The sequence below is a fragment of the Sphingobium sp. AP50 genome (assembly GCF_900109095.1).
Classification (GTDB): domain Bacteria; phylum Pseudomonadota; class Alphaproteobacteria; order Sphingomonadales; family Sphingomonadaceae; genus Sphingobium.
Map to the genome: position 1 here is coordinate 1 of NZ_FNYZ01000012.1, position 115343 is coordinate 115343.

Consider the following 115343-nt stretch of genomic DNA (forward strand, 5'->3'; position numbering starts at 1 on the left):
TTCTGGCGGCCCTGGCCGACCTGTTCATCGCGCGCGGTCCGCCCGCACATATACGGTCTGATAATGGCAGCGAATTTATCGCGACCGCCGTCCAGCATTGGCTGGGGCAGATCGGCGTGAAGACGCTCTATATCACGCCGGGATCACCATGGGAGAATGGCTATAACGAAAGCTTCAACGGGTCGCTTCGCGACGAACTGCTCAACGGCGAGATCTTCTACAGCCTCGCCGAAGCCAAGGTGCTGATCGAAGCTTGGCGACGGCATTACAACACCGTCCGCCCGCATAGCAGTCTGGGATACCGGCCACCGGCACCGGAAACGGCGACACCGCCATATCCGGCCTCCGGTTCCGCTTCGCTCCACCTCCGTCCGGATATGGCGGCGATGGGCTTAATCCATCTGTGGACGCCCCGATTAACGCAAGTGGTATTTGGAGGTAGGCACGTAGTCGGATGCTGCCATCTGTCCGGCCTCTCTGATGCAGCGATGATAGCTGCGGGCCCGTATGGGAGTTCGCGGACCGGAACCACATCACTAACGCGTGCTGATGAAGCACGGTGGATTAACCTGGTTCTTCCGATCCCGTCTCGCCGACTGTTGTGCCATACCCTCCTTCGACCGACTACGTTCCGACGACCTCTGGCCCGCCTTGGCTTACGCCGTGGCTGCGACCTGAGCTTTGTAAACTTCATCCTTCGTCAGCAGCGCCCAGACGATCCGTGCCGTCTTGTTCGCCAGCGCAACTGTCACAAGCATGCGTGGCTTGCGCGCCAGCATCTGCTCGAGCCACGATCCTTTCGCCGCCCCGCGCTTGCTCGCCTGTAGCACCACCGCACTACTGCCAATAATCAGCAACCTTCGCGGCGTGCGCTCGCCCATCTTCGAGATAGATCCCAGCTTCTGTTTCCCACCAGTTGAGTGCTGACGAGGGGTGAGGCCGACCCAAGCGGCGAAGTCACGCCCCTTGGCGAATGTTTCTGACGGCGGCGCAAGCGCGGTGATCGCCGTTGCCGTGATGGGTCCGATTCCTGGGATCGTCATCAGGCGGCGCGCGACTGCATCCTCGCGAGAGCGCCGGACTATCTCTTTGTCGAGTAGCGCGATCTGCCGGTCGAGCGTTGCCAGAGTATCAAGCAACACCATGCACACCGACCGCACCCCTTCGGGCACCGCTGACCGATCGGAGACCAGCGCCCTCAGCGCTTCCAGATGCGCCAAGCCCTTGGGCGCTATCCAACCATATTCTGTCATGTGCCCGCGCAGGGCATTGCTGATCTGGGTGCGCTGGCGGACCAGCAGATCACGCGCCCGGAACACCATCGCGGCTGCCTGCTGTTCCTCAGTTTTCACCGGCACGAACCGCATGCTGGGACGCTGTGCTGCCTCACAGATCGCCTCAGCATCAGCCGCATCGTTCTTTTGGCGCTTCACAAAGGGCTTCACATACGCCGGAGCGATCAACCGCACATCATGACCGAGCTTGAGCAACTCGCGCGCCCAATGATGGGCTCCGCCGCACGCCTCCAACACAACCAGGCAACGTGGATGAGCGGAAAAGAAGGGCAACAACTTCGAACGCGTGATCTTCTTGCGCAAAATCGCATGGCCCGCCGCATCTACCCCATGCGCCTGAAAAACATGCTTGGCGATATCCAACCCGATTATGCTAACTTCCGACACGGACGCCTCCCTCAAGTGGTGTTCAACACCTCCACTGTGGCACATCGATGCCGTCGGGGGGCGTCCACCCCATCACTAACCAACCAATCGGTCCACTCGGTGGGGGCAGATCACTTGATGATGACCGGAAACGGCCGAGAGCGCAGTGCCGTTCACAGCGCCCTCATTCCGTTACCAAGTCAATTCGTACCGAAGGGCCGCGATTTGTAGGTAAGAACGGTCCGGGTGAACTCGGGCTTGCCTTCCGGGCCCGGATGAAAACCAGTCATGCTGTCGGGCGCCTTCCCGTCAACCACCCATGTGTCGAGCGCAGTCAGCCAGTCGAACACGGATGCACCTTCGCCACCGCCGCAATGATCCATGCCGGGCACCATGAAGAGCCGGAAGAATTCCTGCGTATTCTTGAGACCGCCGGACACCCGTTCTGCCGCTTCATAATAGTCGATGACCGAACGGGAGCCACCAAATGCGTCATTCCATCCATAATAGGAAATGAGCTTGCCGCCATTCGCCTTGAACTGCCGCAGATCAGGATTCAAGGCAGCTGAAGTTCCTTCTATGACACCCATCCGCTTTGCATATTCAGCCAGTTTGGACGGATCAGGCTTCCAGTTCGGCCCCGGCGCTGGACTGAATGCGGAATAGCGGAAAAAATCGTTGGCATAGTCGATCGTCCAGCGCGGGGTGATAAACGACACCCAGCTGATCTCCGATCCAGGGAAGGCGCTCGACGGCGCGATCTGCTTGCCATCCTTGTCCCGTGGACCTTCATAAATCTTGCGCGCTATATCAACCTGATGCGGCGTCAAGCAATTTTCAGTCGGGCCTTGTTTACAGATGATCGGGGTGAAATCCACCTTGCATTCGCGCGGGCGCTCCATGATCTTGTCGATCTTGCCGTCCAGCTTGTCGCATTGCGCGATCACGCTGGAATGCAGCGTCTTGGCCGCAGCCATGTCAAAACCCGCTCGGCTCTGGTCGCGCATCAGCTCCGCGATCCAGTACATGTTCACAAATATATCGCGCACAGCGATTGATGGTGCTCCCGCTATGATCCCATCGAAATCATAGGGAAAGCGCTGCGCCATCATCATCGCTTCGCGGCCCCCATTGGAACAGCCGTCATAATATGTATGTTCCGCCGGCCTGCCGAAGAAATGTTTAACGATGGCCTTGGATGCCATAGTAACGGCATGAGGCCCGCGAAACCCGCTGTCGATCTGGGCATCGCCGTCATTATAGGACCATTGCGCGTCGGTTATGGTGGAATAATGCCCGCCATTGTGGCTGACGGACGCAAAGCCCCTGCGCAGGGGCTCAGCGCCCCGTCCCGTCGAACTGGTGTCATTGGGCAGGCCGCCCGCCTGCCCGCCAGTTCCCTGCACATAAATCTTGCCATTCCAGTTCTGAAGCGGAAAACGGAGCCGGAACCGGGTCTGGCGCCAGACATAGCCTTCTACCTCGCACACCGCAGGTACACCCTTTTCCGCGGCAATGGGCCGGGCCAGGGTTATCTGCGTGATGGCATCGTCGGTGCGGGAAAAATCCGTGTAGCGCAGTTCGGCGCAGTCTGCACCGGGCTTGCCAAATGCCGTAGTGTCCAGCGGGCGGGGCGGCTCCTGTGCGGCTGCCGGCGTCGGCAGCGTAAAAAGCGTCACGAGCGCGAGGGCGGGCGCCACATCCCGAAGGAGAGAGGAGGTGCGCTTGTAGGATATCCCCATTTCTTATTCCCTGACTAGACTGAGAGGCATGTGATGATCTGGAAAGATGGGCGGCTCAACGATTGCGCGGCAGAACTCCGTCCGCCATCGCGCTCTGGGCAAGGAATATCGCGAGAACGGTCGACACCTGCGCGATATCCTCGCGGGAAATCCGCTCCATCGTGTCGAGGTTGCTGTGCCGCGCGCGCGTGAAATATTCGAGCGGATCATGAAGAAACATGACGCCAGGCAAGCCGATTTCGGTGAAGGTGGACTGGTCCGCTGGATAGAAGGGTTCGTCGAACACCTGTGTCACGCCCAGATCCTTCAGCGGCTCGATCCAGCCCCGGAATATACTGGCAAGGCGTGGATTCCCGCCAGCATAGACGCCCCGTACCCGGCCAGATCCCGCGTCCATATTATAGATGATCGAGAAGTTCCGATAATCGGGCCGTGTCTTCAAAGGGCCGAGCTGGACCCGTCTCGTTTCGACCGGCAACGCCATCTGGTCTGGGGCGGCAGACCGCGGGATGACACCGAGATGATCCCGCACATAGGCCTGCGAGCCATAAAGACCCTGTTCCTCCGCACCAAACAGAACCAGACGGATCGTGCGGCGGGGACGCAACCCGATAGCTTTCAATATTCTGACAGCCTCGATCACCGACGCGACACCGCTGGCATTGTCCAACGCCCCTGTGCCCGATGCCCAGCTGTCCAGATGGGCGCCCGCAAGCACCATCTGCGCCGCCGCCTTGGGATCGGTTCCGGGTAGGTCGGCCACCACATTATAGGCAGGCTTGACTGGACCCTCCTGGATATCCAGATCCAGCGCCAGCTTGACATCTCGCCCCGCCTTAGCCAGCCGCCACGCCCTGCCGAAATTTTCGATAGCGACATAGGCGAAGGGGAAATGCGGCCGTTCGTCCGGATTCCAACTTCGCACGCTGAACGGACCTTCGTCTATCGAAAGGTTGCCGCTGCCACCGCCATGTTCCGATTCCCGGCTGGGCAGGATCACAGCACCCACACCCTCGGCTTCCAGGAATTTTCGCAGCTTTTCCTTGAACAGCCCCGCCTTGATCTGCTGAGGAATTCTCGCTTTGGCCGTACTAAGCGCCTGCCGCACCGGATGGTTCGGTATACCCTGCGCAACCTGTTCGTCAGTATAGCGCACTGCCATCGCCCGATCCATCATGGGGGTATCGCGCAAGGGGCCAAGCAGAACAATCTTGCCACGCAACGTGCCGCGCAGCCGCTCAAGGTCCGCCTCATCGTTTAGCTCGACGGCCGTAATATCACCTTCGATCGGGCCTTTTGTGGAGACCGACCAGGCTCCAGCCTGCGCCAGGAACACCATCTGGTCTGGCGTCGTCATCGCGACCCACGCCCTGTTCTGGCGCCACTGTATCGCCCGCATCCCGGTATCCTCGAGATGGACATTCTTGAGGCCAATGTCCCGAAGGGACTTCATCGCCCAATCATAAGCCCGGTCCATGTTTGCCGAACCCGACAGCCTCGCCCCGATCCCGTCGGCGAGTGCCGACACATAGCCATAGGCCCCGCTGCGTTTCAGCCCCTCCTCGCGAATCGCAGGCACCATCGCGCCTGCAACGTCTTGCGCGCGGACGGCTTGGGTCACCGAGAGCGAAAGCAGCGCACCACATAGGCCGGTCATGATGGTGCGCTTTTGGCCGTAAAACGGTTGAAGGTGATGCCGGCTTTTCTGGGTACGCGCTTTGTCGACCGAAACATAATTGCTGCTACAGGTCGCAAGCATGGCTCTTTACCCTTTCGAAACGTGCAGACGGCATTGTTCAACATCAATTTTGGGGCACACGTCAATATAACTGCCCGCCGCGAAGAATTTAGTCCGTTTGGCCGCCAATATGCGGCCCCGCCAACTTAATTATGCAGATATCGGCGGTAACAAGAATAAACTGGTTCGCCCTGCCGGCATGCCGTGACGCCGCTTCCTGCCACCGGAACGGTACGTACGAGCGCCCTATCGGTGAGTTAGGTGAATATTTTATGTTGTACTTGCACGAAACCATCATACTCCTGCCGCATCATTCGCAGGAGCAAGGCATGAGCGAAGGTCTCACAGCAGTCGATTTGAAAATCCTGGAGCAAGTGCAGAAGGATGCCTCCTTATCGACCACGGAACTGGCGGACAAGGTAGGCCTGTCGCAATCGCCTTGCTGGCGAAGGCTTCAAAAGTTGCGCGAAGACGGGTATATTCTGGGGGAAGTAACAATCCTTGATCGCAAGAAGTTCGGCGAAAGCCTCTACATCTTCGCCACGTTGAAAATGGCCTCACTATCGGAAGAAAAGAGAGATGATTTCAAACGTAAGATTGAACTGACACCGGAAATAATGGAATGCCACACAATCTTCGGTGAACGCGACATAATCCTGAAAATTATTGCGCAATCATTAGAATGGTATCAAAAATTCATATTTAACGTCATTCTCAAGCTGCCCGGTGTGCTTGACATACAGTCTTCGGTGACCCTGGCGCAGATCAAGCACACCAGCGCAATTCCAGTCCGGCGCTAGCCTTTCGGCGAGAACCACTTTTTTTCACCTGGCTCAGCGCATTGGCATGGCTGCCAGTCGTCGTCAGCGCTTGCATCGCTGACCTTGTCAGGGTTATCCTTGACCCCAGAGGGGCGGCTCGGCGCGAGCATGTTTCAGCCCGATGTCATCATTCAATGGCTCGGAACGCCCAGAAAATAAATCATGATTCCCATCCATCCTGGCTGGATTGCGCTCAAACGCAGCAGGCACAGACAGTGCCTGCTGCGCCAAGGACAGCTCGCGGGGAACCGATCGCCAGCTACCAAATCAGAAGGATCGCGCCAATGTCACGCCAATGGTGCGCGGCTGAATGAACAAAGCCGGGGGAATGCTCGTACCGTTACGGTCCTGCGCAACGGTAATACCGTTTTTATCGGCATATGGCTTAGAAAATCCCCCTGCCCAGGCGGCGCGGCTCAGCATCAGCTGTTCCAGGATGACGGCTGTGGTATCGAGCGCGACGTTATGGCTTTTCATGAGCCCCACCGTCTTTTGCACGCGCTGGGAGGACAGGTCGATAGCTCCAGCCCGCGCCAGCGCGGTCAGACGCAGCGGGGTTCGCGTGTCCTCTTTAGGATCGAGTGTCCAACCGAGCACAAGCTGATTAATATGCGCGATGGTGTCATATCCATCCTCGATGACGCGATCGGGCGAGGAGAAGGCGGGAACATGGCCCGTTACCCCCAGCCCGAGCCGATGCGCCGTCGCGGCGATCGGCTTTACCCAGTCGGGATTCATCGAGTTATAGATCTTGATCTCGAAATAATTGCGGTCGGCATACCACCGAACCGCCTTCAGTGCGTCCTCGAGCGTGCCGGGAATGAAACCGAAGCCCGCCGAATAGGGGCTGCGCCCCTCGATGAAGCCGGCCGGCACCATCCGCGGCCAAGCGATCTCACCGGCGTCGATCCGAGGTAACAGGTCTTGCAGGAAGCTGTTGTCATTACCCATGTCCCGCGTCGCGGTAACCCCCACCGCCAGAAAGAGCAGGCTCGACTGCAACGTCGTATGCGAGTGCATGTCGTTCAGGCCGGGATAAAGCGTTCCCCATTCCCCGTCGATCAGGGTCTGGTCCTCAGGCGCATCATCCCCGCCTGCAGGGATGATCTGCGAGATCGTGTCACGCATCACGACGACGGTGCTAAGCGGCGATAATTTGCCGTCCGCCGGATCGAATATGCGGACGTTGCGGATGCGAACCGGCATGGCGTAGCGGTGCGCCAGCTTCTGTTGAAGCTAGACGGCATGTTCGATATCCAACTCCGACGCCAGCGCGCGCACCCTCTCCAGCGAGCTTTCATAGCCCTCCCGCAACGCGGTTCCCTAATCCAGCCCGGCGCCGAACGTGGCGAACAGGCGTTGAGCGCGATCGAGCGCTACGTAGGAAGCCTGGAGCTGGACGCCGGAAAGCCGGTAGATAGTGACTGGCACGGCCGAGCGACCAGCCCCGATGCTGATGTCCCGCACCTTTTCAACCGACAGCCGCCCCCCCCCCCCCCCCCCCCCCCCCCCCCCCCCCCCCCCCCCCCCCCCCCCCCCCCCGCGGCGCGCACATAGACGCCCAGCGCCCAGGGGCTATCATCTTTAATGATGTAAAGTTCCGGGCGCGGAGACATATGCTAGCCGGCATCGGACTGGCTTTTCCAGCTCGCGCGGCCGTCCTTGCAGGAGAATATCTCCTGCACTGCCCCGACCATGTTCGACGTGCCCGCGATCGTCCACGACAGGGGCATCCCCGTCTTGTCGAGGACGATCTCTTCGCGGTGTTTGGGACCCCGCCCGTTATTGTCGACCCGATAATCGACCGACGTCCTTTCACCGTCGACCTACACGACGACGGACCCGATCTTTTCGCCATTGGACAGGATGGACAAGCGTTCGGTCGTGGCGGCTCTGGCCTGCGCAACGCTGCCGGACAGGACAACGAAGGCAAAGGCGGCAAGCGTCGACCGGACCATGATCATGATTCCGTTTCCCCAGTTGCACGGCTGTGCAGATAGGCCGTTGCGGCCAGATCCTGCACGATATTGCCCAGCGACTTGTATATCGTGATCTGATCGTCATGTTCGCGACCGGCCAGACTGCCCGAAAACACCTCGCCAATCTCTCCAACCACATGGGAATTATCGACAACGCCCGCGCGCCGGGCGACATCCAGCTCCGCCGCCTGCGCCAGCACGGACGGCTTGTAGTCCGCGATATAACGCCCTGCTGCGACCAGCGCGCTGTCGACTTCAACCGGCCCCAGGAAGCTCGATCCGACCAGATTGATATGCGTGCCCGGCCTTACCCAGCTGCCGAACAGGATGGGCTCCGCCGCCGAACTGACAGTGGTAATAACATCGGCTTCCGACGCAGCCTGCTCGCCGCACCCGACCGCGAGGACCGGGGCTGCAACCGCCGCAGTCATGCGGGCGGCGAACGCTGCCGACCTTTCACTGTCCCGGCCCCAGACCAGAATCCTGCTGAACCGCCGCACCTGCAGAAGGGCATGGATATGCGCTTCCGCCTGGGTCCCGAGTCCGAAAATGGCCAGGGTCGCAGCATCTGGACGTGCGAGAGCGTCCGTAGCCGCCGCTGATGCGCAGGCTGTCCGAATGCGCGTCACAGGTTCGGCATCGGCAATGCAGCGCACGGCGCCGGTCCGGCCGTCATAGTCGATGACTACGCCCTGATGACGCGACCGCCCCTTGCGGGCTGGATCCTCGAACACGCTGACCAGTTTCGCGCCGAAGGCATCATTGCCGCTAAGCTTGCCGGGCATCACGCCGAACAGATTGCCGTCGCCCAGACCAATAATTTGCCGGAGGGGCTGGTCCCGGTCGACCTGTGACAGCTGAACCATCGCCTGGCGCACGGCTGCGATGCAGCCCGGATAGTCCAGAAGCGCCTCGACCTGAAGTTCATCATAATAGGGTACGGACATGTGGGCACTCATCATAGCGAATCAGAAGATCGACGACGAAAAGCAGGCAATATCGAAACATGATGTGGCGCTGCCAGTCTTGATCGAAGAATACCACACCTCCCGCTCGACCGGAGGCTAAACCGCGGTTCCGGGAATGATTATGCAGACTTCGGGCAATGATGCCGTTCGCCCGGATAATTTTTCCGGGATAGCCAGCCCTATCCGCCGATGATCCGTGCAAGCTGCTCCTGATCAATATTGCCCCCAGACAGGATGGCGACGACGCGATTTCCTGCCCGTGCATTCCTTGCGGCGGCCAGAGCCGCACCGCCTGCACCTTCCACCACCAGATGGGCGTGGCGGGCAGCCATGCGGACGCCGTCCGCCGCCTCATCGGGCGTCACGACGATCACGTCGTCGACCAGTTCCCTAAGCAGCGGCCACATGTCATCCAGCACACGCGTCGATCCGATCCCGTCGACGAAGGAAGGACGCCGGTCCACGATCACCGGCTCGCCCTTGCGGAGGGCGGCTGACAAAGGCGCTGCGGTCTCCACTTCGCAGCCGATGATCCGCGCGCGGTGGCCAGCCGCTCGCAGCGCCAAGGCTATGCCGCACAGCAGCCCCCCACCTCCGACCGGCACGATCACCGCATCGAAATCGGCCCAACTGTCGAGCAACTCGCGGGCGATCGTTCCATTGCCGACGACGACTTCGGGCTCGCAGACCGGATGGATGAAGATGCCGTCGTCATGGCCCGTTACACGCGTGGACATGATCTGCCACCAGCTATCGAACGGGTGCACGACAACGCGCGCGCCCAGTTGCCTGATCTCTTCCAGCTTTACCCGGGCAGCATTGTCAGGAGCATGCACGGTCAGCTTCACGCCGCGCCGCGCCGCGACATAGGCAAGACCCTGTCCGAAATTCCCGGCGCTGGGGCAGGCAATGCCCTGCTCCAGTTCCTGCGAAGAAAATCGTGCCAGCACATTCGCGGCGGCACGAATCTTAAATGAACCGCGCGGCTGGAGGCACTCGGCTTTCAGCCGCACCTCCCGGCCCTCGATAAAATCGGCCGGCAGGAGCGGCGTTGTCACGGCCAGTCCGCTGATGGCCTGCCGGGCGATACGGAAACCCTCGCCATCGGAGCCGATGAGGGTCTTGATGTCGTTCTGGAGCATGCTGGGTCCTGCAATGGAGGCTATAAAGGGCAGTCAGCCAGGGAACACCGCGTCGATCCGCCGCGCCAGCGCAACATCCCGGACCGACACATTGCCAGCATCATGGGTCGTAAGCCAGATCTCAATCCTGTTATAGACATTGGCCCATTCAGGATGGTGATCCATTTTGTCCGCCTCGATCCCGATGCGGATCATCAGGCCCATAGCCTCCGCAAAGTCGCCAACCCTGATTTCGCGATACAGGGCACGGCGTTCGGCATCGTGGCTCCAGCGATGCAATTCTCCAAGCGCGGCGTTCAGTTCGTCGGTGGTAAGGGGGGATATCATGTGCGGTTTGGCCCTTGTGCCTGTGGAATGAAGTGCGCCCGTAGCCTGAACGCCGTTCATGCGGTGACGATCCAACCGTCGTCCGCCGTCACCGGCCAGGCGCTCAGCGACTGTCCTACACAGGGTGCGCCTACGTAATGGCCGTCCTCCTTGCGAAACAGCGCGTCATGCCAGCCACATGCGATGAAGCGGGCGTCGGCGGTCAAATAATCATCGAGCTTTTGCGCAAGGGGAAGCCCGGCAGCGGCCTGCCGTTCGAACAGCCGGTCCCACATCGCATGCTCCAGCGGCGTGTATGAGCCCCAGTCCTGCGCAATCGTCCAATCTTCCGCGGCGCCATCGGGGCGCTTCAATGCTGCATCTGCCATTGGCAACATATCGCACATAATATCTGCGATATTTTATCATATTTGCCGATTTTTCTCGCATCTTAGAAACAGATTGATCAATATCTGTCATTTCATGAAATGATTATTTAATCGGATCGGGTATCGATTCTGCGCCCCTCTCATCCCCATCAATCGCTCAGCAAACTCGCCTTCGAATTGTTCACCACTGCATTACTTATCCTTTTTGAAGGAAGAAAATCGAAAATTTTGTCGCATATCTGCGCATATGCCCATGATGGGAAATGCAATATTCCTGCAAGGCGATGAGGATAGGCTATCAAGCCAATTAAAGATCCGAGGGACAGATGTATTCGCGCCGATCCATACTCGCCACATTGGGAGCCGTTTGCATTTCGACCTCTGCCGTCGGCCAACTTCCCAACGATAGGCTGATGGTTACCAGACACAGTATCAGGGTGCGCGGATCGACATTGCATTATGACGCCTATGCTGGGCGCTTGCCCCTTACCGACGAAATGGCGAGGGTCCGGGGCCATATGTTTTTCACCGCCTATCGGATGATCGGAGGGAAGGCGCGACGTCCAGTGACGTTCCTTTGGAACGGCGGGCCGGGCGGTCCATCGGCTATTCTGCATTTCCACTCTTTCGGGCCGAAACGGTTGGAAGGCGGCCGCCTGGTCGACAATCCCGACACTCTGCTGACCTCCACCGACCTTGTCTTCGTCGATCCGATCGGCACCGGTTACAGCCGTCCCGAACGCGAAGAAGACGAGCCGCTGTTCTACAATACGCTGGGCGACGTGTCTTGGGCGACCCGTTTCGTTGAAGCCTGGCTTGACAGGTTCGACGCCCGGTCCAGCCCCGTCTATGCACTGGGCGAAAGCTTTGGCGTCCCCCGGGTTGCGGGTATAGCCGATGCGCTGAGCGCGCGTCATGTCCCGCTGGAGGGCATCATCCTGATCTCCGGCGGCAAGATCCTTATCGATGCAGCGCTGCCGCCCGCACGCAACGCCGCACTGAAATTACCCGGTCAGGCGGCTACCGCATTCCACCACGGCCGCCTGGCCCCGGCACGGGGAGGGGATATCGAAACGGTTCGGCGCCGTTCCCTGGATTGGGCGACATCAGTCTACGAACCGGCACTCACTCGCATTGGCCTATTGAGCGACAGCGATCGCAACCATCTCGCCAGTGAACTGGCAGGATGGGCTGGCGTCGATCCGTCCCTAGTCGACAGGTCGGCGCTCACGCTCGATATGCGGATGTTCCGGTCGGGCCTGATCAAGGGCAAAACCCTGTATGCTTACGACATGCGGCTGATCGGCTCCGGTCCCGACCGGCGCGCCGACGCCAGTCCAATTCTGCGCTATTTTGCCGATGACCTCGGCTATCGGACCGACCTGGCCTATTGGGGTATCGAACCCGGCCAGCCGCCCATCAACGCAGAATGGAAATATACGGGCGACTCGGCGGCCATCGCCGATGCGACCGCCGGAGGCGGACCGCCCGAACGTCAGCCATGGATTTCGCGCGCGATTGGACGCGATCCGGCGCTGCGCGTGCTGGTCGCCACGGGCCACTGGGATTCACAGAACAGCTGCGCGGCCAATCGCGCCTTACGCCTCCTTGGAACGGCCATGGAACGTAAGGCAATGATCGTCCGATGCTATGAAGGCGGCCATATGATCTATGAAGACGCGCCGGTGCGACAAAAGATGGCGCTCGACATCGCGCGCTTCATCAAGGCGGTCCGGCGTTGAATGCGGCGAATCCTGTGGCGCGCCATCGCTCACACCGCAACGGAAGGTTCATGGCACGAGTCCGAATGATCCTGCCGGACGATGCCAAGCGTGAGGACCCCTTGACTGATCTTCGCCGCGATCTGGTCGGCGGTACGCGGATCGAGATCGTCCACCTCGATCCGCACGTGCATGTCGCCCGCGTGAAGATCGGATGAAACCCGCGCTGGCACGAGCGAGCGCTGGGCGAACCAGCCCAGCAGCCGTGGCAGCGTCTGGGGATCTGCAATCGCGACGATGTCAAAATATTGTTTCATGTTTTTTCACTACCCCGGCCTGCATGATCTCCTCCGCCATCCGGTCCGCGACCAGGGCAGGAGACAACCCAGTATGGGCAGCTTCTCCCAACAATGCGGCGACGCGCGGACCGATCAGAGCGACGCGCTCGGAAACCGTTGCCTGGTCTTCGCCCAGATATTCAGCCGAAACACTAATGATGCCTCCGGCATTGGCAACATAATCGGGTACATAGGCAATTCCGCGATCAAGCAGGGCGCCTGCGACCTCCGGGGTCGCGAGCTGGTTGTTGGCGCCGCCACACACAAGCTTTGCCTTCATTGCCGCCACGCTGTCCAGCGTCAAGGACCCGCCCAATGCACATGGGGCAAAGATATCGCAATTGACGCTCGCTATGTCGGCGACGTCGACCACAAGGGCGTCCAGGATCTTTTCCAGCCTGTTCCGTCGCTCGGGCGCGACGTCGGCGATCACCAGTCTGGCACCGGCATCGGCTAGCCGGCGGCACAGGTTGGCGCCAACATTGCCCGTTCCCTGAACCGCGACGGTAAGACCCTTGAGATCGGTGCCCAGCGCGACTCGCGCGGCGGCCTGCATGGATTCGAACACGCCCAGTGCAGTCCAGGGCGACGGATCGCCGCCGGCGCGGCCGGTTGCGACACTCAGGCCCGCGACATGGCGCGTGACGCCTGACACCTCTTCCATGTCGGCGACGGTCGTGCCGACATCCTCCGCCGTCACATATTGCCCATCCAGAGCTTCCACGGCGCGACCGAAGGCGCGAAACAGCGCCGATCTCTCAAAAGATCCGGCGGGCTGAAGGATGACCGCTTTTGCCCCGCCAAAAGGGAGGCCCGCCATCGCATTTTTGAAGCTCATGCCTTCCGCCAGGCGGCTAGCATCGGCAAAGGCATGCTCGGCATCGGGATAGTGCCAGAAGCGGCATCCCCCGGCACCCGGCCCCAAAGCGGTGGAATGGATAACGATCACGCCGTCAAGGCCAGTTTCCCAATCATGCAGACGGATCGTCTGGCTTGCCGGAACAGTGCGTGCAACTTTAATAACCATGGGGAACTCCTTTCCGGCATCATAAGCGGAAAGCGGAGGAGAGTTTTGCTCCATTTTCCGGTCGGATTGGAAAAATTGAGTATGTTTATCCCCCTAATGGCCTAATATGGGTCATTATGTCCGACCTTGATCCCTATGAAATAAAAATCATCCGTGAGTTGCAGCGCGACGCCAGCCTGACCACGGCCCAGATCGCCGAACGGGTCGGGCTGTCTTCATCCCCCTGCTGGCGACGGATCGACCGACTGGAGCGCGAAGGATATATTCGTGGCCGCGTCGCCGTAATTGACCGGCGCAAGGTTGGGCTGAACGCGCATGTCTTTGCTCAGGTCAAGCTCAACGCCCACGGCCGGGCCAATCTGGACGAATTCAGCAAGGCGATCCGGGCCTTTCCCGAAGTTCTGGACGCCTATGTGCTGATGGGTACAATGGATTTCATGCTGCGGATCGTTGCCAAGGATATTGATGCCTATGAGCGATTCTTCTTCGAAAGCCTGAGCAAGTTACCCGGTGTGCAGGAGATCAATTCCACAGTTGCATTGTCGGAAATCAAGTCGACCAACGAACTTCCCATCGTCTGAGCGCGCTTCCCCTATGGAAACATGAATGCCGCTCGCAAGCGACTCAAGCATAAATCATGCTCAATCCGGGCGGTTCGGCACCTGGTTCGCAAGGAAATAGCGGAACGCAGCGTCTAGTCTGGCCCAATGGAGATAAGCGTGGCGCGGTATGGCGGCACCTGTCGCAGACTGACTGCGCGTATAACCGCGGCAGATGAAGGAAACTCAACTTGTTCCAACGCATTAAACCGCTGGACGCTATTATAGCGACCGCTGAAAAGAAATCGCTGCATCGCTCACTCGGCGCACTGCAACTCACTTTACTTGGTGTGGGTGCCATCATTGGCACCGGCATCTTCGTCCTCACTTCCGAAGCCGCGCAGAAGGCGGGGCCGGGCATGATATGGGCCTTCGTCATTGCAGCCGTGGTGTGCGGTGTGGCAGCCCTCTGTTATTCTGAAATCGCGTCCATGGTGCCGGTTTCGGGCTCGGCATACACCTATACCTATGCAGTCATGGGCGAATTGCTCGCGTGGATGGTCGGTTGGGCGTTGATCCTGGAATATGCCGTCGCGGCCAGCGCCGTGTCGGTCGGCTGGTCCGGCTACTTTGTCGGCCTGCTCGGCAGCTGGGGTATTTCGCTGCCCCAAGCGCTGGTGGTTGGTCCCTATGCGGGCGGCATCATAAACCTGCCGGCGCTTGTCGTCACGCTTGTCGTCACGCTTCTTCTCATGGTTGGCACTCGCGAAAGCGCGAGGGTCAATGCGGTTCTCGTCGTGGTCAAGGTCACTGCCCTTACGGTGTTCGTCGGTTTGACGCTTCCGGTGGTGAAGGGCGCAAATTTCCATCCTTTCATGCCGCATGGCTGGTTCGGCGATGGCCACGGCGCTGGGTTAGGCGCGGTCGGCGCGGCAGCCTCGATTTTCTTCGCCTATGTCGGTTTCGACGCGGTTTCGACGGCAGCCGAGGAAACCCGCAATCCGCAACGCAACGTTCCGATCGGCTTATTGGGCAGTCTGGCGATCTGCACGATTTTCTATGTGTTGGTGGCAGCCGGTGCGATCGGCACGATCGGCGCACAGCCCGTCGTGGGTGCTCACGGCGAACTGCTCATACCAGCATCGCCTGAACTGACCGCCCGCTGCAAGGAAATCGCCGCTGTCGCGATCGAGCCGCTGGGGTGCTCGCACGAAGCTCTCGCTCATGTGCTGCGCGCGATCGGCTGGGAAAGGGTTGGCGATCTTATCGGGCTGGCCGCGTTCCTCGCACTCCCATCCGTCATTCTGATCCTGGTCTTTGCGCAAACCCGCATCTTCTTCGTCATGGCCCGGGACGGCCTGCTGCCCGAACGACTGGCCACGATCCATCCCCGTTGGAAGACGCCCCACGAGGTCACAACCATCACCGGTTGCGTGGTGGCCTGCTTCGCAGCGTTCCTGCCCGTGGGGCAGTTGGCGGCGATCTCAAACTCCGGCACGCTTTTCGCCTTTTTCATGGTCGCTATAGCCGTCCTGATCCTGCGCGTAACGCAACCCGCACGTCCCCGGCCATTCCGCACTCCCTTCGTCTGGGCGCTCGCTCCAGTCGCTGCGGTGGGATGCCTCGGGCTTTATTTCAATCTGCCCTTCGAAGCGAAAATGGTGCTGCCAGTATGGGGCGGCATCGGGCTCGTCGCTTATTTCTCCTATGGCTATCACAACAGCCATCTAGGGCAAGCTGCCAAACTGGCGCAGAAGGGCTGAACTGCGAAGCTGGCCAGCCCCCCGCCGTCCGATCCTAACCCAGTTGTTCCTGTCATTTGCAGACAATCGAGTAGGGGGATTCTCACGGATCCCCCTCTCACACCGCCGGGCTTATGACACGGCAGCATGGCAGTTTCCGGTCTTGTTTAGCGCGTTGTGAAGGGCGGCGAGGCTGACAAGGCCCTGCAGATCGAACCATGCGGCGGTCATGGCTTCGGCGGCTTGGGGGCTGCTGCCATTCGCGACCATCCTTTGCCCTACAGCGCGAGAAGTCACACTAGCCACTCAGGGGTGCCTTCCCCTTACAAATGTGGCGAACCGGTGGCCCCGGCGTTCGAGCTCTCTGTCGAGTTCAGCATGCCGGGCACAAAAAAGGGGCTCGCCAGTGTTTGCTGGCGAGCCCCTTTTTGTTATCGTCGCCGTCAGAAGCGGAAGGCCAGAAGCGCACCGATCGTCTGCGGATTGATGAAGGTGACGTTCGTGGTCGTCACGGCACCCTGACGATCATCGACGCTCAGCACGCCACGCTCGCTGCCGAGATTGCGAACGTAGAAGGACAGATCCCACGGACCATAGCTCAGGTTGGCGCGCAGGTCGACCACATCGTAGGCCGGCGCAAAGAGCGAATTCCGACGGGCCATCGGTGCAGTCGAACTACGCAGCGGCGAATTGCGCTTGCCCACATGATTCCAGTTAGCACCCAGCGTCAGTTCGATACCGGAGCCGAGCGGGAGGCTCTTTTCAACGCCCAGATTGCTTGCGAACTTCGGCACGAACGGCAGGGACATGCCCTTCGTTCCGAGCAGCGCCGAGCCACCAGCCAGCGCAGGACCGGGCAGGTTTTCCGTCAATTCCGCATCGGTATATGTGCTGTTGGCGCTGATCGTCCAGCCGCTTCCCGGCGTGAACTGAACCGACGCTTCCGCCCCCCGGCTGCGCGCCTTGCCGCCATTGGTGAGGAACAGGATGTTCGACGGAGAAGTGTTCTGAAGCTGAATATCCTTCCATTCGATATCGAACAGCGAGGCATCCACAGTAAACTTGCGATCGAGCAGACGTCCTTTAAAGCCAAGCTCGTAATTAACCACGGTATCGGAACCAAAGGTCTTGGGCGCACCGGGTACGTTGTTGTTGGGACCGCCAGGGCGATAGCCGCTCGCGACCCGTGCATAAACCATCATGTCTTCGTTGAAGCGGTAGCGTGGTGTCACCAGCCAGGTGAAGGCATCATCCTCGGACGTTTGCACAACACCATTGCCGGTAACGCCGAAGAGCGCGTTGGCGACCGTGTTGGTCAGGATGACCTGGTTTTGCTGGAACGTCTGCTGGTTCTTGCTGTACCGGCCGCCCACTTGCAGGTCGAACTGTTCGGTGAAACGGTAGGTAATGTCTGCGAACACCGCCTTCTCCTCAAAGGATCCCGGCAGCGGGAAATGCGCCAACTCGCTCAGCAGGCTGCCCGAAGGATCGAACGCCTGCAGATTCTGGTCGGCTACACTACGCTCCTTGGTGTAGAACAGGCCGACTAGATACTGGACTTGGTCGTTGCCGTTCGAAGCCAAGCGAAGTTCCTCACTGAACTTGCGGAGTTGGCTACCATCGTTGAGCCGGACTGACGATCCCGCCGGCGAACCTGGAAGAATAGCCGGGAAACCCGGAATGACCGAGTTGAATACATAAGGGAAGGTCGTCGTCAGATCGCTGCTAGTAGCGGAATTGAAACGGCTCCACGCGCTGACGGAGGTCAGCGTGGCCGGGCCAAGATCATAGTTGATCCGTGCCTGATATAACTCGAGCTTTGTCTTCGTCACGGCCGGCCCTACGTCGGACACAAAATACCCCAGAACCGGCTTGTAATCGGTCGGGAAAGGCGTGACCCGCGTGGGCGCATTATTGTCGGTCTTCACCGTCTGGCGCAGATAGGACAGGTTGATCGTCAGTGGATCAACCGGATTGAACCAGAGCGCCGCGCGTCCGCCTTCGGTGACGGACTTGTTTGTGTCCTTCTCGTTCACCAACGGGTTGATATTGTCCATAAACGCCGGGTCTTCGCGATGGAAGCCGCTAACGCGTAATGCAAGTCGGTCCTTAAGGATCGGGACGTTGATGGCGCCGCGGAGCGACCAGCCTTCATCGCCATTCGAAATCGTGCTGCCGCCGACTTCCGCACGGCCCGACCATTTGGTCGAATCCGGGTCCAGCGTGACCAGCTTGATGAGGCCGCCCAAGCTCGCCGCGCCGTACAGCGTGCCCTGCGGGCCGCGCAACACTTCGATCCGCGACAGTTCCGACGGATCAATGTCTGGAAAGGGGAGCGACAGACGGCCGGACGATCCGACCGGGACATCGTCGATCGTGATGGCCGTCGTGGGGTTGGTGGCGCCGCCGGTATTCACGCCTCGGATCGATATTGCGCGGATGTTGTTTCCGGAAATGGATACACCAGGGATTCTCGTCGCAAAATCGGTAATCTTCACGAGATTCTGCTTCCGCAGATCATCCGATTGGATGGCCGTCACTGGCACTGGCACATCCAGCAGCCGCTCGCCGCGCTTTTGCGCTGTCACGATGATTTCGCCCGACTGAGACTGTTCCGTAGCCGCAACGTCCTGCGCATTCGCAAGTGGGCAGCCCGGTACCCACATGGCAACGCCCGCAAAAAGCGCAACCTGCTTGCTTCGAGTAAATTTGTCCACGACGAGCCCCTTTACATTGATTTTTAATTCAAAGCTGTTAAGCGCCCCCTGCGCGCACATGAGGTCAAACGAAAGCGCCGAGCTATGTTTGCTCGTTATGACCTCCGCCTCGACTTTATGACAATCGCAGTGGCGCCGTGAAAAGATTATGCAAAGACGCTGGCATTTGGTGCCTTTCCGAAAATTTTATTCCGCTTCGGACGCATTACCAACATCATCATCATCGACTTTGGCGCCGACGTAAATGAGCGTCGGAATTCAGAACGACAGAAGCGTTCCCGGCGCCTATTTGCAGCTTGGTTCCAAAACCGCGTGAAACTTGCGCCACCGCTCCAGTAGCGCACGACCCCAAGGCCCTATGCAAGGCGAGGATAGCCATTTGGATCTTTACTTTTGACAATGACCGCGGGCGAAATCCGAACGGACGCCAGAACCCTACTTTCGAAGGCTCCTACCTCGACGGTCCTGTGGTCGCCACTTCCCCGTTCATCCTGCCTGCGCGGCACTTTCATGGCGACGGGCCGCGCGGCGGCCGCAAGAGCTGCGACGTGTTTTTAATCGAGGAGCCTGTGAAGCGTGGCAATGCCCGGATGATCGAAGTTGTGACCGTTGTGCGACAGCGGATTTTCTGCTGCCGACATGGGCGTGAAGGATGCTGCGACGCTCACAACCGCTTCATCACGTCGAGCCTCGCCAGAATTCCTCGATTTCCTCAGTCCGTTGCATGACTGTTCGTCCTGAAAACCAGCCCGATACCATGTTTTTCAGGAAGGAAGGTTTTGCGGCGGGCTCACCGGATAGCCTCTCCCTGTTTCCGCCACCGCCACATCTGCGAAACCGGCAACCTCAGAACTGGCGCCTTCAAAATTTGCGCCGTGCTCGTTGTCGGCCTTTAGCGACGAGGCGCCATCACCGCGAAAAACAACCATCATGGGTTGAGCGACCCGCCCGTCAAATTCTATCTTCACCCCCCGTGTTACCTGGTCTTATTGCGCAAGCCACCAAGCTATTGAGCCTGCTGTTTTCCGTCTGAAAGATAGTCAATGGTCAAATGCGTGAGCGCCCTCACCCCCTGCAGCAGCCCGCTTTCGTCGATACGGAATAGCGGGGAATGGTTCGCTGCCGCGGTCGCGACTTCGGCGGGCGGTGTTATGCCCAGGAACAGAAAGAGGGCCGGTCCCTTCTTGCCGAATTCGGAAAAATCCTCACCGCCCGTGCTTTTGGCGATCTGGTCGTTCCATTTGTTGCCACCTGCCACGCGAATTAAAGTTGGCGTCATCTGCTTGGTCAGGTCAGGGTCGTTGACGGTCACATCATAATAGCGCGTCAGCTTCGCTTCGGCCGTCGCGCCCGATGCCGATGCGATCTGTTCGGAAGTGCGCTTGATACGTTCGTAAATGTCGGCTCGCATCCCTTCGTCAAAGGCTCGAATTGTGCCCTCGAACCAAACGGAATCGGGAATAATGTTGAACCTCACGCCCCCATGGACCTGGCCAACCGACAGAATGGCTGGCTCCTTGCTGATATCGATCTGCCGACTCACGATCGACTGAAGGCCATTGATGATCTGCGAAGTCGAAACGATCGGGTCGACCCCACGCCACGGCATGGCGCCATGCGTTTGCTGGCCGTGAACCGTGACCTTGAAGCTATCGGCCGAAGCCATGAGAGGACCAGACCGCCATGCCAGCATGCCAGTTGGCAATCCCGCTATCACGTGAAGGCCAAAAGTCACGTCGACCTTGGGATTATCGAAGGCGCCCTGCTCGATCATTGCCTTTGCGCCCCAGCTTGACCCGGTCCCCGGTTCGAACGTCGAGGGACCTTCCTCCGCCGGCTGGAACAAGAATACCACTTTACCAGTCAGTTCAGACCGCATCTTACTGAGCACTTCGGCGGTGGCCATCAGGATGGCGACGTGGGCATCATGTCCGCAAGCGTGCATAACCGGCACGGTTTCACCGCGGTATTGCCCGGTGGCTTTGCTCGCGAAAGCAAGGTCCACCTCCTCTTTGACAGGCAGACCATCCATGTCCGCGCGCAACGCCACCACAGGTCCCGGCCTGCCACTGTCGAGCACCGCAACTACGCCGGTCACGGCCACGCCGGTCCGAACCTGAAGACCCTGCCGCTTCAAATGCGCCGCCACTAGCCGAGATGTGCGTGTTTCGGCATTGCCCAGTTCGGGATGAGCATGAATGTCCCGCCGCCAGGAAATCATCTCGCGCTCGATCGCTTTAGCGATTTCGTCGGCGCTTTTATATTGCTGTTCACTCGCCTGCGCGGCAGATGCTGATGCCGCCGCCAGCGCCAAGAAGCCCAATTTAAACGTCAATTTCTGCATTGTGTCCATATCCCGAATAAATTCAAGGTTGTACTTAACTGGAACAGCGGTCGGAAATTGCCGCGCATTCGTAAGCCCCTTGCCTTAGGTGAATGCATCATAACTGGCGCAGCGATGAAAATTTGCCTTAATCTTGGTGAAATTCAAAATTTCATGTTCGATGCGCAGGCAATCTCACGCCTTCGGGATAAATTTTTCGCCGTGACCTTCGCCCAAGAGATCCCTTATTGTGATGTCAAGAATCAGTGCCGAAATTAAACGGCGTAGGAACAATGCCTCGCGATCCACCTGACGAAGAGCTGGATTGAGGCAACGAAGAAGCGGTCGCGGATGCGATGGTCTGTTCGAAATCTTTGGCGAGGCGGCGTTTCGATTGAGCCACACAAGGGTTCGCTTGCCGACCCGGCGCTTGGGCAGGACTTCGAAGCGCGCGTCGCGGCGGCCCGGCCCATGCAATTGAGCACGTGATCTTGTGAAGTTCGGTCGTCTTGGCAGTGTATCCTGTGGCCTTGTCGACGTCGTGCCCCGAAGATCAGTGGCCTCGTCTAGCCGTCAGCTCCTTATCCTTGAGAGGAATCGCGCTGCTACATTATCACGAACTGCCAGCGTCCGGCCCTAGAGTACGATCTTAGTGTCAGGACTCATAGCCAGAACAGGACCGTTGCAGCGAGAGCGACGGCGGACAGGAAGACGTTTGGACACCTGTCATAGCGTGTTGCGACGCGCCTCCAGTCCTTGAGGCGACCGAACATGATCTCGATGCGGTTGCGACTCTTATACCGGCGCTTATCGTATTTGACGGTCTTATTGCGGGATTTTCGTCCCGGGATGCAGGGGGTAATCCCTTTTTCCTGCAACGCATCGCCGAACCAGTCGGCATCATAGCCCCGATCGCCCAGCAGCCACTGCGCTTTGGGCAGGGCATCCAGCAAAGCCGCCGCTCCGGTATAGTCGCTGACTTGCCCCGCCGTCATGAAGAAGCTGATCGGGCGGCCCCTGGCATCCGTCACGGCGTGCAGCTTGGTATTCATACCGCCTTTCGTGCGACCGATCAGTCGTCCTGGATCCCCTTTTTAACCCGCAGACTCGATGCCGTGCGGTGCGCCTTGAGATAGGTCGCATCGATCATGATCGTCTTGCGTTCCGCCCCTTTGGCGGACAGCCCGTCCATCATCGCGACGAACACACCCTTTTCGCCCCAACGCTTCCAACGGTTGTAAAGCGTCTTAGCCGGGCCATACGCGCTGGGCGCATCACGCCACCGCAGCCCGTCGCGATTGACGAAGATGATACCGCTGAGCACCCGACGATCATCAACCCGGGGGCGACCATGGCTCTTGGGGAAAAAGGGCTGAAGCCGAGCCATCTGCTCATCCGTTAGCCAATACAGGTCACTCATCATCAGTCTCCTTACGGAGCCTGAATCAGATTACACCTCTAACATCAATGGGTCCTGACCCTAGCTGCCGCCAGCTGATTTCGACCCATCCCGGCCGTTCAGCACTCAATTTTACGCTCCCAGGTGCGGACCGGCAGCTTTTCCATTCTGGATGCCCAAGGCTGGCTGATTTGCCTGTCCGCTTTGCAGCCCTCATAAAGTAGGAGGTCCACTCAACGCAGGAGCATGATGCCATAATGGCAGAACGATTTCATATCATCACGGGCGGCCCAGGTTCTGGGAAGAGCAGTTTGATTGAAGCGCTCGGGTCCGAGGGCTTCGCTCAGATGCCGGAGGCCGGTCGTGCAATCATACAGGACCAGGTGAGCATAGGTGGCACGGCGTTACCATGGTCAGATCGCGAAGCCTTTGCAGCCTTGATGCTTTCATGGGAAATGCGATCGTATCGAGAGGCGACATCGTGTCCCGGATCTGTGTTGTTCGATCGAGGCATTCCCGATGTTATCGGTTATTTGCGGCTTTGTGGTCTACCGGTGCCAGCAACCACCATGCGCGCTGCGGAAATTCGACGTTATGCCAAACGGGTTTTTATCGCGCCTCATTGGCCGGCGATCTTCGCCCAAGATACGGAACGCAAGCAGTCACCCATCGAAGCCGAAGCGACCTATCGCGCGATGATCGATGCTTATTCCGGCCTCGGATACGAGATCATCCAACTTCCGCTCGCTTCCGTCACTGACCGTGTAAGCTTCGTCCGATCTCACATCGCATAGCGGGTTGCTGTCAACGGCGGGGCTTACCAGCTGACGTCGGACGATATTTTTCGTCATGCGGCCCAACCATTCTGAACGAATGATGGCTATCGATCGGTCGTTCAGAGCCGCAGGGCAGCGTTAAGGCGCGCGCGTGGCAGCCGTTTCCGCCCTCGACCCATTCAAGCCGTTCAGCACCCGATTTTCGCTTCCCAGCTGCGGACGTTCGTCTGTGGATGGCTCCCGCGTTGCAAGTGAAAAGTGATGATCTAACGTTCCGTCGGGTGCAGTCGTCTGTCCGGCCTGTTGATGCAGTCGGTGTAGACTGCTGGCCCTGATGGTGTCCGCGAACAAGGTCCTATCGGCTTTACAGGCTACTACGCCTAGGAACGTCCTTGGGTTGTCCTTGCTCCCGGTCCGACCGGTTTTGCCATCACATCCTTCGCTCTCACAACCTCGTGAAGCTGATCTCCTCAGCTAAGCTCTTGGTCCTATGCTGCCGCCAGCATTGGCGCATGCCCGCGTTCGAAGACGCCGCCGCGCGCCATGACCGCCCATGCGATCCGCGCCATCTTGTTGGCGATGGCGACCGAGGCGACGCGCGCGGGCTTTCTGGCAAGCAGAGCGACAAAGCGCGGATCGACCGTGCCAGGCTTCTCCTTGGCGTATCGGACCAGCGCGGTGGCGCCGATGACCAGAAGCTGGCGCAGATATCTGTCGCCCATCTTCGTAATGCGCCCCAAGCGTTCCTTGCCGCCACTCGAACTTTGCCGCGGGGTTAGCCCGAGCCAAGCGGCGAACTGGCGTCCTGACGAGAACTGGCTTGGATCGGTGACCGACGCGGCGAGCGCTGTTGCGCCGATCGGCCCGATACCGGGAATCGTCGCCAGGCGCCGGGCCCGCTCGTCGCTCCGCTGCAAAGCGGCGAGCCGCAGATCGAGCTTGCGCAACTGGGCGTGGAGCTGGAGCAGTTGCCCTGCGAGCATGGCAACGACGTTGGTCGCCTCGATTGGCAGATCGATCTTTGACTCGCCGTCGACGATCTCCCGCGCCACCTGCAGCGCCTTTACGATCCCGACTGGGATGGCGGTCCCCAGCTCGGCGAGCACGCTGCGCATCATGTTGACCAGCTGCGTGCGCTGTTTAATCAGCAGCTGGCGCACGCGGTGCAGCGACAACGCTGCCTGCTGCTCGCGCGACTTGACGGGCACGAACCGCATCGTCTGACGTGTGACCGCTTCGCATATCGCCTCGGCGTCGGCGGCATCGTTCTTACCGCGCTTCACATACGGCTTCACGTAAGCCGCCGGCATCAGCCGCACCTCATGACCCAGCTTCGTCAGTTCGCGTGCCCAGTGATGCGACGTCCCGCAGGCTTCGGCGCCGACAAGGCACGGCGGCAGCTTCTCGAAGAACGGCAACATCTGTGATCGCCGCAGCGCTTTGCGAATGACGACCTCTCCGGTCGCGCTGATACCGTGAACCTGAAAAACGTTCTTGGCCAAATCGAGGCCGATCGTGCTAATCTCCATGACGGGTGGCTCCTTCTCGGGTTTGCATGACAGCAACCCATCTTGGCACTTAGATGCCGTGAGCGGGAGCCATCCACATGGGGTAATCGCGGGAAGCGAGTCGCCCCGAAGCAACCGTGACATTGGAAGCTGGTGGCTGTTCCCCGATAAGATGAAAATACGGGCTCACGACCTAACGCCGGGCCCAAGCATCTGATGGAGAACAGCCATGGAAGAGTATATCGGGCTCGACGTGTCGATGAAAGAGACAGCCGTTTCTGTGCGGCGTGGTGGAAAGCGCATTTGGCGCGGAAAGTGCCTGTCAGATCCGAAGATTATTGCAGACCTGATACGCAAGCGTGCCCCATCAGCGGGTCGGATCGTCTTCGAAACTGGACCGCTTGCGGTGTGGTTCTATCATGCGCTGAGCGCAGAAGGGCTGCCGGCGATATGTATCGACGCGCGTCACGCCAAAGCGGCACTCGACATGGCGGCGAACAAGACCGACGCAAATGACGCGGATGGCCTGGCGCACTTGGCGGAGGTCGGCTTCTTCCGGGAAGTGCGCGTAAAGGGGTTCGATAGCATGTTGGCTCGCACGCTGGTGGCCGCCCGCACCCGGCTTGTCCATATTGCAACAGAGCTTTCAAACCAGATCCGGGGATTAATGAAGACATTCGGTCTGCTCGTACCTGCGGGCAAAGGGAGTAAGTTCGAGGAGAATGTCCGAAGCCTCCTCCTCGATCAAAGAGAGCTCGCCGCTATCATTCTACCGGTTTTGGAAGCCTGGCGTAGCATCCGCATCAGAGCAGCCGAGCTCGGGAGGCAGCTTGTTACCGGCGCACGCGAGAGCGAAGCGTGCCAAATCCTCATGTCCGTCCCAGGCGTTGGGGCGATCACTGCAACATCGTTTGCGACGGCGATCGAAGATCCAAACAATTTCAAGAAATCCAGCTCCGTGGGTGCATGGCTCGGGCTAACGACCCGTCGCTACCAGTCCGGTGAGGTAGACTATGGTGGCCACATCTCCCGGCGCGGCGACCATCACTTGCGCGGTCTTCTATACGAAGCGGCGACAGTTATCCTCACCCGTTCCTCAGCCGAAAGCGACCTTCGAACGTGGGGCCTTAAGCTCAGAGAAAGGGTCGGGTTCAAGCGCGCAGCCGTTGCCGTGGCGCGAAAGCTTGCGGTCCTAATGCATGCAATGCTGAAGTCCGGAGAGATGTTCAACCGATCGGCTGTTACCGCATAGAATAAGCATAGCGTTCGGTCCGAACGCATCGATACGTCCCTGCCGGGACGTGGGCAGAGTCATTCCGTCAGATGAGGTGCACAGCTGAATGCCAGCACAGTGCGTCATCCACATTGGAAGGCTCGATCCGCGAAGCCCCATCATGTGGCGGTCCGTGCCGACCACGAAGACGACCCTGCACCCGGCATACGATCAGTAAGAAAGGACTTGCGCTAATGCCCGCGATTAGACGACCTCATCCGCTTTTCCGGCAGTTCGCGACCAAAGCCGGCAACACCGTGAAAAGCTTCGTAGAATCCAACCTGAGTCTTTCATCGACTTGCAATTCATCGCCGAGCTCTGTCATAGCGGTGCTGGGGGTATTAGTGTCAAACGCAGACAATCAAGATCGCTCGATCAGCTTGCTTATGCCGCAGAATTTGGCAAAACTGCTTGGATGGGCCAATAGCCATGTCCGAAAGTTCGCTGAAAACGCAGCACACCAGAAGCTGGACGGGTGGGACGGGTCCTTTGGCAAGGATAGGAGCTACGCCGCTCTTGCTGGTCTGCTCGCCCTTCCGGGCGGTCGTGATGCTGCCGAAGCGATATGCCATAGGGCAAAAATCAAATGTGTAGCGGGCGCCATTGCAACACGAGCCAAGCAGATAATTTTCAGCTTCCGTGGTGGTGCAGAGCCGCCCGCCCGCGAGCAGTGGCCGCGCCTCCTAGCTGAAGCAGGTGCTCCGACGGAAGCCGCATGGGTGATTTGGTGGGATTACGGCCCCAACCCCAACGGAACGGAGTTTGATTGGCTTTCCGATCACCCTGCCGTGTCTGCGCTTCTTGAAAGTCTGGTCCAGCCTGTTCGCGAACCGACCTTCTCGGAAGTGGATGGCGACACCTCGCTCGAGATCGAGCCACGACTCGACACGCTCCAAGCAGTCCGAAATGATATATTGGCATGGATCGAAAGCATCGACATAGATGCCTCTGATCTCGCATTGAGGTTGCGCCAGGCAGCCGAGCGCCTCGATCAGGTTGCATCGCGGACTGCCGAAGCGTATCGACTCAAAGAACGTCGGCAGCAAATGAGGGCGGAGCTCCTGCAATTCCAGCAAGAGGTCGTGGCTGCGGATGGCAGCAGCGCGGCCCCTGTCGCGGCGAGGCTGTCGCAATTCATGGCAGATGGCGCAGGTTGGTCGCTGACAGCAGCCGATGATATTCTCGCGCGCAAAAAAGAATATCTAGAAGCGGCTTCTATTTGGCGCGACGCCATGGATCAGCTGTCTGAAACCCACGATTATAAAGGCGTAAGTGCCGCATATGACGCGGAGGAGCAGCTTGCGAAGGCCTTCATCGAACGTCTCGGTGACCTGTCCGCGGATGTTTTCGTTGAAGATTCACAGCAGCCGGCCGATCAATCGGAACCGGCGCCGGTTGCAGAGGATGCTCTCCAGCAATTCCCGATCGATAACCTCCTCCCTCAAGAGGATGATATCGGGACCGCACAGACAGACGATGTCGTGGCCGACGATAGTCCTGGAGAGCACGAAGGTGATGCTGTCGAACCTGACGATAGCGCGACCCACGACGCCATCCAGGAGAGCGATCTTCTTGAAGACGGTGACGATGCAGCAGAGGATATCGCTGCACGGCGGCAGCTATCTCTACAAGCATCGGCAACGGCCCTCGGCGAAGGACGCTACGGGCTGGCAGCTCACGTTGCCGTTGTAACCGAGTCCGAAGGCGTACATCCTGAATTTGGGTTCAGCAGCGCATTGATGGCGGCACTGACAGCGGGATTGACGGTCGGCGCACCTGGGCGGTTGCGAAGCATTGAGCAATTTTTAGTTGCCCGCCCGAGGGTCGAGGAGCAGCTGGCCGACGACCTCGATCCGGCGATCCGGCTGATGGCATTTGCCGCCGGCCTGCGGCCTTCGCTGTTCGCGATCTCGTCCGGCGCCGACCAGATATTGCGCAACATGTCGGGACTTCAAAGTATAGTTCCCGCTGTGTATGGCTTGGCAACCTTTGCAGCGAATAACGTCAGAAGCGGCGATATCATCCCGGCAGAGCTTGCTCTGGTCGGTAACAAAATTGCTCCGCGGGGCGAGCTTGAAGCCCTCCGGCAAGATACTGAGCGCTTCCTCACGATCGCGCACAGACGAACCATCAAATTTCAACCCGCGACAGCGATATGGGTGAACGTACTACGTAGCGGACCGGTCTATGATGCCCTCAACGCGATCATCGCAGACGCGGCCGATGCCGCGAAGTTGGTCGGTGAGGCGCTTGATACCACCTTGGCGGATATCGATCGGTTCATCACCGATCGTGATCGAGACGCTCTGGGAGGACGAAAGCGCGAACCTCTGACGGCAAAGCCACGCGCGACCCTGCGCGACTGGCTGGAGGATGTCGCAAATCGGCTCCAAAATTGGCGAAGGCTTCATGAAGCGTTGCAGAGATCGCCTCAGGATCGCTATAAGGTAGAACATCGCGAAGAATTGAAGACGCGCTTGGAAGCCGCCTCGGCTGAGCTCGACGACGTGGACGCGCATGGCAATCCGGCACTGGCTTTTGCCCGAGACGCAGCTTTGGTGGCGACTTGCGGCGTACTAGCACTGTTCGAAGGCGTGGGTCGGTCGCAGCTCCTTACGGCAGAAGACGAACTCCTCCTCTTCGAACCGCCCGTCACCATAGATGATGTCGAGCACTGGACCGATCAGGATAGGTCACGGTTTTACGCGGCAGCCAAAGATGTCGCATCGGGCAATCCCGATTTCGAAGCAGCCTTTAAGATCGCGCTGCAAAATGGCCGCTTCGAGCGAGTTGAATTGCTGCGCGACCGGATTCTCGCTCAGGACCCTGCACGCGATGAGGCGCTGGAGCGGATTATTCGAGGGGAATGGGATAGGCAGCTCACCCGAGCCCGTTCACGCCTTGGAAAGGCGCGCAGCCGACTCAACGATCTCCTCGGCGCTGACGATCGCCAGATTTTAAGTCGTGACCTGAGCCCGAGCCTTGATGAGCTTGAGTTTCAAATTGCCCAGAATGCAGGGCCGATCGATCTGGCGGAATGGTCTTCTGCGCTCGACGCAATCGATGCTGAGCTAGAAAGCGGTTTTCAATCGCTTCTTGGCCCATTGCTGTACGAGATCGATACGCTCGAAAGAGCCGGCCAGAATGTCTCTGACCTCCGGAAAATGGTCGAGCTCCGGGATCTCGGAACCCTGAGTGAGCATGTCGAGGCATATAAGCACGGCGCGACCCCGCCTCCTGTCGCCACCGATCTTCTCGATGGCTTCAATGCGTATCTGCAGTCGCCGAACAAGCGCATTGACCTGCCGTCGCTAGAACGGGCGATCGATATTCGCGGGACAGTGGATGGATCTGATTTCGCTCGATGGGAAGAAGCCGAGATCGATACAGCCAAGGCTTTGCTGAAGGCTTGGCGCGAGCTCAAGGAAAATGACGGTAATCATTCGCCTCCTCAGCTGCGATCGCTCTTCCAGGCCCTGTTAGCGACGAGCCCGATCGACGTAATCCTAAACAAGAATCCCGACGTACCCGGACACTATCAGTTGAGGACGCCCGTTTTCACAACGCGTGAAGAGTGCGTCGTTCCAGCGTTCGGCAGCGAGGCGAAGGGTCGATATGAAATCGTCCTGATCGATCGCCGCAACATTGGCTCCGGCGTCGAACTCGCCACGCTGAAAGGAAAGCTGAGCGCGCCGACATTCTTCGTCGTGCGGGGCGCAATGCCTGGCGTCGCCCGACGGGCGTTCATGCAGCGCGTGCGATCCGCCGGCGCCAATCCCGCGTGCGGTCTGATCGACGAAGCGACAATTCTGTTTCTCGCGATGCGCAGAGGATGGCAGCGATCCGACGCCTTCGGGCTCTCGTTCGCCTGCGGCGTGGTTCAACCATATTCTGACACGCCTCAGAAGACCTCTCCGGAAATGTTCTTCGGTCGAAGCGACGAGCTTCGAGAGCTCTGGGACCCGAACGGGTCCTGTCTGGTGTACGGCGGTCGGCAACTGGGTAAGACCGCGCTGCTCCGGCAAATCGAGCTTCGTCACGACCGGGCAAATCAGATTGTCGAATATGGTGACGACGAGGTCGAGGAGTTCACGCGGCAAGGCCTTCCGGGGTTTTGGCGGTGGATCGGCAATCGAGCGGAGGCTCGCGGAATACCGATGCCGAGCAAACGCATCGCTGCCGAAGTTCAGCAGGCGATACGGGAATGGCTCGCCGGGGATGTAACCCGGCGCCTTATCTTCCTAATCGACGAGTCCGATAAGTTTCTGAGCTCGGAGCTGCGCTCGAACTTCAAAATGCTTCTTCAGCTGCGTGAGTTGATGCGTGTCACTGATCGGCGGTGCAAATTCATCTTCGCGGGTTTGCATGACGTGCAACGGCTCGCGCGCACCCCCAACTCGCCCCTATTGCATTTCGGCACACCCATTCGCGTCGGTCCATTGATGGGAAAGGATCTGTTCGAAGCCCGCAACATGGTCGAGCAGCCGATGGCTGCCGCGGGGTACGCATTCGGGTCGAACGTCGAAGAGGGACGCGCGTTAATGGGCCGAGCGCTGTCCGAGGTTGGATATTATCCTTCATTGATGCAGACCTTCGGGATGGTGCTTGTCAACCGGATGAACTCCCGCGCAGTTTCGACCATCGTTGGCGACCCGCCGGCGCTGCCGATCCGCATAAGCGGCGAAGAGCTTAATGCCGCGCTTGATGACAGTGCCTTCCGGAACAATGTGCGCGACAAGTTCGATAAGACGCTCGATCTCGATCCCCGATATCGCCTGATTGCCTATCTGGTGCTGGTCGGAACCCAGAAGACTGCCAGTCGCGATGACATGCGCCCTGGTATGTCGATCGCCGAAATTCAGAAGGATGCAATGTTCTGGTGGCCGCAGGGATTTGTCGAAGACAGCTCAAACTCGGCGTTCGAGGGCTTACTGAAAGAAATGGAAGGACTTGGTGTTCTTGTCGGGCTCGCCGATGGCCGCTATGCTATCCGATCTGCTCGAATTGGCGCGATGCTGGGTTCCGTCACCGAGGTGGAAGACCGAATTCAGGAGTTGGCGGATCAACCCTACGAAGTGGTTGAGGATACGGGCAGCCTACGGCGAGCGTTGGGTAAAGCGCCTTCGCCTCTCACATTCCGCCAAGAGGCCGTGCTCATGGAGGCTCGAGGCACGCCTCCAGTGACCGTCGCCTTGACCTCCGTGGCTTTGGGTCTGAACCTACTGCCTGAAGCGATCGAGGAATTGACGCGGACCGATGAGGAATTGCTCGTCGTCCCCATAAGCGCCGTCGACACGGTACCAAAGCTGGAACGGGCCATTACGACTGTGGCAGCGCGGACGAAGGAAGCGGGTCGCCAAAAAGGATTGTTGATCGCATCGGGGCCATGGCTGGGCAAGGAAGCAGTGGCGGCGTCGCTGGAGCATCCGGAGGTAAGGCGCGCAAGTCGGCTGTCCAACCGAGGCAAGGAGCAAGGCGTCAGGGTAATTCTGGTTCCGAGCATGATTGACTGGCGAGAACTGGCCGAGGAGGATCAAGGTGACAGGCTTTGGGGAGCCATGCTTGTCTCACTGTCTCCGCTGCATGATACGAGCCTTCGCGAATGGCTGGAGCGTAGAACCGGAAGTCGGACTATCCATCCCGGAGCAATCGAGAAATTGCGTGTGGCGACAGGCGGTTTCCCGGAGGTCCTCGCCGCCCTTGGCGGTGGCAATGCCGAGCAGATTGTCGCGGCTGCGGAGGTCGCGCGCGCCAAAATGTTTGCGACCCCCGAAAAGGCCCTCGTAAATATTGGTCTTGGCGCAGGATGGCTGCTTCAGATCGCCGAATTCATCTTAAACGTATGTAACGGATCGATCGCAGTCGGCGATCAGGAATCGGTGATCGAATTGATGAAGGACGCCGGGCTGAGGGATGTCGGCTATGGGTTGAATGTGCTGGGGCGTCTTGGCCTCCTCGAACGCACGATAGATCGCGATCTCCTTTCGGGATGGAGGCTCAATCCCCTCGTAGCGCAGTTGTTTGCTAGTTGGTCGTCGAATTGAACCGGCACCATGATTTCTGGCGGCTATCCGGTGGCAAGCGCTTCGTTGAGACGGTGCGTGCCGGCTCGCGTGAGCGGCGATCGATACTCATCCATGAGCCATTCGATCCTCGGCCGCTCGCAGCTGCGATCGGCGACCTTACCCGTGACCAGGGATTGGATGGCCTCTGCGAGATCGACGGCTCGCAACCGTCGGCTTCCCTGTGCCATCACCTGCAGAGCAAGTTTGACCCCATCGCATCGACGATCGACGGCTTCGCATTCGGCCTCAATTACGCCGTAATATTGGCTTGGAACGTAGCAGCGACCTCGGTCTTGCTCGAAGAGCTTTCGAGTTTCGCAAGAAGCTGTGCGGTCCGCGGCGAAATGTCCGCGCCGGTAGTCATCATCGTGTCGAGGATACCGATCGACCATTGTACGCAGCCAGTCTGGGAAAAGTTGGAAGCCAGAGGTATTTTGGGGCCGCACGATGGGGTCGGTTTCGCCGCTGGCGCAGGACGGGGCATCCAGACCTTCGAGCATCGCTTGAAAACGAGCGTCGCGGTCGAAGTAGGGGCTTGGGATCTCGATATTATCGAGCGTATCCTGTCGATGTCGACCCATCGGGCCACACGGCCTGACGCGCACCTCGACGCTTGGTCCGATCCAAGGGCGGATGCTTGGCGCGACGACCGGCCCAGTTGGACCGCGGGCAGTCTTGATGAATGGGGAGGTGAGGCATGCGTCCACCCACTCTATCTTGCGGTAAACAAGCCAGCGCTACTCACCAAGCGGGTCTGGCGGGGCCAAGTTGCGGTATTGTTCCCTTGGCTCGAAGAGTTTCGTCAGACGGTCATCAGGACGTACCGCAGGCAATTGCGGCCCGACGATCTGTCCTACGGCGGCGACGTTGAATCTTTGGATTGGGGACCGGTGTGCTGGCAACTCGGGCGGGCGGGCGTAGATCGCTCGGCACTCGACGCCATCCATGCAGGACGAAAGATAAGAAATGATCTGGCCCATGGCCGTCCAGTCGATTGGTCGGCAGTTCAGAGCTTCGAGGCCGACATAAACAAGGTCGGTCTCTTGCGTTGAGCAAAGGTGCGATTCCCAGCCGCGCACAATGTTTATCGAGGCGCTGATGCAATCCAAGCGAAGAGGGGGGATGCCCCTCCGGTGTCAAAGCGTCCAATCAGCTTGCTCCAGCGCTTGCTTGGTTTCAGCACCATTCCGAAGTACGATATGCTGAGTGCGTGCTTCTTTATTTTCTGGCGAATCATTTAGACCAAGACGTTTGAGTACGTAGAATAACATCGCATAACGAACTTCGATGCTTTTCGTACCATCTGTGTCCATGCTGTAATCTTTGATGACCATCGCTTGCTGCTGCGGGCTCAGGTCAGGGTGCGGAGCAATGATGATCGCGAATTTTTCGTGCCAGAACCGATCCAGTTTACCGTTTTGACCAGGCTCGCCGAAATCGCGGGTCTCAAAGATGCGGGGGATCAGGAAATCCTTGTACAGTCCTGACTGATGGCAAAATGCGCGGACATGCCATCGGAAACCGTCGTACCCCATCGCATGGGGCGTAATACGCCGCCACACTGGAGTTGGACGCTCCTTGCCCATTGATTGGTAGAAGATGTCCAGCGACCGTTCTTCACGGATCGCTCGTAGGACGGTGTGGAGGCATTCCTCGTTGACTTCGCGTGTCGGACTTACAACGACGTCGATCTCCGGCGGCTTGCCGATCCAGCTTTCACCAGACTCGAGAAGTCCCTCACCCAGAGACCGCAGACGGCGCAGATAGTCCGTCGAGCCGGCCTTTAAAAACACGGGCTTGCAGCCTTCCGCCGCGACATAGCGCTTGGAGACCTTATCGTAGGTCGCGTTCTCGGGCGCCATCTCCTGATACAACGTCAGGTCCTTGGAAGCCTGTGGCTCGGACACGTTGAACATCTTCATGATGTCCGAACGTCGGATGCCATCCTCCCAGAGCAATCGGAATTCGATGAACTCGAGGCGGCGTTCGACACCCCATTTGATCTTCGACAGCTCTTCGGACATAAAACCTCACATGGGCGCAAAAAGTACGTGGACATAGTTTTGATGCCCATGTAGAAACTACTCGTATCGGCGAATCATGTCAATCGCATCTCCCCAAGAACCGCGATTCTGGGGCCCGGCCGCGCTTTGCCTTGAACGAACGATAACTCGATAACGTTTCACAAGGACTCTCCCAATGCCTCTCAGCAACACCCAGTTGCGCTATTACGATAGCAACGTGCTGCGGCTTCCCGCGGACAAGCGCACCGAATATCATCAGCAGGTCGATCGCCTGATCGAGAACCTGCGCAAGAACGTCCGTGATAAGACGAAGATTAAGATCACGAAGGTGGTGAAGGCTGGCTCGTTTGCCAAATACACCATCCTTCGCAAGTCCGCTGACAGCCCGGTCGACGTTGACGTTGTCTTTTATGTCAGCGGCAAGGACGCCGGTTCTGAAACGGGCGAGAGCCTGAGCAAGCAGATTTACGATCTGCTTCTTGATCAGTACCCCAACAAGTCGGTCGAGGACTTCACGATCCAGCGTAAGGCTGCGACCGTGCAGTTCGTGAAGAGCGGCCTCAACGTCGACATCGTCCCGGTCGTCCAGGATGAGAGCCGTGAGGATTATGGCTGGCAGTTCGATGTTCAGGACGGCACCAAGGTTCAGACCTGCGCCCCTTGTCAGATCAAGTTCGTCAAGGACCGTAAGGACAAGGACAGCGATTACCGGACGTTGGTTCGCCTGGCTAAGAAGTGGCGCAACCACACGGAGCTCAAGCCGCTGAAGTCCTTTGCCATTGAGTTGATCATGGCCTACCTTCTCGACAAGCAGGGGAAGGGCGGGAGCATCGAAGAGCGGTTCCGCCAGTTCCTGCTCTACATCGCGCAGTCCGGCCTGAAGGATGTGATCTCGTTCCCTGAGAACAGTGTCATCCGACCGACCTTCAACGACTCGGTCGTCATTCTCGACCCGGTGTGCAGCTCGAACAATGTGGCTAGCCGTATCACCGAGGACGAGCGCAAGCAGATCGTTGCCGCCGCTCACGATGCTTGGGAGACCGTCCACTTCGCGTCGACCGAGGATGACGTTTCGGTCTGGAAGGAAGTGTTCGGCCGCTCTTTCAAAACGGAGGCTTCGTGATGAACACGATGACGCGCACGGCTTCGGCCTCCCACACGACCACCGACGTCGAAAAGGTAGTTCTGCGCCTGAAGGCCGATTTTCGCATGATGGCTGAGAGCACTGGCGCTTGGTCCCTCGAAGAAGCTGATCGGTACGCTTACGACGTCGAGCAGCTCGCCAAGAAGGGCTATCTCGCCTGGGTGGATGTGACCCACCTTCACGGCACCACCGAGCTTCAGGCGGTCAAATACCATGTCGATACCGACGCGGGTAACCTGACCAGCAGCAGGCCGGGCGGCGTGCGCTGGGATAAGGTTTCTGGTGCTTGGCTCCGGGTCGTCCTGCGGTACACGGCGGATTACGACGCTGACGCCAAGGACGCCATGAAGAGCAAGCTCAAGGTCCCCTGGAGCCCCACGACCGACGATACTAACCACGCCTCCCTGAGCGGGGGTGATGGTCGCAACTACACCAGCAACAGCTTCGGGCTGCAGCGGAAGGATTGGAAAAAGTGAGCAAGCCCTCTATTTTCGACAGCGAGACGGTCGTCCCTGATGCCACGCTGGCGCGGCGGGAGGCTACGCTTCTCGGTTTCGAAGCGCGTTACGCGCGTGTCCATGACCAGATGCGCTTGCTGTTGAGCGGCGACAAGTTGCAGACGTGGAGCCGTCAGTTCCATGGCGAGCTGTTGGCTATCTGCGACCGGGTCTCGGACCAGTACCCGTTGGTCATTTTTCACGGCGACGTCGGCACGGGTAAGACGGCGATGGCGGAAACCATCGCTAACAAGCTCATGACCGAGGCGAGAGTGGAGGACAGTGTGCTGTTCCGGCTCTCGAACCGCGTGCGTGGGACTGGCATGGTGGGTGAAATGGGCACTTTGCTCACTGAAGCCTTCCGCCAGGTGATCGATGCTGCGGGCAAGAGCCGCCGCGCGGTCCTGGTTATCGACGAGGGCGATAGCCTTGCTGCGTCCCGTACTCAGGATCACAGCCACCATGAAGACAAGGTCGCGGTAAACACCTTGATTCAGGCGATCGATGATCTGCGCCGCTTCAATGGCCGCATCGCGGTCATCTTGTGCACGAACCGGCTGAGCGCCCTCGATCCGGCGCTGCGCCGGCGTGCGGCGGTGGTCGAGAAGTTCGAGCGTCCCACCGATCAGGAGCGTGAGCAGCTTCTCCAGATGGACTTGCAGGGGTTGAACCTCAACAGGTCGCAGCTCAGCGAGCTTGTTTCAGCCAGCGGGCCGCGCAAGGATGAGCCGGGCTGGACGTTCTCTGATTTCCGTACGCGTTTTTACCCGGCCGCAGTCGCGCGTGCTTTCCCGAACGGCCCGCTGACGTTTGATCATCTGAAGTCGGCGGCGCTGACCATCAGCGGCTCCAGTGTGATGGAGGACAAGTGATGCACAGGTCTCCTCTTTTTGGTCGTCGGATCCATATCTCCGGCAGCATCGACAAAGACCCGGCGGTGGCGAAGGCCACCGACGTGGAAGCAAGCCGAGAGTTTGTCGCTGCGCTTGTGAAGCGTCTGGGCAAGCTCGGCGCCAACTTCGTGGTGCCGGTTGACGGTGAGCCTCATCGGGAGGTGGACGGTCTGCCGATCTGCTTCGACTGGCTCATCTGGGAATCGATCCGTGATGCCCATACTCAGCGGCCTTCCGGGATTCCTGGGCCGATGGCTGTCGCCGTCCAGCATCACAAGACCAAGGATCAGATCCCGCCGGAGTATGTCGACCTTTGGGACGAGCTGTGCGCCGGATCGATGGTTCGTCTGGAGAACGCTTCGCACTGGAACATGGCGGCTAAGCGTATGGAAGCCCAGGCGCGCAACGGTGACATCTTGATCACGTTGGGCGGGACTGACGGGGTGCTGTATCTTGCCAACCTTTACCACGAGGTTGGGCGCCCGGTCGTTCCGCTCTGTCTTCCTCTGGTTGGTCATTCCGAGGGTAGCCGTCGCCTGTTCGACTTTGGGATGACTGGCGACAACAGCAGCCGACTTTTCCGAATCGCTGATGGGGGAAGTTCGCATGATGCGATGAACCGTATTTGGTGGGCGGAGCGAGACAGTCTTCAGAAGCGCGTCGACAGTTTGGTTGACTTGCTGGAAGCCTTGGAGAGGCCCCGGGCGTTCGGCGTGCGCCTGCTTGCCCCCAACGACCCTGACTTCGAAGACGTGCAGAATTTTTTCGATACGGTGGTCGAGCCGGTCATGACGGAAGAGCTGGGCTTTCAGTACGCGGTGATCGACGGCGTGCAGGGCTATGGCCACGCTCGTATCGATCAGGACATTTTCGAAAAGCTGCACCGCAGCAGTTTCGTGATCGCCGACACCACTGGCTCTCGCCCGAACTGCTATCTCGAGTTGGGGTATGCGCTCGGTCGTCGCATCCCGACCATGGTCACCGCTCGTGAGAATTCGGAAACGCCGTTTGACCTGAAGACCTACTCGGCTCACCACTGGAAGACTGGTGGCACGGTGAAGGAAAAGCAGCGCGCTTTCCTTGAGCACTGGACGGCTATCCAGAACCGTCCGCCGCTGGTCGATGCTGGAGGACTTATCCTGTGAGCGATGCAAAGACCGAGGTGTTCATCTCGATCGACGTCGAGACGGCTGGCCCGATCCCTGGTGAGTATAGCATGCTCACCTTGGGGGCCTGCTTGGCGTATCAGCCCGGCACCGCCTTCTCTTGCGAGATCAAGCCGACCAGCAACAAGTTCGTGCCGGCCGCCCTTGAGGTGTCCGGCTTGTCGCTGGAACGACTGCAGGAAACCGGCCTTACCCCGCAAGATGCCATGAGCCAGTTCGCAGCATGGATTGGCGAAGTCTGTGGCCCTGATGGCCAGCCGGTCTTCGTCGGTCTGAACGCGCCCTTCGATTGGGCGTTCGTGAACTACTATTTCCATAAGTTCACCGGCGCCAATCCGTTCGGTTTCACCGCTTTGGACATCAAGGCGCTATATATGGGCAAGACCGGCTGTTCGTGGGGCAATACGCGCTCCAGCCGCATCACAGAGCGCGTGTCTCCGACAACTGAAGGCGATCATGACGCATTGCATGATGCTTTGTTTCAGGCTGAACTGTTCCGACTGGTCATGGCTTTGGCGTAACGGACGAGATTGTAGACGGTGATTAGCCTCTAGCTTTCTTAACGCCTTCTGCTTTCAAGATCTGCTGTCGTTCGAATTGCGCGGTGGGGTGGCCGCGCAGCGACCGTCGCCTAATTCAGGGCGGTCGTCGGAAAAGCCGACAGACCGGAAATTCCCAAGGCAGGTCATCGCGCTGAGGTCGCGCAACTGATGAGCCAACGTCGGCTTTCTTGGGGTGGTTACCCCGAAGCCGACCGTCGCGAAAGTCCCACTCCTTGCCGTAAACCCGGCTGTCTTTTTTTTAGCCGATCAAACTCCCCGCCTGAAAATCAACATCAAGAAATCAACGTTTTCTCAGGCGCCATCCCCTCCCCCGCGATACTTCATGACCATCTGCGCAGCCAGTCTGAAATGCCGACAGACGCGCTCCTCGCTCATACGGAATATCCGGGCCACCTCCAACACACTCATCTTGCGTTCCACCACCAGAATCAAAATGCCACGTGTGAGCGGCTCCATCTGAGCGACCGCCCTTTTGATCCCCATATCCCGCGCCTCATGCGCGTCAGGACGCTGGGCAGCATCGGCCCGAGCGCTTCTCTCCAGAAAGCGCTCGATACGCCCAGCGCAGATTGCATCTGGAACCCTGTCGCGCATTCGCGCCACGAACCGCACCAGACATTCACTCACGATATGATGATGCGTCATTTGCGGCCGCTCCCTTCTGGATTTCAACAAGCCTTCCGGCCGCCGCTTTCCCACCCCCTCCCCTCCCTGCCGTTGAAATGCCGCCCGCGGTCGTCAGTGATCAAAACCATGATCACACCTCTTCCAAAGCGGCTTCGAGAACTCCTGACACGAAGACGGACATGCACGGACATGCGGCAGCGATCGCAGCCCGAAGGGCCGGGATCGGCGCAGCCGAGCCCGGTCGGTGCGGCGGCACGCCGCTCCGGCAAGAGCGCGGTGCCCGCGCAGCGGGCAGCCGCCCATCCCTTCCCTTCCCACCCCAGCTTCCCAAAAACGTCACAAAGTCCGTTCTTTAGGGTTGCGCTCTTCCATCAATCCGGCACATTGGGTTCACTTCCGCTGAAAGCGCGGAAGTGGGGCGTCGAAACTCCTTGGAAACCAGCTCGGTCACAGTTTCACTGGGGCCGGGTGGCATGCGCGCATGTCCAGCCGGCAACGGTAAAGGCGCATGCGCCTGCGGTTTCCACAGGTTTCGAACATCCGGCTTTGGCCGTCGCCCCGAGAGGACATAGGTGCGACAATGAGCCAGAGCAGAAGCGAGGATCGCCTGCGCGATCCTATCAGGCAAAATGATTCCGGCAGCGAACCGTTTCGCTTCCCGGAATTCTACCGAAGGGAGAAGCCCCGCCTCATGCGCTTCTTCACGCGCCAGCTCGGCAATCCGGCCGATGCCGACGAGCTTTCCCAGGAGACCTTCACCCGCTTCGTGCGCGCGGCGCCCGTCCAGGCCCTCGCCAGCCCGCAGGCCTATCTCACCCGCATCGCGACCAATTTGCTGCGCGATTTCATCGAACGCAGCTCAACCCTTCTTTCCAGACGCTCTAGCCTGATCGACGACGAACTAGACCTCATCGCGCCTTGCGATACGCACCGCGAGCTACAGGCACGGCAGGATCTTTCGCGCTGGACGCTGATCCTCAACCAGCTCCAGCCCGAAACCCTCGACATCTTCCTGCGCAACCGCGTCGAGGGACAAACCTATGTCGAGATTGCGCAAGAGCTTGGCGTCCCCCTCTGGGTGGTCCAGAAACAGATGCTCAAGGCCATGAAGCATGTGGTCGCCCATCGCGAGGCGAATGATGACTGACAGCAGCGCTGCTCAGGCAGAGCGGGACTGGCAGGAGGCCATGGAATGGGCGATGACCATCCTTGGCGATCCGAAGTCCATACCCGACCCACTGGCTCTCGACAGGCTTGGCCCACATCAGGCCGCCTTTTCCGCCTGGGCGGTGGACGATCCAGCACGCGCGGCGCGCTATGTCGGCATCGTTCAGGACATGCTGGAGGCTGGCGACGATGCGGCCCGGGACGGCCTGCGATCACGCAAGCCCCAGCCTCAGATGCAGCATCGGATGTCCCGATCACCCGCGCTACTTGCCGCCTCGCTCGCGCTGCTTCTCCTCACCGCCGCAGGCATCTGGTGGCGATCGGGGGACACATCCCCCTCGCTGATCGCGCAAAGCGAAGCCCGCACGCCCATCGAAACAAGGATCGGCGAGGTCCGGACCGAACGCCTTGAGGATGGCACATCCGTCCTCCTCGACACTGACACGCTGCTGCTTGTCACTATGACCGCCACGCAGCGCCGCGTCGAGGTGAAGCGCGGCCGCGCACGGTTCACCGTCGCCCAAGACGCCCGTCGCCCCTTCGTCGTCCATGGCGCCGGAACGGATGTCACAACCAAAAGCGGCAGTTTCGACGTGACCGTCCGTGAGGGGCTCCGCCTCAACCCGGTCGACACGCTGCTGGACCTATCCTTTGCTCGCGCGCTTGCCGACGGGCAGGCCAGAAGGCTTCAGCTGCGGCCTGGGCAACTCCTCACCCTCAAGGCTGGACAAGGCGCTCAGATCTCTGTCATTTCTGCCCCTCGTTCCGAGCAGCAGTGGGTGACCGGCGTAAAGAGCTTTGACAATGTCCCGATCAGTGATGTCATCGCAGAAGCCAACAGCTACAGCGAAACCAAGATCGAGCTGGCGACACCGGCGCTTGGCCCTCGCGAGATTTTCGCCGACATCGATATTCGTGACATCGAACGGGTCGCGCACGCCATCAGCGCCTTCCTCGACGTTGACATCGATCGATCTCATCCCGGCAAGCTGATCCTCTGCGCAAAGAAATAATATGTGCGACCAGCTTTAGAATAACGAGCCGCCGTCTCTCTCATTGAACCCCATAAAGGGGCAATGAAAGACAGGGGCAAATAATGGGCATCATGAAGATCGCGCTGTTGAGCAGCGCTGCACTATGTATGGGCGCTGTTACTGGGCAAGCGCATGCGCAGGAACCCGTCAGGACCTATGATCTTCCTGCGCAGGACCTTGCCACAGCGTTGCGCACGATCGCACGCGGCAGTGATTACCAACTCGTCGCCGATGCCAAAAGCCTCAAGGGCGCGCGCGCCCCCTCCCTCGCCGGCGCCTACACGGTCGAAGAAGCCGTGGCCGCCCTCCTCGCGCCGTCAGGCCTTACCGCCGAAATCAGGGATCGCACCATCACCCTGCGGGGGCGAGACGCGCCGTCGCGCGAGGAGGTAACCGGCGCGACGGACATCCAGCTCTCAGTCACTGGCTCGCGCATTCGCGGCGCAAAGCCAACGTCACCGGTCATCTCAGCATCACGCGAGAAAATCACCGAACTGGGTCATAGCGATCTTGGTTCATTCGCACGCAGCATCCCGCAAAATTACAATGGGGGGCAAAACCCCGGCGTGGTCTCCGGCAGCCAGAACGGCTCTGAAAACGTCACCTCCTCGTCCGCGCTCAATCTACGCGGGCTTGGCCCGGACGCCACGCTCACATTGCTCAACGGTCATCGCGTCGCTTATGACGCGGCCAGCCAAGGGATAGATATTTCGGCCATTCCCCTTGCCGCTGTCGAACGGATCGAGGTCGTCGCAGACGGCGCCTCGGCACTGTATGGCTCCGACGCGGTTGGTGGCGTGGCCAATATCATTTTGCGCCGCGACTTTGACGGACTGGAGACAAGCGTCAGACTGGGCGGCGCGACCGAAGGCGGCGCCTTCCAGCAGCAATATACCGCAGTGTCGGGCCGCCGGTGGAGTGGCGGCGGCTTCATGATTGCAGGCGACTTCAACAAGGCGACCGGCATCTCGGCCGGGCAGCGATCCTACACACGCGGGTCGGTGAACCCTGAACTGACCATTCTCCCGCCGAGCAGGCAGTGGAGCGCCGTTCTTGCGGGTCATCAGGCGTTGGGCGACGTCATGGAATTCAGCATAGATGCCCATTATAACCGGCACAAATCCAGCTTCTCGCTCCCCAACGGCAGCGGCACCAATCTCGCGTCCGGCGCTACCGCCACACCCGACGTCCGTAGCTGGTCGGTCAGCCCATCGCTCACCTTCCACCTGCCAGCCGACTGGGACGTGACCGCCCGTGCGACGCGCGCCATCAGCGACAGCGGTATCGCGGTTGAGGTCTTCTCTGCTGGCAGTCGCCTGTTCGTGAACGATGTCCGTTACAAGAATGATCTCTGGTCTGCCGAGTTCAGCGCAGAAGGCCCCCTCTTCTCGCTGCCCGGAGGCGATGCCCGTGCCGCGCTCGGCGGCGGCCTGCGGTCCAACGGCCTTCGCGCATTGGTTCAGCGGACGACCCCCACGGCATTCCTTACAATCCAGAATTACAGGGACTCGCAGACCGCGACTTTCGCCTTTGGCGAGCTGTTCCTGCCGCTCGTTGGTGGCGAGAGTGCCATGCCTCTCATTCATTCCCTGCAAATCACCGGTGCTGTCCGCTACGAACGCTACGAACGGATAGGAAGCCTTGCAACACCAAAGCTCGGCCTTTCCTACCAGCCAGTTCCCGACCTGACGCTCAAGGGTGCATGGGGGAAGTCCTTCAAGGCCCCCACGCTCAGCCAGATCAACGTCGCACCACAGGCGACGCTCTATGCGCCAACCCGCTATCTTCCCGCGCCTCCCACCAATGAAAATGTGCTGCAAATCAGCGGTGGCAGGCAGCCGCTCGAACCGGAGAAGGCAACGACTTTCACTTTGTCCGCTGAACTGCGACCAAATGCCATTCCAGGCCTGAAGGTCGAAGCCAGCTTTTTCGACGTCAAGTATAAGAACCGCGTCACAAACCCGATCGCATCCAGCTCGCAGGCGTTCAGAACGGAATATGCCGACCTTCTCATTCTCAATCCGACCCTGGAACAGGTGTTGGCAGCCACGTCCAACCTGCTGCTCCCCGTCCAGAATATGTCAGGTACTGCCTATGATCCAGCCAACCTCGCCGCAATCATCTACACCGGATATCAGAATGTGGCGCGTCAGCATATCAAGGGTGTGGATGGCTCGATCGCCTATGCCTTCTCCGAGGGAGGCAACCAGTTCAACATCGAGGCAAGCGCCAGCTATCTTGAGAGCGACCAGCAATTGAGCGCTGGGCAGCCCGTGTTTGAACAAGCCGGCAACATTTTCCGACCGCCTCATTGGCGTGGAACCGCAAGCGCCAGTTGGAAGCGCGGCGCAACAACGCTTGCGCTCGGCTATAATTACCTTGGCGGCACGAACGACACGCGTGCCACCACGAGCTACAAGGTCAAAGCGTTCCACTCGGTTGATGCCACTATCAGGTGGCAGCCCGAGGGCAGTGGCATCTGGGCGGGCTGGTCCTTCCTCATCGCGAGCCAGAACCTCTTAAACAGGAAGCCCTCCCTGATCCGCACGACCAGCGTCGCCCTGCCCAATTTCGACGCGACCAATTATCCTGCAATCGGGCGTACCGTCAGCCTCACCGTTTCCAAGGCCTGGTAATGCTCATTTCCCTCGCAATGAGCCTTGTTGGCGCAGGTACGGCCGCCCTGCCGGCCGTACCTGCGGATCGCGATTGCGCAAAAATCCTTCAACGCCGCGAGCCCGAAGCGACAGCGCGCCCGATCGAGGCAACGGACCTCATCGAGACGCTCGACATCGGGTCGAACGGTGGGATGGAGGAAGATCCCGTTTTCACCCTCTCCCCCGATCAGTCCCGATTTGCAGTCGCCGTGCGCCGCGCCAACACGGCGGCCAACAGCTATTGTACCGGCATTTACATCGCCAGCGCTGACGGGGAGGCGTCGCTCATAGATGCGGGCCCCGGCGCCGCGTTCTGGCGGTACGACAATTTCTTTAACACGCACGGCTTTCCGTCAGGCGTTGCCAAGGTCATTACGCCCCGCTGGTCTCCGGACGGGACGCAGCTCGCATTCCTCAAGCTGCTCAATGGCCGACTGCAACTATGGATCTGGGATGATCAACGGCATAGCCGACCTGCTGTCGCACCAGACGATGATATTGTCGATTTCCGCTTTAGCCCGGACGGTAAGAGCCTCATCTTTCAAAAGCGGGACGACGCCAAAGGACAAGCCGAACTGAACCGAGAAGCCTTGCGTGGCTACCACCTTGATGACCGCTTCTTTCCCTTTGCTTCAACCGCACCATTTCCTCGTGGTCCGGCCGCCTACGGCGTTCATACCGTCAATCTGCTTGATGGCACGGTCAAGGCGGCGACCCAGCAGGAGGCGGCATTCCTAGCGCGCACCACCCCTGCTACCGGGAGCGGCACGCGGACGGCAGATGTCAAACCAGACGCCAATGGCATCAGCAGGGTTCGAACGGCCGTTGGAACCCGAGAAATGATATGCGGCAATGAAAACTGCGCCGACATCGATGGACAGCCATGGATCACGCCAACTGGCCGGATCCGCTATGTTCGCCGTGAAGGCTGGGCACGCAGCATGAGCGCGATCTATGAATGGAAAGGCGGCGAGGATAAGCCTGTCCGTCTGTTTGCAACGCCGGATATTCTCATGGGGTGTGCCGCAATAGGCAACGACATCGCATGTGCGAGAGAAGCCTCGAGCCGTCCCCGGTTTATCGACCGGATCAATCCGGCCAAGGGCACGAGCCAGAGCATTTTCGATCCCAACCCTTCCTATCGATCTCTCAGGCTTGGCCGAGTTGAGCGGCTGCAATGGACAAATGCCATGGGTGTCGAGGGCTTCGGCGATCTCGTTTACCCTCCCAATTTCATACGCGGCCGTCGTTATCCGTTGATCGTGACGCAATATGCGACCCGAGGCTTCCTGCGTGGCGGCACGGGCGACGAGTTTCCCCTCCAAACATTTGCCAACGCCGGGTATCTGGTCCTGAGCATTGAGCGACCGCGATCTCCGTTCCCGGTAGCGGGTCTGAAACCGCTCGAATGGCAGAGGCGCGACAATGAGGATTTTGTCACAAGACGCAGCATATTATCGTTTATCGAGACCAAGGTTGCCGAGCTGATAGCGGTAGGCCTAGTAGATCCCGACAAGGTTGGTATCACCGGCCTCAGCGACGGGTCGACGACAACGCAATTTGCCGCCTTGCACAGCAAGATGTTCAAGGCTGCCTCAATCAGTGGCTGCTGTTGGGAACCCTCACAAACCTGGCTGTTGGGCGCGGCCATTCAGGAGCAGCATGAACGCGTGGGCTGGCCGGCTTCGCCGGACACGGGCTCGGCCATATGGTCTGAGATCTCCTACTCCCGCAATGCCGAGCGCGTTGCGTTTCCCATTCTCATTCAGTCTGCTGATGCCGAGCTCATTCCTGCTCTCGAAGCCGTCTATGCGCTGCGCTCTGCAAACAAGCCGGTCGACGTCTTCGTGTTTCCGGACGAGGAACATATCAAACGACAGCCAGCCCATCGGCTTAGCGTCTATCGGCGCAATCTGCGGTGGTTCGACTTCTGGCTTCTCGACAAAATGCCTGCCGATGGCGTGGAGCGGGAGGAAAGCCTCCGCTGGGCGGAAATGAAAAAAGCATGGAATAGGGAGCCGTGAGGCTTGAAACTCTTCCGCCCAATATGGGATCATCAACAAGGTCTGTTCAGCGACCTTGCCCACGCCAATGGCTAATCCACGCTTCCATATCCAGAAGGCCCAAAATCCTCACATAGCTCAGACCAATGCCCGGCTCGGCCGACAAAGCTGCGATCAGAGCAGCCTTGTCAATGAGCCCGCGCCGAACCAGTTCGCCGTCAAGCAATCGCTCGCGCGCGTCCTGGCGCTTGGCTCGAAGGACAGTGACCGCAAAAGAACTTGGACTTCCCTTACGCCGCCGGTCCCTGACGACCGGCGGCATCGCGCTATCATAGGCGGCGCGCGCAACTGCACGATCGCGGCCACCCCTAACCATATGCCAAGTTGGAATTGACAGGGCCAGCTCCACGATTGGTTGCGACATCAGCGGATTGACGAGCGGCATGTCAAAGGTGCGGAGATAGCCTTCAAGATGATTTTGCACGCGAAGCAGTAAGGCGATGTGGCCAACTTTACCGGGACGGGAGAGCTGCTGGTCATCGAGCCATGAATGAGACGGCGGATGAGCGGTAACGCTCTGTCTCGCCTCTTCGGACATCAGATCCAGATTGAGTTGCCAGGCATAGGGCCGTGTCAGCTGGCAATAGTGTCTTGCAGCTTCCCATAGGATTGCCCGTTTCGAAACCTCCAGCTTATCGGAAATATCGCGCAGGGTTCTAAAAGCCGCAAGCCCGACCCCGTTCGCACGCAGGCAATCAAGTAGTGGCCTCACTGAACTGCTGTTGTAGAAGACATTGTCGCCGCCGCTTCCTGTGTAGATGGCGTCTGCTTCCAATGCCTCCGCTACGCGCATCGCCGTGGCATGGTAAGCAGTTTCATGGATTTGGCCGATGGGCTTTGGAAAATGCCTGGCGGCCGACACAGACAGATCGATGTCCGCCAGATCATAGTCTTCCTCGACAATCCGAGCGCCAACGGCATCGGCCATTGCGCGGGCGTAATCTCTTTCGTTGCCTAGCCCGCCACTGGTACAGATCGTCAGGCAGCAAAAATGTTTTCTCGAACTTTGAAGGGCCGCCGCGACGACAGAGGAATCAAAACCACCTGACAGTGTGAGGAGAGGCGTGCTAGTCGTCGAGGCCCAAGAGGCCACGCAATGGTCGACTGTCCGTCGCAGCTTCTCTTCCATCTGCTGGGTGCCAGGCCAATCTTTGTCGCTGACATAATTCCACGGCGACCAGAAACTACCAGACGTCCTCAAGCCAGCTTCGACACACACATATGTCCCCGGCAACAGCTCGCGCACTTGCTCGATGGCTGTCACCGTATCTGGCAGATCCCGGGCGGCTAAGTAACGCGGAATCTCACCCCATGCGATTTCAGGCTTAAACAATCCAGCCTGCACCAAGAGCGAGACGTCTGATGCAGCGGCCCAGCCGCCTGCTATCGGGATCATGTAGCAAGGCATGGCACCCGACGGATCGCGCAGGAGTGTCAGCACACTTCCATCGACCAGCAACGCCACATAGCCACCCCAAAATCGGTCACGCAAACATTCCATCCCGTTGGCCTGAACCAGTTCATCGAGCTCGTGCGGTTCAGCTTGAGATATGCTGCGAGCAGGACCGTGCCTGGAAAATAGCGTGCCCACGACAAAACCTTTGCCTGCCGGGATTTGAACTACAGCGTCGATAGACCGCGACAGGATCGCAAAACCCTCCCCTGCAGCGGCCTGGCTGATGCCAGTCACCCTGTGGATTTGCATCACCAACGCTTCGAGCATCGCCTGATCACAAGACGACAGGATGAGAAATTCGAGCCGCATCAGACGTAAAAAATAGGCTGGAACGGCGCGATGTTTTCGAGCCGATCATTGAGGACTGTTTCTCCAGACTGCACCCAGCAATGCGCCGAAAATGGCTGGGCGCATACCCCCATCACAAGCTTGGCATTCATGCCGAGCGTTCGGATCACATGGAAATAAGCGAGCGAACTGGAGAGGCAGTGGCGATGGCGGAGTCGCAATGGCGCCGTTGCAGCAAAGGCCCTGCTCAGCGCGATCATTTCCTGCTCGCGGCCGTCAGTCCCATTCCGATAGCGAGTTCCAAGGCTCCCAATGACGGCCTCAAAGTTGCGGAGCCGCAGCCACGCGATCGCCCGGAGTTGGGCGATCACGCACCTTGTCGAAAAACGGACGAAGGGCGACGCGGACTCGCAGTCAATTTCTCTAATTGCTTTGGTGACGCTGGCCGGCCGCAAAGGCTCGCTATCGCTATCGCTCCAGATAAGAATTTTCGCGCGCTCCAGTTCTCTGACCGCCGGCCCGGGCTCATGCCCCCTGGCAATATCCTGGAATGCAGCGTCCGCCGCGGGCTGAAGTGCAAAATATCGATCCCCAGGCACATCGAACAGGATCAACCGCCCCTCGGAAACGCAAAAATGAAGGCCATTTCGCAGCTTGTAGGCCATGTTCTCACCTATCTTTTCATGACACAAAGAAAGGCGCGTACCGCTCCGCGATACGCGCCTCCTTGTTCAGTCGTCGGCGATGCCCATCGACCGGATCTGGGTGCCCAGATTGTCTTCGAGGCCGACACCGGCGCCCTTGGTTTCGACCGAGGCAACGCCCAGATCGACGACCACTTCGTCATGTTCGATGATGTTCTTCATGTTCATCTCCATCACATCTCCGCAGGAAGTTGCGGCATCAGCGATGGTATGAAATGACCGACATATATCCGATCATATACGCTCTCATTTTGGTAGCATATATGTTTGCATGCCAAGACGACTCCAAGACGGTCATGCGCTGCAGCGAAAATTCACAGGTGTGCGGCGCTTTTCTGACTTACGCCAAACTGCCCGCGGCCAGAGAAATTTCGTCAGCCCGTAACAAACGTCGACGGTGATACTGCCACATCGCGACACGCGTCGCATTTCTGTTTCCCGATCGGGTTACATTCCATAGCGTCGCGAGCTCCTCTCCCTGCCTTCCGATAGGCCCTTCGTGCAATCGGAAAATAGCGAGTCGTTCGCCAACCTGCATGACAGCGTCCAGATGTTCCGGATTAGGTGAACAGGCAGCCGTCAGGGCGAAGAACTCTGCGGTTGCCCGAGCCAAAGTCAGGCTCTGGGCTGTCTTGTTTAGAAGACTTGCCGGGGGCGGCCCGAGTTCGTCAAAGCGAACCATCACCTTGATGATGGTTCGGACCAGATCGCCATGAAAACTGTAGAGATGATAGGCGCGGCGCTTGCTTATCTCAGCCAGCGCGAAACCACCGCCCCCTTGCATTTCTACAAGACGTTCGCCTACCAGCCTGTTCAGCGCGTCCCGCACCGGGGATGTACTCGTTCCAAATTCCTCAGCAAGGGACTGTACCGTCAGCGGTAATCCCGGCGTGAACCTGCCAGCCAGTATGAGCGCCTTGATCTCACGGTGGACACGAACGGCGGTTAGAGCCTCGGGCGACATAGCGCCGCCCTACCCTGCTGATCCGGCGCTATCCGGCCCTTTCGAGCCGTTGCCCGGGTGAAGAAATGTCTTGAGACTGAGATTGGAGATGAACTCGACGCACAGCGTTTCAAGCTGGTGCATATCATCCAGAAAGAAGTGGCGTGGAAAGTGCATGTTATGCTCCAGAAACAGCATTGGAATGATAAGATGCGCTGAAGAGAGGCCAAGGACATGCGCGCAGGCGATATGATCATCGACCCGGGCCTTCGGGTTGCCCGACTCGATTTCACGAAGCCACCGCACGCCGATCCCGACATCAGCGGCGAGCTGCTTTTGCGTAATGCGATGGCGCTTGCGCCGTTCTTCGATTCGGCGACCGGAGATCGACTTGACCTCGGCCAGTATCGACGCTTCCTCTTCGAGGGCGCCGCCTTGAGATGAGATCACCAGGGCCTCCCTGATCGCGTCTCAAAGCTCCCATGCACATTCCGACTCGGTCAAGTTCGTGTGAAATGCGCTGTCGGTCAAATTTTTTGACTCCCATTTTGAGAGTGTGGCCGAATTATTCCCTTTTTTATTACGTGAATTAGCGAGCAAACTACGCCGCTGCCTGCACTACCGCCTAGCAGGCCTTGTTGTTTCGACACCTCCAGGAGATAGAATAAAAATGCGGTCCATGTTCGCGCGGGCAGGAAGTCTGCTGGGAATGGGCGTCGTGAGCGCGGCGCGCCTTTCAGGCGGTAATTTGAGCTCGGTGTCACGCCTCACTCTTGCCGACGGCCGAACGGTGATAGCCAAACAGGGACCGCTGGTGGAAGAGGAAGCCACCATGGTCTTGGCTATCTGTAAAACAGATGTCCCGGTCCCTGCGATGTTGGCGGTCGAGAAGGGCCTGATGCTCCTTGAAGACATGCCCTCGACTGGTCCGATTGGACGTTCATGGGGTCAGTTGGCCGACGTTCTGGACCATCTGCACCGGCCTACCGGAGAGCGCCTGGGTTGGGACAAGCATTACGCTTTCGGGCCGGTCACCATCACAAATGGCAGGGCGGATGACTGGGTCGCATTCTGGGCGGAAAAGCGTCTGGCCTGCCACCTTGCGCATCTCGAGCCGCATCTGGCGCACCGGGTCAGCAAGCTTGCCGATCGCCTCGCCGACTATATCCCGAGGACGCCTGCGGCAGCGCTGCTCCATGGCGATCTGTGGGGCGGCAATATCCTCATCGACCAAGACCAGATATCCGGCCTCATCGACCCGGCCTGCTATTATGGGGATCGGGAGGTCGACCTCGCTATGCTCGGCCTGTTCGATCAACCTCCGAGCGCCTTCTACGAGGCATGTGGTCTTGAGCCGGGATGGCGGGAACGGCAGCCCGTCTACCGGCTCTGGCCGCTCCTGGTCCATGTTCGCCTCTTTGGAGGCGCCTATCACCAGCAGGCCGGCTCCTGTCTCGCAGCGCTCGGTTTCTAGGTAAAGGCCTGTCTATCCAGGCTTACCCGACAGGACCAGCCTGGCTGAGCGCAGATAATGCGCGAGTTCGATATCATCCTCCATAAGGCGATCGGCGAGGTCTTTCATGTCGGCAGCATCGGAATCAGGTCGGAACGGCCCTTCTGGTTGCTGCTCAATAACAGCAATGCCCAGGCACAACGCCTTTTTGACCAGATGGAGGTCTCGATCGGTGATTTGCGCCATGGCCAACTCTCTTACAAATTGTACCTGCTAGAATGCGCCTGAATGGCTGCTCACGCCATCGCAAAAAGCCTATGAGCTCTCACATATCCTGGGTCTGAAACCCGTTCCCAATCCGGCGATAGGCTCGGGCAATCTCGCTGTCTTCGCACGCGGACATCAGGGCGATTGCCGCCGTGAAAAGCCGCACCGCGGTGACGGCATGCCCACCATCGGGCGCAATCTCAACCTGATCGAGCATAGTTGCGGCGGCTTGTGCGAGATTGGGTGCCCCACCTACAAAATGTTCGATCCGCCCGCTCAGCCTGTTCACGGCCGGGCCGGAAAGCTCATCGGACAATTCCTGGCCATCCAGCGCCTCGATCAGCAGCATGGCAACAGTGAGCGTCGCTCCATAGGGGATGAAGCGCCTCGCAATGCGCGCCAGCCGATAATGGCATTCGAGAAACTTGTCGGTGCCCTCTTCTGAGAGTTGCAGCCGGTAGCTTCGGGACTTGGGCGTAGCCATCGATAGTTTCCCTGATTCGCAAAATCTGCACCTCTATTGACGGTCTAAATTCTGTTTGAAGCTGCTCTAGGCACAAAAAGCGGCACTGAAATGCCGATTTCGGCACTTCAGTGCCGCTTTCGGCATCTCAGTGCCCTCTCTATTGCGGGATCTGGCACTTTGGATGCATCGCTTGGAACACCCGATCGACGGTCGGGGCGCCGCTCCAAGTAAGCTCAGGCGCCTCGACTTAGAACGGCTACTCAAGGCCAGGCTGTTGATGCAACTGGCAACAGGGAGACTCTTTCGATGTCGGCATCACGCCTGGCCATCATGGCCGGATTGCTCACACTCGCCCTCGCTCCAGCTTCCGCGCCAGCTGCGCGTAAAGAGCGCATCATTGAAGCGACGACGCCTTTGCAGAAGCTCTCGATTGAACAGATCGGCGCGGAGTTCTTCATTGGCGCGCCTCACGCGGGGATGCCTGCCAACGAGATCATCGACCTCGGCAGCACGGTCCGCATCGATCAGCGCCTCCTCTCAAAGAGCGCTCACCTTCGTGCAGGAGACAAATGATGAAAAGCCTTCTCGACAGTGCCTGCCTGATCGGCGTGGTAGCGATGCTCGCGACAGCGGCGCCAGCTCTTAGTCAGCCCTCGGGCGAACCAGATCTTTCCGCGCTGGCAAAATCCGCAGAGGCCCAGCTCCATCAGAGCTTTGCCAATCTTGCGTTCGAGGATTTTGCGCCCTCCCCCGTGCACGGCCCACTCTTTCAGGCCAGCGCCGGAGGCCGCATCCTCTATTATGCGCCGGAAAGCGACCACCTCCTGTTCGCGACCATTTACGACAAAAATGGCGTCAACCTGACGGCCCTGTCCCAGGATGCCGCGGCTCGAAGCAAGCTCAAGTATCTTGATCCGAAGGACGCCCTTATGGTCGGCCCGCCCGGTGCGCCCCTTGTCATCGAGTTCACGGACCCCGACTGCCCCTATTGCCGCGCGCTCGATCGCTTCTGGGCTGCCAAGGCTGCCGAAGGTAAAGCGGTGCGGCGGCAGATTTACTTCGTATCCGGCATCCATCCAGAAGCGGCTTCGAAAGCGGAGCATATCCTCTGCGCCAAGGAACCGGAAGCCACGTTCCACGCGACCTACGCTGGTGAACCGGCAAAGCCGCTCAGCAAGTGCGCGGATGGCGCGGCCCGGGTTCAGGCCCACGCGCAGGCAGTCAAATCCATAGGCATATCGGGCACACCGACGCTCATTTTGGACGGGCAGCTCATATCCGGTTTCAGCCAGGCCGAGATCGAAGCCTGGCTCGCCAAGCAGCGGCCACAGGCCAAGCCGCCAAACTGATCCCTATTCTGGCGGGCCCTGGGCTGCATGGCGGCCGGGGCCTAAAGATGCCGACGACGGCGCCCCATTCCGAGGAGCCTCCCAGCCTGTCATCGGCCGACAGCGAACACCCAGTCGGTGCCGGCAGGCATGTCTTGGGGCGGCTCCTCTTGTGTCCGGAGACCTGTAAAATGATCAAACTTGCTACTCTTCCGCGCGTGCGCCGCCCGTCTTTTCGGTCGGCCGATGCGTCATGCACTTTCGTCGCCGCCCTCGCCCTCGCATCGGCCGCCCATGCCTTCCAGGCGCCGACCGCAGGCGATCTTGGCTACGATATCTACGACATCGTGGTGAACCAGGGCGTGAAGGGACCGCTCGGCTTTGTGGGCGGCGTCGCCGCTTTCCTGTTCGGCGTGTCCCGGCTCTTCTCGAACATCATGATCGGCATTCCCACGATCGTGGCCGCCGTCTGCCTCATTCGGGCGGACTCCATCCTCCAGACCTTCGGCATGATTGTCTGAAGAACGGGCCAACAGACCTGCGCGGGGTTTTATCGGCCCCGCGCCGGACGAAGAGCGAGCCTCGCTCTTCGTAACCCTCACATCTGTTCGGATGTGGGTGAAGCAAGGGAGAAGGGCGTGGACGAGAGACTTCCACAATTTCTGCATAAGCCGGTCCAGATCCTCTGGTTCGACGCGCAAGAGTTCATTGTCGTGGTCTCCACCATCTTCGTCGCCGTCATCGTCGGCGGGATGGTGGGCTGGTCGCTCCTCGGCGTCCTTCTCCTCTTCATACCCTGGAAGCGGACGAAACCGCGCGGTTTCATCCCCCATCTGGCCTGGCGCTGGGGACTGCTCACCCTCCCCCACTATCCCGGGCCAACCCAGACCCGCTTTTGCGAGTGAGGCACCTTTATGTTCCGTCAGAAATCGCACCAAGAGGGAGCCGATCCGTTGCGCGGCAAACCGGCAAGCTTTGGCATCCACCGCTATCTCCAGGGATCGTCCAACCTGTTCGAGGAGAACAGGCTGCTCAAATTCTCGATTGTCGGCCTGTTTGGCATCACTGCTGTGTTGGGCATGGCGCTCTACTCGACGTCCCAGAACCAGCGCACGATCGTCATTCCTTTTGGCGCCAGCGGCGACCTTTATGTGACGGGCGGCAAACCCTCATCGGCTTATCTGCGCGCCATGACGCGCAATATCGTCGCGCTGTCGGGCACCTATTCGGCGCTCTCGGCCGACCGGCAGTTCCAGGAGTTGCTCAGCATTGTCCACCCGACCGCTTATAATGGCCTTCGAGACGGGCTGAACGCGGTTCTCGACGAACTTGGCAACAATCCCACGCTCTCGATAGCCACCTATATCCGGCCCGATCAGCCCGTCACCTGGACCGATCGCCAGATCCTCGTGCCCGTCGAGAAGGTGCGCGTCATCGGCGGCGTCATCCGCAAATTCCGGGGCAATCTACGCATCCGATACATAATCGATGCCGGTCGCTTCTGGATCCTGTCCCTCACCGAGGAGAATTTCGATGCCGAACTTCGGTAAAAGAGGACGCGCGCCCAAAGCCTGGAAGGCTGCGGGGCTGGCGCTCCTGCCCCTCATCGCCATGGCCTCGCCGGGTCACGCGCAATCGATCCAGGCGCTGCCCGACCAGACCAGTATGATCCGGCTCTCGAATCGCGACGTCAATCATCTCGTCTGCCAGGGCGGGGAGATAGAGGATGTCAAATTCTCCGCCGAGAAGGGCCTCGCGGTCGAAAAAGGCGGCGGCGACGCCTGGGTCAAATTCCTCGTCCGCGAAAGCGACGACAGCGGCCAGATCACGCGTACCTATGTGACGAGCCCTTCGGAATTCTTCGTCACCTGCAATGGGGCCATCTACCCGCTCTACGCTGAGCCCTCCGATATGCCGGCCCAGACGATCACACTGGTGCCCGGCGCCCGCCAGCGCGCCCACGCCAATGAGGATCTTCTCGCCCCGCTTGCCGAGGAGGATCGCGCCGTCTCGATCACCCTTTCGCTGCTTCAGGACAGGGTGCCGACCAGCTTCTCCGAGATCGCAACAGTTAGTCGGCAGATGACCATCCCGGCCGCGCCCGCGCTGCGCATCACCGAACGCCGGCGCGTCACGATCGAGGGCGCAGACCTCAACGCATCGGAATATCGGATCGAGGCGGCGAGCGACAGTGAGATGGATGAGCGCCTCTTTCTGGACGCTGCCCTTGGCACCCGGATTTTCAGCGCAACGCTCGACCGGCTGTCGCTGCGCGCCGGGGAAACGGCCCGGCTTATCATCCTGCGCCGGGGAGACGGGCTATGAGCGATGAGCGACAGGATGTGCCACAAGGCGCTGACGAACCCGTATCGCCCGCGCAAGGCAGCGGCGCCAAGGGCCATTCCCGGCCAACACGCCCCGCATCTGCACCGACGGACAGGAACAACAGCGTCCTCCATCTGCGCGGTCCAGCCCTTCTGGATCTGAAGGCACGCTGGGCAACGCTCAGTCCACAGCAGCAATTGCGCGCGCGGCAGGCCGCCATCGCTGTCCTCGTCGCCCTGTTTGGCTACGGCCTCTATTCCGCCTCCAATAGTGAGGAGGAAGCCAGGCCCCAGGCGCCGGCAGCCTCGAAGCTCGACATGGGCGCGGGCCTTCGCGGCGACAGCCTCGAGACGAAGGTGCGCGGCGACCTCAAGAAGATCCTGGATGGACAAAATCTGCTAGGCGACCGGGTCACGGCCATCGAGGAAGGCAAGATCGGGATTGGCGGCACGGCATCGCACGAGGCTGCTGACGGCGACCTCCCCAATGCCATGCCGGGCGATATTCCGGCCTTTCCACCCAGTCCCAGTCCAAGCGACCTCGACCGCGCTGACGGCAGCCTGCCCGCGCCACCGATGCCGAGTGGGCCGGCTGCACCGCCAGCACCGCCGGTCGAACGCCAGATCGGCGCGATCGGCGCTGCCACCAGTGCAGTCGTAGCGGAGGGATCATCCACTCCAAATGGCGCTAAAAAAAAGACCAGGACGATCTATTTGCCACCTGGTTTCATGAAGGCGCGCCTTTTGACCGGGATCGACGCACTCGCCAGCCGGGACGCGACGAGCAACCCGGAGCCGCTCATCGCCCGCGTCCAGGCCCCCGCCGTGCTTCCCAATGATGTGAAGGCCAATCTTTCGGGTTGCTTCGTTATCGGCAACGCGACCGGCAGCCTTGCCAAAGAGCGGGTCGAGGTACAGCTCATCTCACTTTCCTGCGTCGATTTCGATGAGCGTTCGGTTATCGATCAACCGATCAAGGGCTTCTTCGTCGATACCGATGGCAAAAAGGGGCTTTCGGGCAAGGTCGTCACCCGCGCCGGCGCAGCGCTTGCCCGCAGCTTCATCGCCGGCACGATCGCGGGCGTCAGCCAGAGCGTCGAGAACACGTTCGGCAACACTTCCACCTCGGCGCTCGGCACCGTTCGGTCCCTGGACGCAGGCGATGCGCTGAAGACCGGCATAGCCGGCGGGCTTTCCAAATCCTCCGACAAGCTCACCGATTTCTATCTCGACCTCGCCCGCCAGGCGGGTCCCATCGTCGAAGTCGGCGCCGCCAAAGATGTGGTGGTCGTGATCCAGGAAGGTCTCGCGCTCGAGATCAAGCCCAGCACGACAAGCAAATTCTGATGTCCGCCAGCCAACGTCAGGGAGACGTTCCCATGCCCTACCAGCATTCCCGCATCACGGCCCGATGGGGCAGCTCTGCTCTGCTTCTCCTGCTTGGCGCCTTGCCCGGCTGCACGACGCTTGGCTCGGCCATGTCGCCCTATTCTGAGAAGTTCAGCTGCAAGAATAGCGATCACGGCCATTGCATCCACCCCGACAAGGCCTACGCCGACGCGGTCGCGGGCCGGGCATCCAGGTCCGATCCCAAGGTTACGAACGTCGGCAGGGGCGTTGAAGCTGCCGGGCGCACCGGCATGCGGCGGTTCGGCCTCAATACGGCGCCAGACAGCTATCTGGGCTATCGCAGCAGCGTCTATCGCGAGCTTCAGGGGCTGGTGGAAGCGCCCGTCACGCCGATGCTCCGACCCGGCCGCACCGTGCGTACCCTGATCCTGCCCTATGCCGATCGCGATCGGCCCGACCGGCTCTACATGCCGCGCTACGTCTATTCGATCCTCGACAAGCCGCAATGGGTGGTGGGTGATTATCTCGTCAATCCGACCGAACCGGCGGCGCGCGTTCCCATTCTTGAACAGACCAAAGCCAGGCCCGCGCTACCCGAAAGCGACATCCCCGCGCCGCCCCAGGATCAGGCCCGGGATCAGGCCCAGCATCAGGCCCAGCATCAGGCAGAGGAGCAGAACCCATGAAGGCGCCCGGCACACGCCACGGTGGCGGCATGACCACCAAGCGGCTGCAGCAAAGCGTCTCGCGCGACGCCTATTCCGACTTTCTGCCGATGGTGAGCTGGGTCGAGGACGAGGAAGCCTTCCTCACAATCGACGATGGCTGGGGACAAGCGTGGGAACTGGTGCCGTCGGCCTATCTTTTTGCCCATGTCCACCAGGCGCTTCTCGGGCTTTTCAACATCCAGTTCGCCGCTGGCACCGTGGTCCAGCTCCACTGCTTTGCCGACCCCCTGATCGACCAGGCACTAGAAGCCTATCTCGATCTCAAGACCCGCCCCGATCCGCTCATCCAGGCCTCGGCCCGGCGCACCGCGCATTATCTGCGCGACGGGACGCAAGGGCTTCCCGCTCTCCATGGCATCCCCATCCGCAACTTCCGCGTACTACTCGCCATCAAATCAAGAAAGCCACTGGGCGCAGACCTGCGCCGCCAGATCGAGGAGCAGCTCTCCAAACTCGGGATCATGCGCATGGCGCCGCAGGCGCTGGTCAGCTTCTATCGCCGCATCTTCAATGGCGCCTTCGAGTCCGCGCCCGGCGTGTTCGCCACGGGCAGTCCCGATCACCCCGCGCGCCCGGTTCGAAAGCAAATCATCGATGCAGGGCCCGACCTCCTGTTCGATGGTCCCGAACTCTATTTCGGGAACCAGGTAGCCCGCTGCCTGACGCCCAAGTCGCCTGCGCGCCGCGTGACGGCCGAGCGCTGCAATCGGCTGCTGGGCGGCATGCGGGGCGCCGCTGAAGACAGCGACCAGATTGGCGGACCCTTCCTCTACACATTGAACATCCTCTTCGATCACTCCGCGTTCGAGATCCACAAGCGCGCGCAAATCCTCTCCGCGCAGAAGGCCGCGGGCAGCTTCGCCGTCGAGGTCGGCAAGCAGATCGAGGAAATTGGCTGGGTGCTGGACGAGGCCGGCAACAGCCGCTTCGTCTCGGTGATCCCGACCGTCTGGGTCTTCGGGCGCGACAGCGCGCAGGCCCGCGAGATGGCCGCCCGCGCCAAACGCCTCTGGGAAAGCGAACCTCTCCCCTGGATGATGCAGGAGGAAAGCTATCTCAACCCGATATTACTGCCGATGAGCCTGCCCTTCGGCTTCTATCCCGAGCGCCGGACGCTGCGCATGCTCGAGCGCGATCTTCCCATGCCCGCCAAGGCGGCTGCGCTGCTGGCGCCCGTACAGACTGATTTTCGCGGCGGAGGCCGTCCCGCCCTGCTCTATGTCGGGCGCAAGGGCCAGCTCATCACGCTGGATCTCTTCGACCCGCGCATCAACAATTATAATTTCATCGTCTCGGCCGAAAGCGGGGCGGGCAAGAGCTTCCTCCTCAACAATCTCTGCCTCCAATATTATGCCCAAGGCGCGCTCATCCGCATCATCGATATTGGAGGGAGCTACCGGAAGCTCTGCACCCTTTGCTCCGGGCGCTATATCGACATTGGCGAGGAGGCGCTGGTCCTCAACCCCTTCGACATGGGCTTTGCGCTGGATGGCGACGATCGCCAATCCGCCATCTCCATGGCGGTCGCGATTGTCGCGGAAATGGCCAATGCCGCGACGCGCAAGGGCGTCACCACTTCGGAGTGGAACCTGCTCAAGTCCGCCGTCCAATGGACGATCGAGACAGGCCGCGCGGAATCCGGCATCGACGCGGTCCGGGACTGGCTTGGCGCCTATCCCGCCGACGCTGCCCAGGACCTCGACAGGGTCGATCATCTGGTCCCGGTCGCGCGCGAACTCGCCTTCAACCTGCGCGATTTCGGCAGTTCGGGGGCCTATGGCCATTTTTTCAATGGCCCCTCGACCTTCGACATCTCGGCCGACGAGTTCGTCGTGCTGGAACTCGAGCGATTGAAAGCCATGCCCGACCTCTTCAACGTCATCGTCATGGTGGTGGTGAATGCGGTGAGCCAGGAGCTTTATCTCTCCGCCCGCGACAAGCCCCGCTTTGTCCTGTGCGATGAGGCGGCCCAGTTCATGACGCGAACCGAGGGCCAGGATCTCTCGCGCCTCGCCGAGGTGTTCGGCCAGGGCTACAGGCGTGCGCGCAAATATCAGGGGAGCTTCGGCGTCGTCCTCCAGTCGATGAACGACCTGCTGCTGTTCGGCGGCACGGGCCAGGTGATCCTTGAAAATGCGGCCACCCGCTTCCTGCTCCAAGGCTCGACCTATGAACGAGCGGTCGAGAACAAGATTCTCGATTATTCAGGCTTCGTCCTCGATCTCCTGAAGTCGGTCAGGAACAACAAGCCGCATTATTCCGAGGTCTTCATCGACTCGCCCTTGGGCCTCGGCATCGCGCGCCTGGTCGTCGATCCCTTCTCCTACTGGATCAACACCTCGGCACCCCAGGAAGTAGCCGCCTTCGAAGCGCGCCTGCGCGCCGGCCTCTCGCCGCTCGAAGCCGTCTGCGATCTTGCCGGCGTCGATCCCGCGCAGCTGCTTGGGCAGTCGAGATCCCAATCGTCGAAGGAGCTCTCATGATGCGAAATCCTCCCGCCTCGCCCCCGCACGCCAAGTCTCCGAGTGCGCAGCTTGACCTCGACCTTGATCCGACCATCGAAGCGCTCATTGAGGCGCGCGCCGCAAGCCTTGCCCAGCATCAGGCCCTGTTCTGGCGCTTCCGGCTCGTGACGATCGAGACCTTGATGATGGGCGCGCTCGTCCTTTGCGCCGGCCTCGCGCTCCATCAGCCTGCCGTGATGGTGCTGCGCGCCGCTGTCATGGTGTCGGCGGGTTGCTTTGCGAGCGGCATGCTGCTCATCGGTCTTACCGGCGCATTCGATCGCGGCCTCGATCATTTCACTAGGTGGAGGCGGGGCCAATGACCGGCATCCTCGCTTGCGCCCCCGCGCGCGGCCCGATCCGCCTGCTTGTTGGCACGCAACTCCTGCTGCTCGTCCAGACCCTATTGGTGTGCCAGGCATCGGACCCGTTACCGACGTCCCTTCGCCTGTTTCTTGTCGTGTCGGGCATACTCGGCGTTACCGCGCTGATCGTTGCCGTCCGCGGCGAAGGACGGGATCAGGGCACGCCATGGTGGGCGAAGCGTCATGACCGCTGAAGCACACTTCCCCGACCGCGCGCGGCACGCGCTAGTCGGCGCCCTGATGCTGGGCCTCGCCTGCCAGCAGGCGCATGGCGCGACCTCGACTATCGGGCGTACTTGGCCGATCGCAGAGCCGGACGCGATGAGTGAGATCGAGGCGCGGATCGCCAATGCGCCCGACATGGCATCGAAGTTTGGCCCCCGCGCCACCTGGTCGGCGCTCAAAGCCACTTCACTTGGGATCACTCCAGCCGATCGGACACGGAGCCTCATACCCTTCTACACGGTCGATGAGGATATTCGTCTGCCCGACGGCCGCGTCCTTTATCCCAAGGGCTTTACCTTCAACCCCCTCGACTATGTCTCGTTGCCCCAGCGCCTTGTTATCGTTCATCCGCGCGATCTCGACTGGGCGCTGAAATCCGCGCGCTTTACCGACTTCATTCTCCTGACGGCAGGCGATGCCCTCGACCTTTCAGAACGGACTGGTCGCCCGCTCTTCATCCTGGAGGAGCGCGTCAAGGAAAGGCTGGGTCTTACCGTGGCGCCGGTCATCGTCGCGCAGGAGGGCAAGAAACTCGTGCTTAGTGAATATGCGCCCGAGCGTACCGCGGATCGGAGCGCCCGGCCATGAACCGCAAGGCTCTCCTGCGCGCCGCCGCTCTTTCCTTCGCGCTCGCCGTCGGCTCCGGCAGCGCGCCGGCGCAAGCCTCCAAATGCGAAACCGGCACCATCTTCAATCCGCTGACCAAAGTGCGGTGGAACTGCATCTTTCCGATCACCATCGGAGGGGTAAGAGTCGGAAGCTTCGACAAGCTGGACAAGGAACTCGACGCCCAGTCCGCCTCAAAACCCTTATGCGCCTGCCGCAAGGGCGCGACCTTCTGGTTCGGGGTGAAGGTCAGTTTCTGGTCGCCCAATCGCATGATCGACGTGGTGACCGAACCCGGCTGCATGATGGCGCTCGGCGCCGATCTGCTGCCGACCGACGGCAGGCTCCAGGGGAGCCAGTCTTCGATTGCCGACGGCACCAACAGCCAGAAGATGTTCGCGCAGATGCATTATTATATCTCGCCGGTCTGGAAGATGCTCGACATGTTCACCGACCTGCCCTGCATCGAGGACGACGGGTTCGACGTCGCGATGATCACCGAGATACTGCCGACCTGGCAGTCGGGCACCCTGGGCGCGATCATTCAGCCCGAGGGCATCCTCTTCGGCAATCCCGCTGCTGGCCTTGCCTGCATGGCCGACAGCGCGGCCGCCGCCGCCGGAAAGGTTCTTGATCCCCTCTTCTGGTGCATGGGGAGTTGGGGCGCTACTTATCCTGTCGCGGGCGACATCCATTTTGGCGACAGCGTTGAGGCCTGGGCGGGCCTGGCCGCACGCGGCACCTTCATGATGGGACGCCTTGGCGCGCTCACCATCAGTTCGGCTGACGGCTGCTCGTTCAAGGCCCAGCCCATCTGGACCAAGAGCCGCTACAAGCTCCAGATCATGGAGCCGGTCAAGGGCGGCAAATGCGTCAATATCGGACGTCCAGGCGCGCTCTGGTCCAGCGGCAAACATGCGCCCGGCAAGGACAATGCCCAGTTCATGTCCTTCGAAAAAGTGATCTGCTGCGCGGGAGTATCCACCCCGTGACCCTTCTTCCACCATCCCACGCGACGATCGACAGGCATGTCCGGAGGTCTGCCCGCCACAGTCTTCCTTACCCGTTCGATCGCTGCGAGGGCGGAGCGGCGCCGTCCCCCAACAGCGTCGCTCCAACCCCCATTTCTCTCGCGTGCCAGATAACCGCCAGATCGGGTCCACGCGAGGGAAAGGTCAGCACGGTCGGTCAAACCCCTGCTCGGATTGGGTGTCCCCCCTCTCTAGCGCCCGATCCGATATCGGCCGTGCTGACCACCTTCAAGGGCCGCGCCTGCTTTCTTGTCAAAACAAGCGGTCACGCCTTCCGTCTGGTCGCGGCCGCAGATCCTGTTCCGCCAGGACATGCCTTATGAAAGGGCGGACCCTCATCCTGGCTATCAGCAGTGTAGCTCTCGCCCCGCAAGGCGGACAGGCGCAGGAAATGGAGACACGTGCGCAGGCCGCGGCGGCGGCTTCGCGGGCAAAGTCCAGCGACAGCGATGCGATCATGAGCAACTACGTCAATCCGGGCCTTGCCGGCGAGGCCATCAGCACAACCGACAGCAGCACAACCTTCACCTCTCACCTTGCCTGTCAGAAGAGCGCGACGATGCTGGAGCTGCTGATCCAGCCCGGCGCGACCGGTGACATCACTCATATGCGCATAGCGCGCGACAGCAATCTTGACGGCATGTTCGATGAAAATCTGACCCTCCCTGTTCCCATATCCGGTATCTGTGCAAACGGGATCATCTCCTGCGACCCAGGAAGCTGGAACAACTGCAGGCCCTTCAAATGGGAGGTGGCGCCGGCCGGCAACCTCAAGCTTGGGGAGGTGCCGCAGACCGAGCTTTCCGCCTGCTATTGCGTGAATGGAAGCTGCGGCAGCAATCTCGTGCTCGGCAACCTCAATTCTGTCCTCAAGGATCTGGGCGGCGGCATTGTCGGGGCGCTCACCACCGCCGATCCGCGTATAGGCGTAGCGCAAGCGAGCATCGAGGGCCCGGTCATACGCTATGTCGGCGCTCAGACGACTGCTTGCACCGACAGCCCTTCAATAGGGGCAACGACATATACAGCCAATCCCACTGCCCTGGCGGGAGATGCAGCTGCAACTGCGCAGGCCAGCAGCATCTTTCAGGCCCTTGCAGCCTCATCTGCCGGCAGCGGCAAGGCGCAGGAAACGCGCGCCTGCACCATCACCCGCGAGATCACCGTCTCCGATCCGAGTTTCGACGCTGTCATTGCGCGATCGGGCGGACGTTCGACCGTCGCGATCAGCCCGACCGTGGCGCGCTTCCAGATGGGGTCGCCCGGCGAGAAGAGCCTCGCAGGGGGCCGCTGCACGATCTTCGAATTTCAGATGAGTTTGACCGTCGGCGATCTCGCTCGTCTGCGCGCCCTGCGCCTGGTTCGCTATTATGCCGATGACTGGGCGCAAATCTATGTGGACGGAACGCTCGTCGCGTCGGGACCCAATAGCTGGACCGGAACGGGCTTGCCGCCGGGCAATTGCGAGCAGGGCCGCATCTTCACGCGCACGCCTGGCACCGACCTCATGCCGTTCATGACCCCTGGCGCCCATGACATCCGCATGCGGGTCGCTGTGGCCGACGAAGGCGGCGCGCTTGCCGAGATCGAAGCTGAAATCGACGATAGCTGCAACGCCCAAGAGCGACTTGTGGATCTCTGCGCGCCCTATGCGTCCGACCAGGATTGTCGGCTCGTCGCAGAAGAGGTCGACGTCGTCGAGACGGTGCGCAATGGCGTCAATACTGGTCTTAAACCCTTGCCGCAAACCCGGCTGTTTGGCGCGGGCCAATGCACCTATCAATATAGTCGCGACTTCTTCGAGCGCTCGCGCCGCTACGCCTGCCTCACTGAACGCGCCGCGCTGACCGAGCCTGATCTCACGCGCAGCACCTATATTCTCGACAATAGCACGCAAAGCCTGATTGCCGACAGGACGAGGTCCGCAGATGGCAGCATCACAACATCGACCCGCCCATTTTCGATGCCGCAGCGGCAAGCCGTGCCAGCCTGCGAGCCAATCTGCAAAACGCGCGCGCCCAAGGCCAACAGCGATGTCGCCACGGACGGGGTCGTAGGCGCAAAGCAGAACAGCCCGACTGGCTGGGATATCTTCTACCATAGCTGCTCGGCCGATAATGTCTGTCCGCTTGGGGAACGTGAAGAACTGGTCTCAGCCTGCGGCTGCCTCGATGATTTTCCCGAAGCTGCCGTGATGATGCAGACCCTGCGCCTCGCCGGCTCCGATCTTGCCTGCACTGCGGGGACGCCATGAGGAAGCGTGACATTATAGGATTGCTGAGCGTCGCACTCATGGCGATGGCCTACCCAGGGCCGGCATGGGCAGCGCAGCTCTGCGCGGCAGATCTCAACGGCAATGGCGATGCAACTGATGAGGGCGAGCTGGCGAGGTGCCTCACTATGGCCGGTGGCGCCACCCAATGCCCGATCAGCCAGGTGCCTTGCGTGGCCGATGCCGCCGGCGCCTATCGCTGCCCAATGGGAGACCAGCATCAGTGCCTGGTGCCCGCAGCAGGCGGCACGCCGACCTGCTCGCCCGTCGCCTGCATCGACACTGCGCTCAGTCCGATCGAGGATGAAGTGCTCGTCGATGACGCCGGCCCGGACAATGACGGCCCGGTCGACGCCGAGGGCAATTGTCTTGGCACGATCGAGATATTCGGCGGCCGCGCGCTGCGCTGCCGACCACCGGGCGCGAGCAACACTTTCCAGAATTGCTGCAAGGACAGGGACAAGATCGTGAAGGACGGCATGGGCGGCTCGCTCAGCTCGCTCACCACCAAGATCGCGATCGCCAAGGGCGTGTTCACCGGCGCCAAGGCCGCCTATCTCGCCTTCAAGGCCGGCGCGAGCGCGGGCCAGGCGGCGAGTGCCGGCGCCAATGCCATCATCATCGGCCTTGATCCCACATCGATCGCAATCAGCCTCGCTATCAACTTCATGATGGAAGTGCTGCTCGCCGGCTGTGACCAGCAGGATATGGAAACCGGCATGCTGCGCGGCTCTGGCATGTGCCATGAAGTCGGGACTTATTGCTCCTCATCCATCCTTGGCGTCTGCATCCAGAAGGCGCGCGGCCATTGCTGCTTCAACACCAAGCTCGGCCGCATCATCCAGGAGCAGGGTCGCCCGCAGCTTAGCGCCTTCAATGGCATCGGTTGGGGCACGCCAAAGCAGCCCTATTGCCGCGGCTTTACCGCTGAGGAATTTCAGGCGCTCGACTTCAGCCGCATGGATCTGTCCGAATATTATGAGGAGATCGAGGCGCGCGCCCAGTCCGAAATTCAAATCGACATGGAGGAGAAGGTCGATGCCTATCTGCGCACCGTCAATCCCTGACGCCGCAATCGCGCCGCTCATCCTGGCGTTCGCCCTTCTCGCCCCGGGGTTCGGACAGGCAAGGGAGCCTCAACCGGGGGAAGAAGTATCCTCGGCCATGGAGCGGCTCCGCGGAGCAAAAGCCAGCGGGACTTCAACGACCCACGCCGGGCCCAGCGCTATTCCATCCCCCTCTCCTGCCCTCAAACGGCGCGCCTTCGAAGCGATGGGTAAACGCAAGACCGATCCAAGGATGGAGGTGCAGGCGCGCACTGCACAAGCGCAGGCCGCAAAAGCCCTTGGCGACGAGCAACAGGCCATGAATGCCCGGCTTCATCAGGCATTGGGCCTGGCGCCGCCCGACGGCGCGCCAACGCCCATGCCCGCCTCTGGCAATGTGCCAGCCAAGGCCTGGGTGCCGCTGCTATTCGCTTCCTCATCCATGCCGATCGAGACCCTGCGCAGCTATGCCGGACAGCTTGAACGCGTCGGCGGGGTGATCGCCTTTCGCGGCGTGCCTGGCGGCCTTAATAGGATCGGCCCGATGGCAGAGCTCACGGCGCGAATGTTGCGCGTCGATCCGGGCTGCGAAGGCCCGGCCTGCACGATGCGCAATGTCCAGGTGGTGATCGATCCGATCCTGTTCCGTCAGCACGGCATAGCGCGCGTGCCGGCGTTCGCCATGGTGCCGGGCGATCCGACCCAGCCCTATTGCGAACGGGAAGATGAGAGCGCGCCACGTGCCGCCCATCTGGTCCTGGGCGACGCGGCGCTTTCGGGCCTGCTCGATGAATATGGACGCCTGGGCGGCAAGGAGGAGGTGCGCGATGTTTCGGCTCGTCTGGCTGGCCGCTAAAAGGCTGTTCCTTGGGCTCATGCGGCTCCCGCGCGCGGCAGCCACCGCCTTGGGCGGCGCGGTCGGGAACCAGGGGGCTGACCCCAAGCGCTTCTGGCTCGCCCTTGGCATGATTGTTCCGCTGGCGACGATCACCTGGCAGGCGATCCCGGCTGTCACCATCGTCATGAGCCCCTCGATCGATGCCTGGGCGGTGCGCGCCGCGCCGGGCGCCATCCATAAGGGCGACCTCGTCATGTTTGCGCTTTCCCATCCCCTCGCCGGACCGCGCCCCGTCAGCGTGACCAAGCGGGCGATGTGCATGGCCGGCGAGCGCCTGCGCGAGGTGGAACGCCATTCGGTTTTCGACGGCAAGGTCACGAACAGCAGCTATTATTGCGGCGCCACATTGCTCGGCATCAGCCGCCCCATGGGCCGCAATGGCCAGCGCCTGGAGCGTCTGCACTGGGGCGATCATGTCATCCCAGCAGGCTTCATCTATGTGGGATCCGACCACCCACAGGGCTTTGACAGCCGATATTTCGGGCCGGTGCGGATTGAGCGTCTGACCCGCATGGAGCGTGTGCTGTGATGTGGGGCCTTGCCTCTGCTGCGTTCGCCCTTGCGGCCTCCACGTCGTCGCCTGCCGCTGTGCCCGATGGCGGCCCCAAACTCGGCTACTGGTGGTATCTGCCCAAAGTCGCGGACAGCAGCGAAGCGGACGAGGAACAGCTGCCTGCCGCGCCTGTCATCCCGCCAATGACCGAGCTCGCCAAATGGAGCCCACCCCGGATTGCGAAGCTCATTATCGAGCAGCGCGACTATGCCGCCACGGTTCTTACCGTTGATGCTGTTGCCGACTTCTGGCGGCTCCAGGACTTTGCGCGGCGCAAAGCCCGCGCCTTTGCCGGCGTCACGCAGCTCGCCATGCTGATCCACCCGGAACTGAGCGCCCGCTCGGCCTATCCGGTGGTCGGCGACGCGCGCGACGCCATGGGCGCGCAGAAGGACGCGACGCGCCGCGCCTATCTCCGATCCAAGGGCGGTGAGTTTGCGCTCATCATGTTCTCGCGGACAAGCTGCGGCTATTGCCGTGTCCAATGGCCGATCCTCCAGCGCTTTGCAGAAGAAATGGGCTGGCAGGTGAGCAGCCAGGACCTCGATCGCAAACCTGAGCTCTCCAGCCGCTTTGGCGTCGATGTAACGCCAACGACCATGGTGATCCGCCGCGGCTCTACCCAGCGCATGGTGATCGCCAATGGCGTGGAGGCCTATCCCAATCTCATCCAGACCGCCTATCAGGCCGTGAAACTCCTCTCCGGCGACATTCGGCCCGAGCAATTCCTGACTGGGGCTGGCGAGGAGAATGGCTTTTTCGACGCGCTGGCCAATGGACCAGTCGCGGCCAGCGATCCGGCAGTGACACAGGGCACGCAGCCGTGAAAGTGGCCCTCATGACTTGGGTTGTGGCAGCGACCGTGGGTGTCAGTCCACTAGGGGCTGCGGGACCGCCGAGCCGCGCCGACGCCGAGCGCGCAGCCGTGCATCCGGTCCGCACCGAACAGGCCATGAAAGCCTGGCTCGATCGGGTTCGACGCACCAACGTCTATCCGCCCGATTTCGAGGCGACGCTAAAAGGCCAGGGCGCAGCCTATGTGATCGAGATGAGCACAGCGCCAGGCTGCCTGCCTTGCGGCGACCTCTGGACCAAGCTTGGCGCGGTGAAGGCCCGCTATGGCTGGGGCATTCGGACAATTCCAGCGCAGGAGGCCATGATCCGCTCAGGCCGCCTCGGCCTCCCCTGGGTCGGGCACCCGGTCGCATGGGTCCGGCCGCTCTCTGATCCCAATCGCATCATTCCGGTGGCGATCGGTACCGATCATCCAGTCAATATCAGCCGCAATCTCTATCTCGCGGCCAAAATGCAGGCGGGCGTGCGCGTGGCCGTTGGGGTTCGCGCCATGTCGAAATTTACAGGGATCGTCGGCGCAGCCGCGCCCTCCCCATCCACCTATCGTCGGAAAGGCTGAGCAATGGCGGGCGCAGTCGATCTTTATCCTTCATCCTGTCGGAGGCCGCCATGCGCCCTACCCTCTCAGCCCGCCTCTCGCGCCTGAACACAAAGGCGCTGTTCCACCGGTTTGTCACCTTCCTTACGCTGTGCGCCGCTAGCTGCGGCATTACGCCTGCCCCCGCGCTCGCACAGAGCTGGGCGGAGCATTGGTTCGACAATGTCACCTATACGAGCCCTGGCAGTTTTGAGGACCAGACGCGCGGCTATGTGACCGCCGGCGGCATGTCGGGCCGGATCGATGTTCATAATGATTATCTGATGAGCCTGACGCTGCCCAAGGTGAAGGCAGGCTGCGGCGGCATCGACATGTTTCTGGGCGGCATGTCGTTCCTTGATCCCGACTATCTGGTCGAGAAGCTCGAAAGCATTCTTCAGGCCGCCCCAGCGGTCGCCTTCCAATATCTCCTCGAAACGCTCGACGAAAAAATGGGAAACATAATCAGCAAGATGGAGGCGGCTACCAATTATTTGAATAGCATTCAGGTGAACGACTGCCGGCTTGCCAATCGCATGGTCCAGATCGCCAAGGGTGACGACAATATGTCCGGCATCATCGAGGAGATGACCGGCTACAAATCCGTCAAAGAAGGTTACGCCAAAAGCTATCAGCAGAGCCGCGAGAAAATACAGTCCAACGGCAATAATCCAACCGAGGATCTGCGCGATGCGCTAGCCAACTGTCCGGCTGAGGTGACCGACATCTTCCGGACGGGGTCACTCCTCTCGCACGCCGCCGGCCGAGTGGGTGCGTCCGACTGGGCAGCCGTGATGCGGGCCCGCGTCGGCGACGTCTATATGCGCTGGGACGCGACCGACAAGGTGCCGCTCTTCTCTGCCATCCCGGCGTGCGCGGGCCAGGATAGCGAATCTTCCGACGATTTCCTGAGCGGCCGCGTCATGCGGCGCGCGCTCAACATACCCGCCACCAGCGCCGACTGCACGCGCGACGGCGCCAAGGGCGCGCTCACACTCACTCGCGAGCGCATGACAGCGATCGCCGAGAAAATCCGCACGCGCGCAGCGCTAACCGCAGAAGAACGGCAATTTGTGGCCAATGTCCGCACCCTCCCTGTCTATCGCATGCTCGAATGGGGCGTCCGGCAGGATGTAGTGGACTCTGTCATCGCCGATACGGACGAACTGGTGGCGCTGACCCTGGCCTATCAGATGCTCAATGACCTTACCCGCAGCATCGACTTTGCGCTCACCAACGCCGAGCGCGGCACTCATGCGGCGGGCGCTGCGGACAGCAGCAACGCCAATATCTGCCAGACGCGGATCCTCACCAAGGGGATCGAGCAGCTCGCCGACCTGCGCGAAGAGGTGCTGCGGCAGCGCGCGCAGATGCGCCAATCCTATCTGGCAGCGCTTGGGTCAGCCAACCTTTCGACCAACTATGCCGGGCTCATCCGCCAGCGCGATCGGGACGCCCGCGACGCCGCTGGCACCGCCACCAATCGCAACCGCTAAGAGGGAGATTGTCCCATGCGCCTTATCGCTCGCCTGGTGGCCGCTCTGGCCGGCATCGCCATCGCTCAGCCCGCTCATGCGCTGGAAGCCAGCTTCCACAGCTATGACGGCTTTGCCGAGACGGTCGATGCCTTTCGCCTGGTTTCCATGATCTTCGCCGATCCGCGCTACGAGACGCTGGTGCTGATCGTGGCGGTCGTGGGCATGGCGCTCGGCGCTGTCCTTGCCATGGTGCGGGGTACCGGCATGGGTCTTGTCGCCTTCGGTTTCCAGATGTTGGTGGGGATTGGCGTGTTCGTGGGTCTTATCGCCACCACCGGTACGGTCCATGTCTATGACCGCGTGCGCTACGCCTATCAGGCGGTGGGCGACGTCCCCAATCTTATCGTCCTGGTGGCGGGCGTCACCAACATGATGGAGCGCGCGCTGGCTGAAACGATCGACGACAATACGCTCGACCCGCATGCCAAGCTCGAATTTGGCATGGGCGGCCACGCCTTCGACCTGTTCCTGAACGCCGTCTCGCCCCGCGGCCCCATGACCGACAGCTTCCTTGATGCCACGGTCAAGGACTATGTCCGCCAATGCTATCCGGTCGCTCGCGTGTCGCCCGCCTATGGTGTCGATGATGACCAGCTTTTCCGTGCCAGCACCGACCTCCCCACCGCCTTTGCAGCAATGGCGGGGCCATCGACGTTCACCACGGTTTTTACGGCATCCGACAAGGGCGGGAAGACGGTGAGCTGCCAGGAGGCATGGACGCATATCGCCGATCGGCTGTCGGACCCTGTGATCTTCGAAAGCTATTCAGCGCAGGTCTGCGAACGGTCCGGCTATGACATCACAAAACCCGACCAGCTCGCGCGCTGCCGCACCAATCTTGGCCAGATGGGCGACATGATGATGGGTACGCCGCTCACCGCCCAGGCTTTCCTCACCAACATCCTGCTCGGTAACAGCGTGGGAGATGTCCTCTTCGAGGATAGTCCGGCAACCGCCTCGCGGGTGATGGCGAACCGGGCGGTCGTATCGAGCGGCCTTGCGACCATGTCGACGGCGAACGAATGGTTCCCGACGATCCGCGCCGTCGTCTTCGGGATCATGCTTTTCATGGTGCCGGTGGCGCTCCTCTTCATCCTGACGCCGATTAACCTCCGGGTCGCGAGCTTTGCCCTTGGCCTTTTCGTCTTCGTGGCCCTCTGGGGCGTGATCGATGCAGGCATCTACCAGCTGACACTTGGGCGGGCGACGGCGACGCTGGCAGAAATGCGCGCCAATCATCTGGCAGCGAATGCCTGGATGCTGGCGCCTTCAGCTGCCATGAAAGCGCTTGCCATTTTCGGCAGCTTCCGCACCGCCGGCGCAGGCCTCGCCGGCGCCTTCGTCTTCACCGTGTTCCGCTTCTCGGGCAATGTCTTCTCCTCCTTCACAGGCGGGTCGCTGGGCGTCACCGCCCAGGCGTCGTCTGCCGCGGCAGCGGTCTCGACATCGGAAGGCTATGCTTCGGCACTCGAAGCACAAGCGTCAGCCGCCGGAACCGGCACGCGCCGCGCTGCGGCGCCCTCGTTCGGGGACTTTGGCGAGCGGTCCAGCTTTGGAGCGACACGCAGCTTCGGCGCTGCCGGCGCGGTTGAAGGCGCGCATGGCGGCGTGCCAGGTCAGGCCGCACTTGGCCTGGGGGGGATCGATGCCGGCCGCGAACTGGGAGGTTTAGCCCCCGCCCTTGCCGGTCGCGATCTCGCCGAACCCTCGGTCAAAGGCGCGGTCCAGGCGGCCGCCGCCACTGGCGCAATCCACAATTTCGCGGAGAAGGATGCACTTCGGAAACTTGGGACAGATCACTTCGGCGCAGGTCAGGGCGGCGAGAAGGCTTTTGCCGCCTTCACCCAGAACCTTGTCCAGTGGCGCGCCTTTGGCGACACGCGTGCCTACGACATGATGATGCAGGGCGCGAGCCGGCATTTCGAGCGCGCGGGCTACGCTCCGCAAGATGCGGCGCTCAAGGCCAGTGGTGTGATTGCGCAGGCGCAAGCCGATCCCACCTTCGCCAAGCTCATCGCCAACAGCTTCTCCCAAGGTGAGATGCTCAAAAACGAACTCACCGCCGCGCAGACGCAGGTGGGGGCGATGGAAGGACGGCGCGACTATGCCGGCGATCGGATTGCTGCCGTCGAGCGCGGCAATGTCGCGACCGAACAGGCGCGGCGAACGGGCGGTAACGAGGGACAGCGGTTCGCAGCCAGGATGCTGGGCCTCCCGGTAGATGAAATGAACCGTCGCATCGCCTTCATCAACGCCCTTTCGGGCGAAGCGCGCTCTACCGCCATTAGCCAACTCTCCCGCGCCACCGGCCGCAGTGAAGCGCAGGTCATGCATGCGCTGGAGACCTACAGGGCTTCAAGCGAGGTCGGGACCGCCGATGGGGCAACCACGGAGGCGTCTCGGGAAGGGACAAGCGTCTATGGGCGAACCCGCGAAGCTGCCGGCTATGACTTTGCCGAGCGGTCAGGCAAGCTCGACGCGCAGCGTGAGGTCGGTCATGACGGGACACGCAGCGCCGCCAGGATCGGAGAGCAGCGCAGGCAGTCGGAGAATTTCGGCTTTGCAGAAGGCGCTGCGGCAGCCGGCATGTCGACGCGCGAGGCCGCCAAGCTCGACAGCTTCATACGGGCGCTGAGCGATGGCGCGGGCAACCAGCTTGATATGGCGGAGGGCGGCGCTGAAGGCGTGGCTGATCGGGCACGTAACGCGAGAATGACAGGCATCGTCGAGAAGGAGCGCCTGTCGCGCATGCAATCGCTCCTCAAGACGAACGGGATCGAGATGACAAAACGTCAGATCGCGATGGACCAGAATGGCGACTTCAGCCTGAACCTCACGCCCGCAACCGCAGCCCAGATGTGGAAAGCTGGTCTCATCAACGAGAGCCAGCTCGGCGCGGTCGCAAATGGTGGCCATGCCCGCTTCAGCCTCGCGCATAATGATCTCCTCGTTTCCAGCAGTGCGGGCTTCGAGAAATCGGCACGGAACGACACCAGCACACGGTTTGAAGCCGGCAAACAGGCCGGGCCCGACACGATCGAACATTTCATGGGCGGCGGCGCAGACGGCAAAGCAGCGATGGCGAACTGGTTGCGCGGCGGATTCGAAATGGATCGCAAGGGAAATTGGCGTTTGAAGCCGCAAATTGCTGACACTCTCCAACGTGATGTTCAAGCTATCGTGGCGCAAACTGGTTGGGAGCGAACCATCTCGCGTACTGCACAAGACCAGAACGGTTTCTCGCTATCTGTTAAGGGCGACCTTGGGGGAGGAACAAGCTCTACAACATCACGAGGATCAACTAAGAGCGCGCCCGTGGGCAGTGCTTTCGGACGCGCTGGCGGATCGCTTGGAATTTCGACCCAAGAAAGCGGGACGACCACCGAGACAGCCAGCGCTCAACTGAATATAGTCAATCACGACGTACGTCAGTTACTGGCTAATGCGGAACGGTCCGCCTCCCAATCTCCAAACCCGGCCCAAGCTTTTGCCGATCAACTGGCAATGGAAATACTGGGCCCCGAAGGGATTAGAAACCGGTATCTTGGAGATGCTGACAGTGGACGGGGAGTGGTAGACCCAACTGCGCCTCTTACATCTTTTGAACAAAAAGCGCTCCTTGACCATGGACGCTTTTCAACGGATTTCAGCGCTGGCCCGTTTGATGGTGATCCCTCATTTAAGAAGGGTGCCGATTGATATAGGCGCCATTAAGCGGATTGAGCGGGTTGCCGATCCACAATGCCCCGGACGTCGGATCGAGCGGATCAAATTCACGGAGCATTCCGGAAGGACCATATGCGCCATCTTGCCAATCGAAGCCAAGGTCAGTCTCCGGCGCTTCATCGAAATCGATCCTACCCAATCTGTCCCTAATGTAGCTGAACAGCAAAACGAGAATCATCAGCGGAGGAAAGAAGAGCACATTAGCGAATCCAGAAATTACAGAACTATAAAAATCAGACAGTGGTTCAAGATAAAGTGACGCAAACATGCCACCCCAATATAGGAACATTGTAGACCACCAGATTTTTGCATGCAGGGGCCACCAGAGCCAATCAAAGATCTTTTTCTCTGGGAGCGGTGCAACAGGCTCGATTGAGATTTCAGAGTTCGACATTCCAGCTTATCCTCTGGGCAAAGATATCACTCCGTCGCCTGACCGCAAGCCCCCTCCCCTTTCGTGATGCCAGGACCATCTGCCTGTTATTTTTGTTCACCTATACGCTTGCCCCACTGCCAGGCTCGGCGGTTAGATTTTTATCTGGTTACGAAATCAAGGCGAGCAGATCCCTCTCAGCTACATGGTCCACATACTTGCAGACTGCCGGAAAGTTGGCAAACTGGCTAACGCCGATATTTCCGACAGCGCTGGCAATCAAACGATTGTCGCGGCCATTCGCAAGAGATTGCCCTTGGCTGAAGCACTTGTTTACTGACGGCGCCAACGACCGCCCCCGCCTTATGGACGCCGCGACCTATCAGGACCTCATCCTCGAGATCATCCGCCGCTCTGGCAAGGAGCCAGGCTTCAAGGCGCTGCCGAGGCGCCGGGTAGTGGGAGCGAACTTCGGCTGGATGACGCGCTGGACAAGGCTCGTTCGCGATTACGAGCAGCGGACCGACTTCTCGGAGGCCATGATCCATGTCGCTCTCGGCAGCCTCATGCGCCGCAGAATTGTCCATCCATGAGCATTCTCAAACGGAGTCTCATGTCTCGTCATGTCTGACAGCGGCCGAATTAAGCCAATCAACAAAAAGCTGCGGCCAACCCGAGGCAGTTATGTACTTCCCAACGAAGCCATGGCCGCCAGTCGAAAACAGGTGAAGATCACAAGGAATGTTGAATCTCCTCAATGCTGACCACAAGACGAGACTGTTGTCTACCGAAACTGTCGTGTCATCTCGTGCATGGGCGAGGAACATGGGTGGATTTACTTCCTTCACGCGCTCCTCGACTGAGAACTCAGTCATCTTCTGTCCAATTGGTTGATCGCCGAGCAAGTGGCTGCGCGAGCCCGCATGGCCCAGTCCTGGCTTCATCGAGATCACGGGATAAATCAGTCCCGCGCTGGCAGGCCGTGCCGAAAGATTATCGGCGTCATCCACCGGCATGTAAACGGGCGCGTCACCAGCCGTGGCGAGTGATCCGCACAGATGCCCCCCGGCTGAAAAGCCCAGGATCGAAACCCTTTCGGGGTCGATACCATAGCGCCAAGATCGGTGTCGAATTAGGCGGATAGCTCTCATCGCATCGGCCAGAGGTACTGTCTCTTGGTTCGACCATCCCTCGCCTGGTAGCCTGTAAAGAAGGATGAAAGCCGTAAATCCAGCCGCCGCAAGCCATTTGGCTACCTCGAACCCCTCCTTGTCAATGTAGAGAAAGGCGTAACTCCCACCCGGAACAACCATCACCGCCGCACCATTGGGCTTCTGTGGCCGAACCACGATCAAACGCGGACGAGAAATAGCCGTGATAGCGCGACGGACCTTGCCCTCCTTGTTGCTTCTTTCGACCCAAAGTTCGGGCGATGAGGGCCCCTGCCCTTTGGGCAGGTACGCTTCTGGCCAGAGGGAAACTTCCGTAAAATCCGCAGTCGTTTGTGCCAACGCCGATCCTGAGCGCATGACGAGCGGCGAAATCGCCGCGGCCGCAGCGAACATTTCCCGCCGACTTACCCGAATTTGCATCCCCTACATCTCCACTTCGTTTATACCCGATTCCAACAACCGCTTGGTATCGACCAGCATGTGAGCGAAGCCTGTCGTTGTGGCTAGGCTTCTGAAGTTTGAGCTTCATCCAGATGCGCACGTGACAGCTTGGGACTGATCAACTGCACGGCTATCAAAGCTATAAAATAGGCCGATCCGGCCACTGCGAAGAGAGGGGCATAGCTATGCAGACTCTCAAGGACGTAGCCCGCATATTTCGCCATCACCATGCCGCCGATCGCACCTGCCGTACCACCGATGCCGATCACCGATCCCACCGCGGCCCGAGGAAAGATGTCAGGCACGATCGCATAGAGATTGGCCGAGAAGGCCTGGTGAGACGCCGTTGCAAGGCCGATGATAAGAACCGCAGTCCAAAGACTGTCCACTGACTGCACGCCCAGCACCGGCAGCACAACGACGGCGCAGACCAACATGGTCACCTTACGCGCAAAATTGACCGAGGCACCGCGGCTGATGAGCCGGGACGAGAACCAGCCGCCGGCCACGCTGCCAATGTCGGAAAGCAGGTAGATGGCCACGAGAGGAGGGCCGAAGCTCAGCAGATCGAGGCCATAGCGCTCACCAAGGTAGCCGGGCAGCCAGAACAGAAAGAACCACCAGATCGGATCAATGAAGAACTTGCCCAGTGCGAAGGCCCATGTCTCCCGCGTTCTGAGCACCTTCGACCAGGGTAAGGGTCTGCTTGACTGTTCGGGGTCTTGCTCGATCCATGCACGTTCGCCTGCTTTGAGCTTCTGGTCCTCGGCAGGGCTCCGGTAGATCATCAGCCATGCCACCAGCCACGCGAAGCTCAGCACGCCGGTGACGACGAAGGCTGCCCGCCACCCATAGGCGACCGCGATCACCGGCACGATGAGGGGTGTGAGGATCGCTCCGACGTTGGAGCCAGCGTTAAAAATGCCGATGGCGAACGCGCGCTCTCTGGCTGGAAACCATTCCGTTATCGCCTTGATTGCCGCTGGGAAGTTGCCTGCCTCCCCAATGCCGAGGGCGAAGCGCGCGACGGAGAATTGCAGGACGCTCGACGCGAGACCATGCGCGATGTGTGCGACCTGCCATATCACGAAGGAGAGCGCGTATCCCCGCCTTGTGCCGATGACATCCATAATCTTCCCGAAAGCGAGGAAGCCAACGCCGTAGGCCATTGTGAAGTAGAAGATGACATCGGCGAAGTTGCCCTCCGACCAGCCCAGATCCTGTGACAAGGTCGGCTTGAGCACGCCGATCATCTGGCGATCGATGTAGTTTATGACCGTCGCTGCGAAAAGCAGGGCCACGATCAGCCACCGGCGCCGTCCCGATGCGGACGTTGGCGCGGAGGCGCTATCAGTCTTCTTTTCCATGTGGCTACTCCCCAATCGTCAACGCATGATCCGCACAGCACCTGCTTCAGCAGCATGATGCCCCAAGTCAGTTGGTGCTCAACCGGATCCGCTGGCCCGCAATGCCGGGCGCGGAGACTTTCACGCTCACGGAACCTGCGGTCTTCTTCGATCGCACGATCGCCATCACGAACCCATCGTGCATACGCTTCGACTTGCCCCCGAATAGGGCGTCGCTCGTATGATCACCGTCGTCGATCGCCACGAGTTCACCGGCCCCCGCCACATCCACCGTCACCTCGTTGTCAGCAGTGGGGACCGGACGCCCCTTCGCATCGAGTGCGCGGATCTTGATGTACTGCAGGTCTCCCTCTCCCGCCTTCCAGTCGGACGGATTCTCCGCCTCGATCTGCAGCCGCTTTGCTGGACCGGTGGTCTCCAGCACATGCCGCGCGACCTCCTTGCCGCCGGTCCGGGCGATCGCGATCAGCCTGCCGCCCTTTTCATAGGGCACATCCTCCCACTGGATGATGTTGCGTCGTTCAGGATCGTTGCGCTGATTCTGCCTCACCCCCAGGGACTGCCCATCCAGCTGCAGCTCAACCTCGTCTGCGTTGGTGTAGGTGAACATGGCGTACTTGCGCCCCGGCACTCTGTTCCAGTGAGAGGACACCTCGGCACGTCCGACATCGATGTCGTTCCAGTTGATGGCCTCTCCGGCGCTGTCGACCACTGCGATCCGGATGAGCGGCTCGTCGCTGAACGCGCTCTTGATCAGATATGCCTGCGGATTGGGTTCGAGCGCATGGTTGAAGTACGAGAAGTTCCAGCCCTTCTTCGGCCAACCGCTGGACTCGCTCCAATATTCCACGGCGCCCCAATAGGCCAAGCCGACCATCTTCTGCAGATCCATGCCGAACCAGGAAGCCGTCAGGGTCGCGGTCGACGCCTCGCTCTGGTAGATGATCAGCTCAGGCGCCTGGCTAAGATACTGCTGATAGGCCTTGTACTGGTAGTTGAAGCTCGAGACGTCGGTCACGAGCGAAAGCTCAGGCGGTATGACCTTGGTATTGAAGTCGGGGTCGTGCCGCGTGATGGCGTTCGCTCTAGACGGATACATCGCGACCGTCGTCGCCCTTGTGGGATCGTGGCGTTCCACGAGCGTCTTGAGAATCTTGTACGACGTGACGCCCCAGTCCTTGGTGCCGGGGAAGCCCGTAAGGTCCTCTCGCATCTGCAGTTCGTTCCCAAGGCTCCACATCACGACCGAGGCGTGATTGCGGTCGCGCCTGATCCATTCCTGCGTGATGTCGTACCAGATCTGGGTAAAGGGCTTCGCGCCCGGCCAATATTCACCGTCGCTCCATTTGTCCGCAAGCTCATCCACCACCAGGATGCCGTACTTGTCAGCAAGGCGCATGAAGGCGCTGGAATAGGGGTTGTGGGACGTCCGGACATGGTTGAAGCCAAAAGCCTTCAGCCGCTTGAAGAGACGTTCGATCGAGCGATCGTAGACAGCGGTTCCCAGCGCGCCATAGTCCTCGTGATCAGCGGCCCCCTTCAGAAGCAGCTTCTCTCCATTCAGCTTCAGACCAGATTGCTTGGAGAACTCGATCGAGCGGATGCCGAACGTCTCGTTGATCTCGTCGACCTTCCTGCCATCCAGGACGAGCGCAACATTCGCCCGATAGAGGTTGGGCGAATCGGGAGACCAGAGACGGGGAGCCTCCAGATGCATCGACGGGAGCGGGATCTCGATACATGACATCTTCATGTTCTGCGGTGCCGCTACGCTCGATTGCGACACGCGCTTCCCATCGGGGCCGAATATCTCCGTGCGGACCTCAACATTCAGCGCCTTTCCGGAGATGCCTTCGACATCGACCTGCACTGCGACGTCGGCACTCTGCCGGGACACGTTGGGCGTCGTCACGAACACGCCGTTGCGAGCGATTGACACCTGATCCTTTACGATGAGGCTGACGTCGCGGAACAGCCCGCCCCCCGTATACCATCGTGACTGACGATTGGCGCCGGTCGAGGTACGCACCGCGACCACGTTGTTACCACCGAAGTTCAGGTGTGGGGAAAGGTCCACCTCTTTGCCGAGATAGCCGTAATCGACGTCGAGGATCTTATGCCCATTGAGCCAGACCTCGCCGAACAGCATCATCCCGTCAAAGTCGAGCAGGACCTTGCGGCCCTTCCAGCCCGCGTCCGCCTTGAAGGACTTGCGGTACCAGCCAATCCCCATCTCCTTGAACCCGCGTTGGCTGCTGGCCGACTTAACCCATGGCTGCTCCATCTGGAAATCGTGGGGCAAGCTGAGGCGACGCCAGGCGCCATCGTCGAGCATGGCTGATTCGCCGCTGGCGACCTCGCCGGCCTTGAACTTCCAGCCCTGGTTGAAACTTTCGGTCACGCGCACCGGTCCCTGTGCCCGTGCGGCCATCGGTAGCGTGCCGGCCGTCGCGAGCAGGAGCGCAAGGGTAAGAGCCATTGGTTTCATGCGGATGAGCCTCTCGTGAAATTGGATGCGGGCGTCAGTCACCCAACGGCCGCTGGACCGTGCGCACGGAGCTTGGCGGCAACGTGAACTCGTCTATCGGATCCGGCTGAGACGGATCGAAATGGAACCCGGGCCGGATCGACGCGGCCAACGCGAGATGGCTGTCCTGGATGCCAAGGGCCACCAGCTTTGCCACTTCCCAAGCGCCATATGCGCTATGGTGCGTGGCATCGATCTTCTCGCCAGCAACCTTCGGCTTGAACAGGGCCCAGGACTTTTCTGGTCCAAGCGCTTCGTAGAGCTCCGCGCTCGACACGTTCAGATCGATCAGCGTCGCTCCAGCCGCCTTGGCTGCCGCACGCGATCTTTCCGGATAGTCGAGAAACGAATTCGCGATCCTGCCGTCCTCGAAGCTGTGCCGGCTGACGGGGGTCAGAATGATGACTGTCGCCCCCTTCGCTCGCGCTTCGAGGGCGACATCGGTCATCTGCTTCTGGAACAGCGCCGGAGCGGTGGGATCGGTGGACGCCTTCTTCATGTCATTGTGGCCGAACTGAAGCATCAGCGTGTCTCCCGGCCTGATGAGGGACAGGACCTTGTCCACGCGCCGCTTCTCGAGGGCCCCGGATATCGACTCTCCCGATTCGCTGTGGTTGGCGAAGGCGATCTTCGGGAGAAAGAGCGCGGTGATCATCTGCCCCCAGCTCGTATAAGGCTCGGCAGGCTGATCGGTGACCGTCGAGTCCCCCAGCAGATATACGGTTGGTCGGTTGACCGGTTCGACGCTCACTTCACGCACGGCCGGCATTTTTCCCGTGAACTCCAAGGTGATCCGTCGATCCCAGGCGTCAGCCTCCGTGATGGTTTCGCGTGGCTGATTGAGGAAGACCCTTCCTCCATGGGGCAAATGAGGTGTACGGATATTGACAATGAAACTTAGTCGCCGCCGGTCACCAGCTGGCACCGCGATCTCCTTCAGCATTAGGCGCCGCAGTTCGGCACGAACCGTCGTCACACTTTTCTCGGGACCGCCAAGCGTGACCGAAACCCTATAATTTCCCTCTGCGGGCACATCCTGAATGTAGACGAACGGCTTGTCCGACTGCACCGCTCCACCCTTCGCAGTCGGCAAAGGCGCGTCAAACCCGCTTCCCCGCCTCTCGTCGAAAGCATTGACTACAGTAGGCCGGTCAAAGCGGGTCGCTCCAACGCCATCGCTGGCAAGCAGCGCAGCAGCAAACGCCACCTTCAGATGATTTCGTCCTATCATCGGCCATATCCATTCAGGAAATCTGGCCGTGCAAAACCCGACCTTCGTAACGAGTTTCTCGCACGGCCAATTGACGGTTTGAGCGCGAATGAATGTGAGGGGTGCTGCCGCAACGCCCTCCAATCAAAGTGCCCGAAGTTCATGACATCCTCCGGCCAAAGAAATGGCGTCGCGCTTGAACCGCGCGACGCCCAGTGGGGAGGATCTGTTCGTCACCAAATGGATCAGATTTTCGCTTTGACGCCAAAAAAGAACTCGGTCCCCAGCACGTCATGAATCGTCGGGTAGACCGTACCGTTCGTCCCGACCGGGATCCGCGGATTGAAGATGTTGTTGGCACCGCCGAAGAACTCGATCCCGTTATCGCGCGCACCGCCATCCTTGATGGTGTAGCTGAAAGAGAGGTCGATATAGTTGCGTGCAGGCATCTTCGGGTTGGTGATCGCCTCAAGCGGAGTCGGCGTCGCGCCCTGGCGGAGCGGAACCAGATAGCGGTCGGTTGTGGTGGGACCGACATAGCGGTGGCGCACCGACAGCGTGAGGTCGGCTACCGACCAGGTGATCCGGCTTATGCCGCGCCACCGTGGGAACGGCGCGCCGCAGGTCCCGCCGTAAGCGCCCACGCATTCGTTCCTGACCGCAGGAAGGTCCGCCACGGGCGTCACGGTGTAGTCGCGCAGCCAGTTGAAGTTGCTTTCGAAGCTCAAACGGCTTTCGCTCGCCACGAAGCCAGCAAGGTCGAGGCTGTATTGCAGGCCAAAGTCGAAGCCACGGGTCTTGAGCTGACCGGTGTTGGCGCTAAGGACATAGACGGCAGCTCCTTGCGTTCCGCCGGCTTCGCCTGTCAGCGGGTTGCGCACGATCGCCTTGCAGTATTCGCTGTTAGCCTCCTTGATGGTGTAATAGCAGAGATTGTAAACGTTCTGAGAGCCGCCGCCGAGACCTGCGATCGCACCATCTAGGCGGATGTTGTAATAGTCGATGGTCAGCGCCAGTCGCGGTATAAAGCTGGGTGTGATAACGGTGCCGAGCGTAAACGTGTCGGATTTTTCCTCGCTCAGGCTGGGGTTCCCACCAGTGATCGTGGAGATGTTTCCTGTCGGCTGAACGACAGCAGTGAAGACGTTTTCCGCCGGGACGCCGGTAGCGATGCAGAGAGCTCGAACATCCGCCGTTTGGCTGCCTACGGGCGCGCGGTTGGAACACGGGTCGATAGCAGTTACGGTCGGCGTCGCGCGCCCACCATAAAGTTCCTGGACATTCGGCGCTCTGATGGCGCGTTGGGTCTGGGCACGGAACGAGATGTCCCGCGATACGCGCCATTCCACGCCGCCAAGATAGGTCCAGGTCGTGCCGATGCCGCTGAGATTATAGTCGGACATCCGGAAGCCACCGTTGAGCGTCAGCCGCTCAATGAAAGGCGTATCATGGATCAGCGGGATCCGGATTTCACCGAAGATTTCCTTGGCCGAAACTGTGCCGCCTGTAGGCAGGCCGGGGTCGTAACCTGAGATATCGCCAGACGCGAGGCCTGCATCAGGTGTGAAAGTCGCGTGGGTCTTGCGATATTCAGCGCCAATCGAGAAGCCCACCGGCCCTGCTGGAAGCGGGAAGAGATTGCCTGCGATGTTGCCCTGCACGACCTGTTGGGTTGCGTCGTAGCGGCTGGACGCCGGGGCGATGATGGCATCTTCACAGTCTTGCGAATTGTTGCGACCAAAGATGTTGCAGACCGGTGCTGCGCCATTGACCGAGAGCAGACTACGCTGAAGCGCGCTCTTTGAATAGGCATTCTCCAGCACCAGCTTGTCCTTGGTGTTGGCGTAGCTGTAATAGAACTCGTACTTCAGATCCGTCAGGAAGTTCTCCGACGCGCTTCCGATCGAACCGCGAGCGCCCCAGACGCCGCGATAGCTGTCCCGCTTGTCGGTGCCAATCCGGGCGCCGATGTCGAGGAAGCGCTTCGACAGATTGACGATGACCCTGCCGTCATTTGGCGTGGTCGTGAGCGTCAGCGAGCCCGAAGTGGCGCTACGGGGCCCAGTCTCAGCTCTATCGAGCTGTCGGAACACCTCCTGCAGAGCAGGCGAAACATAAGGGTTGTTCACGTCGAGGATCGTGAGGCCGCCACCGCCGTTTGGCGCGAGGCGCGCAGTCACCTCGTTGCGGCTGAAATGCTGCTCGGTGAACAAGGTGATGGCATCACTCACATCATAGTGAGCGAAACCGTTGAACATGTAACGCTTCTGAGGCTGCGACAGATAGTTCTCCGGCGCGGTGTTGTAGAAATCCCCAGGATTGTTGACTAAGCGCCCGTCGGTGCCTGCATCGTTGAAAATGAATCCCAAGCCGCCAAGACCTGTCAAACCTGCCGCCGCATAGGCGGAGTTGAGAGCCGCGTTCGAGCCGCCGAAGTTGGGAATACCGCTGATGATGCCGTTGGGAACAGTGTTGGAGCCCGAGTTGATATAGCCTTGTTCACCACCCGCGCCCAGGCACGTTTGACCCGACGGTACAGTGAAAGGCGTACCGGGCGAGTTGCTTCCCCCGCTGCCAGGCACGATGCAGCCGTCAGCCAATGACCATTGCGAGTAATTGCCGCGCTCCGAGCGAAGAATTGGATCGCGCTTGAGATAGTTTCCTGACAGAGTGACATTACCGCGACCGCCACCAAAATTAAAGCCAGCCGTGAGGTCGACATTGTAGGTGTGCGAATCCGAAACGCTGTTCGCATTGATCTGCGGACGAATTTCGAAACCCTCGAAGTCATCCTTCAGGATGAAGTTGACTACGCCGGTAATCGCGTCTGAGCCATAGACCGCCGACGAACCGCCGGTCACGATCTCCGTGCGCTGGATTAAGGTGGTCGGGATCGTGTTGAGATCGGTGATCCCCGTCGCGTCGACGATGGTGTATCGGCGTCCGTTGACCAGCACGAGATTGCGCGTGGCGCCGAAACCGCGAAGATTGACGTCCGCGTAGCTTCCGCCCGGCACCTGATTGCCAAACTGGCTCCCGCGCGACCCGCTGTTGACCTGCGGCAACTGCTGTAGCGTGCGTTCCACGTTGGTGTTGCCAGCCAGCTTAAGGCTTTCTTCACCGACCACAGTCAATGGCGTGGCGGCATCGAGGGCCTGTCGCCCGATGCGCGATCCAGTGACAATGATGTCAGTCGCCTGCTTCGCGGCGGATTCCGCCTGCTCCTGAGGCGCCGCAATCGAAGGCGCAGCCTGCTGAGCCTGCGCCGACTGGGTCGCCAGGGCGATCACCGCTATGCTTGCGGTCAGTAGCCAGTTACGAGAACGCATATTCCCCTCCCTTTTGAGCCCGGACTGCGTTGCCGGGTGCAATAGGAGAGATGCAGTGGCGTCGCTCTTCCGTTCAGGACGCCCAAAAAATTTATCGGATGCCCGCTGTTGATCCCGGTTGAGGGAAGATTTCTTGATGCAGGCTAAAACTGCAACCGCGCACCCAGGAAGAATTCGGTACCAAGCACATCATGTATCGTGGGGTAGACGGCACCATTGGTTCCGATGGGTATGCGCGTGTTGAAGACATTGTTCGCGCCGCCGAATATGGCGATCCTCTTTATGATGCGGTAATCGAACGACAGGTCGATGTAGTGCCGAGCCGGCAGCTTCGGATTGGTGATCACGGCAAGTGGCGTCGGGGTGCCGCCCTGGCGCAAAGGCACCAGGTACCGATCGGTGATGGCCGAACCGACGAACCGGTGACCAAGCGATAGGCTGATATCCGACAGCGTCCAGGTAACGCGGCTTATGCCGCGCCATCGGGGGAAGGTAGAGCCGCAGGTGCTGCCATATGCACCTGCGCATTCATTCCTGATCGATGGGATGGCTGCCACTGGCGTTACAGTATATTCCTGCAGCCAGTTGAAGTTGCTCTCTAGGCTCAGACGGCTTCCGCCCGCCCCCAATCCCGCAAGGTCGATGCTGTACTTCAAGGCTAGATCGAAGCCGCGAGTCTTGAGCTGACCGGTATTAGCACTCAGCAGATAAGCGGCAGCCCCTTGCGTCCCCCCAGCCTCGCCCGTCGCAGGGTTGCGTATGATCGCTTTGCAATATGCGCCGCTGGCGTCCTTGAGCGTGTAATAGCAGAGATTGTAGAGGTTCTGCGCGCCACCGCCCAGGCTCGCGATCGCTCCATCCAAGCGAATGTTGTAATAGTCGACCGTCAGTGACAAGCCCGACGCGAAACGGGGCGTGATGACCGTACCGACCGTGAACGTGTCGGACACTTCCGCCGCCAGTCCGGCGTTCCCGCCCGTTATCGCCAAAAGGTTCCCAGTCGGCTGAACGACCGCGTTGAAAACGCTATCGGCCGGGACCCCGGTGGCGATGCACAAGGCGCGCACATCTTCGGTCTGACGTGAAGCGGGCGCTCGGCTCGAGCATGGATCAATGCCAGGGACTGCGCCAGCGCTCTGCCCCCCATATAGTTCCTGAATGTTCGGTGCTCTGATGGCGCGCTGGAACTGCGTTCTGAACGAAATGTCGCGCGACACCCGCCACTCCACGCCAGCCAGGTATGTCCATGCGGTGCCGATGCCCTTGAGGCTGTAGTCGGACACGCGAAAGCCGCCGTTGAGCGTCAGCTGCTCGATGAGAGGCACATCGCGCATCAGCGGAACGCGGATCTCGCCGAAGAATTCGCGTGCCGACACAGTGCCGCTGGTCGGCAGACCGGGGTCGTACCCTGAGATGTCGCCTGACGCGAGACCGGCGTCCGGTGTGAACGAAGCGCCGGTCCTGCGATACTCTACGCCGAGGGAGAAGCCAGCCGGCCCAGCCGGAAGTGACAGCAGATTGCCCGCGACGTTTCCTTGTACAACCTGCTGCGTGGCACTGTATCGGCTTGACGCTGGCACCGTGATTGAATCGAGGCATTCCCGCGAAGCGTTGCGACCAAAGATGTTGCAGACGGGTGCCGCGCCGCCGACCGAGAGCAGATTCCGCTGCAGCGCGCTTTTCGAATAGGCGTTCTGCAGCACCAGCCGATCCTTCGTGTTGGCGTAGCTGTAGTAAAACTCGTAGCGCAGATCGGTGAGGAAACGGTCAGTGGCGCTGTCCAGGCTGCCACGAGCGCCCCAGACGCCGCGGTAGCTGTGCCGCCGGTCCGTGCCGACCCGTGCGCCGATGTCCAGAAACCGCTTGGCCAGATTGACGATTACCCTGCCGTCGTTGGGCGTGGTCGTAGTGGTCAGCGATCCCGCAGTCGCGCTGCGCGGCCCGGTCTCGGCCATGTCGAGCTGCCTGAAAACTTCCCGGAGGGCGGGAGAGACGTAGGGATTGTCGACATCCAGCATGGTGAGCCCGCTGCCACCGTTGGGTGCAAGTCGCGCCGTGACTTCGTTGCGACTGAAGTGCTGCTCCGTGAAGAGGGTGATCGCGTCGCTCAGATCGTAATGAGCGAAGCCGTTGAACATGTAGCGCTTCTGAGGCTGCGACAGGTAGTTCTCCGGCGTGGTGTTGTAGAAGTCGCCGGGATTGTTCACCGGACGCCCGTCGGTGCCAGCGTCGTTGAAGATGAAGCCGAGGCTCCCAATGCCTGTCAGCCCTGCAGCTGCATAGGCGGCGTTGAGCTCAGCGTTGGAGCCGCCGAAGGATGGGATGCCGCTGATGATGCCGTTCGGCACCGTCGTGCTCCCAGAGTTGATGAAGCCCTGCTCGCCGCCCGCGCCCAGACACGTCTGCCCCGCTGGAACCGATAGCGGCGTACCGGGCCTATTCCTGCCCCCGCTCCCGGGGATGATGCAGCCATCGAACAGCGACCACACCGCATAGTCGCCACGCTGCGACCGCAGGACGGGATCGCGCTTGAGGTAGTTGCCTGACAAGGTCACGTTGCCGCGGCCGCTTGCGAAATTGAAGCCCGCCGTCAAGTCGACGCTGGAGGTATGCGAGTCGGAGATGCTGTTGAGGTTCATCTGAGGGCGGAGCTCGAAGCCCTCGAAGTCGTCCTTCAGAATGAAGTTTACCACGCCCGTGATCGCGTCGGATCCGTACACCGCAGAGGAACCGCCAGTGACGATCTCCGTGCGCTCTATCAGGCTTGTCGGCACCGTATTGAGGTCGGTGATGAGGGTAGCATCGACGATCGTGAAACGGCGTCCGTTCACAAGCACCAGGTTACGAGTGGCGCCGAAGCCACGCAGATTGACCTCCGCATAGCTCCCATTTGGAGTCTGGTTGCCGAACTGGCTGCCCCGCTGGGATCCCGTGACCTGAGGGAGCTGCGACAGCAGCCGTTCCATGTTCGGCGAACCTGAAAGCCGGACCCGATCGGTCCCGACGCTGACGGTCGGCGCAGTTCCTGGAGAGGATTCCGCTGGCCTTGCGATGCGAGATCCGGTCACAATTATTTCCGGATTCTGGTCGTAGGATTCGGAAGGACGGGTGGACGCCGTCTGCAGCCGATCGGCTGGGGTTACGATGTATGTCCTATGGTCCGCAGTTGTAAAGGTAAGCCCGGTATCACGCAACGCTGCGGTGATTGCCTGTTCGACCGTAAGATTGCCTCTGACAGCGTTGATCCGTCGCCCCTTCGTCGTCGCCTCCTGAGTAAGGATCTGAGTGTTTCCCTGCGCCGCAAGCTCCCGCAATCCCGTTATCACCGGTTGCGCAGCTATGTTGAAGGCCTTGCGCTGCGCAAAGGCTTCATCGGGACACACCATCGTACCGATGGCGAGCAAAAGCCCAACCGCCATCGGGTTCCGGTAGTCCATTCAGCATCCCCCTAAGCTCGCGACGAGCTTCCTTCTTCGAATGTTTTTCTGGGTCTTCTCAACACGCTACGGACGCGTCAGGATGATTTCACCGTTGCTCTCATATGTGCGGGCGCCAAGGAGTGCTGCAGCCGCCTTTGCGAAGGCTTCAGGCTCATTGGTTCGAAACGAACCGACGAAGCGACCTGAAGCCAGCGAACTATCTTCGATGCGGATCTGGGTCGCATTGTACCTGTTGAATTCGGCAACGGCGGATCCGAGCGTTTCGCCCTCGAACACGAGCTGGCCCGTTCTCCAGGAAAGGCTTCGATCAATGTCATGAACGGACTTGGTCGCGGCTCCAGGCCCCGCTCTGTTGCCGGCATACAAGCGGCTACCTGCACTCACCGACCTCCTGACGGCCGGATTGGCCACACTCCAGATCTGCACCGTTCCCTCGGTCACCTGAATGTCGGCGCCGTCCATCGTCTTGCGAACGGAGAAGGCCGTACCAACTGCTCGAACCCGCACGTCCCCGGCCGATACGACAAAGGGACGCTCCTTGTCCTTGGCTACCTGAAACCACGCCTCGCCGCGATCAAGGGCGACGTCCCTCCCGGTAGAGCGCAGCCTTACGTTGATGGAACTGTCGGTGTTGACGACGGCGAGCGAACCGTCGCTCAGCGGCATCCGACGCACCTCGCCTAGCGCGGTGACGATTTCTTTCGACGATGAACGCCACGAACTAAATCCGAGCACCACGCTGCCGAGAGCGAGGGCGAGCGCACCCGCCATCAGCGAGCGCCTGCCCAGTGACGCCCGATGCTTGACCGGGGGAGCTTCCACATCGTCATTGGACGAGGGCAGCACACGTGCACGATCCAGTCCCGCCCAGGCGGCGCTGGCACGAAAATATGCCCCCTCTCGACGTGGGTCTTGCGACTGCCACGCCTCCAGTGCCGCCAACGTCTCGGGATCGTCTGGGCTGGAATCAACGCGCGCGACCCAGGCTATTGCAGCCTCTTCGATCGCCTCTGCTGATTCTCTCTCGCTCATGACACTCCATATCGCATCGATCATCGATGGCCGTCGGCGGCTGTCTCACGCGGACGTGGTGCCTGAATCCGCCATCTAACAGCAACGCATCAAGCAAAAAAGCCGGAATCTGGATCACGCACGCAAGCGTGGTGAAGCAGACACATCGGGTTCTAGAAATTCCAACCGTTTGAACGGAAGGTGCATTCTGATGCATCTTGCATGGTGAGAGTGTCCCGGCCTGACGGCTAACGCCGCAAAAAGGGGCACTTTGTACACGGACCGAGGGGAGCCGCCTGTGAAGAGTCGCGATGCCGCATATGAAGGCCATGTTGGCAACGGTATCGCCTCCAAAGCTCCGGAAATTCCATCATCTCGCAAATACCATCACGCGTTGCTTACCGGCGCCCTGCTCGTTGCAGCTGCGGGCGCCCAGGCTGCAGATTCTCCCTCAAGTCTATGGTCGGGATTTCTCGATCCGTCAGCGGACGCGAGGCCCATGGTGCGATGGTGGTGGTTCGGACCTTCGGCAACAAACCAGGATATCGACCGCGACATCGAGCAAATTCGGAAGGCTGGATTTGGCGGTGTCGAGGTCCAGGCCGTCTATCCCCAGATTCCTGATGGCGGCCTTCCTGGACTGCGGAACTATAGCTACCTCTCACCGACTTTCCTGGACGCGCTTGGGCACGCAGGGCGAAAGGCTCGCGCCGAAGGTCTGCGCATCGACGTCACCGGAGGAAGCGGATGGCCGTTCGGCGGCCCTCACATCGGCGTCGACCAGGCGGCCGCCGAAATCCGGATGGCGAAGATCGCCGTTCCGTCGGGCCAGACTGCCGTTCGATTACCCGCGCTTGGACCAGGCGAGAAGATCGTTGCCGTGAAGATCGGCGGCAGCGCCAAGACGCAGATGGAGCGAATTGCCGATTTCGATGCGACAAGTGGCAGCGTCCTGCAGTTGCCCTCCGTCGAAGCCGGACGCGAGGTTCTCGTCTTCGTCGCCGGCAGGACCGGTCAGCAGGTCAAGCGCCCTGCAGTAGGCGCTGAAGGCTACGTTCTCGATCACATGAGCAAGGAAGCAGTTTCGCAGCATCTCAAGGTGGCGATCCAACCTCTCCTGACCGCCTTTCAGGACCAGTTGCCGCCCGATGCTATCTTCTCCGACAGTCTGGAAGCTTATGGCTCAAGCTGGACGGACGACCTGCCCGAGGAGTTTCGGAGGCGCCGCGGCTATGACCTGCTCGACCATGTGGAAGTGCTCTTCACCGACGCGCCGAAAGGTGTCGACGTCCGTTTCGACTGGGCGCGCACCTTGGCCGAGCTGGTCGACGAACGCTATCTAAGCGCCATCCAGTCATGGGCGTCTGCAAACGGCACCCGGTTCCGCGCCCAAGTATACGGGATTCCGCCCGTCAGCCTGTCGAGCGCATCGCGCGTCGCGTTGCCGGAAGGCGAGGGAGAGGACTGGCGCAGCTTCACGTCCACCCGCTGGGCGACCTCCGGCGCGCACCTATACGACAAGCCGGTCGTCTCGTCAGAGGTCTGGACCTGGCTGCACTCACCCTCCTGGGCGGCGACGCCTCTCGATCTCAAGATGGAGGCAGACCGCCACTTCCTTCAGGGCGTCAATCAGCTCGTGGGGCACGGCTGGCCGCTCAGTCCGAACGAAGCCGGCAATCCGGGTTGGAGCCTCTACGCCGCCGCGGCCTTGAACCAGCATAACCCCTGGTCGATCTCCATGCCGGACGTCACCCGCTATCTCCAGCGTCTCTCCCACCTTCTCCGCCAGGGCAGCCCGGACAACTCCGTCGCGATCTACCTCCCTATCGAAGATTCATATGCCGACATGCGGCCAGCCCACGCATCTGCCAATGACGCGATGCCCAAGCATGTCTCGGCCGCCCTAGTGGGAGCCGTGCTGGATGCAGGATATGGCTTCGACTTCGTGGACGCCGAGGCGGTCAGCTCCAAGAGAATGAAGCACAAGCTGCTGATCCTGCCTCCAATCTCCAGGATCGATCCAAATGCCTACGCGGCCATCTCGCGCTGGGTAGAGGATGGCGGCAAGCTCGTCGTGATCGGAGATCTGCCGCAATCAGCTGGCGGACTGCAGGAGGGCAAAGCACGTGGCTCGGTCCTGGCTTTGTCGAGGAAGCTCGCCCGCCAGCACGCGTTCTCGAAAATTGGCATTGAGGCCCTCGGCACGCAGCTTCCCCTGCTGGCTCCACGCGACCTGCATCTGGCGAAATCGGATTCGTCCGTAGGTTTCATTCGGCGCGCCACCAGCGAAGGCAGCTTCGTCCTCATCGTCAACAGCAGCAACCAGCCGGTGTCCAACGCCGTCATCCTGAGGGATGGGCAGACCGGCGCGCAATGGTGGGATCCGATGACGGCATCCCGCTGGTCCGCCGGTACCGGTTCGATTCCCATCGCCCTGGCCCCCTACGAGTCCAGGGTTCTCTTCCTCCCCAAGACCTTAGAGCAGCTGCCCCCAGCCAGCGCGCTCGTGCGATCGACCGTGTTGAGGAGCGACTGGAGCCTTGAGTTCGACGGCCGCGGACGAAAGCCGGCCGCCCCTGGAAGCTGGACGGACACCCCCGCATTGCAGCACTATTCCGGGGTCGGCTCGTACCGGTTCATGATCGACGCGGACGTTCGCCCCAACCGCTGCTTCTCACTCGACTTCGGCGAAACTATTCCGAGAGCGGCGGTCAAGGAAGCCCGACATCTCGCTGCGGTCGATGCGCCGGTCCGGGAGGCGGCACGGGTCAAGGTCAACGGCCAGAATGTTGGAAGCGTCTGGGCTCCCCCCTACCGCATCGACGTCTCGAAGGCGCTGAAGACCGGACCGAACGAGATCGAAGTCGAGGTTGGAAACAGCGCGCTGAACAATCTGTCCGGACAGACGCAGCCGGATCGCCGCCTGCTTAATCTGCGATACGGAGAGCGCTTCGCTCCGCAGGACACGGAACTGATCGTACCGCAGCCGTCTGGCCTGATGAAGCCGGTGCAGCTCGTCGAGGGGACGGCCGGTGGCGGAGTCTGCGGCGCGGAAATCGCGGGCACACCTTCGGCTGGGCATCCCTGATGAGCAAGGACGTGGCACGGCAGGAAAGCAGCGGAGTTGGTGCAGATGAAGCATGATGTCCTAATGGCAAAGCGAGGGGTCTCCATACTGCGACGTCGTCTGGCTCTGAGTCTGATTGCGATGCCGTTCGCGCAAAGCGCGTTTGCAGGACAGGTCAGCATGGAGCGACGCGTGGACATCAAGACCTATGGCGCTCGAGGCGATGGCGCGTTCATCAACACCGCGGCTATCCAGTCCGCCATCGACGCCTTGTCTGCCAAGGGTGGCGGCACTGTGGTGATTCCAAAGGGCGTATTTGTGTCCGGGGCCCTCTTCATGAAGCCCTCGGTTCACCTGCACCTTCAGGCTGACGCGGTCCTGCGATGCACCACGGACATGCAGCATTTCCCTCGTCGGCGCACTCGCATCGAGGGCCATTTCGAAGATCGCTTCATTCCGGCCTTCATCAATGCCGACAGGTGCGATGGGCTTAGGGTGACCGGGCAGGGCACGCTCGACGGCGCCGGTCGACCGATCTGGGACAAGTTCTGGGCATTGCGCAAGGCAGCGCCCGATCCTGCGAACTTCCCCAACCTCAGCGTCGACCGCGCTCGGCTGATGCTCATCGAGAATTCGCGGAACGTCACGATCGAGGGGATCAGATTCAAGGATTCGCAGTTCTGGAACCTGCATCTGTATAGGTGCCAGGGCGTATCCATCCGGGGGGCGAGCTTCGTGGTGCCCGACGACTACAAGCAGGCTCCGAGCAGCGACGCGATAGACATCGACAGCTCCCAGAACGTCACCGTGGAGGACTGCTTCTTCTCCGTCACGGACGACTGCATCGCTGCCAAGGGATCGAAGGGCCCCTACGCCATGTCCGATCGGGAGAGCCCGCCGGTGGAGAACATCCGCATCCGTAATTGCCATTTCGCCAGAGGGCATCAGGCATTCACCTGTGGAAGCGAAGCGACCATCGTCCGCAACGTCGTGATGGAGAACTGTCGCGTGACCGGGGCCATGAACCTCCTCATGCTCAAGCTGCGCCCCGACACCCCACAATACTATGGGGACATCGAAGTCCGCGACATTCAGCTCGACAGCGATGGCGGAAGAATCCTGCTGGTCGAGCCCTGGTCGCAGTTTCGGGATCTCAAGGGCGCAGCGCCACCCCATTCCGTGGTGCGCAACATCCGTCTGCGCCGCATATCGGGCAAGTTCGGATCGTTCGGCGTCATCCGGCCGAACCCCGGACAGACGGAGATTGGAGAGATCGACGTCCGTCAGATCGCCCTGAACCTCGATCAGGAAGCAGAGCTTGCGGTGACGGGCAAAGCTACGGTCCTTTTCGAGGACGTGGTCATCAATGGCCGCTCCGTGAATGGGCCCGCGCGGAAGGAGGCGCCGGTCGCTCCAGACGGCTACCGGCTTTCAGGATGAAGTGGCCGGGATCATAGGCGGCGACAGGGCGCCGGCGTCCATGATCCATGTCCTTAACTGCGCTGACCGCCGTCCTTCGTGAGCGTCATCGGAGCAAGAACGCTCAACGCTTCCTCGGCAGCCTCTTCACCCGCTATCATGGAGCCAAGTATCAGCTTCAGCGCCTTCGCGACGTCGTTCTCGACCGTATATTCGGGCAGTCCCATCTCTTCAGCGACCTGTCGCTGGGGAAGGCCTTCGATCTTGCGCAACTCAAGTATCTTCCTGCAGCGCTCTGGAAGCCCCTGGATCAGCCGCCTCACCCTGTCGAGCTCGCGCTTCCCACCCGTGACCCGCTCCGGCGAAGGTGCATCCGTGCTGATCTGGAGAGCCTCGATGTCGGCAATCGCATCGATGTTCACGATCCGCGCGCGACGGATGCGCTCGAGCAGCAGCATCCGCGCAGTGGTGAAGAGATACGCCCGGCCCGAGCGGATCTCGCCCACGTCGGTCAGGCGTGAAATCCGAAAATAGGCTTCCTGAATGATGTCGTCGAGATCCTGATGCGGAACCGAGCGGCGCAGGCGCGTGCGCAAATCCTTCTCGTGAGGCAGCACTTCCGTCGCCACCCACTGCATGATTCGATTGCGGTCGCCAGTCATCCTCAATCCCCAGATTATCGCCTGACTTAGGTGCCAGGTCCCTATTCGTAGAAGCCACCCATCACTATAATCACGAAAAGCCTGCGATTTAATGTGCCAACGCTGGCATAGCGCCCCTTCTGCACATATGTCGACATTTTTTGTCTCTCGGAACGGAAATCAAGCTGCCAATCATCCAGTGTGGGAGGCCTTTAACGTCCGAAGGGCGGGAAGGAAGTCAGAAGGTTGTCCTGACCATTGGCTTTCATTCGTTGGCCGCTATCGTGGGAGGACACATGAGAATCACCAGGCGCGCGGCGCTCCAGACCGGCTTGGCTGCCGCTACTTTGCACGCTTTAGGGCCGGAAGCGAGAGCCGCCGACAAGTCGAAGGCGGAGCCCCTCAGACTAGGCGTGTGCTACTATCCCGAGCATTGGTCACCCGATCGTTGGAAACAGGATGCAACCGACATGGCGGCTCGCGGGATCAGCCGGGTGCGGATCGGCGAGTTCGCATGGACGTTGATGGAACCAGAGCCGGGGCGATACGACTGGGCATGGCTCGACCGCGCCATCGATACGCTGTCCGCGGCGAAACTCGGCGTAGTCCTTGGCACTCCAACGGCAAGCCCTCCTGAGTGGATGGTCGCGCGCCATCCTGAAATCCTTCCGGTGGGCAAGGATGGTAGGATCAAGTCTTTCGGCTCCCGTCGCTACTACAGCTTCTCCAGCACTTTCTATCGAGAGCAAGCGACTCGGATCGCGACAGCGATGGCCGAACGCTATGGGCGTCATGCCGGCGTGGTAGGATGGCAGATCGACAACGAGTATGGCTGTCATGACACCACCTATTCCTACGGGCCGGCAGACTTGACAGCTTTCCGCCTATGGCTACGCGCTCGCTACGGTTCCATCGAACGCCTGAACGAGGCATGGGGCACAGTGGTCTGGTCACAGCAACTGCCAAGTTTCGAAGCCGTGAACATGCCCATGTCCAGCCCCTACGATTTCCCGCCAGACATGCTGCTTGATTTTCGTCGCTTCTCGTCGATGCAGGTGCTCGCCTTTCACAAAGCTCAGGTTGCGGCAATCCGGCCGCTGTCCCCCGGTCGCTTCGTCACAACGAATTTCATGGCCAATTTCACAGAGTTCGATCATTTCCCAGTCGGGGCAGATACGGACTTTGCGTCGTGGGACAGCTATCCGCTTGGCGTGGCAGCTGGCGGAGACGACGCGCGATGGGACCGAACAGGCAATCCAGACCTGACGGGTTGGAACCACGACCTGATCCGCGGCCTCAGCGCCCAACCATTCTGGATCATGGAGCAGCAGCCAGGCGCGGTTAACTGGGCGCGCTATAATCCTGCCCCGCTGCCAGGTATGGTGCGCCTATGGGCCTGGGAGGCATTCGCCCATGGCGCTGGAGCGGTCAGCTGGTTTCGCTGGCGACAGGGTCAGGTTGGTCCGGAGCAGATGCATGCCGGGCTCAACCTTCCCGATGGTGAAATTTCCCCCGGCGGTGTCGAGGCCGCAAGGGTAGCCAAAGAGATTGTCAAACTGGGTCCGGTCCCATCCTGCGAACGTGCCGATGTCGCGCTGCTCTTCGACTACGAATCCACGTGGATGTCGGAAATTCAGCCCAACGGCATCGGCGGAAGCGATCTGGCCCATGCACAAAGCTGGTACGCGGCGCTTCGTGGACTGGGAATGGACGTGGACGTCCTGCGACCTGGTAGCAATATCGACGGATACCGGCTGATTGTAATTCCGTCGTTGTGGACCATCCACGATCGAACGCGTCAGGCACTGAAAGCTGCTTCCGGGCTGGTGCTGATTGGGCCTCGGAGCGGCTCAAAGACACAGAATTTCAGCATACCGGGCAATCTCCCTCCAGGTCCGCTGCAGGCACTCATACCTATGAAGGTCACGCAGGTAGCTTCGCTTCGACGGGGAACCACCGTGTCTGTGCAAGGCGATCAGATAGCGGGAAATGCGATGGAGTGGCGCGAATGGATCGACACCGAACTCCCTTCGCTTGCGGACTATGACGACGGTTTGCCAGCGGTCATTGATGGCGGCCGTGTCCGCTATGTAGGCTGCAAAGGGGACGCGACGTTCAACGCCGCGATCATGCGCGCCGCAGTGCTGAAGGCAGGCTTGCAGCCGGTCCCGCTTCCGGATGGGGTTCGACTGCGGCGCCGCGGACCTTACCGGTTCGCCTTCAACTATGGCGCGACGCCCTACCAACTTTCCGATCAGGCCAACGCGCGCTTCGTAGTCGGCGGGCCCGTCGTAGGTCCTCAAGACTGTGCAATCTGGATGGAGAGGTGATGGAGCGCGGAACATCCGTCGTACCCTGTCGCCGGGCGAACTACGCACGCTCTCCTTACGCGCCCTGGATGCCAGCGCATTCGCGATCTCGATTGTTTTTTGGAAGGGGCAAACGGGAATCGCTCTGCCATTCATCCTTTAATGGGGCACCTTGCCAGATCGATAATCAGAGGGGAACGGCATGTCGGAAAGTTGGCGCAAGGACGACCACGGGACGACTGAATTCTCTCGCAAAATAAATCAGCTGGGGCTGAGCCGTAGAACCTATCTGCTTTCCTCAGTCCTTTTTTCCGCTCATGGCATCCTTGGACGGGCCAGCCCCGCTGGTGCCACCGAAGCGGCCTCGTCGAAAGTCGTGCTCGAGCTGCGCGGCGACGCCCCAGGCGACAGGTTCGACGGCATCGGCGTGGTCAACGGCGGCGGTGCGACTTCGGTTCTGCTCAAGGACTATCCCGAACCGCAGCGGAGCCAGATTCTGGACCTCCTCTACAAGCCCAAGTTCGGCGCGTCGGTCAGCGCTCTGCTGGTCGAGATTCCTGGCGATGGAAATTCCACGCAAGGCTCAATGCCGAGCCACATGCACAGCCGCGAGGATCTCAACTTTCACCGGGGATACACCTGGTGGATCCTGTCCGAGGCGAAGGAGCGCAATCCGCGCCTGAGCCTGGACGCCACCGCATGGAGCGCGCCTGGCTGGCTGGGTACGGAGGGCAAGCTCTTTCCACGCATGGAGGGGCAGGGAGACGCCAAGTTCTTCTCCCCCGACACGATCGACTATTATGTCCATTGGCTCGATGGGCTCCGCCGCGAATATCGGCTCGAACTGGACGCCATCGGCGTTCGGAACGAGAAGGGCGTCTCGTACGAATTCGCCAAGGAGTTTCGCAGATCGCTGAATGAGCGCGGCTACTCCAAAGTGAAACTGCACGCCTTCGACAATTGGCCCGAATGGAAGCTCGACTTCGTCAAGGACATGGTAGCCGACAGGGAGCTTCGGGACTCGATCGACATCATCAGCGCACACACCTTTTACTCCAACTTCAAGGTATCGCCGGAGGTCAAGGCCGCCGCCAAGGCGATGGGGAAGCCCATCTGGAACAGCGAAGACCATGTCTACAAGAAGGGGTTCGACTGCGCGATCAGCATCGTGGAATGCTTTAACCGAAACTACATCGACAGCGGGGCGACCAAGGTCGTCAACTGGTACGACATCGCCGGCATCTACGCGCTCGAACCATATTCGGAGGACCCGGCCGCCCTGCTCGCCCATGAGCCTTGGAGCGGGCACTACAAGGTTCGCGAGGCCCTGTGGGGATACGCCCACTACGGGCAGTTCTCAGAGATTGGCTGGACCTACCCGGCTGGAGGCAGCGGGAGCCTGCCCATGGGAGGATCCTACGTGTCCCTGAAGTCCTCGGACGGCGAATTCAGCGTGATCATTGAGACCAAGGGCGCATCAGCCAGCCAGGAAATGTCGATCGAAGTCGGACCGGGCATGGCAAGAAGGCCTCTGTGCGTCTGGCGAAGCAACGCCTCGGAACAGTTCGTCCGCCTCGCCGACCTGACCTTGAAGAAGGGGATTTGCTCGGTCACGCTGGAGCCGGACTGCATCTATTCGCTGTCGTCCACGCGTGGGCAGCAGAAGGGTGGCTTCGCCGACATTCCACCATCGTCTAGCTTCCCCTTTCCCTACTCGGAGAATTTTGCCCCCTACGCGCGGCCAAAGGACTGGGGCTATCTGCCTCGCTTCACCGCGGACATCGCCGGTGCGTTCGAACTTTCGCGGCGGCCTGACGGCGATGGGCATTGCCTGCGGCAGGTCGTTCCCGTTCCGACCATCTCCTGGGCGCCGGACTGGCGACCCTACACCATCCTTGGAGACAGCGAGTGGACCGACTATGAGGTCAGCGCCTCCATCTGGCTCAATCCAGGCGATACTGCAGGCGTGATGGGCCGCATCAATCATGTGGGCACTGGGTATGGCTTCATTCCCAAGGGCTATTTTTTCGAGATCGCCGATGGAGGGGTTTGTCGGCTCGTCGCCATCCGAGGCAAGAAGAACCCCAAGGCGCCCGTGGGCGATGCCGAGCAGCAGGCGATGGTTCAGAAGGCCAAGCCCATCGAAGGCGGCGAACTCGTCCTCGCCAGTACCACGCATACTCCGCTCTCCAGCGGGCGCTGGCACAAGCTGACGCTTCGGTTCAAGGGTGAAGAGATCACAGGTCTGATAGACGGCGTAGCTATCCTGAAAGCCCTGGACAGTCTCTACGGCAACGGCATGGCGGGTCTGCTTGCAGGCCAGACGGCGGAAAAGGTCAGCACACCCTATTATGCGGATCTGACCGTGGGGCCCGAAGCCGCAAAGTCCGGGCAATCCAACACGCCCGCGGACTTCCGACCCATCTATGCACGATGACGCACTCTTCCGGCCGTTCGAGGATCCCATGCTGACGAAATCCATTTCCCGCCGAAGTCTCATCCTGACCGGCTGCGCACTCCCGGTCGTCGCCACGCCCGGCATGGCGGCCGTGGTCCGCCCACAGCTGAAGCACAACCAGCTTAGCGTTCCCGCGCCTTTCGATATGCCCTCGATCGGCGTGCCGGACTTCTCAGCCTCTAGGCAGTTCGTCATCACGGACTATGGCGCGGTGCCTGACGACAAGCGCCGTAACAAGATTGCGATCTCGAAGGCGATATCGGAGGCCCATTCCGTCGGCTCGGGCGTGGTCGTCGTGCCGCCCGGGACTTGGGAAGTCGGCAGCATCCATCTTAGGAGCAACGTCAACCTTCATCTGGCGAAGGGGGCGACGCTGCTGTTCTCGGATGATCCGAAGGACTATCTCCCCGCCGTGCAGACGTCCTGGGAAGGCATCGAGTGCTTCAACTACTCGCCGCTGATCTATGCCTTCAACTGCCGTAACGTAGCCATCACGGGCAGCGGCACTCTGCAGGCGCGGCTAGACCTATGGAAGATATGGTATGCACGTCCCAAGGCGCACATGGACGCGCTCGTCGAACTATACCAACTGGCTCGGCACAACGTAGCGGTTGCGAAGCGGCAGATGGCAACGGGAGAGAAGAACCTTCGCCCGCATTTCATCCAGTTCAACCGCTGCCAGAACGTGCTGGTGGAGGATGTGTCCATCGTGGGCAGCCCTTTCTGGACGCTGCACCCGCTTCTCTGCCGAGACGTGGTGATCCGTCGCCTCAACGTCTTCGCCCATGGCCACAACAACGACGGCGTCGATCCGGAGATGAGCCAGAATGTGCTGATCGAGGACTGCAAGTTCGACCAAGGCGACGATGCGGTCTCGGTCAAGTCCGGGCGAGACATGGACGCGTGGCGGCTGGGCGTGCCGGCGAAGAACGTCGTCATGCGCAACTGTCGCATCGTCAACGGTCACCAGATGATGGCGATAGGAAGCGAGCTCTCGGCCGGCATCGAGAATGTCCTGGTCGACGACTGCCACTTCGTCGGCAGCGGCAAGCTGCGCGAGGGCACGACCGTGCCTATGAACAATCTGCTTTTCGTGAAGACGAACGAGAGGCGCGGCGGATACGTGAAGAACATCCACATGTCCCACGTGACAGCGACGGCGCTGGAAGGCGGCGTTCTCGCCGTCGCCACTGACGTACTCTATCAGTGGAAGACCCTGCTTCCCACCTATGAGCGCAGGCTCACGCCGATACGGGACATCCATGTGAGCGATGTGAACGTGGGCACCGCACAGTTCCGCTGCTCGATCCTTGGCGAAGCCGACATGCCTGTACGCGACGTCACGCTCGAAAAGGTGAAGGTGAAAACTCTCCTCTCTGCACCTCTCACGCTGCAGCACGTCGAGAAGTTTGCTGAAACCGAGTGACGCAATGGCTGCGCCTGCGCTTCGAGCGGCGCAGGCGTCGAGGGCCTCCCCGACGCATCCAAGGGGGGAGCGGGAGCGCCGAAACTGCACGTTCGGCGTTCCCGCTTTTTTTCGGTCACCCCGGTGCACGACCGCTCCGCAGTTGCGCCGTCGTCTCGTCAACAACACGCTCCAGCAATCGAAACCGCATTCAAGGGGCCGACGCAGATGTTCTCCAGATTGATCCTCTCCGCAGTCGCGCTTGCGGCAGGTGTACTTCCTGCGGACGGGCAGGTGTCTGCGACCGCCCGCCAAGACCTGGAGGCCATCGCAATTCCTCGTTGAGAAGACGTGCTGGGCAACATCACCCCGCCCACCGCTGGTTCGGCCACCGGCACGCCGATCTCGCGTCGATCGAGCAACCCAGCCGTCGTGTCCGCTCAGCCAGATGCTGGAAAGCTGCGGGCGTCGTTATCAGACCGAGGGCCGAATCTTCGCCAGCTACTGTTACTCTGACGGCCAAGGCTGGTGAGTCCGAGAAACAATTCGCTCTTCAGGTCCAGCCTCGGCCGAAACCCCAAAAGCCGACCCGCTATCTCTTTGCCCTCTTCACCAACGGTCCTGTCCCGACAACCATCGAAGAGCAAATTTGAGCCAGTATCTAGCGGTAGCCAGATGGACCATGCCGAGGAAGCTGTTTGCCAGCTGATCATAGCGGGTGGCTATGGCGCGGTTGATCGTGAGGTGGCCGAGCATGCGCTCGATGCGGTTCCGCTGCTTGTAGAGTGCTCGATCATGTTGGATTTTTACGCGGCGGTTTGACCGTCCGGGAATGACAGCCTCGATCTTCCTTTCGGCAAGGTCGGCACGGATGACATCAGCGTCGTAGCCTTTGTCAGCAAGCAGGGCGACCGGTTCGCGCTCGGGCAGGCCGATCAGGGCGTCATATGCTTTGCGCTCTGCGGCCTCGCCGGCCGTCAAGAGGAAGGCAAGCGGTCGACCAAGGGCATCAGCCAGGCAGTGAAGCTTACTGGTGAACCTGCCCCGCGAGCGTCCGAGAGCGCGTCGATGAGTCCCCCTTTTCCGTCCGCTGCCGAGACGTGGGCGCGGATTGTGGTGCTGTCGATGCTGTAATGGCCGCTGTCCGCCATAATCTCGGCCAGCGTGACCGCCATGGTCTCCCAGACTCCGGCTTCGCTGCATCGCCGGAACCGGCGGTGAACGGTGTTCCAACTCCCATACCTGGATGGGACGTCGCGCCATGGCGCTCCGCACCGGAGCCGCCATAGAATGCCGTTAACGATGGAGCGACTTTGCTCGGGGCGCCTACCTTGTCCACGATTTTCAGGCTTGATCGGCAGCAGACCTTCCAGGATATGCCATTCCGCTTCGGTAAGGTCGCATTGGCTCAAGTTTGCCTCCAAAAGGCAGCCTTGAATCAATTGGCAAGGGGTGCGTCAACTGTCGCCCCTCAACCTCATCACGGTTTGTGCTGCTCTATGAAGGCCGTCGCCTCATCGAGCGCTTGCTGCGCCTCACGCAAGGGGCTCACTGGAAAGACGTGCATCATTTCCGGATAGCCCCTGTGCACCACGGAAGGATTACGAAGCTTGAGACGTAGGCCGTCCGAATGCAGGATCTCGCGATCCCCCGTGAAGATGATGGTGGGTGGGAGATTGTCCTGAATTGCGAACAGCGGACTCACGCGCGGGTCTTCGGGTGAAAGGCCCTTCAGCCACATCGGACCGATCTCCTTGAGCATCTTGAGCGAGAGGGCGGGGTCACGCCGTTCAAGCGCCGGTTGATCCGGCCCGCTACCGCTCAAATCAAGCGCCGGCGAAAATAGCACGAGCGCTCGGGGCTGGGGCAACCCCTCGTCACGCATCGCCTGTGCCAGAAGAAGCGCCAAACCTCCCCCCGCCGAGTCGCCGCAAACAATGATATTCTTAGGCCCGTATTCGGCAGCCCGAGAAAGGAAATGCCCTCTGATCGCCGCGGTTGTGACCTCCCAACTTGCTTCAGGTCCAAGCGGATAGATCGGGGCGATAACCTCCGCGTCGATGCGGCTCAGCAGACCCTCAATTAGGTTCCACTGGATCGCCTGGAGGTCGAGAACATATGCGCCTCCGTGCAGATAGAGCAGTTTCAGGGTCGTTGCCGGAGCCCCTTTCCGACGCACGCGAAAAACGCGCATGCCGTTTTCCGCGCTCTCACGCCAATCCAGCCCGCCCGCCAGTTTCCTAGGCGGTTTGCTCGGCCCCTGAGCCCGATCTTTCCTGATCGTATCGGCCAGAACCTTCGGGTCAGACAAGTTCGGTGTCAGAAGCTTCACAAAGTGGTAAAAGGCCCACCCGCGAAGATTGAACTTGAACTTGGGGTTGGGATCGATGGCGTCGAATTCGGACATGATCCCAGCATAGTCAGGGCCCGGCTTTTTGAAAGCGGAACCGTCGGCAGTTGAATTTGTCCACGCCGCCTATCAAAGTTGTGATATTGCTCGTGCGCTTTTGCTAAGAACGATTAACAGGGCAAAAATCAACATCTGCAAAATATAACAGGTCAGTTTTGGCATGGAAGTTTCTAAATTCATATAATCTTTAAGCAGCATTATTCGTAAGAATGATTTATATTTCATCGATTATTTTTGTCATGATAAAATACTAAAAGACTTGATGCGATATTTGATCGAATTCTCGTAGCTTTATGCGACTACGATACGCGCTTGTGCCTCCTCAACACAATCATACCCTTGATGACTGCCCGAACCATTCATCGTTGGGATCAACGCACCGGAAATCGCTCGCGCTGCGGGCGACGCAAGGAAAAGGATGACCGAAGCAATGGCTTGCGGCGTTACCCACTGGGTAAAATCGGCCGATGGCATGTCAGCGCGGTTGGTGGGCGTGTCGATGATGCTGGGCAGCACGGCATTAATCCTTATGTCCTGCCCTGCCAGTTCAGCGGCCAGGCTCTCGGTAAGGCGCGCGACCGCCGATTTGGCCGCGGCATAGGCACCCATGCCCGCATCAGCGCGAGCGGCTGCGCCTGCACCAATGTTGATGATCGCCGCCGACGGGGATTGTAACAGCCGCGGTACCGCAACCTTGCACATCGTCACTGCGGTCAATGCATTCATGCGGAACATCCGCGCCCAAGCATCCGCCCCCCCATCCTCTAGCGTCTGCCAGACGAAACCACCTGCGATATTGACCAGAACGGATGGAGCGCCAAGTCTGTCTTCCACTACGTCGAGCGCAACCTTTGCCTGCGCGACGTCTGCCAGGTCGACACCACCTATATCCCATGGCTTGGCATTCTGCGGCAGTGGTGCGAAATCGATCCGGGCGACACGGGCACCCGCCTCTTCAAAGGCGGCTGCAACGGCGCAACCCAAAATGCCAAAACCACCTGTGACTATGACGACCCGGTTCTGCACGCTATTTTCCTTAAAACTGTGTGAGCGCAATGAAGCTGGCGGCTTAGGCCGCCCGCGCGAAGAGGTCGATCCTTGTGGCCAGTGCGATATCGCGTACAGATACGCCATCGGCATCATGTGTGGTCAACCATATGTCGATGCGGTTATAGACGTTGAACCATTCAGGATGGTGGTTTGCCTTCTCCGCCTCGACGCCGACGCGGACCATCAGCGCCAGGGCTTCTGCAAAATCGGCGAGCGTCACCCGGCGGTAGAGCGCCCTGCGCGCCTCATCATAGGACCAACCAGGCAAGTTCACCAGATGCTGGTTCAGTTCGGGTAGGGATAGCGGAGCAATCATTATTTTCCTTGAAGTATGGATAGCCGCCGCGCCAATACGCGGCTTCAGGCCGTTATTATCCAGTCACCATCGATCTGCACCGGCCAGGTACCGAGCGACTGCCCCGTGCAAGGCCCGCCAACGCAAAGGCCGTCCTGCTTGCCAAACAGAGCGCCATGCCAGCTGCACGCGATCAGGCTGCCATCGGGCGTCAGATAGTCGTCCAGTTGCTGCGCGAGCGGCAGGCCCGCATGCGGACAACGGTCGATGTAGCCGAAAGCATCTGTCCCTTCGCGCACAACGAAGCCGTGGAAACGCCCTGCCCTCAACTGAAGCACGAAATTTCGGGCACCGCCGTCGGCAATATCTTCGGTCTTACACAGTTTCACTCCGGCGGGCGTGTGGCTCAGGCGCATATTGGCGTCCATCAGACGTCTGCATCCGGCTGGTGGTCGGGATGCGCAGCCACGACCGCGGGTAGCCGCGCAGCAGCTTCGCCGGCCGCGATGAGGTGCGGATAATCCTTCAGATCCACATCGAAACGACGCGCGCTGTAGAGCTGCGGAACCAGATAACAATCCGCCAATGTGGGGCTGTCGCCAAAAGCATAGAGCCCCCCGTGCGCCCCGATCAACGCCTCCAGCGCGGCAAAGCCGTCTAGGATCCACCGATGGATCCACGCGCGGACCTGCAACTCTTCGGCCTGGAAACGCGCTTTGATTTCGTTCAGCACACGCAGATTGTTGAGGGGATGAATGTCGCATCCGATCAACGCTGCCATCGCGCGGACAGTTGCCCGCTGGTCTGGGCCGTCAGGCAGCAGCGGGGGGGCCGGCCACCGTTCCTCAATCCATTCCAAGATGGCGGGGCTTTCAATCAGGACGGTTTCGTCATGCTGCAGCGCAGGTACCAGGCCGTGCGGCGCCAACGTCCGATAAGCCTGCGCCCGCTGGGCGCCTATACGCAGGTCGTGATTGACTTGGCTGTAGGCGACGCCTTTTAAATTGAGCGCGATCCGCACTCGATAAGCGGCGGAGGAACGCCAATAGCCGTGCAGGATCAGGTTGCGCATCAGGCAGGCTGAATCTTCGCCCGGCATTCGCCAAGGCCAATCGACACGAAACCGGGGGCCGACGCGGTGCCGCGCAGGATGATCTCGTCGCCATCCTCCAGAAAGCCACGGCTTTCGCCATTGGGCAGATGGATCGGCTCTTGACCGCCAGTCGACAGTTCGAGCAGACTTCCAAATCCGCTCCGTTCTGGTGCGGAAATAGTGCCGGTCCCCAGCAGATCTCCTGGATTTAGGTTGCAACCATTGGAAGCATGATGGGTGACGATCTGGTTGACGGTCCAGTACATGTTCGTCGCTGGTCCTTGGCTGACCCGGAACGGCGGAAGTCCCTGCTCGCGCATCGAGGCGGTAAGCAAGAAGACCTCCAATGTGATTTTAAGCGCGCCATGCTGTTGATCCAGCTCATCCGACAGGTAGGGGAGAGGCTGTGGGTCACCTTCTGGCCGGGGTGGTTGCGCTACTCGAAACGGGGCCATGGCGTCTGTCGTGACGACCCAGGGCGAAATGGTCGAGTGAAAGCTCTTGGACAAAAACGGCCCTAAAGGTTGATATTCCCAAGCCTGAAAGTCACGCGCTGACCAGTCGTTGAGGAGGCAAAAGCCGCCAATATGATCGGCCGCATCTTGGATCGAAATCGGGCTTCCCAGCGTATTGCCTTGTGCGATCCAGACGCCAATTTCCAGTTCGTAGTCAAGCCGGGTGCAGGGTCCAAAAACGGGAACATCTGCTTCCGGTGGTTTACGCTGACCGCTAGGCCGACGCACCGCTACGCCTGAAGGTCGGATGGAAGACGCACGCCCATGATAGCCGATCGGCACATATTTATAGTTCGGCAACAGCGGGGCGTCCGGCCGAAACTGCCGGCCAATATTTGTGGCGTGGTGAATGCCAACGTAAAAATCGGTATAATCACCGATCTGCGCAGGCACGAAGAGCGTGCATTCCGCAGCGTCGAACAAATATGGTTCAACGTGAGACCGATACGCTTCGTCCGTCAGCAATTCGCTGATCCGGCGGCGCAGAGCACGGCGCTGTTCTACAGGAAGCGATAGTAGAGCGTTTACGGAGCTGCTTGCTGCGACCTGCCGAAAGCCCTCATCCAGCAGATCGATCTGCGCTACAGCCCAAAGGTCGAGGATCAGGTCGCCGATTGCTACGCCGATCCTGGGTTCCTGCTCATGCGGCGCGAAAAGCCCATAGGGTAGGTTCTGCACCGGGAAGTCTGCATGCCCGACTGCGCTATCTACCCAGCTGATCCGGTCGGCTGCGTGGGTTTCGTCGACATTCCACCACTGCGTCACTTTAATTCCTCACCCTGTTGGGGCAGCTGCGCTTTGCGAAAGCCCTGCCAGCATTTGTCATAATCGGCCTGTAACAGCGGCGTGTTGATTGCCCATTGGGTCACGGCGAACGGGTACCGGCTCTCGAACATAAAGGCCATCGTCCCGTCGATCCGGTTGGGCGCCAGCTCCGCCATCACCGCCCTGTCATGGCTTTCCACATCAGGCCCATGGCCCGCCATGATATTATGCAGTGAGGCCCCGCCAGGCGCGAAACCGCCAGCCTTGGCGTCATATTCGCCATGGATCAGCCCCATATACTCGCTCATGATGTTGCGGTGGAACCAGGGCGGGCGGAAGCTATCCTCGGCCACCATCCAGCGCGGTGGAAAGATCACAAAGTCCATATTGGCTGTCCCGACCGTGTCGCTTGGACTGGTCAGGACCGTGAAAATAGACGGGTCGGGATGGTCGTAGCTGACCGTGTTGATGGTGTTGAAACGTCGCAGATCATAGCGATATGGCGCTGCATTGCCATGCCAGGCGACGACATCGAACGGGCTATGCGACAACTGCGTCGACCAAAGCGACCCCATGAACTTCTGCACCAACTCGACCGGGCGATCGACGTCCTCGAACGCGGCTACAGGCGCTTCAAAATCTCGCGGATTAGCAAGGCCGTTGGCGCCAATTGGTCCCAGATCAGGCAGGCGGAACAGAGCACCGTAATTTTCGCAAACATAGCCGCGCGCCGGTCCATCAACCAGTTCGACCCGGAAACGGATGCCGCGCGGGATCAAGGCGATCTGCAGCGGCGCGACCGTCAACACGCCCATTTCCGTAACCAGGCGCAGTCGCCCGGTCTGCGGCACGATCAGAAATTCACCGTCGGCGGAGAAAAAAGCGCGATCAACCATTGATAGCGTCGCTGCATAGAGATGGATGCCGCAACCAAAGCCGCCCGCTACATCCCCATTGCCAGCATAGGTCACCAGACCATCGACGAAGTCTAATCTTTCATCGGGGATATCGAGCGGGTTCCAGCGCAGCCGGTTGGGCGACAATTGCCCACCGGGGAAAGGCGACGCCTGGAGCCGGCTATTCCCGCCATAGGGCGCGAAGGGTGCATGGTTGGCGGTCGGCCGCATGCGGTAGAGCCAGCTGCGGTGATTGTCGTTACGGGGCGCGGTGAAAGCGGTTGCCGAAAACTGTTCCGCAAACAGGCCGTAGGGCACACGTTGCGGCGAGTTTCGCCCCACCGGCAGCGCCCCCGGAACTGCTTCAGTCGAATGGTGATTGCCCAAGCCGGGGAGTGTCGGCTCCCCAGCTTGGGATGCGTCGCCAACATGCGGCAAGGGACCGCCTGATGCCGATGCCGATGACTTCACGTTCATGGCTCAGCCCTCACGCGTCGACGGTGATGACACCGCGCCGGATCTGATCCAGTTCGATACTCTCGAACAGCGCCTGGAAATTCCCGTTGCCAAAGCCCTCATTGCCCTTGCGTTGGATAATCTCGAAGAAGATCGGGCCAAACATATTCTCGGTGAATATCTGGAGCAAAATGCCTTCATCGCCGACATTGCCGTCGATCAGAATACGGTTTTTGCGCAGCCGCTCGAGATCTTCGCCATGACCGGGCACGCGCTTGTCGACCAGTTCATAATAGGTTTCGATCGTGTCCTGAAGGCGAACACCCCGCGCGCGCAATTTCTCGACGGTGTCGAAGATATTGTCGGTGGTCAGCGCCAGATGCTGAATTCCTTCGCCCTTATATTGACGGATGAATTCTTCGATCTGACTCTTGTCGTCCTGGCTTTCGTTCAGAGGAATGCGGATCGCCTTGTCCGGTGCGATCATCGCCTGGCTGAACAGACCGGTCGCCTGCCCCTTGATATCGAAATATTTCTGCTCTTCGAAATTGAAGAGGGTCCGGTAGAATTCGCTCCATACGCGCATCTGGCCGCGACGGACATTGTGGGTCAGATGGTCCAGCAGGTCCAATCCGACATTGTTTTCAGCTTCTGCCTCGCGCCAGCCGGGAAGCTCTGCCCAATCAGCGTAGAGATCCGCGTCATCCTTTATGAAATAGAGGTAGGATCCTCCAATGCCCCGGATCACGGTATCGTCCTCATCGGTCGGCTTTGCGCCATGCTCCAGCGCCCAGCGCATCGCTTCTTTCGGATCCGCGACGCGAAACGCCATGGCGCTGGCCGAGGCGCCATGCTCCCCTCGAAACGCAGCGACCCGTCCGGCATCGTCCCTATTCAACATCAGATTGATCCGACCCTGCCTGTAGCGGGTGATGTTCTTGGTCGGGTGCCGATGCGTAGCTACAAAGCCCAATTGCTCGAACTGCGCGCCCATCGCCTGCGGATCAGGCGAGGTGAATTCTACAAATTCAAAGCCATTAAGGCCCAGGGGATTGCTGAGGGTGTCGGTCATGAAAAAATCCTCTCGATTTCTTACAGGTGCGGCGCGAGGCCAGCCACGAAGTTCGACATATTCTGTTTGCTGAGCCCCGCGATATTGATGCGGCCATTGCCCGCCATGTAGATGCCCTGCTCAGCGCGCAGCGATGTGACGGCGTTCTTGTCGATGGGCAGCATGGCAAACATGCCCCGCTGCGCCCCGATGAAGGCAAGGCCGGGATGCGATTGCGCCACCATCTGGCGCAGCATGTTGATGCGGTTACGCATCTCGGCGAGTTCGGCCATCCAGTCGTTGCGCAAATCATCCCGCTCCAAAATGGTGCGCACGATAGCCGCGCCATGATCGGGGGGCATCGACCAGATGCTGCGCGCCAGAGCGAGCATGTTGCCACGCACCGGCTCGCTTTGTTCAGCACAGGCCGATTGTACCCAAAGTGCGCCAACCCGCTCGCGATAGAGCCCGAAATTCTTGTCGCAACTATAGGCCAGTAGAGCGTTGGGCAGCGCCTCGAACAGAGCGCGAGAGGCCCAAGCATCTTCGTCGAGCCCATCCCCAAGGCCCTGATAGGCCAGATCGATGAAAGGAATGATGCCCTTTACGGCGCAGACGTCCGTAATCGACTGCCACTGCTCGGTCGATAAAGATGCGCCGGTGGGATTGTGGCAGCAACCATGAAGCAGAAGCACGTCGCCTTCTGCGGCGGCCTCCAGATCCTCCAGCATCGCGGCAAGGTCGATTTGGGCAGACGCTACATCATAGAAGCGATGCGCCCGTGCCTGTAACCCGGCCTCCTGGAAGATCGGGGCATGATTGGGCCAGGTTGGCGAACCAATCCAAATGCTGGCGCCCGGCAGAGCACGCCGCAGCAGTTCAGCACCCAAACGCAGCGCGCCTGTGCCGCCTGGCGTCTGAACGCCCACAATTCGAGGAGACCGGGCGAGCTCGCGCCCAAGCGCGACGTCCGCCAACAGTTCAGCGTAACCGATATCACCCTCAGGGCCCAGATAGGATTTGCTTTCCTGTTCCCTGAGCAGAATGGCTTCAGCGGCTTTGACCGCGCGCATCACCGGAGTGAGCCCAGCATCGTCACGAAAAACGCCAACGCCAAGGTCGATCTTTTCCGCGCGGCTATCGTCGCGATACAGGGCGATCAGACCAAGCAGAGCATCGGGGGCCTGCGGCGCCAGCGCGCCAAAGCCATCCAAGGCCGCTCGCCGGTCAACAGAAGCCAGATCTGTCATGCGATTTCCTTCGTCTTGGCGTAAGCTTGCGTACCGATATTGAAGACATGATCTTGGGGAAGCACGGTTGCGACCTCCAGCGCCTGTTGGCCCCGCAGCTCGTCATAAAGCGGAGCGAAATCCGTCTCGATCGTCTGTCTGAGCAAATCCTCGAAACTGTCGATTACGAAATAGCTCTGCTGAAAATCGTCGATCCGATATTGCGTGCGCATTAGCCGCTTGAGATCAAAGCCGAGCCGGTTGGGCGACGGATCGTCCAGCGCAAAAAGGGACTCGCCGTAGGATGACACGATCCCCGCGCCATAAAGCTTGAGATCGCTACCCTGCCGGATCAGACCGAATTCCACCGTGTACCAGTAGAGGCGTGCGAGATTTTCAATCGCCCCCAACCCGTCGGCGCGCAGCCCCCCTTCCCCATAGGCCTGCATATAGTCGGCAAATATCGGGTTGGCGAGCAGCGGGACATGACCAAAGACATCATGGAAGATGTCAGGCTCCTGAAGATAGTCGAGCTGCTCAGGGGTCCGAATAAACCGCCCTGCAACGAAGCGGCGGTTTGCAAGATGGTCGAAAAAAACCCGGTCGGGCACCAGGCCTGGGACGGCAACCACTTGCCAACCGGTTGCCCTCATTAGCCGTTCGGACAACTCGTCGAAATCCGGAATGCCCGGTTTGGTCATCCGCAGCATGTCCAGCCCGTCGATAAACTCCTGGACTACGCGCCCCGGCAGCATAGCTGCCTGACGTTCGAACAATTGGTCCCACATCGCATGTTCAGCAGGCGTGTAAGCACCCCAGTTCTGCGGGATCGTCCAATCCTCCGCCGCCCCTTCAGGCCGTTCGATATTTGCGTTTGCCATGCGCATCTTTTTGCACATTCCAGGCGAAAATAGCTTCCATTATCGCGCCAATACCAGCAAAGTTTGAAACCTAGTTTCATACATCAACAAGTTTGTGAAAAGTTCTATTCATATGGATAAAATCGACCGGCGAATCGTTGCGATACTTCAGGCTGACGCAACCGTCAGCCATGCTCAGCTCGCTACTCTGGTGGGCGCGTCCACAGCCTCCTGCTGGCGCAGGATCAAGGCTTTAGAAGCATTGGGAATCCTGACCGGGACCGTGCGGATGGTAGATCCCGCGAAAGTCGGTCGCGGCGTCAATGTTCTGTGCAACATCCGTATGAAGAGCCATGCCCGCGAAGCCAGACAATCGTTCGAAGATTTCGTCCTTACCCACCCGGAAATTATTGAGTGTTTTTCAATGTCGGGAGAATGGGACTATCTGCTGCGCATCGTCGTAGCCGATGTCTCGGACTATAATCTGTTCCTGATGCACACCCTGCTCGCGCATCCCAGCGTTCAGGGGGCAGCTTCGCATTTTGCTCTGTCTATGACGAAATACACAACGGCCATACCTGTCTGATGGCAGACAGATATGGCCGTTGGTCATCTCGTTAGAATATTATGGGATTGGTGCCTCGTCCCTAACGGTTAGCACCAACGCCCGATCGTCAGAAATCGCGGGCCAGTGTCAGGCCAAAGCTACGCGGCAGGATGTAGAGCGCGGTCGGAACACTCGTCCCGTTGCGATCATTCGCCAATGTCACGCCCCGTTCGTTGAAGAAGTTGCGGACATAGAAGCTCAGTGACCAGAGCTGGTCCATTTCCAATCCCGCGCGCAGGTCGAAGCTGGTATAGGCCGGGATGTCGAGACGAGGACGCGTGGCCAACGTCGTAGTCAAGGCGCCTGGCCGTTCGCCCACATGGGTCAGGGTCGCGCCGAAGCTAGCCTCTACACTGTCGTTGACTGGCAAGCGCTGATCTACCGAAATGCTCGAAGTGAAATCAGCCGTAAAGGGAAGCTTGTCGCCATCGCGCCCTACCAGACCGCCCGTTCCCAGATTAGGCAGGTCCGCCGTCAGTTTCGCGTCAGTGAGGGCGAAATTGCCCGCCACCGTCATGCCTGTCCACGGCGTCAGAGTGGTTGCGAATTCCCAGCCTCTGCTACGCGCCGTATCGCCATTGGTGACAAAGCTCAGCTGCGAGGCGGCTGTGCCCTGCAACTGCACCTTTTTCCAGTCGATCTGAAACAAGGCCGTATCGACAGTCAACAAGCCTGGAACGATGTTGCCCTTGAAACCAACTTCATAATTAGTCACGCGATCGGGGTCGAAGCTGGCCGTTACAGCGCTTTCCAGATTGGGGCCGCCTGGGCGATAACCTGTGGCCACCCGCGCATAGACCATCATATCCTTGCTGATATGATAGCTGGGCGAAACCAGCCATGTGAAAGCGCTGTCCTTCGATCCCACCATCTGTGTCCGCGTCGGCCCGAACAGCGGCGCCGCCTTACTGGTGGTCGTCACATTCGACGCCGAAGTCTGCTTGTTGCGAGCATAGCGGCCACCGAATTGAAGATCGAAACCCTCAGCCAGATGGAAGGTCAGGTCAGCAAAACCTGCATATTCACGATAGCTCGAGGGACCGGCAGCGATATAGGGCGTATCAGCCAGCGTGCCCGACCCATCATAGAGGTACAGCGACTGGTTAACGCCGGAATGTTCGATAGTATAGAAACCACCTGCGAGCCAATCGAACAAAGTCGTTTGTCCCGAAAGACGCAGTTCCTGCGAGAATTTATGCGTATAATCGGCATTGCCGATGCTGACCGAACCATTTGCGAAACTGGACCCATAGGATATGGGCAAGCTAAAGAGCGGTCGGAAGACAGATGTTACGTCATTCGACAGAATATTGTCCGATCGACTCCAGGCTGTGATCGAGTTGAGCTGCGCGCCCCCCAGATCCAATTCGCCCCGCGCCGTGTACATCTGATATTTGGACTTGTTCAGCGAGTCGAGCGCGTAAAGCGTCAGGTCGCCATAGGCAGGCTGATAGCTGATCGCCCCTGACGAATTCCGGCGGAGCGGCACCCCCCCTGACGTAACAGCAAGGTCGCTGTTGACCGCTTCCTGCTTCTGGTACAGCCCCGACAGGACGAACTTCAGATTGTCGATCGGTTGGATCAGGGCAGCGCCACGGAAACCCCAGACCTTGCGGCTGTTCGTGTCCTTGCTCTTGGCCGCTGCGGGGTTGGCATTGTCCAGCCAGGCCGCATCGTCACGGTAGAAACCGCTGGCATTTACCGCCAGCCAATCGGTCAACGGCAGGTTGATCGAGCCGCGCGTTACCCAGCCCTGGTCGCCGTCTGACATGTGGGTACCGCCCACTTCGACGCGACCTGATACCTTGTCGAGGCGGGGTTCCTTAAGCACATATTTGATGATGCCGCCCAGGCTCGACGCGCCGTACAACGTGCCTTGTGGGCCACGGAGCACCTCGATCCGCTCCAGCGTACTGGAATCAAAATCGGGGATCGGAGACTGGCCGCCACCGGTGGACGAACCAAACTGTACATCATCGACAAGTATTGCCAGCGTCGGACCGGTGCCGCCGCCCGTGGTTACGCCCCGCAGCGACAGGGCCGAGATGCGCTGACCGGAAAATTGCAGGCCAGGCACGCGGTCGAAATAGTCGGAAATGCGGTTGAGATTTTGCTTTGCCAATGCCTCGCCACCGATGGCGCTGATCGCAACAGGCACATCGAGCAGACGTTCCGCCCGCTTTTGCGCGGTCACGACAATTTCGGCGCCAGTGTTGGCCGACGTATCGGAGCCGGCAGCCTGCGGCGTCTGCGCATGAGCGGCCTGCGCCATGCCTATCGCAAGCGCGAAGATCGAACATTGAACGGTGCGGCGTGAAATCGTCATCTTTCCCTCTTCATCCCTCATCGGGTTCGACCGCTGGCTATCGCCGTTTGCGGCCGCACCCCCTGCCATCACGCTCCGGCCGTTAGACCGGAGGCCCACCTGGAACACAGCCCCTTTGTCGAGGCCTTCTTATTACAGTTCGAAGACTAGCCCAGTTGTCCGCGTCAATTTATGCGAAAGAGAGCCGCAACGGCGTTCTGCCGCATAAATTTTCTGATGAAATGGACAGGTGACGCAATTTTCTACCTTTGCCTGCCCTACTCCGGTATTAATTCGCGTCCTGCGCAAGCGGGGCACGAATTTTTACGTGCCGCCGGCCCCACGCGAACCAATATACGACGCCTACCGCGAACCAGCCGCCGACCAGCATGTAGGGTCGATGGTCAGCCTCTATGCCGAAGATGATGATGAGCATCGCAGCGACGATACCGATGCTTGAGACCAGCTGGATCGTGCGCTTGCCAAAGCGCAACGACGAGCGAGCATGAAGTTCGGGCCGACCGCGCGCGACCCGCATCGCCGAAATGGAACAGGCCATATATTTTAGCATCGTGGGTATGTTCACTGCCAGCAGGAGAAAAACCAAGCTATCAGGCAGCATCAGGCCTGCCATCGCGCAACCATAGCCTAGAAGGATAGCGACGTGGGGCGTCCCGAAACGGGGGTGGATCGCGGACAGGGCGCGGGGCAAGACGCCGTCTCGTCCCATGGCAAACAGACTACGGGAAAAGACCATGGCAGCCGCGTTCATCGACTTGAGGATCGATGCGACTGCCGCGCCCACCACCAGCGGCACAGCCCACCCGCCCAACGGCACCCGCGCAGCATCGAGCAAGGGTGCCTTGCTGCCTGCCAGTGCATCTGCGCCGATCAGTCCCAACGCGGTAAACGCCACAAGTCCATAGACGATGGCGCCCAATGCGCATGCCAGGGCAATGCCTAGCGGGATCGTCCGACCCGGATTGCGGACTTCCTCGCCAATCTCGACCGCGGATTCGATGCCAAGGAACAGACTGATCATCAGCGGGACGACAGCCAGTACCGGCCATATGCCGCCGCTCAGTGGATGGGCGACCTTCGCAATATCAATCTCGGGCAGACCGGTCGCCACGAAGATGGTCAGCACCACCAGCAACAGCGCCATCAGGAAGGACTGAACCTTCGCCGCTACCGAAATCCCGACCATATTAATCGCAAAGACCAACGTAATGGCGACCGCCATGGCAGGCTTGAGTGGTAAGGAGACTACCATCCCCAGATAGCTGACCATGACCTGCGCCAATATGGTCATTGCGCCGACGTTGGAGATAATCCGCAGCCAGGCGATGATGAAACCGACCCAGGGATGGATGAAGCGGCTGGGCCATTCGTAGGAGGCGCCCGATACCGGATCAACCGACCCCAGATAAGCGTAGGACACCGCGAAGAACAGCATCGGAAGCATTGCGATCGCGATTGCCAGCAACAGACCGGTCCCGGCGATCTGCGCGGTCGGTTGCAGGATGGAGAAGATGGAAACGCCAATGGCTGTACCTGCGCCGAGCGTCACCACCCCAATTAAGCCGACATTGCGATGCAGCGTGCCGCCCGATGCTTGCATTTCAAACTCCATCTTATGTCGGATCTACTGTAGCGATGAGGGGCAGGCGTCAGAATTCTTCTGCATGACCGCCGGCCGGGCCGGTCCCGTTGCCACTTGCGGCCCGAACGACCGGCGGCTTGGCGAAGGGCGTAATGCCCAGCGCTTCGTGAATTTCCGCCGGATAGTAAATTGTGCCGCCTCGCATCACCATCTGAGGCTTGTAGATTTCGCCAATGTCCTTGGTCGGGTCCCCCGCGACCAGCACCAGATCAGCCAGCTTGCCCCGTTCGATCGTGCCGACGTAGCTCGACTGGCCCATATATTCGACAGAATCCAGCGTGCCTGCGCGCAGCGCCTGCGCCGGGGTAAGACCTGCCTTGACATAGAGTTCCAGCTCACGAAGCAGGGTAAAGCCGGTGCCTTCGTCAGTACCTGGCAGGAGGCGGATGCCCTGGTCATGCATGAGCTTTGTCACTTCGAGCATCTTGGCCGCACCATCATCATAAGCTTTGCGGATGGCAGGGTCA

Annotated in this window: 93 protein-coding genes and 3 pseudogenes (1 of these 96 running past the window's edge); 47 read left to right on the forward strand and 49 right to left on the reverse strand. The window is 60.2% G+C overall.

The genetic code is table 11. From position 1 onward, the window contains the following. A pseudogene (locus BMY84_RS17925) lies at nucleotides 1–401 on the forward strand (integrase core domain-containing protein); the annotation flags it as partial. Nucleotides 402–656: 255 nt separating this feature from the next. Here BMY84_RS17925 and BMY84_RS17930 read toward each other — a convergent pair. The 3 genes from BMY84_RS17930 to BMY84_RS17940 form a co-directional block, all read right to left on the reverse strand. Further along, nucleotides 657–1682, reverse strand: coding sequence for an IS110 family transposase (locus BMY84_RS17930; RefSeq protein ID WP_093085466.1), 1026 nt, complete (start codon nucleotides 1680–1682; stop codon nucleotides 657–659). A gap of 179 nt (nucleotides 1683–1861) precedes the next feature. Continuing rightward, entirely contained in the window at nucleotides 1862–3403 is a 1542-nt protein-coding gene (locus tag BMY84_RS17935) for a tannase/feruloyl esterase family alpha/beta hydrolase (RefSeq protein WP_093085467.1), read from the reverse strand. Between the two features lie 55 nt (nucleotides 3404–3458). Then, a complete protein-coding gene (locus tag BMY84_RS17940; RefSeq protein WP_177204063.1) occupies nucleotides 3459–5060 on the reverse strand; it encodes a M20/M25/M40 family metallo-hydrolase in 1602 nt (533 codons plus the stop codon). Nucleotides 5061–5470: 410 nt separating this feature from the next. Between BMY84_RS17940 and BMY84_RS17945 the strand changes: the two genes are divergently transcribed. Further along, nucleotides 5471–5941, forward strand: coding sequence for an Lrp/AsnC family transcriptional regulator (locus BMY84_RS17945; RefSeq protein WP_093085637.1), 471 nt, complete (start codon nucleotides 5471–5473; stop codon nucleotides 5939–5941). A gap of 288 nt (nucleotides 5942–6229) precedes the next feature. Here BMY84_RS17945 and BMY84_RS17950 read toward each other — a convergent pair whose 3' ends face one another. The 6 genes from BMY84_RS17950 to BMY84_RS17975 all read right to left on the reverse strand — a co-directional run bounded on the left by BMY84_RS17950 (nucleotide 6230) and on the right by BMY84_RS17975 (nucleotide 10731). Then, entirely contained in the window at nucleotides 6230–7093 is an 864-nt protein-coding gene (locus tag BMY84_RS17950) for an amidohydrolase family protein (protein ID WP_143075078.1), read from the reverse strand. A 695-nt stretch (nucleotides 7094–7788) separates the two neighbouring features. Continuing rightward, a complete protein-coding gene (locus tag BMY84_RS29830) occupies nucleotides 7789–7926 on the reverse strand; it encodes a hypothetical protein (RefSeq protein ID WP_177204064.1) in 138 nt (45 codons plus the stop codon). Then, nucleotides 7923–8888 (reverse strand): ornithine cyclodeaminase family protein, encoded by a 966-nt coding sequence (locus tag BMY84_RS17960; protein ID WP_093085471.1) that lies wholly within the window; start codon nucleotides 8886–8888, stop codon nucleotides 7923–7925. The genes BMY84_RS29830 and BMY84_RS17960 overlap by 4 nt, the downstream gene beginning before the upstream one ends. A 200-nt stretch (nucleotides 8889–9088) precedes the next feature. Further along, a complete protein-coding gene (locus BMY84_RS17965; RefSeq protein WP_093085472.1) occupies nucleotides 9089–10051 on the reverse strand; it encodes a threonine ammonia-lyase in 963 nt (320 codons plus the stop codon). A 33-nt stretch (nucleotides 10052–10084) separates the two neighbouring features. After that, nucleotides 10085–10378, reverse strand: a complete 294-nt coding sequence (locus tag BMY84_RS17970) for a 4a-hydroxytetrahydrobiopterin dehydratase (protein ID WP_093085473.1) — start codon at nucleotides 10376–10378, stop codon at nucleotides 10085–10087. 56 nt (nucleotides 10379–10434) lie between these two features. Further along, entirely contained in the window at nucleotides 10435–10731 is a 297-nt protein-coding gene (locus BMY84_RS17975; protein ID WP_143075079.1) for a (2Fe-2S)-binding protein, read from the reverse strand. A gap of 533 nt (nucleotides 10732–11264) precedes the next feature. Between BMY84_RS17975 and BMY84_RS17980 the strand changes: the two genes are divergently transcribed. Further along, a complete protein-coding gene (locus BMY84_RS17980) occupies nucleotides 11265–12488 on the forward strand; it encodes a S10 family serine carboxypeptidase-like protein (protein WP_371262430.1) in 1224 nt (407 codons plus the stop codon). Between the two features lie 29 nt (nucleotides 12489–12517). Here BMY84_RS17980 and BMY84_RS17985 read toward each other — a convergent pair whose 3' ends face one another. Both BMY84_RS17985 and BMY84_RS17990 read right to left on the reverse strand, forming a co-directional pair. Further along, nucleotides 12518–12784 carry a hypothetical protein gene (locus BMY84_RS17985; RefSeq protein WP_093085476.1) on the reverse strand — a complete coding sequence of 89 codons (267 nt, stop codon included), beginning with the start codon at nucleotides 12782–12784 and terminating at the stop codon, nucleotides 12518–12520. After that, nucleotides 12768–13832, reverse strand: coding sequence for a Leu/Phe/Val dehydrogenase (locus BMY84_RS17990; RefSeq protein WP_093085477.1), 1065 nt, complete (start codon nucleotides 13830–13832; stop codon nucleotides 12768–12770). The genes BMY84_RS17985 and BMY84_RS17990 overlap by 17 nt, the downstream gene beginning before the upstream one ends. Nucleotides 13833–13948: 116 nt before the next feature. Between BMY84_RS17990 and BMY84_RS17995 the strand changes: the two genes are divergently transcribed. Together BMY84_RS17995 and BMY84_RS18000 are read left to right on the forward strand one after the other, a co-directional pair. Continuing rightward, entirely contained in the window at nucleotides 13949–14413 is a 465-nt protein-coding gene (locus BMY84_RS17995) for an Lrp/AsnC family transcriptional regulator (protein WP_093085478.1), read from the forward strand. Nucleotides 14414–14622: 209 nt separating this feature from the next. Next, on the forward strand, nucleotides 14623–16134 hold the full coding sequence (locus BMY84_RS18000; RefSeq protein WP_093085479.1) for an amino acid permease: 1512 nt from the start codon (nucleotides 14623–14625) through the stop codon (nucleotides 16132–16134). 422 nt (nucleotides 16135–16556) lie between these two features. Here BMY84_RS18000 and BMY84_RS18005 read toward each other — a convergent pair whose 3' ends face one another. From BMY84_RS18005 to BMY84_RS18015, 4 genes are all read right to left on the reverse strand, one after another. Then, a complete protein-coding gene (locus BMY84_RS18005; RefSeq protein ID WP_177204067.1) occupies nucleotides 16557–18830 on the reverse strand; it encodes a TonB-dependent receptor in 2274 nt (757 codons plus the stop codon). 764 nt (nucleotides 18831–19594) lie between these two features. Then, nucleotides 19595–19798 carry a hypothetical protein gene (locus BMY84_RS29340; protein ID WP_143075080.1) on the reverse strand — a complete coding sequence of 68 codons (204 nt, stop codon included), beginning with the start codon at nucleotides 19796–19798 and terminating at the stop codon, nucleotides 19595–19597. Between the two features lie 38 nt (nucleotides 19799–19836). Continuing rightward, nucleotides 19837–21174 carry an amidohydrolase gene (locus BMY84_RS18010; protein WP_093085481.1) on the reverse strand — a complete coding sequence of 446 codons (1338 nt, stop codon included), beginning with the start codon at nucleotides 21172–21174 and terminating at the stop codon, nucleotides 19837–19839. Nucleotides 21175–21815: 641 nt separating this feature from the next. After that, nucleotides 21816–22573, reverse strand: a protein-coding gene (locus BMY84_RS18015) for an IS5 family transposase (RefSeq protein WP_093085482.1) whose coding sequence is annotated in 2 segments (ribosomal slippage) — nucleotides 21816–22240 and nucleotides 22240–22573 — 759 coding nt in all. Because the reading frame shifts where the segments join, the coding sequence is not laid out codon by codon here. 236 nt (nucleotides 22574–22809) lie between these two features. On the opposite strand from BMY84_RS18015, the gene BMY84_RS18020 reads away from it, so the two are divergent. Continuing rightward, on the forward strand, nucleotides 22810–23346 hold the full coding sequence (locus BMY84_RS18020) for an AAA family ATPase (RefSeq protein ID WP_093085483.1): 537 nt from the start codon (nucleotides 22810–22812) through the stop codon (nucleotides 23344–23346). Between the two features lie 470 nt (nucleotides 23347–23816). Here BMY84_RS18020 and BMY84_RS18025 read toward each other — a convergent pair whose 3' ends face one another. Continuing rightward, nucleotides 23817–24857 carry an IS110 family transposase gene (locus BMY84_RS18025; RefSeq protein ID WP_093085484.1) on the reverse strand — a complete coding sequence of 347 codons (1041 nt, stop codon included), beginning with the start codon at nucleotides 24855–24857 and terminating at the stop codon, nucleotides 23817–23819. Between the two features lie 208 nt (nucleotides 24858–25065). Between BMY84_RS18025 and BMY84_RS18030 the strand changes: the two genes are divergently transcribed. From BMY84_RS18030 to BMY84_RS18040, 3 genes are all read left to right on the forward strand, one after another. Next, nucleotides 25066–26088 carry an IS110 family transposase gene (locus tag BMY84_RS18030; RefSeq protein ID WP_093085485.1) on the forward strand — a complete coding sequence of 341 codons (1023 nt, stop codon included), beginning with the start codon at nucleotides 25066–25068 and terminating at the stop codon, nucleotides 26086–26088. 215 nt (nucleotides 26089–26303) lie between these two features. Then, complete coding sequence (locus tag BMY84_RS18035) at nucleotides 26304–32153, forward strand: ATP-binding protein (protein WP_177204068.1); 5850 nt, start codon at nucleotides 26304–26306, stop codon at nucleotides 32151–32153. Beyond that, nucleotides 32138–33226 (forward strand): hypothetical protein, encoded by a 1089-nt coding sequence (locus BMY84_RS18040; protein ID WP_093085487.1) that lies wholly within the window; start codon nucleotides 32138–32140, stop codon nucleotides 33224–33226. The genes BMY84_RS18035 and BMY84_RS18040 overlap by 16 nt, the downstream gene beginning before the upstream one ends. A gap of 84 nt (nucleotides 33227–33310) precedes the next feature. Here the strand turns inward: BMY84_RS18040 and BMY84_RS18045 are convergent, their stop codons facing one another. Next, nucleotides 33311–34198: a WYL domain-containing transcriptional regulator gene (locus tag BMY84_RS18045; protein WP_093085488.1), complete on the reverse strand. Its 888-nt coding sequence runs from the start codon at nucleotides 34196–34198 to the stop codon at nucleotides 33311–33313. A gap of 175 nt (nucleotides 34199–34373) precedes the next feature. On the opposite strand from BMY84_RS18045, the gene BMY84_RS18050 reads away from it, so the two are divergent. Genes BMY84_RS18050 through BMY84_RS18070 form a run of 5 tightly spaced genes read left to right on the forward strand, consistent with a single transcriptional unit; the run spans nucleotide 34374 to nucleotide 38419 of the window. Beyond that, nucleotides 34374–35321: a CBASS oligonucleotide cyclase gene (locus BMY84_RS18050; RefSeq protein ID WP_093085489.1), complete on the forward strand. Its 948-nt coding sequence runs from the start codon at nucleotides 34374–34376 to the stop codon at nucleotides 35319–35321. Then, nucleotides 35321–35818 (forward strand): HORMA-1 domain-containing protein, encoded by a 498-nt coding sequence (locus BMY84_RS18055; RefSeq protein WP_093085639.1) that lies wholly within the window; start codon nucleotides 35321–35323, stop codon nucleotides 35816–35818. Before BMY84_RS18050 ends, BMY84_RS18055 begins: the two co-directional genes overlap by 1 nt. Then, nucleotides 35815–36711 (forward strand): AAA family ATPase, encoded by an 897-nt coding sequence (locus BMY84_RS18060; protein ID WP_093085490.1) that lies wholly within the window; start codon nucleotides 35815–35817, stop codon nucleotides 36709–36711. The genes BMY84_RS18055 and BMY84_RS18060 overlap by 4 nt, the downstream gene beginning before the upstream one ends. Next, on the forward strand, nucleotides 36711–37877 hold the full coding sequence (locus BMY84_RS18065; RefSeq protein WP_093085491.1) for a hypothetical protein: 1167 nt from the start codon (nucleotides 36711–36713) through the stop codon (nucleotides 37875–37877). Before BMY84_RS18060 ends, BMY84_RS18065 begins: the two co-directional genes overlap by 1 nt. 17 nt (nucleotides 37878–37894) lie before the next feature. Beyond that, complete coding sequence (locus tag BMY84_RS18070) at nucleotides 37895–38419, forward strand: 3'-5' exonuclease (RefSeq protein ID WP_256215300.1); 525 nt, start codon at nucleotides 37895–37897, stop codon at nucleotides 38417–38419. Nucleotides 38420–38752: 333 nt separating this feature from the next. Here the strand turns inward: BMY84_RS18070 and BMY84_RS18075 are convergent, their stop codons facing one another. After that, on the reverse strand, nucleotides 38753–39106 hold the full coding sequence (locus tag BMY84_RS18075; protein ID WP_218146979.1) for a hypothetical protein: 354 nt from the start codon (nucleotides 39104–39106) through the stop codon (nucleotides 38753–38755). A gap of 562 nt (nucleotides 39107–39668) precedes the next feature. Between BMY84_RS18075 and BMY84_RS18080 the strand changes: the two genes are divergently transcribed. The 4 genes from BMY84_RS18080 to BMY84_RS18095 all read left to right on the forward strand — a co-directional run bounded on the left by BMY84_RS18080 (nucleotide 39669) and on the right by BMY84_RS18095 (nucleotide 45970). Continuing rightward, nucleotides 39669–40235 (forward strand): RNA polymerase sigma factor, encoded by a 567-nt coding sequence (locus BMY84_RS18080; RefSeq protein WP_093085493.1) that lies wholly within the window; start codon nucleotides 39669–39671, stop codon nucleotides 40233–40235. Then, nucleotides 40228–41268 (forward strand): FecR family protein, encoded by a 1041-nt coding sequence (locus BMY84_RS18085; protein ID WP_256215301.1) that lies wholly within the window; start codon nucleotides 40228–40230, stop codon nucleotides 41266–41268. Before BMY84_RS18080 ends, BMY84_RS18085 begins: the two co-directional genes overlap by 8 nt. An 83-nt stretch (nucleotides 41269–41351) precedes the next feature. Then, on the forward strand, nucleotides 41352–43925 hold the full coding sequence (locus BMY84_RS18090; protein ID WP_093085496.1) for a TonB-dependent receptor domain-containing protein: 2574 nt from the start codon (nucleotides 41352–41354) through the stop codon (nucleotides 43923–43925). Continuing rightward, a complete protein-coding gene (locus BMY84_RS18095) occupies nucleotides 43925–45970 on the forward strand; it encodes an Atxe2 family lasso peptide isopeptidase (protein WP_093085498.1) in 2046 nt (681 codons plus the stop codon). Before BMY84_RS18090 ends, BMY84_RS18095 begins: the two co-directional genes overlap by 1 nt. Before the next feature lie 46 nt (nucleotides 45971–46016). Here BMY84_RS18095 and BMY84_RS18100 read toward each other — a convergent pair whose 3' ends face one another. The 5 genes from BMY84_RS18100 to BMY84_RS18115 all read right to left on the reverse strand — a co-directional run bounded on the left by BMY84_RS18100 (nucleotide 46017) and on the right by BMY84_RS18115 (nucleotide 49850). Then, nucleotides 46017–47774 (reverse strand): asparagine synthase-related protein, encoded by a 1758-nt coding sequence (locus tag BMY84_RS18100; RefSeq protein ID WP_093085499.1) that lies wholly within the window; start codon nucleotides 47772–47774, stop codon nucleotides 46017–46019. Further along, nucleotides 47774–48418 carry a lasso peptide biosynthesis B2 protein gene (locus BMY84_RS18105; RefSeq protein ID WP_093085501.1) on the reverse strand — a complete coding sequence of 215 codons (645 nt, stop codon included), beginning with the start codon at nucleotides 48416–48418 and terminating at the stop codon, nucleotides 47774–47776. Before BMY84_RS18105 ends, BMY84_RS18100 begins: the two co-directional genes overlap by 1 nt. Nucleotides 48419–48484: 66 nt before the next feature. Next, nucleotides 48485–48619 carry a benenodin family lasso peptide gene (locus tag BMY84_RS29350; protein WP_256215302.1) on the reverse strand — a complete coding sequence of 45 codons (135 nt, stop codon included), beginning with the start codon at nucleotides 48617–48619 and terminating at the stop codon, nucleotides 48485–48487. A 178-nt stretch (nucleotides 48620–48797) separates the two neighbouring features. Beyond that, nucleotides 48798–49421, reverse strand: a complete 624-nt coding sequence (locus BMY84_RS18110) for a GntR family transcriptional regulator (RefSeq protein ID WP_093085502.1) — start codon at nucleotides 49419–49421, stop codon at nucleotides 48798–48800. A 9-nt stretch (nucleotides 49422–49430) separates the two neighbouring features. Further along, complete coding sequence (locus BMY84_RS18115; RefSeq protein WP_093085504.1) at nucleotides 49431–49850, reverse strand: helix-turn-helix domain-containing protein; 420 nt, start codon at nucleotides 49848–49850, stop codon at nucleotides 49431–49433. 220 nt (nucleotides 49851–50070) lie between these two features. On the opposite strand from BMY84_RS18115, the gene BMY84_RS18120 reads away from it, so the two are divergent. Continuing rightward, entirely contained in the window at nucleotides 50071–50874 is an 804-nt protein-coding gene (locus BMY84_RS18120; RefSeq protein ID WP_093085505.1) for a fructosamine kinase family protein, read from the forward strand. A gap of 12 nt (nucleotides 50875–50886) precedes the next feature. On the opposite strand, the gene BMY84_RS18125 is transcribed toward BMY84_RS18120, so the two are convergent. Next, a complete protein-coding gene (locus BMY84_RS18125) occupies nucleotides 50887–51099 on the reverse strand; it encodes a hypothetical protein (protein ID WP_093085507.1) in 213 nt (70 codons plus the stop codon). Nucleotides 51100–51178: 79 nt separating this feature from the next. Continuing rightward, nucleotides 51179–51604 carry a hypothetical protein gene (locus BMY84_RS18130; protein ID WP_093085508.1) on the reverse strand — a complete coding sequence of 142 codons (426 nt, stop codon included), beginning with the start codon at nucleotides 51602–51604 and terminating at the stop codon, nucleotides 51179–51181. Nucleotides 51605–51892: 288 nt separating this feature from the next. Between BMY84_RS18130 and BMY84_RS18135 the strand changes: the two genes are divergently transcribed. From BMY84_RS18135 to BMY84_RS18235, 21 genes are all read left to right on the forward strand, one after another. Continuing rightward, a complete protein-coding gene (locus tag BMY84_RS18135; protein ID WP_093085510.1) occupies nucleotides 51893–52159 on the forward strand; it encodes a hypothetical protein in 267 nt (88 codons plus the stop codon). Next, entirely contained in the window at nucleotides 52156–52935 is a 780-nt protein-coding gene (locus tag BMY84_RS18140; RefSeq protein ID WP_256215303.1) for a DsbC family protein, read from the forward strand. The genes BMY84_RS18135 and BMY84_RS18140 overlap by 4 nt, the downstream gene beginning before the upstream one ends. A gap of 170 nt (nucleotides 52936–53105) precedes the next feature. Next, nucleotides 53106–53435, forward strand: a complete 330-nt coding sequence (locus BMY84_RS18145; protein ID WP_093085513.1) for a hypothetical protein — start codon at nucleotides 53106–53108, stop codon at nucleotides 53433–53435. A 117-nt stretch (nucleotides 53436–53552) separates the two neighbouring features. Then, nucleotides 53553–53819 (forward strand): type IV conjugative transfer system protein TraL, encoded by a 267-nt coding sequence (locus BMY84_RS18150; RefSeq protein ID WP_093085514.1) that lies wholly within the window; start codon nucleotides 53553–53555, stop codon nucleotides 53817–53819. A 9-nt stretch (nucleotides 53820–53828) separates the two neighbouring features. Continuing rightward, nucleotides 53829–54464 carry a TraE/TraK family type IV conjugative transfer system protein gene (locus tag BMY84_RS18155; protein WP_093085516.1) on the forward strand — a complete coding sequence of 212 codons (636 nt, stop codon included), beginning with the start codon at nucleotides 53829–53831 and terminating at the stop codon, nucleotides 54462–54464. After that, the gene (locus tag BMY84_RS18160) at nucleotides 54448–55239 is read left to right on the forward strand and encodes a type-F conjugative transfer system secretin TraK (protein WP_093085517.1); all 792 of its coding nucleotides are present in this window, start codon (nucleotides 54448–54450) and stop codon (nucleotides 55237–55239) included. Before BMY84_RS18155 ends, BMY84_RS18160 begins: the two co-directional genes overlap by 17 nt. Beyond that, the gene (locus tag BMY84_RS18165; RefSeq protein WP_218146980.1) at nucleotides 55236–56585 is read left to right on the forward strand and encodes a TraB/VirB10 family protein; all 1350 of its coding nucleotides are present in this window, start codon (nucleotides 55236–55238) and stop codon (nucleotides 56583–56585) included. The genes BMY84_RS18160 and BMY84_RS18165 overlap by 4 nt, the downstream gene beginning before the upstream one ends. Nucleotides 56586–56617: 32 nt before the next feature. Beyond that, nucleotides 56618–57274: a TraV family lipoprotein gene (locus BMY84_RS18170; RefSeq protein WP_093085519.1), complete on the forward strand. Its 657-nt coding sequence runs from the start codon at nucleotides 56618–56620 to the stop codon at nucleotides 57272–57274. After that, nucleotides 57271–59799, forward strand: coding sequence for a TraC family protein (locus tag BMY84_RS18175; protein WP_093085521.1), 2529 nt, complete (start codon nucleotides 57271–57273; stop codon nucleotides 59797–59799). The genes BMY84_RS18170 and BMY84_RS18175 overlap by 4 nt, the downstream gene beginning before the upstream one ends. After that, the gene (locus BMY84_RS18180) at nucleotides 59796–60143 is read left to right on the forward strand and encodes a hypothetical protein (RefSeq protein ID WP_256215304.1); all 348 of its coding nucleotides are present in this window, start codon (nucleotides 59796–59798) and stop codon (nucleotides 60141–60143) included. Before BMY84_RS18175 ends, BMY84_RS18180 begins: the two co-directional genes overlap by 4 nt. After that, nucleotides 60140–60379, forward strand: coding sequence for a hypothetical protein (locus BMY84_RS18185; RefSeq protein WP_093085522.1), 240 nt, complete (start codon nucleotides 60140–60142; stop codon nucleotides 60377–60379). Before BMY84_RS18180 ends, BMY84_RS18185 begins: the two co-directional genes overlap by 4 nt. Before the next feature lie 46 nt (nucleotides 60380–60425). Next, complete coding sequence (locus BMY84_RS18190; protein WP_093085644.1) at nucleotides 60426–60998, forward strand: conjugal transfer protein TraW; 573 nt, start codon at nucleotides 60426–60428, stop codon at nucleotides 60996–60998. Then, complete coding sequence (locus tag BMY84_RS18195) at nucleotides 60995–62008, forward strand: TraU family protein (RefSeq protein WP_093085524.1); 1014 nt, start codon at nucleotides 60995–60997, stop codon at nucleotides 62006–62008. Before BMY84_RS18190 ends, BMY84_RS18195 begins: the two co-directional genes overlap by 4 nt. 358 nt (nucleotides 62009–62366) lie before the next feature. Further along, complete coding sequence (locus BMY84_RS18200; protein ID WP_093085525.1) at nucleotides 62367–64301, forward strand: hypothetical protein; 1935 nt, start codon at nucleotides 62367–62369, stop codon at nucleotides 64299–64301. After that, on the forward strand, nucleotides 64298–65386 hold the full coding sequence (gene traN, locus BMY84_RS18205; protein ID WP_093085527.1) for a conjugal transfer protein TraN: 1089 nt from the start codon (nucleotides 64298–64300) through the stop codon (nucleotides 65384–65386). The genes BMY84_RS18200 and traN overlap by 4 nt, the downstream gene beginning before the upstream one ends. 205 nt (nucleotides 65387–65591) lie before the next feature. Beyond that, the gene (locus BMY84_RS18210; RefSeq protein WP_093085528.1) at nucleotides 65592–66221 is read left to right on the forward strand and encodes a type-F conjugative transfer system pilin assembly protein TrbC; all 630 of its coding nucleotides are present in this window, start codon (nucleotides 65592–65594) and stop codon (nucleotides 66219–66221) included. Further along, nucleotides 66193–66792, forward strand: a complete 600-nt coding sequence (locus BMY84_RS18215; RefSeq protein WP_093085530.1) for a S26 family signal peptidase — start codon at nucleotides 66193–66195, stop codon at nucleotides 66790–66792. Before BMY84_RS18210 ends, BMY84_RS18215 begins: the two co-directional genes overlap by 29 nt. Beyond that, nucleotides 66792–67643, forward strand: a complete 852-nt coding sequence (locus tag BMY84_RS18220; RefSeq protein WP_093085531.1) for a conjugal transfer protein TraF — start codon at nucleotides 66792–66794, stop codon at nucleotides 67641–67643. The genes BMY84_RS18215 and BMY84_RS18220 overlap by 1 nt, the downstream gene beginning before the upstream one ends. A gap of 11 nt (nucleotides 67644–67654) precedes the next feature. Then, nucleotides 67655–68230: a hypothetical protein gene (locus BMY84_RS18225; protein ID WP_093085533.1), complete on the forward strand. Its 576-nt coding sequence runs from the start codon at nucleotides 67655–67657 to the stop codon at nucleotides 68228–68230. 50 nt (nucleotides 68231–68280) lie between these two features. Then, on the forward strand, nucleotides 68281–69744 hold the full coding sequence (locus BMY84_RS18230) for a conjugal transfer protein TraH (RefSeq protein ID WP_093085534.1): 1464 nt from the start codon (nucleotides 68281–68283) through the stop codon (nucleotides 69742–69744). Nucleotides 69745–69759: 15 nt separating this feature from the next. Then, on the forward strand, nucleotides 69760–73485 hold the full coding sequence (locus BMY84_RS18235) for a conjugal transfer protein TraG N-terminal domain-containing protein (protein ID WP_093085536.1): 3726 nt from the start codon (nucleotides 69760–69762) through the stop codon (nucleotides 73483–73485). Here BMY84_RS18235 and BMY84_RS18240 read toward each other — a convergent pair. Next, nucleotides 73466–73906, reverse strand: a complete 441-nt coding sequence (locus BMY84_RS18240) for a hypothetical protein (protein WP_093085537.1) — start codon at nucleotides 73904–73906, stop codon at nucleotides 73466–73468. The two genes, BMY84_RS18235 and BMY84_RS18240, sit on opposite strands and share 20 nt — an antisense overlap. A gap of 223 nt (nucleotides 73907–74129) precedes the next feature. On the opposite strand from BMY84_RS18240, the pseudogene BMY84_RS18245 reads away from it, so the two are divergent. Further along, a pseudogene (locus BMY84_RS18245) lies at nucleotides 74130–74478 on the forward strand (IS5/IS1182 family transposase); the annotation flags it as partial. An 18-nt stretch (nucleotides 74479–74496) separates the two neighbouring features. Here the strand turns inward: BMY84_RS18245 and BMY84_RS18250 are convergent. From BMY84_RS18250 to BMY84_RS18280, 7 genes are all read right to left on the reverse strand, one after another. Then, nucleotides 74497–75450 carry an alpha/beta hydrolase gene (locus BMY84_RS18250; RefSeq protein ID WP_093085540.1) on the reverse strand — a complete coding sequence of 318 codons (954 nt, stop codon included), beginning with the start codon at nucleotides 75448–75450 and terminating at the stop codon, nucleotides 74497–74499. A 110-nt stretch (nucleotides 75451–75560) separates the two neighbouring features. Next, a complete protein-coding gene (locus BMY84_RS18255; protein ID WP_093085542.1) occupies nucleotides 75561–76865 on the reverse strand; it encodes an MFS transporter in 1305 nt (434 codons plus the stop codon). Between the two features lie 67 nt (nucleotides 76866–76932). After that, nucleotides 76933–79353, reverse strand: coding sequence for a glycoside hydrolase family 2 TIM barrel-domain containing protein (locus tag BMY84_RS18260; RefSeq protein WP_093085543.1), 2421 nt, complete (start codon nucleotides 79351–79353; stop codon nucleotides 76933–76935). A 34-nt stretch (nucleotides 79354–79387) separates the two neighbouring features. After that, entirely contained in the window at nucleotides 79388–80623 is a 1236-nt protein-coding gene (locus BMY84_RS18265; protein ID WP_093085545.1) for a rhamnogalacturonan acetylesterase, read from the reverse strand. Between the two features lie 224 nt (nucleotides 80624–80847). Continuing rightward, nucleotides 80848–83931, reverse strand: coding sequence for a TonB-dependent receptor domain-containing protein (locus tag BMY84_RS18270; RefSeq protein ID WP_093085546.1), 3084 nt, complete (start codon nucleotides 83929–83931; stop codon nucleotides 80848–80850). A gap of 143 nt (nucleotides 83932–84074) precedes the next feature. After that, a complete protein-coding gene (locus tag BMY84_RS18275) occupies nucleotides 84075–87368 on the reverse strand; it encodes a TonB-dependent receptor (protein WP_093085548.1) in 3294 nt (1097 codons plus the stop codon). A 66-nt stretch (nucleotides 87369–87434) separates the two neighbouring features. After that, on the reverse strand, nucleotides 87435–88403 hold the full coding sequence (locus tag BMY84_RS18280; protein WP_093085646.1) for a FecR family protein: 969 nt from the start codon (nucleotides 88401–88403) through the stop codon (nucleotides 87435–87437). Between the two features lie 277 nt (nucleotides 88404–88680). On the opposite strand from BMY84_RS18280, the gene BMY84_RS18285 reads away from it, so the two are divergent. Further along, nucleotides 88681–91470 carry a glycosyl hydrolase gene (locus tag BMY84_RS18285; RefSeq protein ID WP_143075084.1) on the forward strand — a complete coding sequence of 930 codons (2790 nt, stop codon included), beginning with the start codon at nucleotides 88681–88683 and terminating at the stop codon, nucleotides 91468–91470. 171 nt (nucleotides 91471–91641) lie between these two features. Beyond that, on the forward strand, nucleotides 91642–92889 hold the full coding sequence (locus BMY84_RS18290) for a glycoside hydrolase family 28 protein (protein ID WP_177204070.1): 1248 nt from the start codon (nucleotides 91642–91644) through the stop codon (nucleotides 92887–92889). A gap of 53 nt (nucleotides 92890–92942) precedes the next feature. Here the strand turns inward: BMY84_RS18290 and BMY84_RS18295 are convergent, their stop codons facing one another. Beyond that, entirely contained in the window at nucleotides 92943–93530 is a 588-nt protein-coding gene (locus tag BMY84_RS18295; protein WP_093085552.1) for an RNA polymerase sigma factor, read from the reverse strand. A gap of 275 nt (nucleotides 93531–93805) precedes the next feature. On the opposite strand from BMY84_RS18295, the gene BMY84_RS18300 reads away from it, so the two are divergent. The 3 genes from BMY84_RS18300 to BMY84_RS18310 all read left to right on the forward strand — a co-directional run bounded on the left by BMY84_RS18300 (nucleotide 93806) and on the right by BMY84_RS18310 (nucleotide 99702). Continuing rightward, entirely contained in the window at nucleotides 93806–95839 is a 2034-nt protein-coding gene (locus BMY84_RS18300; RefSeq protein WP_093085553.1) for a beta-galactosidase, read from the forward strand. 181 nt (nucleotides 95840–96020) lie between these two features. Beyond that, nucleotides 96021–98255: a galactosylceramidase gene (locus tag BMY84_RS18305; protein ID WP_093085555.1), complete on the forward strand. Its 2235-nt coding sequence runs from the start codon at nucleotides 96021–96023 to the stop codon at nucleotides 98253–98255. Between the two features lie 28 nt (nucleotides 98256–98283). Next, complete coding sequence (locus BMY84_RS18310; protein WP_093085647.1) at nucleotides 98284–99702, forward strand: glycoside hydrolase family 28 protein; 1419 nt, start codon at nucleotides 98284–98286, stop codon at nucleotides 99700–99702. Nucleotides 99703–100290: 588 nt separating this feature from the next. Here the strand turns inward: BMY84_RS18310 and BMY84_RS18315 are convergent. From BMY84_RS18315 to phhA, 12 genes and pseudogenes are all read right to left on the reverse strand, one after another. After that, entirely contained in the window at nucleotides 100291–100968 is a 678-nt protein-coding gene (locus BMY84_RS18315) for an IS5 family transposase (RefSeq protein WP_371262429.1), read from the reverse strand. Next, nucleotides 100914–101123 (reverse strand): annotated as a pseudogene (locus BMY84_RS30505) (transposase); the annotation flags it as partial. The pseudogene BMY84_RS30505 and the gene BMY84_RS18315, both read right to left, overlap by 55 nt. A gap of 38 nt (nucleotides 101124–101161) precedes the next feature. Then, on the reverse strand, nucleotides 101162–102088 hold the full coding sequence (locus BMY84_RS18320; protein WP_093085556.1) for an alpha/beta hydrolase: 927 nt from the start codon (nucleotides 102086–102088) through the stop codon (nucleotides 101162–101164). Between the two features lie 294 nt (nucleotides 102089–102382). Next, nucleotides 102383–103234, reverse strand: a complete 852-nt coding sequence (locus BMY84_RS18325; RefSeq protein ID WP_256215306.1) for an SDR family oxidoreductase — start codon at nucleotides 103232–103234, stop codon at nucleotides 102383–102385. Continuing rightward, entirely contained in the window at nucleotides 103161–103457 is a 297-nt protein-coding gene (locus tag BMY84_RS18330; protein WP_093085559.1) for a 4a-hydroxytetrahydrobiopterin dehydratase, read from the reverse strand. Before BMY84_RS18330 ends, BMY84_RS18325 begins: the two co-directional genes overlap by 74 nt. Before the next feature lie 44 nt (nucleotides 103458–103501). Beyond that, nucleotides 103502–103867 carry a Rieske (2Fe-2S) protein gene (locus BMY84_RS18335; RefSeq protein WP_218146987.1) on the reverse strand — a complete coding sequence of 122 codons (366 nt, stop codon included), beginning with the start codon at nucleotides 103865–103867 and terminating at the stop codon, nucleotides 103502–103504. Beyond that, nucleotides 103864–104508, reverse strand: coding sequence for a maleylacetoacetate isomerase (maiA, locus tag BMY84_RS18340; protein ID WP_093085562.1), 645 nt, complete (start codon nucleotides 104506–104508; stop codon nucleotides 103864–103866). Before maiA ends, BMY84_RS18335 begins: the two co-directional genes overlap by 4 nt. Next, nucleotides 104508–105809: a fumarylacetoacetase gene (gene fahA, locus BMY84_RS18345; protein ID WP_093085563.1), complete on the reverse strand. Its 1302-nt coding sequence runs from the start codon at nucleotides 105807–105809 to the stop codon at nucleotides 104508–104510. The genes maiA and fahA overlap by 1 nt, the downstream gene beginning before the upstream one ends. Further along, nucleotides 105806–107182 (reverse strand): homogentisate 1,2-dioxygenase, encoded by a 1377-nt coding sequence (gene hmgA / locus BMY84_RS18350; RefSeq protein ID WP_093085565.1) that lies wholly within the window; start codon nucleotides 107180–107182, stop codon nucleotides 105806–105808. Before hmgA ends, fahA begins: the two co-directional genes overlap by 4 nt. 10 nt (nucleotides 107183–107192) lie before the next feature. Beyond that, on the reverse strand, nucleotides 107193–108233 hold the full coding sequence (gene hppD / locus BMY84_RS18355; RefSeq protein ID WP_093085566.1) for a 4-hydroxyphenylpyruvate dioxygenase: 1041 nt from the start codon (nucleotides 108231–108233) through the stop codon (nucleotides 107193–107195). A 20-nt stretch (nucleotides 108234–108253) separates the two neighbouring features. Then, a complete protein-coding gene (locus BMY84_RS18360) occupies nucleotides 108254–109462 on the reverse strand; it encodes an amino acid aminotransferase (RefSeq protein WP_093085568.1) in 1209 nt (402 codons plus the stop codon). Further along, a complete protein-coding gene (phhA, locus tag BMY84_RS18365) occupies nucleotides 109459–110322 on the reverse strand; it encodes a phenylalanine 4-monooxygenase (protein ID WP_093085648.1) in 864 nt (287 codons plus the stop codon). The genes BMY84_RS18360 and phhA overlap by 4 nt, the downstream gene beginning before the upstream one ends. 112 nt (nucleotides 110323–110434) lie before the next feature. Between phhA and BMY84_RS18370 the strand changes: the two genes are divergently transcribed. Beyond that, a complete protein-coding gene (locus BMY84_RS18370) occupies nucleotides 110435–110887 on the forward strand; it encodes an Lrp/AsnC family transcriptional regulator (RefSeq protein ID WP_093085569.1) in 453 nt (150 codons plus the stop codon). Nucleotides 110888–110975: 88 nt separating this feature from the next. On the opposite strand, the gene BMY84_RS18375 is transcribed toward BMY84_RS18370, so the two are convergent. The 3 genes from BMY84_RS18375 to BMY84_RS18385 all read right to left on the reverse strand — a co-directional run. Beyond that, nucleotides 110976–113234 carry a TonB-dependent receptor gene (locus tag BMY84_RS18375; protein WP_256215307.1) on the reverse strand — a complete coding sequence of 753 codons (2259 nt, stop codon included), beginning with the start codon at nucleotides 113232–113234 and terminating at the stop codon, nucleotides 110976–110978. A gap of 268 nt (nucleotides 113235–113502) precedes the next feature. Then, on the reverse strand, nucleotides 113503–114834 hold the full coding sequence (locus tag BMY84_RS18380; RefSeq protein WP_093085571.1) for an APC family permease: 1332 nt from the start codon (nucleotides 114832–114834) through the stop codon (nucleotides 113503–113505). A 49-nt stretch (nucleotides 114835–114883) separates the two neighbouring features. After that, nucleotides 114884–115343, reverse strand: the 3' end of a protein-coding gene (locus BMY84_RS18385) for an amidohydrolase family protein (protein WP_093085573.1). 1658 nt of this gene lie beyond the right edge of the window; the window shows 460 of its 2118 coding nt (coding positions 1659–2118); the start codon falls outside the window, past its right edge; it ends in the stop codon at nucleotides 114884–114886.

Excerpts from the sequence above, each read along its gene's own strand:
- BMY84_RS18010 (WP_093085481.1), bottom strand. The coding sequence starts at position 21,174 with ATGCAGAAATTGACGTTTAAATTGGGCTTCTTGGCGCTGGCGGCGGCA.
- BMY84_RS18030 (WP_093085485.1), top strand. The coding sequence starts at position 25,066 with ATGGAAGAGTATATCGGGCTCGACGTGTCGATGAAAGAGACAGCCGTT.
- BMY84_RS18175 (WP_093085521.1), top strand. The coding sequence starts at position 57,271 with ATGAAGGCGCCCGGCACACGCCACGGTGGCGGCATGACCACCAAGCGG.
- BMY84_RS18130 (WP_093085508.1), bottom strand. The coding sequence starts at position 51,604 with ATGGCTACGCCCAAGTCCCGAAGCTACCGGCTGCAACTCTCAGAAGAG.
- BMY84_RS18105 (WP_093085501.1), bottom strand. The coding sequence starts at position 48,418 with ATGGCCTACAAGCTGCGAAATGGCCTTCATTTTTGCGTTTCCGAGGGG.
- BMY84_RS29350 (WP_256215302.1), bottom strand. The coding sequence starts at position 48,619 with ATGAAGAACATCATCGAACATGACGAAGTGGTCGTCGATCTGGGCGTT.
- BMY84_RS18165 (WP_218146980.1), top strand. The coding sequence starts at position 55,236 with ATGAGCGATGAGCGACAGGATGTGCCACAAGGCGCTGACGAACCCGTA.
- BMY84_RS18045 (WP_093085488.1), bottom strand. The coding sequence starts at position 34,198 with ATGTCCGAAGAGCTGTCGAAGATCAAATGGGGTGTCGAACGCCGCCTC.
- BMY84_RS18375 (WP_256215307.1), bottom strand. The coding sequence starts at position 113,234 with ATGACGATTTCACGCCGCACCGTTCAATGTTCGATCTTCGCGCTTGCG.
- BMY84_RS18310 (WP_093085647.1), top strand. The coding sequence starts at position 98,284 with ATGCTGACGAAATCCATTTCCCGCCGAAGTCTCATCCTGACCGGCTGC.
- BMY84_RS18170 (WP_093085519.1), top strand. The coding sequence starts at position 56,618 with ATGCCCTACCAGCATTCCCGCATCACGGCCCGATGGGGCAGCTCTGCT.
- BMY84_RS18200 (WP_093085525.1), top strand. The coding sequence starts at position 62,367 with ATGAAAGGGCGGACCCTCATCCTGGCTATCAGCAGTGTAGCTCTCGCC.
- BMY84_RS18270 (WP_093085546.1), bottom strand. The coding sequence starts at position 83,931 with ATGCGTTCTCGTAACTGGCTACTGACCGCAAGCATAGCGGTGATCGCC.
- BMY84_RS29830 (WP_177204064.1), bottom strand. The coding sequence starts at position 7,926 with ATGATCATGGTCCGGTCGACGCTTGCCGCCTTTGCCTTCGTTGTCCTG.
- BMY84_RS18190 (WP_093085644.1), top strand. The coding sequence starts at position 60,426 with ATGCTGGGCCTCGCCTGCCAGCAGGCGCATGGCGCGACCTCGACTATC.
- phhA (WP_093085648.1), bottom strand. The coding sequence starts at position 110,322 with ATGGCAAACGCAAATATCGAACGGCCTGAAGGGGCGGCGGAGGATTGG.
- BMY84_RS18250 (WP_093085540.1), bottom strand. The coding sequence starts at position 75,450 with ATGTTCGCTGCGGCCGCGGCGATTTCGCCGCTCGTCATGCGCTCAGGA.
- BMY84_RS18370 (WP_093085569.1), top strand. The coding sequence starts at position 110,435 with ATGGATAAAATCGACCGGCGAATCGTTGCGATACTTCAGGCTGACGCA.
- BMY84_RS18255 (WP_093085542.1), bottom strand. The coding sequence starts at position 76,865 with ATGGAAAAGAAGACTGATAGCGCCTCCGCGCCAACGTCCGCATCGGGA.
- hppD (WP_093085566.1), bottom strand. The coding sequence starts at position 108,233 with ATGACCGACACCCTCAGCAATCCCCTGGGCCTTAATGGCTTTGAATTT.
- BMY84_RS18280 (WP_093085646.1), bottom strand. The coding sequence starts at position 88,403 with ATGAGCGAGAGAGAATCAGCAGAGGCGATCGAAGAGGCTGCAATAGCC.
- BMY84_RS18110 (WP_093085502.1), bottom strand. The coding sequence starts at position 49,421 with ATGTCGCCCGAGGCTCTAACCGCCGTTCGTGTCCACCGTGAGATCAAG.
- BMY84_RS18035 (WP_177204068.1), top strand. The coding sequence starts at position 26,304 with ATGCCCGCGATTAGACGACCTCATCCGCTTTTCCGGCAGTTCGCGACC.
- BMY84_RS17995 (WP_093085478.1), top strand. The coding sequence starts at position 13,949 with ATGTCCGACCTTGATCCCTATGAAATAAAAATCATCCGTGAGTTGCAG.
- BMY84_RS18135 (WP_093085510.1), top strand. The coding sequence starts at position 51,893 with ATGTCGGCATCACGCCTGGCCATCATGGCCGGATTGCTCACACTCGCC.
- BMY84_RS17985 (WP_093085476.1), bottom strand. The coding sequence starts at position 12,784 with ATGAAACAATATTTTGACATCGTCGCGATTGCAGATCCCCAGACGCTG.
- BMY84_RS18120 (WP_093085505.1), top strand. The coding sequence starts at position 50,071 with ATGCGGTCCATGTTCGCGCGGGCAGGAAGTCTGCTGGGAATGGGCGTC.
- BMY84_RS17960 (WP_093085471.1), bottom strand. The coding sequence starts at position 8,888 with ATGTCCGTACCCTATTATGATGAACTTCAGGTCGAGGCGCTTCTGGAC.
- BMY84_RS18330 (WP_093085559.1), bottom strand. The coding sequence starts at position 103,457 with ATGATTGCTCCGCTATCCCTACCCGAACTGAACCAGCATCTGGTGAAC.
- BMY84_RS18325 (WP_256215306.1), bottom strand. The coding sequence starts at position 103,234 with ATGATGCCGATGGCGTATCTGTACGCGATATCGCACTGGCCACAAGGA.
- BMY84_RS18275 (WP_093085548.1), bottom strand. The coding sequence starts at position 87,368 with ATGGACTACCGGAACCCGATGGCGGTTGGGCTTTTGCTCGCCATCGGT.
- BMY84_RS18065 (WP_093085491.1), top strand. The coding sequence starts at position 36,711 with ATGCACAGGTCTCCTCTTTTTGGTCGTCGGATCCATATCTCCGGCAGC.
- BMY84_RS17935 (WP_093085467.1), bottom strand. The coding sequence starts at position 3,403 with ATGGGGATATCCTACAAGCGCACCTCCTCTCTCCTTCGGGATGTGGCG.
- BMY84_RS18210 (WP_093085528.1), top strand. The coding sequence starts at position 65,592 with ATGGGTAAACGCAAGACCGATCCAAGGATGGAGGTGCAGGCGCGCACT.
- BMY84_RS18230 (WP_093085534.1), top strand. The coding sequence starts at position 68,281 with ATGCGCCCTACCCTCTCAGCCCGCCTCTCGCGCCTGAACACAAAGGCG.
- BMY84_RS18305 (WP_093085555.1), top strand. The coding sequence starts at position 96,021 with ATGTCGGAAAGTTGGCGCAAGGACGACCACGGGACGACTGAATTCTCT.
- BMY84_RS17970 (WP_093085473.1), bottom strand. The coding sequence starts at position 10,378 with ATGATATCCCCCCTTACCACCGACGAACTGAACGCCGCGCTTGGAGAA.
- BMY84_RS18055 (WP_093085639.1), top strand. The coding sequence starts at position 35,321 with ATGAACACGATGACGCGCACGGCTTCGGCCTCCCACACGACCACCGAC.
- BMY84_RS18380 (WP_093085571.1), bottom strand. The coding sequence starts at position 114,834 with ATGCAAGCATCGGGCGGCACGCTGCATCGCAATGTCGGCTTAATTGGG.
- BMY84_RS18320 (WP_093085556.1), bottom strand. The coding sequence starts at position 102,088 with ATGTCCGAATTCGACGCCATCGATCCCAACCCCAAGTTCAAGTTCAAT.
- BMY84_RS18360 (WP_093085568.1), bottom strand. The coding sequence starts at position 109,462 with ATGACAGATCTGGCTTCTGTTGACCGGCGAGCGGCCTTGGATGGCTTT.
- BMY84_RS18085 (WP_256215301.1), top strand. The coding sequence starts at position 40,228 with ATGACTGACAGCAGCGCTGCTCAGGCAGAGCGGGACTGGCAGGAGGCC.
- BMY84_RS18025 (WP_093085484.1), bottom strand. The coding sequence starts at position 24,857 with ATGGAGATTAGCACGATCGGCCTCGATTTGGCCAAGAACGTTTTTCAG.
- BMY84_RS18195 (WP_093085524.1), top strand. The coding sequence starts at position 60,995 with ATGAACCGCAAGGCTCTCCTGCGCGCCGCCGCTCTTTCCTTCGCGCTC.
- BMY84_RS17940 (WP_177204063.1), bottom strand. The coding sequence starts at position 5,060 with ATGACCGGCCTATGTGGTGCGCTGCTTTCGCTCTCGGTGACCCAAGCC.
- BMY84_RS18145 (WP_093085513.1), top strand. The coding sequence starts at position 53,106 with ATGATCAAACTTGCTACTCTTCCGCGCGTGCGCCGCCCGTCTTTTCGG.
- BMY84_RS18265 (WP_093085545.1), bottom strand. The coding sequence starts at position 80,623 with ATGATAGGACGAAATCATCTGAAGGTGGCGTTTGCTGCTGCGCTGCTT.
- BMY84_RS18315 (WP_371262429.1), bottom strand. The coding sequence starts at position 100,968 with ATGGCGGCTCCGGTGCGGAGCGCCATGGCGCGACGTCCCATCCAGGTA.
- BMY84_RS18225 (WP_093085533.1), top strand. The coding sequence starts at position 67,655 with ATGACTTGGGTTGTGGCAGCGACCGTGGGTGTCAGTCCACTAGGGGCT.
- BMY84_RS18220 (WP_093085531.1), top strand. The coding sequence starts at position 66,792 with ATGTGGGGCCTTGCCTCTGCTGCGTTCGCCCTTGCGGCCTCCACGTCG.
- BMY84_RS18260 (WP_093085543.1), bottom strand. The coding sequence starts at position 79,353 with ATGAAACCAATGGCTCTTACCCTTGCGCTCCTGCTCGCGACGGCCGGC.
- BMY84_RS18160 (WP_093085517.1), top strand. The coding sequence starts at position 54,448 with ATGCCGAACTTCGGTAAAAGAGGACGCGCGCCCAAAGCCTGGAAGGCT.
- BMY84_RS17990 (WP_093085477.1), bottom strand. The coding sequence starts at position 13,832 with ATGGTTATTAAAGTTGCACGCACTGTTCCGGCAAGCCAGACGATCCGT.
- BMY84_RS18050 (WP_093085489.1), top strand. The coding sequence starts at position 34,374 with ATGCCTCTCAGCAACACCCAGTTGCGCTATTACGATAGCAACGTGCTG.
- BMY84_RS18100 (WP_093085499.1), bottom strand. The coding sequence starts at position 47,774 with ATGCGGCTCGAATTTCTCATCCTGTCGTCTTGTGATCAGGCGATGCTC.
- BMY84_RS18240 (WP_093085537.1), bottom strand. The coding sequence starts at position 73,906 with ATGTCGAACTCTGAAATCTCAATCGAGCCTGTTGCACCGCTCCCAGAG.
- BMY84_RS18090 (WP_093085496.1), top strand. The coding sequence starts at position 41,352 with ATGGGCATCATGAAGATCGCGCTGTTGAGCAGCGCTGCACTATGTATG.
- BMY84_RS17980 (WP_371262430.1), top strand. The coding sequence starts at position 11,265 with ATGTTTTTCACCGCCTATCGGATGATCGGAGGGAAGGCGCGACGTCCA.
- BMY84_RS18180 (WP_256215304.1), top strand. The coding sequence starts at position 59,796 with ATGATGCGAAATCCTCCCGCCTCGCCCCCGCACGCCAAGTCTCCGAGT.
- maiA (WP_093085562.1), bottom strand. The coding sequence starts at position 104,508 with ATGCGCAACCTGATCCTGCACGGCTATTGGCGTTCCTCCGCCGCTTAT.
- BMY84_RS18080 (WP_093085493.1), top strand. The coding sequence starts at position 39,669 with ATGAGCCAGAGCAGAAGCGAGGATCGCCTGCGCGATCCTATCAGGCAA.
- BMY84_RS18095 (WP_093085498.1), top strand. The coding sequence starts at position 43,925 with ATGCTCATTTCCCTCGCAATGAGCCTTGTTGGCGCAGGTACGGCCGCC.
- BMY84_RS17945 (WP_093085637.1), top strand. The coding sequence starts at position 5,471 with ATGAGCGAAGGTCTCACAGCAGTCGATTTGAAAATCCTGGAGCAAGTG.
- BMY84_RS18140 (WP_256215303.1), top strand. The coding sequence starts at position 52,156 with ATGATGAAAAGCCTTCTCGACAGTGCCTGCCTGATCGGCGTGGTAGCG.
- BMY84_RS18125 (WP_093085507.1), bottom strand. The coding sequence starts at position 51,099 with ATGGCGCAAATCACCGATCGAGACCTCCATCTGGTCAAAAAGGCGTTG.
- BMY84_RS18295 (WP_093085552.1), bottom strand. The coding sequence starts at position 93,530 with ATGACTGGCGACCGCAATCGAATCATGCAGTGGGTGGCGACGGAAGTG.
- BMY84_RS18185 (WP_093085522.1), top strand. The coding sequence starts at position 60,140 with ATGACCGGCATCCTCGCTTGCGCCCCCGCGCGCGGCCCGATCCGCCTG.
- BMY84_RS18215 (WP_093085530.1), top strand. The coding sequence starts at position 66,193 with ATGTTTCGGCTCGTCTGGCTGGCCGCTAAAAGGCTGTTCCTTGGGCTC.
- BMY84_RS18155 (WP_093085516.1), top strand. The coding sequence starts at position 53,829 with ATGTTCCGTCAGAAATCGCACCAAGAGGGAGCCGATCCGTTGCGCGGC.
- BMY84_RS18075 (WP_218146979.1), bottom strand. The coding sequence starts at position 39,106 with ATGACGCATCATCATATCGTGAGTGAATGTCTGGTGCGGTTCGTGGCG.
- traN (WP_093085527.1), top strand. The coding sequence starts at position 64,298 with ATGAGGAAGCGTGACATTATAGGATTGCTGAGCGTCGCACTCATGGCG.
- BMY84_RS17965 (WP_093085472.1), bottom strand. The coding sequence starts at position 10,051 with ATGCTCCAGAACGACATCAAGACCCTCATCGGCTCCGATGGCGAGGGT.
- hmgA (WP_093085565.1), bottom strand. The coding sequence starts at position 107,182 with ATGAACGTGAAGTCATCGGCATCGGCATCAGGCGGTCCCTTGCCGCAT.
- BMY84_RS18300 (WP_093085553.1), top strand. The coding sequence starts at position 93,806 with ATGAGAATCACCAGGCGCGCGGCGCTCCAGACCGGCTTGGCTGCCGCT.
- BMY84_RS18235 (WP_093085536.1), top strand. The coding sequence starts at position 69,760 with ATGCGCCTTATCGCTCGCCTGGTGGCCGCTCTGGCCGGCATCGCCATC.
- BMY84_RS18020 (WP_093085483.1), top strand. The coding sequence starts at position 22,810 with ATGGCAGAACGATTTCATATCATCACGGGCGGCCCAGGTTCTGGGAAG.